This is a genomic window from Bacillus pacificus (genome assembly GCF_020861345.1).
In the GTDB taxonomy this organism is placed as follows: Bacteria; Bacillota; Bacilli; order Bacillales; family Bacillaceae_G; genus Bacillus_A; species Bacillus_A pacificus.
Window position 1 is genome coordinate 1493708 of sequence record NZ_CP086328.1, and the last position, 115343, is coordinate 1609050.

Consider the following 115343-nt stretch of genomic DNA (forward strand, 5'->3'; position numbering starts at 1 on the left):
AATTTATAAAGGTGACAGCGATTTTACTAATGAAATTAATGTGCAAAAGGATGGCTTGACAGTTGTTTTATTTGTTGGTGTGAATGGTGTAGGTAAAACGACAACAATTGGTAAGATGGCTCATAAGTTTAAATCAGAAGGTAAGTCTGTCTTATTAGCAGCAGGAGATACATTTCGTGCTGGAGCGATTGAACAATTGGAAGTATGGGGCGATCGCGTTGGGGTAGAAGTGATTAAACAAGGATCAGGGTCTGATCCAGCAGCGGTTATGTATGACGCTGTACAAGCTGCAAAAGCACGTAAAGTAGATGTATTACTATGTGATACAGCAGGACGTTTACAAAATAAAGTAAACTTAATGAAAGAGTTAGAGAAGGTAAAGCGTGTAATTGAGCGTGAAGTACCAGGAGCTCCTCATGAAGTATTGCTTGTTATTGATGCAACAACAGGACAAAACGGTTTAAGTCAAGCGAAAACATTCCGTGAAGCAACGAATGTGACTGGTATTGTTTTAACGAAGTTAGATGGAACTGCTAAAGGTGGTATTGTATTAGCAATTCGTAACGAAATGGATGTACCGGTGAAATTCGTTGGATTAGGAGAGCAAATGGATGATCTGCAACAGTTCGATCCAGAACAATATGTATATGGTTTATTTGCGAACTTAGTAGAAACAGAAGAAGTATAAGTGAAAGAAGCGGTATTTTCCGCTTCTTTTTCTATAAAAATATGAGATGTTAAGAAAAAAACTTGACACTCTTTTGTACTCCATGTAAACTAATTCATGTAAAGGGAAATCACTTAACAAAGGATGATCCAACATGCTCGAAAAAACAACGAGAATGAACTATTTATTTGATTTTTATCAATCGTTGTTAACGCAAAAACAAAGAAGTTATATGTCGCTTTATTATCTAGATGATTTATCTCTTGGTGAAATTGCGGAAGAATTTGATGTAAGTCGCCAAGCCGTGTATGATAACATTAAACGGACTGAAGCGATGCTTGAAGAATATGAAGAAAAATTAGTATTACTTCAAAAGTTTCAAGAGCGACAGCGACTTGTTGCAAAGCTAAAACAGCTAATCAGCGAAGAAGAGCATGTGAATGAAGAAATGAAACAAGTTGTTGAAGCTATCGAAAAATTAGATTAGGAGGGCGGCAATATGGCATTTGAAGGATTAGCCGACCGACTTCAACAGACGATGCAAAAAATCCGCGGCAAAGGAAAAGTTTCTGAAGCCGATGTGAAAGAAATGATGAGAGAAGTTCGTCTAGCTCTTTTAGAAGCGGACGTTAACTTTAAAGTAGTAAAAGATTTTGTAAAGCGTGTATCTGAACGTGCTGTCGGACAAGATGTAATGAAAAGTTTGACACCTGGACAACAAGTAATTAAAGTTGTACAGGAAGAACTTACAGAACTTATGGGCGGAGAGCAAAGCAAAATTGCTGTTGCTAATAAGCCACCGACTGTTATTATGATGGTTGGTCTGCAAGGTGCAGGTAAAACAACGACGACAGGTAAGCTTGCGAATTTGCTTCGTAAAAAGCATAATCGTAAACCAATGCTTGTTGCGGCGGATATTTACCGTCCTGCAGCGATTAAACAGCTTGAAACATTAGGGAAGCAATTGGACATGCCTGTATTCTCTTTAGGAGATCAAGTAAGTCCTGTTGAAATTGCGAAACAAGCGATTGCAAAAGCGAAAGAAGATCATCATGATTATGTTTTAATTGATACAGCAGGTCGCCTGCATATTGATGAAGAACTAATGGATGAATTAGCGAAAGTGAAAGAAGTTGCGAAACCGGATGAAATTTTCCTTGTTGTCGATGCGATGACAGGACAAGATGCGGTTAATGTTGCACAAAGTTTCCATGAACAGTTAGGTTTAACAGGGGTTGTATTAACGAAGCTGGATGGTGATACGCGCGGTGGTGCGGCATTGTCTATTAAAGCTGTTACAAATACGCCAATTAAATTTGCTGGTATGGGTGAAAAACTAGATGCACTTGAAGCGTTCCATCCAGAACGTATGGCATCCCGTATTTTAGGGATGGGAGACGTCTTAACATTAATTGAAAAAGCGCAAGCTACAGTTGATGAAGAGAAAGCAAAAGAACTTGAGCAAAAAATGCGTACGCTTTCGTTTACACTTGACGATTTCCTAGAACAACTTGGACAAGTGCGTCAACTTGGCCCGCTTGATGAATTGTTAGGAATGCTTCCTGGTGCAAATAAAATTAAAGGGCTGAAAAATGCACAAGTTGATGAAAAACAAATTGGGCATATTGAGGCAATTATTCGTTCTATGACTAAATTAGAGCGAGAACAACCGGAAATAATCAATGCTAGTCGCAAAAAACGCATTGCCAAAGGTAGCGGTACAACGGTACAAGAAATCAATCGTTTAATCAAGCAATTTGATGATATGAAAAAGATGATGAAAACGATGACTGGAATGCAAAAAGGTAAGAAAAAAGGACTAGGTGGATTGAAGTTTCCATTCATGTAAGGAAAAAAGATGGCTCTGTTAAGAAAAAATACTTTACAAAGCAATAGTCTTTTTGCTAATATAATTATCTGTGTGAAATAAATTCGGAGGTGCTTTATAAATGGCAGTTAAAATTCGTTTAAAACGTATGGGAGCTAAAAAAACTCCTTTCTATCGTGTAGTTGTTGCAGATTCTCGTTCTCCTCGTGACGGACGTTTCATTGAGGAAATCGGTACTTACAATCCGGTTGCTCAACCAGCTGAAGTTAAGATCAACGAAGAAGCAGCATTAAAATGGTTAGGAAATGGTGCTAAACCATCTGATACAGTTCGTAACTTATTCTCTAACCAAGGTATCATGGAGAAATTCCACTTATCTAAACAAGGTAAGTAATTGAGGCAATGACTATGAAGAAGTTAGTCGAGACGATTGTCAAGCCTCTTGTCGATTATCCTGAAGATGTAAAAGTTACACAGGAACTTTACAACGGAGAGATAAAGTATCGATTAACTGTACATCCTGAGGATGTTGGAAAAGTCATTGGAAAACAAGGGAAAGTTGCGAAAGCAATTCGAATGCTCTTGTATTCAGTGGGACATCACAATAGTGAAAAAGTAACACTGGAAATTCAATAAACGTAAAAAGGGCGAGGAGTTATTTCCTCTCCCTTTTTTAACATTTAAAGAGAAATTGCATGTTCCATATGTGAAATGGGGATGCTTAATTTATATAGAAACCAGGGGTGACATACTGTTTATGACAAAATGGTTTAACGTAGGGAAAATTGTAAATACTCATGGCGTAAAAGGAGAAATTCGTGTGGTTTCTCGTACTGATTTTCCAGAAGAGCGATATAAGGTAGGGAATACGTTATACATATCGAATGAAAAAGGTGGAGAGCCTTTCCCAGTAAAGATTACTTCTCATCGTCAACATAAAACATTTGATTTATTGACATTTGAAGGATATGGGAATGTAAATGAAGTAGAACAGTTTAAAGGTTCTCTTTTAAAAGTACCTGAAGATCAATTAGGCGAACTAGCTGAAGGCGAATACTACTATCATGAAATTATTGGTTGCAACGTTGTAACGGAAGAAGGAGAAGCGTTAGGGACAATAAAAGAAGTTTTATCTCCTGGTGCAAATGATGTTTGGGTAATTAAACGTCCAAAAGGTCAAGATCTGTTAATTCCTTATATTGATGATGTTGTACTTCAAGTTAACATTGAGAATAAATTAGTAACCATTCATGTAATGGAAGGGCTACTATAATGAAAATTGACATTTTAACTTTGTTTCCAGATATGTTTACAGGTGTGTTTGGATCTTCAATTTTAAAGAAAGCACAAGAAAAAGAAGCGGTAGAGCTCCGTGTTGTCAATTTCCGCGATTATACAACGAGTAAGCATAATAGTGTGGATGATTATCCGTATGGTGGCGGCGCTGGGATGGTGTTAACTCCTCAGCCTATTTTTGATGCTGTAGAAGATTTAACGAAAGAAACGGAGCGGAAGCCGCGAGTTGTCTTAATGTGTCCGCAAGGTGAAAGGTTTACTCAGAAGAAAGCGGAAGAGCTTGCAGAGGAAGAACATGTAATCTTTGTATGTGGGCATTATGAAGGATATGACGAACGAATTCGTGAACATCTCGTAACAGATGAGATTTCTATCGGTGACTATGTATTAACGGGTGGAGAGTTAGCCTCTATGGTTATAACTGATAGTGTCGTACGTCTCCTTCCAGGAGTACTAGGAAATCATGCTTCACAAGTCGAGGATTCGTTTAGTACAGGTTTATTAGAGCATCCTCATTATACACGTCCAGCTGATTTTCGTGGTATGAAAGTGCCAGATGTATTAATGTCGGGAAATCATAAAAATATTGATGAATGGCGACATAAAGAATCGTTGCGTCGTACGTACACGCGTAGACCGGATTTACTAGAAGAACGAGAATTGTCTAAGCAAGAAAAGAAGTGGCTAGAACAGATTAAAGAAGGCAAATAAGTGCTTGATATATTTTCTATTGCAACAGCCTTAGCAATATGCTATTATAACACTTGTGCTGCTGAAATCAGTAGCCGTATTAACGATGTTCCGCTGTAATTTATTTAGACTTTATAAGAGCATCTGTTTAAAGGAGAGAATTTAATATGCAACAATTAATCGCAGAAATTACAAAAGGCCAATTAAAAACTGACCTTCCTTCATTCCGTCCTGGAGACACTTTACGTGTACACGTAAAAGTAGTTGAGGGAACTCGTGAAAGAATTCAGCTTTTCGAAGGTGTTGTAATTAAACGTCGTGGTGGCGGAATCAGTGAAACATTCACAGTTCGTAAGATTTCTTACGGTGTAGGTGTAGAGCGTACATTCCCAGTTCACACGCCAAGAATCGCGAAAATCGAAGTACTTCGCCGTGGTAAAGTACGTCGTGCTAAGTTATACTACTTACGTAACCTTCGCGGTAAAAAAGCACGTATTAAAGAAATTCGATAAGACATGTATGGGAGCTTGTAAATGCACAAGCTCCCTTTTTCCAATCTATATAAAATTTTGATATAATACGATCAGCTTACATAATCGTGGAGGGGAAAAGCATGAAGAAAGAAAAGAGTTCACTTTGGGAATGGATCAAGGCAATTTTGATAGCTGTTGTATTAGCAGGTGTTATTAGACAGTTTTTCTTTGCGCCAATTCTCGTAGATGGAGTATCGATGGCGTCTACATTACATGATCGCGATCGAATGATTGTTAATAAAATTGGTTATCACATAGGAGATCCGAAACGATTTGATATTATTGTATTCCGAGCGACGGAAGATAAAGATTATATTAAGCGTATTATCGGCCTACCAGGCGATGAAATAGAGTATCGTAATGATAAACTATATGTTAACGGAAAGGCTTATGAGGAGCCGTATTTAGACAAGCAGAAAAAACAAATTGCTGACGGACCGCTTACATATGATTTCACTCTTGAAGAAATGACAGGGAAGAAAACTGTTCCAGAAGGTCAATTATTTGTTTTAGGCGATAATCGTCGTTTTAGTAAAGATAGCCGTTCGATTGGTACAATTTCAATGGACCAAGTGATTGGAAAGGCAAATATACTATATTGGCCGTTAAAAGATGCTCGTATTGTGAAATAAAAGAAAAAGAAGGTGGCAACATGGTAATTCAATGGTTCCCGGGACATATGGCAAAGGCTAGACGCCAAGTAACAGAAAAATTAAAGTTAATTGATGTTGTAATTGAGCTTGTAGATGCTCGATTACCTTTATCTTCTCGAAATCCGATGATCGATGAGATTATTACACATAAACCGAGGCTTGTTGTTTTAAATAAAGCGGATATGGCAGACGATCGTTTAACAAAGCAATGGATCGCATATTTTAAAGAAAAAGGCCATATGGCAATTTCAATTAACGCACAGGCTGGACAAGGCATGAAGGAAATTGCGGCGGCTTGTAAAGTGTTAGTGAAAGAGAAATTCGATAAAATGGTTGCAAAAGGTATTAGACCGAGAGCGATTCGTGCATTAATTGTAGGGATACCGAATGTTGGTAAATCTACGTTGATTAATAAGTTAGCGAAGAAAAATATTGCTAAAACAGGGGATCGTCCTGGTGTGACAACAGCTCAGCAATGGATTAAGGTTGGGAAAGAAATGGAGCTGTTAGATACGCCAGGTATTTTATGGCCTAAATTTGAAGACCAATTAGTTGGGTTACGTCTAGCTACGACTGGTGCAATTAAAGATTCTATTTTAAATCTACAAGACGTAGCTGTTTATGCGCTACGTTTTATGGAGAAACATTACCCAGAGCGATTAAAAGAGCGCTATAATTTAAATGACATTCCAGAAGACATCGTGGAGTTATTTGATGCGATTGGAAAAAATAGAGGCTGTTTAATGGGCGGCGGAATGATTGATTATGATAAAACATCTGAACTTATACTTCGTGAGCTTCGTGGTGGCAAACTTGGGAAAATGACGTTTGAAACACCAGAAGAGTTTGCGGAGCAGACAGAAGATGCAGAAAAAGTAGAAGAAGTATAAGACGTGCGTTTGTACGTCTTTTCTTTTTTGTATATAAAGGGAGTGGCATGAATGCAAAAAGTGACTATTCAAGAGGCGGAACATCTACTACAAGAAATTATGAGTGAAGAGGACGACCGCTTTCAAATATTAATAAAAGATGAACGTAAAGGGGTACAAAAGCTCATTTCTAAGTGGTATAAACAAAAAGAGTTAGCGCAAAAGGAAAAAGAAAAATTTCTAGAAATGTCTAAGTATGAAAATGCGTTACGTGAAAAAGGTCTCACATATATCGCAGGTATAGATGAAGTAGGTCGTGGACCGTTAGCTGGGCCTGTTGTGACGGCAGCTGTCGTTCTTCCTGAGGATTTTTATATTCCAGGGTTAAATGACTCGAAAAAGTTGAGTGAAGCGAAACGTGAGCGTTTTTATGATGAAATTAAAGCGCAAGCAATTGCAATTGGAGTTGGAATTGTATCACCGCAAGTTATTGATGAAATAAATATTTATCAAGCGACGAAACAAGCGATGTTAGATGCTGTTGCGAATTTATCTTGTACACCACAATATTTATTAATTGATGCGATGAAACTCCCTACACCAATTCCGCAAACATCTATTATTAAAGGTGATGCAAAAAGTATTTCTATTTCAGCTGCATCCATTATTGCGAAAGTAACGAGAGATCGTATGATGAAAGAGCTTGGAGAAAAGTATCCTGCATATGGATTTGAACAACATATGGGATATGGCACAAAACAACATTTAGAAGCGATTGAAGCGCATGGCATATTAGAAGAACATCGAAAATCGTTCGCGCCAATTAAAGATATGATTCAAAAATAAGCTGCGAAAACGCAGCTTATTTTGTATTTTGACATATAAACATTACTATTTTCCAAAAAGAATAAAGCGATTTCAGTTTTCTGACACTTTATTGTAGACAGCGTGCCAATCATCTTATACAATGGCAATGTAATGTTTTTTAAACATTAAAAAACTTTTCGAGTAAAACAGGAAAACAGGGGAGGATGGGACCATGAATATCCATGAGTACCAAGGTAAGGCAGTCCTTAGAAGCTATGGGGTTAGCGTTCCGAACGGGAAGGTTGCATTTACAGTAGAAGAAGCTGTAGAAGCGGCGAAAGAATTAGGAACGGATGTATGTGTAGTGAAAGCACAAATTCACGCTGGTGGACGCGGCAAAGCTGGCGGAGTAAAAGTTGCAAAAAATTTAGATGAAGTTCGTACATATGCAGAGAGCATTTTAGGAACTACACTTGTGACACATCAAACAGGTCCTGAAGGTAAGGAAGTAAAACGCTTACTTATCGAAGAAGGTTGCGATATTAAAAAAGAATATTATGTAGGTCTTGTTTTAGACCGTGCAACTTCTCAAGTTGTTTTAATGGCTTCTGAAGAAGGCGGAACAGAAATTGAAGAAGTAGCAGAAAAAACACCTGAAAAAATCTTTAAAGAATATATTGATCCAGCAGTAGGCTTACAAGGCTTCCAAGCACGCCGAATTGCATTTAACATCAATATTCCAAAAGAGCTTGTAGGACAAGCTGTGAAGTTTATGATGGGCTTATACCGTGCTTTTATCGAAAAAGATTGCTCTATCGCAGAGATTAACCCACTTGTTACAACAGGTGATGGTAAAGTTATGGCATTAGATGCGAAATTAAACTTTGATTCTAATGCTTTATATCGCCATAAAGACATTTTAGAACTTCGTGACCTTGATGAAGAAGATGCAAAAGAAATCGAAGCTTCTAAATATGACTTAAACTACATTCCTTTAGATGGAAATATCGGTTGTATGGTTAATGGTGCAGGTTTAGCGATGGCTACTATGGATATCATTAAACATTACCATGGAGATCCAGCTAACTTTTTAGATGTTGGTGGCGGTGCGACAGCTGAAAAGGTTACAGAAGCATTCAAAATTATCCTTTCTGACAAAAATGTAAAAGGTATCTTCGTTAACATTTTTGGTGGCATTATGAAGTGTGATGTTATTGCAGAAGGTGTTATTGAAGCAACGAAACAAGTAGGTCTTGAATTGCCTTTAGTTGTACGTCTTGAAGGTACAAACGTAGAGTTAGGTAAGAAAATTTTAAATGAGTCTGGCTTAAATATTGTTGCAGCAGAATCTATGGCAGACGGTGCACAAAAAATTGTTTCACTAGTGGGCTAATAGAAAGCGGGGGAGAAAAATGAGCGTATTAGTTAATAAAGATACAAAAGTTATTGTTCAAGGTATTACAGGTTCTCAAGGGTTATTCCACACAAAGCAAATGATAGAATACGGTACGAAAATTGTCGGTGGTGTAACGCCAGGTAAAGGTGGCACTGATATTGAAGGTGTACCAGTATTTGATACTGTAGAAGATGCAGTGAAAGCAACAGGCGCAAACGCTTCAGTTGTATACGTTCCACCCGCTTTTGCGGCTGATGCAATTATGGAAGCAGTTGATGCAGAAATTGATTTAGTAGTATGTATTACTGAAGGAATTCCTGTATTAGATATGGTAAATGTAAAGAGATATATGGCTGGTAAACATACACGTTTACTTGGACCGAACTGCCCAGGTGTTATCACACCTGATGAATGTAAAATTGGTATTATGCCAGGATACATTCATAAAAAAGGTCATGTAGGTATCGTATCTCGCTCTGGTACATTAACGTATGAGGCTGTACATCAGTTAACACAAGAAGGTATTGGTCAATCTACGGCTGTAGGTATCGGCGGAGACCCTGTTAACGGTACAGACTTTATTGACGCGTTAAAAGCATTTAATGAAGATGAAGAAACACACGCTGTAATTATGATTGGTGAAATCGGTGGTACAGCGGAAGAAGAGGCAGCTGAATGGGTAAAAGCTAATATGACAAAACCTGTTGTAGGCTTCATTGGCGGCCAAACAGCGCCTGCTGGCAAACGTATGGGTCATGCTGGTGCAATCATTTCTGGCGGCAAAGGAACTGCTGCAGAAAAGATTAAAACGATGGAAGCTTGTGGTATTAAAGTAGCGGAAACTCCAGCAGTTATGGGTGAAACGCTAATCTCTGTCTTAAAAGAAAAAGGTCTATTTGAGACTTGTAAAAACTACTAATCTGTTGAAAGACACCTTCTTGCTTGAAGGTGTCTTTTTACAAACTTCTTGTTAACATAATAAAAATTATGGGTAAGGAGAATTGTGATGAAAAGAGAACGATTATTACATCTTCATTACTTGTTAGCAGACCATTGGAAGGCGATAGAGAGGCTATTACATGTCGATCCAGAATTGAAGGAAATATACAATTTTAATGCAAAACAAATTGAATGTTACACTGGAATATCCTCGAAAAAATCTTCAGAATTAGTAAATTTTCTTCAAAGTTCAAATCTCCCACAATATATATCTTATTTAGAGAAAAATCGATTCTTTTATATGACAATATGGGATGAAGATTATCCAAAATTATTACGTGAAATACAAGATCCTCCCTTTGTATTATATGGAAAAGGAGAAAAAGATTTTCTCAATAAAGTGAATAAATTAGCGGTTGTTGGAACAAGAGAACCGAATTTATATGGATATGAAAGTTTGAAATTTATTTTACATCCATTATTAGAAAAGGAATGGCTTGTTGTCAGTGGATTTGCAAGAGGGATAGATGCGATGTCTCATGAAATTACAGTAAGACGGCATTGCCCAACAATCGCGATACTAGGACATGGATTATCGTATATATATCCAAGAGAGAATCGATATTTATATGAAGTGTGGAATGAATATATATTGTTATTAACAGAGTATCCGCCGCACTATGCACCGAAAAAATGGTATTTTCCAAAAAGGAATCGGATTATTAGTGGCATAAGTAAAGGTGTTTTAGTTGTAGAAGCGAAATCGAGAAGTGGAACACTTATTACCGCAGACCTTGCTCTAGAGCAAAATAGAGAGGTATTTGCACTTCCTGGACCTATATTTATAGATAGTGCATCAGGAACAAATCATCTCATTCAACAAGGAGCGAAACTAGTAAGAAATGCAGAAGATATACTGGAAGAGATTTTAAATTAACCTTATATTTTTATGTTTTTATTAAACAATTATTGACAAATGGTAGATAGGCACTGTATGGTATATTCATTCTTGATTGACAAAAACAAGAGAAATCAATAAGATTAATGAAGACTTGAATCCACCTCTTAAGGAGGCACTAGCATGTCAGATTACCTCGTAATCGTGGAGTCGCCTTCTAAGGCGAAGACCATTGAGAAATATTTAGGGAAAAAATACAAAGTTGTCGCGTCTATGGGACACGTTCGCGATTTACCTAAAAGCCAAATGGGGATAGAAGTAAAGAACAACTTCACCCCGAAGTATATTACCATTCGTGGTAAAGGTCCCGTCTTAAAAGACTTAAAATCAGCAGCAAAAAAAGCAAAGAAAGTCTATCTCGCGGCCGATCCAGACCGCGAAGGGGAAGCTATTGCTTGGCATTTAGCCAATACGTTAAATGTGGACGTTGAATCAGATTGCCGAGTTGTGTTTAATGAGATTACAAAAGATGCAATAAAGGAATCCTTTAAACATCCTCGCGCGATTAACATGAATTTAGTAGATGCACAACAAGCAAGACGTATACTAGATCGTCTTGTTGGTTACAATATTAGTCCTTTATTATGGAAGAAAGTAAAAAAAGGATTAAGTGCAGGACGCGTACAATCTGTAGCAGTTCGTTTAATTATCGAACGTGAAAGAGAAATTCAAAGTTTCGAGCCTGAAGAATTCTGGACAATTAAGACAGAATTTGTGAAAGGGAAAGACACATTTGAAGCAAGCTTTTACGGTGTAGATGGTGAAAAGGTTCAATTAACGAATGAAACACAAGTGAATGAAATAATTGAACGGCTGAAAGATAATGCGTTCTCAGTTGAAAATGTAACGAGAAAAGAGCGAAAACGTAATCCGGCATTACCATTTACAACATCTTCCTTGCAACAAGAGGCGGCGCGTAAGTTAAACATGCGAGCAAAGAAAACGATGATGCTTGCGCAGCAATTGTATGAAGGAATTGATCTTGGAAAACAAGGAACTGTAGGTCTTATTACGTATATGAGAACTGATTCAACACGTATCTCAGAAACAGCTCAAACAGAGGCACGTACGTACATTACTGAGGCGTTTGGTACGGAATACATAGGAACAGAAAAGAAGAAAGAAACGAAGAAGTCGAACGCACAAGATGCGCATGAGGCAATTCGTCCTACTTCGGTAATGAGAAAGCCAGAGGAACTAAAGAGTTTCTTAAGTCGTGATCAACTTCGATTGTATAAATTGATTTGGGAGCGATTTGTTGCAAGTCAAATGGCGTCTGCTATAATGGATACTGTGACAGCGAGACTCATTAATAATAATGTTCAGTTCCGTGCAAGTGGATCGGTTGTAAAGTTCCCAGGATTTATGAAAGTGTATGTAGAGTCGAAAGATGATGGGGCTGAAGAAAAGGATAAGATGTTGCCACCTTTAGAAGTAGGGGAAACCGTATTTTCGAAGGATTTAGAACCGAAGCAACACTTTACACAACCTCCGCCGCGCTATACAGAGGCTCGTTTAGTAAGAACACTTGAAGAGCTTGGAATTGGAAGACCGTCGACTTACGTACCGACACTTGAAACGATTCAAAAACGTGGATATGTAGGTTTGGATAATAAACGCTTCGTTCCAACTGAACTAGGTGAAATAGTAATTGAACTTATTTTAGAGTTTTTCCCAGAAATTATTAACATTGAATTTACTGCTAACATGGAGCAAAGCCTCGATGAAGTAGAAGAAGGAAATGCGAATTGGGTAAAAATTGTTGATGATTTCTACGTAGGATTTGAACCGCGTTTAGAAAAAGCGGAAAAAGAAATGCGTGAAGTGGAAATTAAAGATGAACCAGCTGGGGAAGATTGTGAATTATGTAATCACCCAATGGTCTTTAAAATGGGTAAATACGGGAAATTTATGGCTTGCTCGAATTTCCCAGATTGTCGTAATACAAAACCGATTGTGAAAGAAATCGGTGTTACTTGTCCGAAATGTGATAAAGGTCAAATTATTGAGCGTCGTAGTAATAAAAAGAAACGTCTTTTCTATGGGTGCGGTACGTATCCAGAGTGTGACTTTGTATCTTGGGATAAGCCGATTGGCCGTAAATGTCCGAAGTGTGAAGGTATGCTAGTAGAGAAGAAGTTGAAAAAAGGCGTACAAGTACAATGTATTTCGTGTGATTATGAAGAAGAACAACAAATGTGAGCGTAACTGCTCACATTTTTTTCGGGAAGAAAAGGAAAGGTGATAAATATATGACAACACAAGTAGTAAATGTCATTGGCGCAGGTCTTGCAGGAAGTGAAGCAGCTTACCAAATTGCAAAACGTGGTGTCCAAGTAAGATTATACGAAATGAGACCGGTAAGGCAAACGCCAGCTCATCACACAGATAAATTTGCAGAATTAGTATGTAGTAACTCGCTTCGCGCAAACACATTAACAAATGCTGTTGGTGTTATTAAAGAAGAAATGCGTTTAATGGATTCTGTTATTATTCGTGCAGCTGATGAGTGTTCTGTACCAGCAGGAGGGGCTTTAGCGGTAGATCGTCATGAATTTGCGGCAAAAGTAACGGAATATGTGAAAAATCATCCGAACGTAACTGTGGTGAATGAAGAAATTACTAAAATTCCAGAAGGTCCTACTGTTATCGCGACAGGTCCACTTACGTCGCCTGATCTTTCTGCGCAATTAAAAGAATTAACGGGTGAAGACTACTTTTATTTCTATGATGCAGCAGCACCGATTGTTGAGAAAGACAGCATTGATATGAATAAAGTGTATTTAAAATCTCGTTACGATAAAGGTGAAGCGGCATATTTAAACTGTCCAATGACGGAAGAGGAATTTGACCGTTTTTACGAGGCTTTAATCGCTGCTGAAACAGTACCTTTAAAAGAATTTGAAAAAGAAATTTTCTTTGAAGGTTGTATGCCAGTAGAAGTTATGGCAAGTAGAGGAAGACAAACACTAGTATTTGGACCGATGAAACCTGTTGGATTAGAAGATCCGAAAACAGGGAAAACGCCATATGCTGTTGTTCAGTTACGCCAAGATGATGCAGCGGGAACGTTATACAATATCGTAGGTTTCCAAACGCATTTAAAATGGGGACCGCAAAAAGAAGTGTTACAGTTGATTCCAGGACTGGAAAACGCAGAGATTGTACGTTATGGTGTAATGCATCGTAATACGTTTATTAATTCACCTAACTTGCTTCGTCCAACATACCAATATAAACAACGTGATGATTTATTCTTCGCTGGTCAAATGACTGGAGTGGAGGGATATGTTGAATCAGCGGCTTCAGGATTGTTAGCAGGTATCAACGCTGCTCGACTTGTAAAAGGTGAAGAGCCGGTTGTATTACCACCTGTAACTGCGATGGGAAGTATGGCGAATTATATTACTGCGACAAATGCAAAAAACTTCCAACCGATGAATGCAAACTTCGGTCTGTTTGCACCGTTAGAGAAGAAAATTAAAAAGAAAGCAGAACGTAATGAAGCCTATGCAACACGCGCTTTAGAAACGATTCGAAATTTTGTAAATATTTAGTTAAATTTCTTGCAAAGGCTACTAAGTTGTGATACGATTTAGTAGCCTTTATTGAGGTGAATTGTGTGAATGTGAAGAAATTGTTACAATTATTCGTTGGATATTTACAAATTGAAAGAAATTATTCAAAATATACAATTGCAAGTTATCAAAATGATTTAGAACATTTTGTGCAATTTATGGAGCGAGAAGGCATATCCTCTTTTTTAGATATTACATACGCGGATGTTCGTTTGTACTTAACGACGTTGCACGATGAAAAGTTAGCCCGTAAATCTGTCGCAAGAAAAGTATCAAGCTTACGAAGTTTATATCGTTTTTTGATGCGTGAAGGTTATCGGAAAGATAATCCGTTTGCACTTGCGTCACTCCCCAAAAAAGAATTGTCAATCCCAAAGTTTTTATATGCTGAAGAATTAGAGGAATTATTTGAAGTTTCTGATACGGGAACCCCGTTAGGTCAAAGGAATCAAGCTTTATTAGAGTTGATGTATGCGACCGGGATCCGTGTGAGTGAATGTGTCAATTTACAACTTACCGATATTGACTTTGCGGTGGGGACAATTTTAGTAATGGGAAAAGGAAAAAAACAAAGGTATATTCCGTTCGGGAGCTATGCACAAGATGCTTTAATTACTTATATAGAGAACGGGAGAAAACAGTTAGCCAAGAAAACTGAAGAACAATCTCATATGGTATTTTTAAATGCGAAAGGCACGCCGCTGACAAGTCGAGGAGTACGCTATGTATTAAATGAACTCATTAAGAAAGCTTCACTGACAATGCGTATAAGTCCTCATATGTTAAGGCATACATTTGCTACACATATGTTAGATGAAGGGGCAGATTTACGTACTGTACAGGAGCTACTCGGTCATGAAAATTTGTCTACGACACAAATTTATACGCATGTCTCTAAAGAAAGATTGCGTTCTGTCTACATGAAGCATCACCCACGGGCATAAATTGCTTTTAAAGCTATAAAAACATATAAAGGAGTTTTTTCTATGGGAAATTTCCACGCTACAACGATATTTGCAGTTCATCATAATGGAGAATGTGCAATGGCTGGAGATGGCCAGGTGACAATGGGAAATGCTGTTGTAATGAAACATACAGCTCGTAAGGTTCGTAAACTTTTTCAAGGGAAAGTTTTAGCTGGTTTTGCAGGTTCAGTTGCTGATGCATTTACTCTTTTTGAAATGTTTGAAGGGAAATTAGAAGAGTATAATGGAAACTTGCAGCGTGCTGCTGTTGAGATGGCGAAGCAATGGCGCGGTGACAAAATGTTACGTCAGCTAGAAGCGATGCTCATTGTCATGGATAAAACAACTATGCTCCTTGTTTCAGGTACGGGAGAAGTGATTGAACCGGATGATGGTATTTTAGCAATTGGATCTGGCGGAAATTATGCGCTTTCAGCAGGTCGTGCTTTAAAACAATATGCAAGTGAACATTTAACAGCGAAGCAAATTGCGAAAGCGAGTTTAGACATTGCAGGCGATATTTGTGTGTATACAAACCACAATATAATTGTGGAAGAATTGTAGAATCGTAAGGGAGGCATTTTATATGCATTTACATTTTACTCCGCGTCAAATTGTGGAAAAATTAGATCAATACATTATCGGTCAAAAAGATGCGAAGAAAGCGGTTGCTGTAGCTTTAAGAAATCGATACCGCCGAAGTAAATTAGCTGAAAATCTACGTGATGAAATTGCACCTAAAAATATTTTAATGATTGGACCGACAGGTGTTGGTAAAACAGAGGTAGCACGACGAATGGCGAAACTCGTTGGAGCACCTTTTATTAAGGTTGAAGCTACGAAATTTACAGAAGTTGGATATGTAGGTAGAGATGTAGAATCGATGGTACGTGACCTTGTGGAAACGTCAGTTCGCATTGTAAAAGAAGAAATGGTAGTAAAAGTACAAGACAAAGCAGAAGAACAAGCGAACCAACGTCTTGTTGAAATTTTAGTACCGAGTCCGGAGAAGCAATCTGGATTTAAAAACCCATTAGAAATGCTATTTGGTGGCGCTCAAAATTCGAATCAAACAACAGATTCACAGGAAGATGTTGAAATCGAAAAGAAACGTCAAGATGTGGAAAGAAAGCTTGCTGCAGGACTTCTTGAAGATGAAATTGTATCGATTGAAGTGACTGAACAACAGTCTTCCATGTTCGATATGCTGCAAGGAACTGGCATGGAACAAATGGGGATGAATTTCCAAGATGCATTAGGAAGTTTTATGCCGAAAAAAACAAAAAAACGTAAACTTTCTGTAAAAGAAGCAAGAAAAGTCTTGACAAATGAGGAAGCACAGCGCTTAATTGATATGGATGAAGTTACACAAGAGGCTGTTTATCGTGCTGAACAGCTCGGGATTATTTTTATCGATGAAATTGACAAAATTGCTGGTAAGCAGTCGAATAGTGTAGATGTATCACGTGAAGGTGTGCAACGTGACATTTTACCAATTGTAGAAGGATCAAATGTTGCGACAAAATACGGATCAGTAAAAACGGATTATATTTTATTCGTTGCAGCTGGAGCGTTTCATATGTCTAAACCGTCAGATTTGATTCCGGAATTACAAGGGAGATTTCCGATTCGAGTAGAATTAACAAAATTATCGACGGATGATTTTGTTAAAATATTAATCGAGCCTGACAATGCGTTAATTAAACAATATATTGCTTTATTAGCGACTGAAGGTATAGAAATTGAATTTTCAGACGAAGCTATTCGTAAGATTGCTGAGATTGCTTATCAAGTTAATCAGGATACAGATAATATTGGAGCAAGAAGACTTCATACGATTATGGAGAAGCTCCTTGAAGATTTATCGTTTGAAGCATCTGAAATTACGTTAGAGAAAATAACGATAACGCCTCAATACGTTGAGGAAAAATTAGCAACGATTGCTAAAAATAAAGATGTGAGCCAGTTTATTTTGTAATAGTGTCATCAGGTGACTCGCCCTAGTTTCCAAGTGATGAAAAAATATGTGAGTAACATGTAGGAGGAACTTTTGAAATGGAATTATTAGCAAAAACAAGAAAATTAAATGCGTTATTACAGAGCGCAGCAGGAAAGCCTGTAAACTTTAGAGAAATGTCTGACACAATGTGTGAAGTAATCGAAGCGAACGTATTCGTAGTAAGCCGTCGTGGTAAATTACTAGGTTATGCAATTCACCAACAAATCGAGAATGAGCGTATGAAACAAATGCTTGCAGAGCGTCAATTCCCAGAAGAGTATACACAAAGCTTATTCAACATTACAGAAACATCTTCAAACTTAGATGTAAACAGTGCTTACACAGCATTCCCAGTAGAAAATAAAGAATTATTTGGTCAAGGCTTAACTACAATCGTACCGATCGTTGGTGGCGGTGAGCGTCTAGGTACATTAGTTTTAGCTCGTCTTGGTCAAGAGTTCTTAGATGATGATTTAATTCTTGCTGAGTACAGCTCAACTGTTGTAGGTATGGAAATTTTACGTGAAAAAGCAGAAGAAATTGAAGAAGAAGCACGTAGCAAAGCTGTTGTTCAAATGGCGATCAGCTCATTATCTTACAGTGAGTTAGAAGCAATCGAGCACATCTTCGAAGAATTAAACGGAACAGAAGGTTTACTTGTTGCAAGTAAAATTGCTGACCGTGTAGGAATCACTCGTTCGGTAATCGTAAATGCACTTCGTAAATTAGAAAGTGCTGGTGTAATTGAGTCGCGTTCTTTAGGTATGAAAGGAACATACATTAAAGTATTAAACGACAAATTCTTACATGAACTTGCTAAATTAAAAACAAACTAATTTATAAAACTCTTCTCATTTTTTGAGGAGAGTTTTTTTGTATAACAGATTGATGTTGTTCGTACATAGCGTCATAATCGCATTTTTTTGAAAAGCCATGAATTGCATTTCACTTTTTGCTTAAAAGAAATGCAGGTTGGTAATACTAGAATTCGAGTATGAACAAAGAAAGTTTTACATTGTTCGCATTTTCGACTTGATTGTAATATTTCAGTATGATATAGTAAGCAGTGGTGTCAGTACAAAGTACACACGTTTACTGATTTAAGTGTTGGTGCTACGTTTGTAGTTTCGCTTAGAGATGAAGTAAACGGAGGATATCAAAAACCATTTAGGAGGAACTATATTATGTCAGTAATTTCTATGAAGCAATTGCTTGAAGCTGGTGTTCATTTCGGACATCAAACTCGTCGTTGGAACCCAAAAATGAAGCGTTACATTTTCACAGAGCGTAACGGTATCTACATCATCGACTTACAAAAAACTGTGAAAAAAGTTGAGGAAGCTTTCAAAGTTATGCGTGACATCGCTGCTGAAGGCGGAGACATCTTATTCGTAGGTACTAAAAAACAAGCACAAGAAGCTATTAAAGAAGAAGCAACTCGTGCTGGTATGTACTTCGTTAACCAACGTTGGTTAGGTGGAACTTTAACTAACTTCCAAACAATCCAAAAGCGTATCAAGCGTCTTAAAGACATCGAAAGAATGCAAGAAGATGGTACTTTCGAAGTACTACCTAAGAAAGAAGTTGTTCAACTTAAAAAAGAGTTAGAGCGTCTTGAGAAATTCTTAGGCGGTATTAAAGATATGAAAGGTCTTCCAAGTGCATTATTCGTAGTAGACCCTCGTAAAGAGCGTATTGCAGTTGCTGAAGCACGCAAATTACACATTCCAATCATCGGTATCGTTGATACAAACTGTGATCCAGACGAAATCGATCACGTTATCCCAGCGAACGATGATGCAATTCGTGCTGTAAAACTTCTTACATCTAAAATGGCAGACGCGATCCTTGAAGCAAAACAAGGTGAAGAAACTGTTACTGCGTAACAAAGTTGGAAAGGTGATAAGGGGTTCGGCCTTTTATCACCTTTTTTAAGGTATAAACACCTTTATAAAAGGTATAAATACATATTTTAGGAGGATGAAAAGTATGGCAATCACTGCACAAATGGTAAAAGAATTACGTGAAAAAACTGGCGCAGGTATGATGGACTGCAAAAAAGCTTTAACAGAAACTAACGGCGACATGGAGAAGGCAATTGACTTCTTACGTGAAAAAGGTATCGCGAAAGCTGCTAAAAAAGCAGACCGCATCGCTGCTGAAGGTTTAACTTTCATCGAAACAAACGGTAACGACGGTTTAATCTTAGAATTAAACTCTGAAACTGATTTCGTTGCGAAAAACGAAGGTTTCCAAACATTAATTAAAGAATTAGCTGCTCACTTATTAGCTAAGAAACCTGCTAACGTTGAAGAAGCTATGGCTCAAACAATGGAAAACGGTAAAAAAGTTGAAGAGCACATCAACGAAGCAATCGCTAAAATTGGTGAAAAGCTTACACTTCGTCGTTTCGAAATCGTATCAAAAACTGATGCAGATGCATTCGGTGCTTACCTACACATGGGTGGACGCATTGGTGTTCTAACAGTTCTTGAAGGTTCTACTGATGAAGCGGCTGCTAAAGACGTAGCAATGCACATCGCTGCAGTTAACCCTAAATACATCGATCGTGATGCTGTAACAGCTGAAGAAGTTGAGCATGAGCGTCAAGTATTAACACAACAAGCATTAAACGAAGGCAAGCCTGAAAAAATCGTTGCAAAAATGGTTGAAGGCCGTCTAGGCAAATTCTTCGAAGAGATTTGCTTACTTGACCAAGCATTCGTTAAAAACCCTGATATGAAAGTTCGTCAATTCGTTGAGTCTAAAGGCGCAACATTAAAAGGATTCGTTCGCTACGCTGTTGGTGAAGGTATCGAAAAACGCGAAGACAACTTTGCTGAAGAAGTAATGAACCAAGTAAAAGGTAGTAACTAATACAGATTAGGGAACACATTGTGTTCCCTTTTTTAAAATAAAGATGTAAGCAATTGGAGGTTCATTATGAGTAAACCGAAATATAATCGTGTCGTTTTAAAGCTGAGTGGAGAAGCTTTAGCTGGCGAGCAAGGATTTGGAATCAACCCAGCTGTTATTAAGTCAGTTGCGGAACAAGTGAAAGAAATTGCAGAACTAGATGTAGAGGTTGCTGTTGTTGTTGGCGGCGGTAACATTTGGCGTGGAAAAATTGGAAGTGAGATGGGCATGGATCGTGCAGGAGCGGATTACATGGGCATGTTAGCGACAGTTATGAATTCATTAGCTCTTCAAGATAGCTTGGAGAACATCGGAATTCAAACTCGCGTACAAACTTCAATTGAAATGCGTCAAGTGGCAGAGCCTTACATTCGTCGTAAAGCAGTTCGTCACTTAGAGAAAAAACGTGTTGTTATCTTCGCAGCAGGTACTGGTAACCCATACTTCTCTACAGATACAACGGCAGCATTACGTGCGGCGGAAATTGAAGCTGACGTAATTTTAATGGCGAAAAACAATGTGGATGGCGTATATAATGCAGATCCATCTATTGACCCAACAGCTACGAAATACGAAACACTTACTTACTTAGATGTATTAAAAGAAGGTTTAGGTGTAATGGATTCTACAGCTTCTTCTCTATGTATGGATAATGATATTCCATTAATTGTATTCTCAGTTATGGAAAAAGGGAATATTAAACGTGCCGTGTTAGGCGAAAATATCGGAACAGTTGTAAGGGGGAAATAAATATGGGACAACAAGTATTGAAGTCTGCAAATGAAAAAATGGAAAAAGCGGTTGCTGCTTATTCACGCGAATTAGCAACAGTTCGCGCTGGTCGTGCAAACGCGTCTGTATTAGATAAAGTACAAGTTGATTACTATGGTGCACCAACACCAGTTGTGCAATTAGCGAACATTACAGTTCCAGAAGCACGTTTACTTGTAATTCAACCGTATGATAAAACTTCTATCGGTGATATCGAAAAAGCAATTTTAAAAGCAGATTTAGGCTTAAACCCTTCTAATGATGGAACTGTAATTCGTATTGCATTCCCTGCATTAACAGAAGAGCGTCGTCGTGATCTTGTAAAAGTTGTGAAAAAATATGCTGAAGAAGCAAAAGTTGCTGTTCGTAACGTACGTCGTGACGGTAACGATGATCTTAAGAAGCTTGAAAAAGCTGGCGAGATTACAGAAGACGATTTAAGAGGATATACTGAAGATATCCAAAAAGAAACAGATAAATATATTGCAAAAGTTGACGAAATCGCAAAAAACAAAGAAAAAGAAATCATGGAAGTGTAATAGCGATACTTTCGCAAATATGACCCTCTTCTTAAGGGGGTCTTTTTACACTTTTAGGCATACGTCTGCTTGTTGGAGGGTATGAATGATGTTTAAAAACTTTCCTTTTTTTAAAGGTAAAAAGGACACATCGTTTGATCATCTCGTTGAAGAAGTGAAAAAAGGATACATCCCAGAACATATTGCCATCATTATGGATGGTAATGGAAGGTGGGCAAAGAGGAGAGCGATGCCTCGTATTGCGGGACATCATGAAGGCATGCAAGTTGTAAAGAAAATCACAAAATTTGCAAGCAAACTTAATGTGAAAGTATTAACTCTTTATGCTTTTTCAACTGAGAACTGGAAAAGACCGAAAAAGGAAGTTGATTATTTAATGAAGCTTCCAGAAGAATTTTTAGGTACATTTTTACCAGAATTGATTGAAGAGAACGTACAAGTCCGTGTAATAGGGCAACAAGATCGTCTTCCTACGCATACACGCAGAGCGATGGAGAAGGCCATGGAAGAGACGAAAGAGAATACGGGATTAATTCTGAATTTCGCGTTAAACTATGGAAGTCGAGATGAAATCGTTTCTGCTGTGCAACATATGATGAAAGATCGTGAGGAAGGAAAAGTTCGTGTTGAAGATGTAAGCGAAGAAATGCTTTCTTCCTACTTAATGACGAGTTCTTTACCTGACCCAGAGTTGTTAATCCGTACGAGCGGAGAGCTACGTATTAGTAATTTCATGTTATGGCAAATTGCATATTCGGAATTTTGGTTTACAGATGTGTATTGGCCAGATTTTACCGAGGAACATTTGCTAAATGCGATTACAGACTTTCAGCATAGAGGGCGCAGATTCGGAGGCGTGTAGAAAGAGAGGGTTTGGTAGTGAAACAGAGAATTATTACTGGAGTGGTTGCTGCCGCGCTATTCATTCCCATCGTAATTTACGGTGGCGTGCCTTTTACGGTTTTAGTGTATGCACTTGCTTCTATAGGTTTATATGAATTAATTCGTATGAATAAGCTTACGCTTATTTCAGTACCAACAGTTTTAGCTGCAGTATTATTATGGATTATTTTAATTCCAAGTAGTGCATCAGAACTGTTTACTTGGATTGGATTAGGTAAATTAGAAATCACATTTGTGATTGTTCTATTACTTTTATCATATACAGTCCTTTCTAAGAATACATTTACTTTTGACAATGCTTCATTTTTACTAATGGCAACAACATATGTTGCAATGGGATTCTTATATTTGAATGAAACGAGAATTTTAGGAATTAAATATGTGTTTTGCGCATTATTTGTTATATGGGCTACTGATTCAGGCGCATATTTCGTAGGAAAAGCATTAGGAAAAAGAAAGTTATGGCCAGAAATTAGTCCAAATAAAACGATTGAAGGTTCATTAGGCGGCATCGTTTGTGGAATTATTGTAGCGCTTGTTTACAACATGTTTTTCCCAGTGGAATCGAATGTAGTAATTTTAATTGTGCTGACAATTATCATTTCTATTTTTGGACAAATTGGTGATTTAGTACAATCTGCATTTAAACGTCATTATGGCGTAAAAGATTCAGGTACAATTTTACCTGGACATGGTGGTATATTAGATCGAACAGATAGTTGGTTATTCGTTTTACCAATTCTCTACTTCTTATTACAATACAATTAATAAATGAACGAGGGGTTGGAGTCATGAAAAACATTAGTTTATTAGGTGCAAGCGGATCAATTGGTACACAAACTTTAGATGTATTACGCTCGCACCCAGACCAATTCCGTCTCGTTGCTTTTTCTGTAGGGAAAAATATTGACTACGCAGTAAAAGTCATTCAAGAATTTTCTCCGCAAATTGTCTCTGTGCAAAGAGAGGAAGATGTTTTAAAATTACAAGCTGTCTCTGGTAATACAAAAATTGTATATGGTAGTGAAGGACTTTTAGAAGTAGCATTACATCCAGATGCGGAGATCGTAGTAAATGCTGTTGTAGGTAGCGTAGGGTTGTTACCAACACTTCGTGCAATTGAGGCGAAAAAAACAATTGGAATTGCAAACAAAGAAACGTTAGTAACTGCAGGGCATCTTGTAATGGAAGCAGCGCGAAAACATAATGTTTCGTTACTTCCAGTAGACAGTGAACATTCAGCTATTTTTCAATGCTTGAATGGTGAAAATGAAAAAAGAATTTCTCGACTAATTATAACGGCTTCTGGTGGAAGTTTCCGTGATAAAACGAGAGATGAATTGCATCATGTGACCGTAGAAGATGCGCTTCGACATCCAAACTGGTCAATGGGTTCGAAAATTACAATTGATTCTGCTACAATGATGAATAAGGGGCTAGAAGTAATTGAAGCACATTGGCTTTTTGGTATCCCTTACGAGCAAATCGATGTTGTTTTACATAAAGAAAGTATTATTCATTCTATGGTTGAATTTGAAGATCGTAGTGTGATGGCACAGCTTGGCTCACCTGATATGCGAGTACCAATTCAATACGCACTTACATATCCTGATCGATTGCCTCTTTCAGACACAAAGCAGTTAAATTTATGGGAAATGGGTACATTGCATTTTGAGAAAATGAACCAAGAACGTTTCCGTTGCTTGCGCTTTGCGTATGAAGCTGGAAAAACAGGTGGAAGTATGCCGGCTGTAATGAATGCAGCGAATGAAGTAGCTGTTGAAGCTTTTTTACAAAAGAGAATTGGTTTCTTAACAGTGGAAGACCTCATTGAAAAAGCAATGAACCATCACAATGTCATTGCACGTCCGAGCTTAGAGGAAATTCTGGAAATTGATGCAACCACAAGACGGTTTGTGATGGAACAAATTTAGCAAAGGTGGTATGGAATTGAATACAGCGATTGCCTTTATATTAATTTTCGGTGCACTCGTATTTTTCCATGAGCTAGGGCATCTATATTTCGCAAAAAGAGCAGGTATTTTATGCCGTGAGTTTGCGATTGGTTTTGGTCCGAAAATATTCTCATTTGAAAAGAATGAAACGGTGTATACGATTCGATTATTGCCCCTTGGTGGCTATGTAAGAATGGCTGGCGAGGATGCAGATACAGTTGAGTTAAAGCCTGGGAAAAAGGTTGGCCTTGTATTAAACGAAAAAGACGAAGTTGTAAAATTAGTTTTTGATGGATATGAAAAGTATCCAAATGTTCGCGTGATTGAAGTGGAACAAGCTGATTTAGAGCATAATTTAACAATTTCGGGTTATGAAGAGTACGAGGAAGAGCTTCAAACATTCCGAGTGAATGAAAAGGCTCGTATTATTACTGCCGGTGAAGAAATTCAAATTGCTCCGTATAATAGACAGTTTGGCTCTAAGAAATTAGGTCAACGTGCTTTAACGATCTTTGCGGGTCCTGCAATGAATTTCATTTTAGCATTTGTTATTTTTGTGATTCTTGGATTTGTACAAGGTGTTCCTGTTGACAAACCAATGGTCGGAAAAGTGATGGAGAATAGTGCGGCAGAGCAAGCTGGATTAAAAGAAAATGATACAATTCAAGCTATTGATGGGAAAAACACAAGTACATGGAAAGATGTTGTTACCATTGTACGTGAAAATCCGAATAAAGAAATTACGTTACAAGTAAAGCGTGATAGTGAACAGTTTAATGTGAAAGTAACGCCAACGCTTGATAAAGAAGGTAAAGAAGAAGTTGGTAGAATCGGTGTTTACTCTCCTGTAGAAAAAACAGTGATGGGTTCTATTAAATCAGGTTTTGAACAAACATACCAATGGACGAAACTAATTTTTGAGTCTCTTGTGAAATTAGTAACCGGCCAATTCTCTATTAATGAGTTGTCAGGTCCAGTAGGAATTTATAATCTAACAGATCAAGTTGTAGATTATGGATTTACGCGTGTATTAAGTTTAGCAGCCGTTTTAAGTATTAACCTTGGTTTATTTAACCTACTACCAGTTCCTGCTTTAGACGGTGGACGTTTGTTCTTCTTCTTAATTGAGGCGTTACGCGGGAAACCAATTGACCGTCAAAAAGAAGGAATGGTTCACTTTATTGGTTTTGCATTATTAATGTTACTTATGTTAGTAGTAACTTGGAATGACATTCGTAAGTTTTTCTTGTAAAATAAAGTGAAACTTATAATGAAATAGAGCTCGTAGAATAAAATCCCTCACCTAACTCGAGGTGAGGGGTTTTCCTGCGTATAAGAGTAAAATGAAGAGGTGCGAATAAATGAAACAAAGTATGGTATTTAGTCCTACATTACGTGAAGTTCCAGCTGATGCTGAAATTAAGAGTCATCAGTTATTACTTCGTGCAGGTTTTATGCGTCAAAATGCTTCTGGTATTTATAGCTTTTTACCATTTGGATTAAAAGTGCTACACAAAGTAGAACGAATTGTTCGAGAAGAAATGGAGCGCGCAGGTGCTGTAGAATTATTAATGCCAGCGATGCAAGCTGCAGAATTATGGCAAGAGTCAGGTCGTTGGTATTCTTACGGATCTGAATTAATGCGTATGAAAGATCGTAATGCTCGTGAATTTGCATTAGGAGCGACACATGAAGAAGTAATTACGGATCTTGTACGTGATGAAGTGAAATCATATAAAAAATTACCGTTAACATTATATCAAATTCAAACAAAATTCCGTGATGAACAAAGACCTCGTTTCGGTTTATTACGTGGAAGAGAGTTTCTAATGAAAGATGCATACTCTTTCCATGCTACACAAGAGAGCTTAGATGAAGTGTACGATCGCTTATACAAAGCATACTCTAACATTTTCGCTCGTTGTGGCTTGAATTTCCGTGCGGTTATTGCTGATTCAGGAGCAATGGGCGGAAAAGATACACATGAATTTATGGTATTATCTGATGTTGGTGAAGATACAATTGCATACTCTGATACATCTGATTATGCAGCGAACATCGAAATGGCTCCTGTTGTAGCTACGTATACGAAGAGTGACGAAGCAGAAAAAGCGCTTGAAAAAGTAGCAACACCAGACCAAAAAGCAATTGAAGAAGTATCTGCCTTCTTAAACATCGAAGCTGAAAAGTGCATTAAGTCTATGGTATTTAAAGTAGATGAGAAATTAGTAGTTGTACTTGTTCGTGGTGATCATGAAGTAAACGATGTAAAAGTGAAAAATGTATACGGTGCTTCCGTTGTTGAGCTTGCCTCTCATGAAGAAGTAAAAGAATTATTAAATTGTGAAGTTGGTTCATTAGGTCCAATTGGTGTAACAGGTGATATTGAAATTATTGCTGATCACGCTGTAGCATCGATTGTCAACGGATGTTCAGGAGCTAACGAAGAAGGGTTCCATTATGTAAATGTAAATCCAGAACGTGACTTTAAAGTAAGTCAATATACGGATTTACGATTCATTCAAGAAGGAGATCAATCTCCAGACGGAAACGGAACAATTCTTTTCGCACGCGGAATTGAAGTTGGTCATGTATTCAAATTAGGAACTCGTTATAGTGAAGCAATGAACGCAACATTCCTAGATGAAAACGGAAAAACACAACCACTTATTATGGGTTGTTACGGCATTGGTGTGTCTCGTACAGTGGCAGCAATTGCAGAGCAGTTTAATGATGAGAACGGTTTAGTTTGGCCAAAAGCTGTTGCACCGTTCCATGTGCATGTAATTCCAGTAAATATGAAATCTGATGCACAACGTGAAATGGGTGAAAACATCTATAACTCATTACAAGAGCAAGGATATGAAGTATTACTAGATGATCGTGCAGAACGTGCAGGCGTTAAATTTGCTGATGCTGATTTATTCGGCCTTCCAGTTCGCGTGACAGTTGGTAAAAAAGCAGACGAAGGTATTGTAGAAGTGAAAGTACGTGCTACAGGTGAGTCTGAAGAAGTGAAAGTAGAAGAGCTTCAAACATATATTGCTAATATTTTAAAATAAGAAGAGGTACCTCATAACGAGGTACCTTCTCTTTCTTTGTAAACGTATTTTGTAAAAGAAGAAGGGAGAAATCTTTCTTTGTAGTACGTTTCAATTTATAATAGCAAATGGAAGGAGAGTGCTTATGTCTTTAACAAATGAACAACAAGAGCGATTTCAAATTTTGCTCCAGCAGTTGCAAATACCAGAAGACCTTATAAATCAATATTTACAAGGCGGTGGCATTGAAAAGCTAGTTATTGATAAAGCGAATAAAAGTTGGCATTTTGACTTACAAGTGCCGCGTATTTTGCCTACAGAATTATATGAATTGCTAGAAACAAAGCTTAAGCAATCATTTTCTCATATTGCAAGAACAACATTTGCATTAGAAACAGAGAACAAACAATTTACTGAAGAAGAAGTGAGGGCGTATTGGCCACTTTGTACGGAACGAATTACATTTTCACCTATGTTTGCTTATTTAAAGAAGCAGCTTCCGCAGGTTAATGGAGTGAAGTTACTTATAAATGTGAATAATGAGCTGGAATCTACTGCTTTAAAGAAAAACGTTGCGAAACCAGTAGGGGATCAATACGAGGCTTTTGGATTCCCGCGTTTCCAGCTAGACACACATATACAGCAAAATACAGAAGAAATGCAAAAGTTTCGTGAGCAAACGCAGCAAGAGGACCGCGAGCGTGTTATACAAGCTATGGAAGAAATGGCGAAGAAGCAAGCTGAAGAAAGTAGCGTTGTGCATGAAGGACCGATCACACTCGGGTATCTTATTAAGCCAGATGAAGAGATTACACCGATGCGAGAAATTCAAGATGAAGAAAGAAGAAAAACAGTTCAAGGATATGTCTTCCATGTGGAAACGAAAGAGCTTCGTAGTGGACGTACGTTATTAACTTTAAAAATAACGGATTATACAGATTCGATTATGATCAAAATGTTCTCACGTGATAAAGAAGATATTCCAATGCTACAATCCTTGAAAAAAGGAATGTGGGTGAAGGCTCGTGGTTCTGTTCAAAATGATACATTTGTTCGAGATTTAGTAATGATTGCAAATGATATTAATGAAATAACAGGACCGTCTCGTAAAGATAAAGCACCAGAAGGCGAAAAACGTGTAGAGCTGCATCTTCACACGCCAATGAGTCAAATGGATGCTGTTACTCCAGTTTCTAAGCTTGTTGCTCAAGCAGGTAAATGGGGGCATGAGGCTATTGCCATTACAGACCATGCTGTTGCACAGTCATTCCCAGAAGCATATTCAGCTGGGAAAAAAGCCGGAATTAAAGTTATATATGGTGTGGAAGCAAACTTAGTGAATGACGGTGTACCAATAGCGTATAACGAAGCGCATCGTTTACTTGCAGAGGAAACGTATGTTGTTTTCGACGTTGAGACGACAGGTTTATCAGCTGTATATGATACAGTTATTGAGTTAGCTGCTGTAAAAGTAAAAGGCGGCGAAATTATTGACCGCTTTGAATCTTTTGCAAATCCGCATCAACCATTATCGGCAACGATCATTGAATTAACAGGTATTACAGATGATATGTTAACCGACGCACCAGAAGTGGACGAAGTGTTTAAAAAGTTTGAAGAATGGATGGGCGACCATACACTTGTTGCTCATAACGCAAGCTTCGATATGGGCTTTATTAACGTAGGATTTAAAAAAGCTGGTTTAGAAAAAACAAAAAATCCAGTAATAGATACGTTAGAGCTTGCACGATTCTTATTCCCAGAAATGAAAAATCACCGTTTAAATACGTTGTGTAAAAAGATGGATATCGAATTAACGCAACATCACCGTGCAATTTATGATACAGAAGCAACGGGATATTTACTTGTAAAAATGTTAAAAGAGGTAATTGAAAAAGGTTTTGAATATCACGATCAATTAAACGATAGTATGGGACAAGGGGATGCATATAAACGCGGGCGTCCAAGTCATATGACATTACTTGCTACATCGGATGTTGGATTGAAAAATTTATATAAACTTGTTTCATATTCTCATTTAAATTACTTTTACCGTGTACCACGAGTACCAAGATCACTATTAAAAAAGTATCGTGAAGGTATTTTAGTAGGAACGGCTTGTGATAAAGGTGAAGTGTTTGAGGCGATGATGCAAAAAGCTCCTGAAGAGGTAGAAGAAATTGCGCAGTTCTACGATTACATTGAAGTAATGCCACCAGAAGTGTTACGTCATTTAGTAGAGCGTGAACTCGTTCGAGATGAGGGACAATTAAAAACAATCATTTCTAACTTAGTAAAACTAGGTGAGACGTTAGATAAACCAGTTGTTGCTACCGGAAACGTACATTATTTAGATCCAGAAGATGCAATGTATCGTAAAATTTTAGTAAGTTCACAGGGTGGAGCGAATCCGTTAAACCGACATTCATTACCACCTGTACATTTCCGTACAACGGATGAAATGTTAGAGTGTTTCTCATTTTTAGGTGAAGACGTAGCGAAAGAAATTGTCGTAACGAATACACAAAAGATTGCATCATTAATTGGTGATGTTCATCCAGTAAAAGATGATCTATATACACCGAAAATTGAAGGTGCAGATGATGAAACGCGTGATATGAGTTATAAAATGGCGCGTAGCATTTATGGTGAAGAGTTACCTGAAATAGTAGAAGCCCGTTTAGAAAAAGAATTAAAAAGTATTATTGGTCATGGATTCGCCGTAATTTATTTAATTTCACATAAACTTGTGAAAAAATCATTAGTAGACGGATATCTAGTAGGTTCGCGTGGATCGGTAGGTTCATCATTCGTTGCAACGATGATGGAAATTACAGAAGTAAACCCATTACCACCACATTATGTATGTCCGAAGTGTAAGCAATCAGAATTCTTTAATGATGGTTCTGTAGGGTCTGGTTTCGACTTACCGGATAAAGAATGTCCTACATGTAATGTTCCATACGTAAAAGATGGACATGATATTCCGTTCGAAACGTTCCTTGGATTTAAAGGAGATAAGGTACCCGATATCGATTTGAATTTCTCCGGGGAATATCAACCACGTGCCCATAACTATACGAAAGTACTGTTCGGTGAAGATTATGTATATCGTGCAGGAACGATTGGTACAGTTGCGGAAAAAACGGCTTATGGATATGTAAAAGGTTATGCGAACGATCATAACTTGACGATTCGAAATGCAGAAATTGATCGCTTAGTAGCAGGATGTACCGGTGTAAAACGTACAACAGGACAGCATCCAGGTGGTATTATCGTTGTGCCAGATTACATGGACATTTTTGATTTCTCACCGATACAGTATCCGGCAGATTCAATAGGGGCTGAGTGGAGAACGACACACTTTGACTTCCACTCGATTCATGATAATTTATTGAAACTTGATATACTAGGACACGATGATCCGACAGTTATTCGTATGTTACAAGATTTAAGTGGTATTGACCCGAAAACAATCCCAACGGATGATCCAGAAGTAATGAAAATTTTCTCAGGGCCAGAATCGTTAGGCGTAACGGAAGAACAAATTAACTGTAAAACAGGTACACTTGGTATACCAGAGTTTGGTACGAAATTCGTAAGACAGATGTTAGAAGAGACGAAACCGACGACATTCTCAGAGTTAGTCCAAATTTCTGGATTATCACATGGTACGGACGTATGGCTAGGTAATGCAAACGAATTAATTTATAACGGTACATGTACGCTGAGTGAAGTTATCGGTTGTCGTGATGACATCATGGTATATTTAATCTATCAAGGTTTAGACCCATCATTAGCCTTCAAAATCATGGAGTCAGTACGTAAAGGTAAAGGTGTACCAGAAGAATGGGAAGAGGACATGAAAAATAATAATGTACCAGGTTGGTATATTGATTCATGTAAGAAGATTAAGTACATGTTCCCTAAAGCCCATGCGGCTGCATACGTACTTATGGCCGTGCGTATTGCATACTTTAAAGTACATTTCGCGCTTCTATTCTATGCGGCATACTTTACCGTTCGTGCAGATGACTTTGACGTAGAAGCGATGGCGAAAGGTTCAGCATCTATACGTGCAAGAATTGATGAAATTGCGCAAAAAGGTTTAGATGCAGCGCCGAAAGAGAAGAGTTTATTAACGGTACTAGAAATGACACTTGAAATGTGTGAGCGTGGATACTCATTCCAAAAGGTTGATTTGTATCGTTCACATGCAACAGACTTTATTATTGATGGAGACTCATTAATTCCTCCATTTAATGCGGTACCTGGTCTTGGTACGAACGCAGCTTTAAGTATTGTGGAAGCTCGTAAAAATGGAGAATTCTTATCAAAGGAAGACTTGCAGCAGCGTAGTAAGGTTTCGAAAACAATTATTGAGTACTTAGATAGTCAAGGTTGTTTAGGTGATTTGCCGGATCAAAACCAGTTATCACTGTTCTAATAGGTAGGAAAAGTCTTTGCAAATCAACATTTGCTATGGTATACTATTAACCGAGATAACCATGTCATGTATATTGTGTGAAAAAAAGAGTGGGGAAACCCACTCTTTCGTGTTACTATCTACATTTTATTGATGTGGAGAGGTAAGAAATTTCTGTCGTATATACATATTTTGTTACAAGTTTTACTTCTTAAATTTGGTAATACTAAGACAGATATTCCCTGCTTAACGGCAGGGGCTTTTGTTAGCTAACGAGAAAGAATAAGATAGACCGTTCTATGGGCGGGGTCTTTTCTTGTAAATGGTACATGGCGGCAGGAAGGAGGCTGTTTATGGATAAGAAAGTCACAGAAGTTGTAGAAGCATTTGCGCAGCCAATCGTTGAAGAGTTAAATCTTGAACTTGTAGATGTAGAGTATGTGAAAGAAGGACAAGACTGGTTCTTACGCGTATTCATCGATTCTGAAAAGGGAGTCGACATTGAAGAATGCGGTGCGGTGAGTGAACGTTTAAGCGAAGCTTTAGATAAAGAGGATCCAATTCCTCATCTTTACTTTTTGGATGTGTCATCTCCTGGAGCAGAACGCCCATTAAAGAAAGAGAAAGACTTCCAGCAAGCGGTAGGAAAACAAGTGGCAATTAAAACATATGAGCCGATTGATGGTGAAAAGATGTTTGAAGGAAAAATGCTTTCCTACGATGGTACTACAATTACACTATTATTAACAATTAAAACACGTAAAAAAGAAATCCAAATTCCAATGGACAAAGTTGCAAATGCGCGACTTGCTGTTACGTTTTAGTTAGAAGGGGGATCTTCATGAGCACTGAGTTGTTAGATGCCTTGCTCGTATTAGAGTCAGAAAAAGGAATTAGTAAAGATATTATTATTGATGCGATTGAAGCAGCGTTAATCTCTGCTTATAAACGCAATTTTAACCAAGCACAAAACGTTCGTGTGAGCTTTAACCCACAAGTGGGAACAATCCAAGTTTTAGCACGTAAAGACGTTGTTGATAATGTGTTTGATCCACGTCTTGAAATTTCTGTTGAAGAAGCAAGACAAATTAATCCAAACTATCAAGATGGTGACGTACTAGAAATTGAGGTAACGCCAAAAGATTTCGGTCGTATTGCAGCACAAACTGCAAAACAAGTTGTAACACAACGAGTGCGTGAAGCAGAGCGTGGTGTTATTTACTCTGAGTTTAGTGATCGTGAAGAAGATATCATGGTTGGTATCGTACAACGTCAAGATGCTCGTTTCATCTATGTAAGCTTAGGGAAAGTAGAAGCTTTATTACCTGTAAGTGAGCAAATGCCGAACGAACAGTACAAACCACATGATCGTATTCGCGTATTCATTACGAAAGTAGAAAAAACAACAAAAGGACCACAAATTTACGTATCACGTACACATCCTGGTCTTTTAAAACGTTTATTCGAAATGGAAGTTCCTGAAATTTATGATGGAACGGTTGAAATTCGTTCTGTAGCACGTGAAGCAGGAGATCGTTCTAAAATCTCTGTACATGCAGAGAACATTGATGTGGATCCAGTAGGTTCTTGTGTAGGACCGAAAGGACAACGTGTACAACGCATTGTAGACGAACTAAAAGGTGAAAAGATTGACATCGTTCGCTGGTCAAATGATCCAGTAGAATATGTTGCCAATGCTTTAAGCCCATCACAAGTTGTTAAAGTGCTTGTAGATGAAGAAGAAAAAGCAACAACTGTTGTTGTTCCAGACCACCAACTGTCATTAGCTATCGGTAAACGTGGACAAAATGCCCGTCTTGCAGCTAAATTAACAGGTTGGAAAATTGATATTAAGAGTGAGTCTGATGCGAAACAACTTGGAATTGTAACAGAAGAAGATAGCGTAATCGCATTCGGATTCGATTCAGTTGAAGACGAAATCGAGTAGAGGTGATGAGTATGAGCAATCGAAAAGTTCCGTTACGAAAATGTGTTGCAACGCAAGAAATGAAATCAAAACGAGAGCTCGTTCGCATTGTTCGTTCCAAAGAGGGAGAAGTGTCTATTGATTTAACTGGAAAGAAATCAGGACGAGGTGCTTATTTATCAAAAGATAAAGAAAGCATTCTTCAAGCTCAAAAGAAAAATGTTTTGGAACATCATCTAAAAGCGAAAATCGACAGTTCTCTTTATGAAGAACTTCTTGAGCTTGTTGAGAAGGAGTCGAAATAAGTGTCCGATTGGAAATCGTTTTTAGGACTAGCAAACCGGGCTCGAAAAATTATTTCGGGTGAAGAACTCGTTTTAAAGGAAGTACGAAGTGGCAAAGCAAAACTTGTGTTGCTATCTGAAGATGCGTCAGTAAATACTACAAAGCGTATTACGGATAAAACGACGTACTACAACGTACCAATGAGAAAGGTCGAAAATCGACAACAATTAGGGCATGCGATTGGGAGAGATGAGCGAGTCGTTGTAGCTGTGTTAGATGAAGGCTTTGCGAAAAAGCTGCGTAGCATGCTCGATACAAATTACCGGGGGTGAAGGTATGAGTAAAATTCGAGTGCATGAATATGCGAAAAAACATAATATCTCAAGTAAAGATCTTATGACAAAACTAAAAGAAATGAATATCGAGGTTTCGAATCATATGACAATGTTAGACGATGAAGTAGTAAACAAATTAGATAATGAGTATCAAACTGAAAAACCTTCTGTTGCAGATGAGTTTGAAGTAGAAGAAAAAGTTGTTCGTAGTAAAAAGAACAGCAATAAGAAAAAGAAAAAAGGCAAAGGAAACGAAGACAAGCGTCAAGAGAACTTTGCTGGAAGACAACAAACACAAACTGTAGAAACACCAGATAAAATTACTTTCTCTGGAAGTCTTACAGTAGGTGATCTTGCTAAGAAATTAAGTAAAGAGCCATCTGAAATTATTAAAAAGCTCTTCATGCTTGGAATTATGGCAACAATTAACCAAGACTTAGATAAAGATACAATTGAGTTAATTGCTAACGACTACGGTATTGAAGTAGAAGAAGAAGTAATTGTAAGCGAAACTGAGTTTGAAACATTCATCGATGAGCAAGATGATGAAGAGAACTTAAAAGAGCGTCCAGCTGTAGTTACAATCATGGGACACGTTGACCATGGTAAAACAACATTGCTTGACTCTATCCGTAACTCTAAAGTAACTGCTGGTGAAGCGGGTGGAATTACTCAGCATATTGGTGCATACCAAGTTGAAGTAAATGACAAGAAAATTACATTCTTAGATACACCTGGTCACGCGGCGTTTACAACGATGCGTGCTCGTGGTGCACAAGTAACGGATATTACAATCCTTGTTGTTGCAGCTGATGACGGTGTTATGCCACAAACAGTTGAAGCAATTAACCATGCGAAAGCAGCAGGAGTACCAATTATTGTTGCTGTGAATAAAATGGATAAACCAGCTGCGAACCCTGATCGCGTAATGCAAGAACTAACAGAATATGAATTAGTTCCAGAAGCATGGGGCGGAGACACAATTTTCGTACCAATTTCTGCGATTCAAGGTGAAGGAATTGACAATTTACTAGAAATGATTCTTCTTGTAAGTGAAGTAGAAGAGTATAAAGCAAATCCAAACCGCTATGCAACTGGTACTGTAATTGAAGCCCAACTTGATAAAGGTAAAGGAACTATCGCGACATTACTTGTTCAAAACGGTACGCTTCGAGTAGGAGATCCAATCGTTGTTGGAACTACATTCGGTCGTGTTCGTGCAATGGTAAGTGATATTGGTCGTCGTGTAAAAGTTGCTGGTCCATCAACTCCTGTTGAAATTACAGGTTTAAACGAAGTACCACAAGCAGGAGATCGTTTCATGGCATTCGCTGATGAGAAGAAAGCTCGTCAAATCGGTGAATCACGTGCACAAGAAGCGCTACTTGCTCAACGTGGTGAGAAATCTAAATTAAGCCTTGAAGATTTATTCCAACAAATCCAAGAGGGCGATGTAAAAGAAATTAACTTAATTGTGAAAGCGGACGTACAAGGTTCTGTAGAAGCAATGGCAGCATCACTACGTAAAATTGATGTTGAAGGTGTTAAAGTTAAAATTATCCATACAGGCGTAGGTGCGATTACAGAATCTGATATTATTTTAGCTTCTGCATCTAATGCAATTGTAATTGGATTTAACGTACGCCCAGATGTAAATGCGAAGCGTACAGCTGAATTAGAGAACGTTGATATTCGTTTACACCGCATTATTTATAAAGTAATCGAAGAGATCGAAGCAGCGATGCAAGGTATGCTAGATCCAGAATTTGAAGAAAAAGTAATCGGTCAAGCAGAAGTACGTCAAACGTTTAAAGTAACAAAAGTTGGAACAATCGCAGGTTGTTACGTAACAGATGGTAAAATTACACGTGATAGCGGCGTGCGTATTATCCGTGATGGTGTGGTAATCTATGAAGGTCAACTTGATACGTTAAAACGTTTCAAAGACGACGTAAAAGAAGTTGCTCAAAACTATGAGTGTGGTATTACAATTGAGAAATACAACGATCTTAAAGAAGGGGACATCATTGAAGCGTACATTATGGAAGAAGTGAAGCGATGATTATCGCTTCTCTCTCATTCGAGTGTATGATTTACGATGTGCATTCTTTAAAAGAGAAACGAGCAATTTTGCAACGGGTGTTAACTCGTGTGAAACAGCGTTATAACGTAGCTGTTTCAGAAGTAGGGCATCAAGATGTATGGCAACGTACAGAAATTGCGATTGTTTCCGTATCCTCAAATCGTGTTATTTGTGAAAAAGAAATGAATCGTGTACTTGAGTATATCGATTCATTTCCTGAAATTGAACGTACGATAACACAATTGGAATGGTATTGAATGAGGTGAAGAGTTATGAAATTACGTGCAAACCGTGTAGGCGAGCAAATGAAAAAAGAATTAGGCGACATCATCAGTCGTAAAATTAAAGATCCACGTGTCGGATTTGTTACTGTAACAGATGTACAAGTGAGTGGAGATTTACAAATTGCTACAGTATATATTTCTGTTTTAGGTGATGAAGAACAGAAAGAAAGTACATTAAAAGGTTTAGCGAAGGCAAAAGGCTTCATTCGTTCAGAAATTGGCCAACGTATTCGTCTTCGTAAAACGCCTGAAATTTCCTTTGAATTTGATGAATCTATCGGATATGGTCATCGAATTGATACACTTTTACATGAAATTAATAAAGAAGGTAAACGTGAAGAATAATGGATAGACATTTGTCTATCCATTTTTTCAATGTAAAATAAGTTTTAGGTAATGATTATGAAAGAATTACGATGAGGTGAACATATATGGAAGGTGTAGTATTATTACATAAGCCAAAAGGCATGACATCACACGATTGTGTATTTAAATTAAGAAAGATATTGCGTGAAAAACGAATTGGTCATACAGGAACATTAGATCCAGATGTAACAGGAGTATTGCCTATTTGTGTTGGACGAGCAACGAAGATTGCACAATTTTTAACAAGTGAAACGAAAACATATGAAGGTGAAGTAACATTAGGGTTTTCAACAACAACTGAAGATGCTTCAGGTGAAGTTGTGGAAACGAAACATGTAGATCGTGTTATTACTCGTAAAGAAGTGGAAGAGGTTCTTGCCGCATTAACAGGTACGATTGAGCAAATGCCTCCGATGTTTTCGGCTGTAAAAGTTAACGGGAAAAAATTATATGAATATGCAAGAGCAGGACAAGAGGTTGAACGTCCAGTTCGTACAATTACAATTCATGAATTTGTATTACTAGATGACCGTGAAGTGTTTGAAGGAGAAAATATTTCATTCCGTTTCCGTGTAACGTGTAGTAAAGGCACATATGTAAGAACATTAGCGGTAATGATTGGTGAAAAACTTGGTTTTCCATCACATATGTCTCACCTTGTAAGAACGGCTTCAGGTGAATTTGTATTAGAAGATTGCATATCATTTGAAGAAATTGAAGAAAACGTGCAAAATGGAACAGTAGAGTCTATCTTCATTTCAATTGATGAAGCGTTAAGTAAGTTCCCGAAAATGGTTGTAGATGAAAAGCAAGCAGAAAAAATAAAAAATGGTATGTTCTTAAAAAATGAATTGCAAATAACGGCGCCATTTATAACAGTGTTTGATAAAAACGATCGTTGCCTTGCAATTTATGAGCACCATCCAAAACACCCTGGTATGCTAAAGCCGATGAAAGTACTTGTGAATAATCAAGAACTAAAGCTATAATGAATTATTGGAAGGATTATTACAGAAAAAGGTGAATTCAAGCGTGAAACTTATTCATTTAACTCATCCACATGAACAAAATAAATTAGAATTACCACCTACTGTAATGGCATTAGGATTTTTTGATGGCATTCATTTAGGACATCAATGTGTGATTCGAACTGCGAAACAAATAGCGGATGAACGAGGATATAAAAGTGCAGTGATGACATTTTATCCGCATCCATCTGTTGTTTTAGGTAAAAAGGAAGCGCATGCGGAGTATATTACACCAATGTGTGATAAAGAAAAAATAGTCGAGAGTTTAGGAATCGATATATTATATGTTGTTAAATTCGATGAATCATTTGCAGGCTTATTGCCACAACAATTTGTAGATGATTATATTATTGGTTTAAATGTAAAACATGTAGTAGCAGGATTTGATTATTCATATGGACGTTTAGGAAAAGGAAAGATGGAGACTTTACCATTTCATGCAAGAGGGGAGTTTACACAGACTGTGATTGAAAAAGTTGAATTTCAAGAAGAGAAAGTAAGTTCTACGGCATTACGAAAGTTAATTCGAAATGGCGAAATGGAGCAAATTCCATCTATTTTAGGTAGAGCATATACAGTAGGAGGAACGGTTGTACACGGTGATAAACGTGGACGTCAAATTGGTTTCCCAACAGCTAATGTAGGTTTAAGTGATGAGTATCTATTACCACCTGTAGGTGTTTATGCAGTGAGATTAAAAGTTCACGATGAATGGTACGATGGTGTATGTAATATTGGATATAAACCAACCTTTAAAGAAGATGAGCGCCAACTATCTATTGAAGTGCACTTATTTGAATTTAACAAAGACATATATGATCAAAATGTTACAGTAGAGTGGCATATGCGTATAAGAGAAGAGAAGAAATTCAATGGCATCGATGAGTTAGTTGAACAAATCGCTAAAGATAAGAAAACAGCACAAGAATATTTTGCGAACGAAAAGAATATACTTGCTTTTTCAAATGAAAAGTAGTATTCTATGTTATGTACTTTATGACAACCATTGCTTGGCATTGCGACTCACCGACGCTTGCTAGGTAATCGGGGGTTTAATTAATAGGAGGTGAAATAGGATGGCTTTAACACAAGAGCGTAAAAATGAAATCATTGCACAATTTAGAACTCATGAGACTGATACTGGTTCTCCAGAGGTTCAAATTGCTGTCCTAACGGAGCAAATTAACACTCTAAACGAGCACTTACGTACTCACAAGAAAGATCATCATTCACGTCGTGGTCTATTAAAGATGGTTGGTAAACGTCGTAACTTACTAACTTACCTTCGTAATAGCGATATCACACGTTACCGTGAATTAATCACAAAGCTTGGCTTACGTCGATAGTCAAAGAAGCGGGAATATTCCCGCTTTTTTGTTAGGTAAAAATATATCTTCTACTCTTTATAGCTTACTTCATTTTCGGTAATACTAGAGGTAGAATATTGTGATATACTATCCATTTACATAGAAGAATTGAATACTTTAAATTGAGAGGGGTACTTAAATGAGTCAAGAAAAGCAAGTCTTCTCGATAGATTTAGCTGGTCGCCAGCTAACAGTTGAAACAGGTCAGCTTGCAAAGCAAGCGAACGGAGCAGTATTAGTAAGATATGGCGATACAGCGGTTCTATCTACAGCAACTGCATCAAAAGAAGCAAAAAATGTAGATTTCTTCCCACTTACAGTAAACTATGAAGAGCGTTTATATGCAGTCGGAAAAATTCCTGGCGGTTTCATTAAACGTGAAGGTCGTCCAAGTGAAAAAGCAATTTTGGCAAGTCGTTTAATCGACCGTCCAATTCGTCCACTTTTCGCAGATGGTTTCCGTAACGAAGTACAAGTTGTCAGCATCGTAATGAGTGTTGATCAAGATTGTTCTTCTGAAATGGCAGCTATGCTTGGTTCTTCATTAGCGTTATCGATTTCAGACATTCCATTTGAAGGTCCGATCGCGGGTGCAACAGTTGGTCGTATTAACGGCGAATTCGTTATCAACCCAACAGTAGAACAGCAAGAACAAAGTGATATTCACCTTGTTGTAGCTGGTACGAAAGATGCAATTAACATGGTTGAAGCAGGAGCAGATCAAGTGCCTGAGGAAACAATGTTAGAAGCAATTATGTTTGGTCATGACGAAATTAAACGTCTAATTGCATTCCAAGAAGAGATTGTACAAGCTGTAGGTAAAGAGAAATCAGAAGTGAAACTTTATGAAGTTGACGCTGATCTTAACCAATCTGTACGTGAAATGGCTGAGAAGGATATGCATTCTGCAATTCAAGTACATGAGAAACATGCACGTGAAGATGCAATTAACGAAGTGAAAAAGCGTGTAATTGAGCATTACGAAGCGCAAGAAGCTGATGCTGATACATTAGGACAAGTAAATGAGATTTTATATAAAATTGTAAAAGAAGAAGTACGTCGTCTTATTACAGTTGAGAAAATCCGCCCAGATGGCCGTAAAGGTGACGAAATCCGTCCATTAGCATCAGAGGTTGGCATTTTATCTCGTACACACGGTTCTGGTTTATTCACACGTGGACAAACACAAGCATTAAGTATTTGTACATTAGGCGCATTAGGCGATGTGCAAATTTTAGATGGCCTTGGTGTAGAAGAATCAAAACGCTTTATGCACCATTACAATTTCCCATCATTTAGTGTTGGTGAAACAAGACCAATGCGTGGACCAGGTCGTCGTGAAATTGGTCACGGTGCACTAGGAGAACGTGCTCTTGAGCCTGTAATTCCGTCTGAAAAAGATTTCCCATACACAGTCCGTCTTGTATCTGAAGTATTAGAATCAAATGGTTCTACTTCACAAGCGAGTATTTGTGGTAGTACTTTAGCAATGATGGATGCTGGTGTTCCACTTAAAGCTCCAGTTGCAGGTATTGCAATGGGCCTAGTTAAATCAGGTGAGCATTACACAATTTTAACTGATATTCAAGGTATGGAAGATCATTTAGGTGATATGGACTTTAAAGTAGCAGGTACAGCACACGGTGTAACTGCACTACAAATGGACATTAAAATCGATGGTCTATCTCGTGAAATTTTAGAAGAGGCATTACAACAAGCGAAAGTTGGTCGTATGCACATTCTAGATCATATGTTATCTGTAATTGCAGAGCCACGCACTGAATTATCAGCGTACGCTCCAAAGATTATAACAATGACAATTAACCCAGATAAAATCCGTGACGTTATCGGACCAAGCGGTAAACAAATCAATAAAATTATTGAAGAAACTGGCGTTAAAATTGACATCGAGCAAGATGGTACAGTATTCATTTCTTCAATAAATCAAGAAATGAACGACAAAGCTAAGAAAATTATCGAGGATATCGTTCGCGAAGTACAAGTAGGGGAAATCTACGAAGGAAAAGTGAAACGTGTTGAGAAATTCGGTGCTTTCGTTGAATTATTCAGCGGTAAAGATGGATTAGTTCACATTTCTGAACTTGCACTTGAGCGTGTAGGTAAAGTAGAAGACGTTGTGAAAATCGGTGATGTAATTACAGTTAAAGTTATCGAGATTGACAAGCAAGGTCGCGTGAATTTATCTAGAAAAGTATTGCTAAAAGAAGAGCAAGAAAAAGAAGCTGCTAAAGAAGAAAACAAACAAGAGCAGCAATAAGTAAAAGCCAGTTTAACTGGCTTTTTTTGTTATGTAAAAATATGATTTGCATATATTTTTATGTCAGTATAGGTATAGTTTTCATTATAACGCTCAAATTAACAAAGATAAGAAGGAAAATGGTTTTTTATATAGTTAATGGGAGGGTTTATATGAAAACTCGTATATTGGCATACATATGTATATTCTTTTTATATGTCAGTGCAGGTTCTTATTCTGTTTTTGCACAGGATCACTTATATGAAGAAATTCAAAAGCATGCAAAACAATATGAGATTGCACCGCAAAATGCGATGATTGATAAGATATGGAAAGCAACACCAGGATATAATGGAAGACAAGTTGATATGGAAGCATCCTATAACAATATGAAGAAATTAAAGCAGTTTGATCAAAAACATCTTGAATTCAAGGAAGTATCACCGAGTGTCCACTTAGAAGATTTATCACCAGCACCAATTTATAGAGGTCATCCGGATAAAAAGATGGTCGGGTTAACAATAAATGTGGCATGGGGAAATGAGTATTTGCCTCGTATATTAGAAATATTGAAAAAACATGATGTGAAGGCGACCTTCTTTTTAGAAGGACGTTGGGTGAAAGAAAATTTACGATTTGCAAAAATGATTGTCGATGCAAAGCAAGAAGTTGGAAATCATTCTTACACACACCCTAATATGAAAACGTTATCGTCTGATGAAATAAGAGATCAGTTACAAAAAACAAATCGAATGATCGAAGCAGCTACGAATCAAAAGGTAAGATGGTTTGCACCGCCGAGTGGAAGTTTTCGGGATGAAGTCGTGAAAATTGCAGATGATTTTCAAATGGGAACGATTATGTGGACTGTTGATACAATTGATTGGAAGCGACCTGAGCCAGGTGTACTATTGCAGAGAGTAATGAGAAAAATACATCCAGGTGCTATCGTATTAATGCATCCTACTTCGTCCACAACAGAAGCATTAGATACAATGATTACAAAATTGAAGGAACAAGGATATAAAGTAGGGAATATAACAGAATTACTGGATGAAAAACGTGTGGATTAAATACATTTGCATGACATTCATCCTTAAACTTGTTATCATTAAATAATAGCACTTATTTAGAGAAACTGGCATTAGGAGGAAAGTTTTTGATTAAAAAATATACTTGTAAAAATGGTGTAAGAATAGTTATGGAGAATATACCAACTGTAAGATCGGTTGCGATTGGTATTTGGATCCATGCAGGATCAAGAAATGAAAATGAAAAAAATAACGGGATTTCTCACTTTTTAGAGCATATGTTCTTTAAAGGAACAGAAACACGTAGTGCACGTGAAATTGCAGAATCATTTGATAGCATTGGCGGACAAGTGAATGCTTTTACTTCAAAAGAATACACTTGTTACTATGCAAAAGTGCTAGATGAGCATGCTAAATATGCTCTAGATGTATTAGCAGATATGTTCTTTAATTCAACATTTGATGAAGAAGAACTGAAAAAAGAGAAGAATGTCGTATGTGAAGAAATTAAAATGTACGAAGATGCTCCAGATGATATTGTGCATGATATGTTAACGAAAGCAACATATGAAACGCATCCGCTTGGATACCCTATTTTAGGAACAGAAGAAACGCTTAATACGTTTACAGGTGATACGCTACGTCAATATATTAAGGATCATTACACACCTGAAAATGTAGTTGTATCAATTGCAGGAAATATTGATGAAGCCTTTTTACAAACAGTAGAGCAATATTTCGGTAGTTATGAAGGAACGACAAACCGTGAACAAGTACATAGCCCAATTTTCCATTTTAATAAGGTAGCACGTAAAAAGGAAACAGAACAAGCTCATTTATGTTTAGGATATAAAGGCTTACAAATGGGACACGAAGATATTTATAACTTAATTGTATTAAATAACGTTTTAGGCGGTAGTATGAGTAGCCGTTTATTCCAAGAAGTACGTGAGCAACGCGGGTTAGCTTACTCAGTATTCTCTTACCATTCTTCTTATGAAGATACAGGTATGTTAACGCTGTATGGCGGAACAGGTAGCCAACAATTAGATACACTGTATGAAACAATGCAAGAAACATTAGAAACATTAAAAAATACAGGTATTACAGAAAAAGAGCTTATGAATAGTAAAGAGCAATTAAAAGGAAACTTAATGTTAAGTTTAGAAAGTACGAATAGTCGTATGAGCCGTAATGGTAAAAATGAATTGCTACTTCGTAAGCACCGTTCACTTGATGAGATTATTGAAAGTGTAAACACGGTAACAAAAGAAAATGTAGATGAGTTAATTCGTAACATGTTTACAGATGAATTTTCTGCAGCATTAATTAGTCCAGATGGAAAACTTCCAAAAGGAATAAAACTGTAATTACCATATATGATTTAAAAATAACCGTATCTCTTTTAAATGAGATACGGTTATTTTTTGTGGGTATATAGAATAGGTACTAATTATGGATAACTTAAATGAATAATTTGGGTAGGGGGAGAGAGTATGCGATTAAGTGAACTAAGTGGGAAAGAAATTGTTAATTTAGAAAGAGCAGAAAAAATGGGGGTTTTAGGCTATGTGGATTTAGAGATTGATGAGAAGGATGGACAAATACAGGCTCTTATTATACCTGCTGGGAAATGGGGAGGTTTTAAAAAGGAACCACAAGAAATAAGAGTCGCATGGAGTCAAATAAAAAAAGTGGGTCATGATATGATTCTTTGCGATATTACAAATCGTTCAAATTCGAAGTGAAAGATGGCCATTTTGGTCATCTTTTTTGTTCATTTTACTCAGAGCAAAATCCAACATAATGTCTTTTCCTACGCCGAATTTTGAGGTGGGGCCTTCCTGCATACAAATAGGGGGATACATGATGGGTGCTTTTTGTTTTTCAATCACCTAAAACTCGTACATTACATATGATGTGGAGGAAAAAGAAAAAGTAGGCACTTTTCTTATAAATGACAGAAAAAGAAGGTGAATTAGGGAATGTTGACTGAGATGCATATTGCTGTCATAGGAGGAGATGCAAGACAGCTAGAAGTAATTCGCAAGCTCGTTGAATTGGATGCGAAACTTTCATTGATAGGGTTTGATCAGTTAGACCATGGCTTCACAGGGGCAGCAAAAGAAAGTATACAAAATTTAGATTTCACTTCTGTAGATGCAATTATTTTGCCAGTTGCAGGTACAAATGCCAAGGGAGAAGTAGATACTATTTTTTCAAATGAAAAAGTTTCTATAACGAAAGAACAAATTGAAAATACACCAGAACATTTTACTATATATTCAGGTATTGGTACGCCTTACTTGGAAAATCTCGTATCTACTACAAACCGTAAACTAATTAAATTATTTGATCGTGATGATGTGGCAATCTACAATTCTATACCAACTGTAGAAGGTACATTAATGATGGTAATTCAACATACCGACTATACAATTCATGGTTCTAATGTAATGGTTTTAGGATTTGGTAGAACAGGGATGAGCGTTGCCAGAGCATTTCAATCATTAGGAGCCCATGTCAAAGTTGGAGCAAGACGGTCAGAACATATTGCACGTATTACAGAAATGATGTTTTCTCCTTTTCATATGCAGGACATTGAGAAAGAAGTAGGGGATATCGATATTGTCATTAATACAATTCCTCATCTCGTTGTGACAGCGAATGTCATTTCAAAAATGCCAGCTCATACGTTAGTAATTGATTTAGCTTCTAAACCAGGTGGTACCGACTTTAGATATGCGGAAAAAAGGGGAGTTAAAGCGCTGTTAGCACCTGGATTACCAGGTATTGTTGCTCCAAAAACAGCAGGACAAATTTTAGCGAACGTTCTTTCTCAGTTATTAGCAGAAGATGTAATCGCAAGAAAGGAGAATGGGGAATGAATTTAAAAGGGAAAAGAATAGGGTTTGGTTTTACTGGTTCACATTGTACGTACGAAGAAGTAATGCCTCATTTAGAAAAGTTAATTGCTGAGGGAGCTGAAGTGCGTCCAGTTGTTTCTTACACTGTTCAATCAACAAATACGAGATTTGGAGAAGGGGCAGAGTGGATTAAAAAGATTGAAGAAGTAACAGGTTTTAAAGCGATTAATTCAATCGTTGGCGCAGAACCGCTAGGACCTAAAATTCCACTAGATTGTATGGTAATTGCACCACTAACAGGAAATTCTATGAGTAAATTTGCTAATGCAATGACAGACTCTCCGGTATTAATGGCAGCGAAAGCGACGCTAAGAAATGGTAAGCCCGTCGTATTGGCTGTTTCGACGAATGATGCGTTGGGGCTTAATGGGGTAAATCTCATGCGCCTAATGGCTACAAAAAACATCTACTTCGTCCCATTCGGTCAAGATGCACCAGAGAAAAAACCAAATTCAATGGTAGCTCGCATGGAGTTACTGGAAGATACAGTATTAGAAGCGCTGCAAGGGAAGCAATTGCAACCGGTTGTCGTAGAAAAATTCAGATATATGAATTAAAAAACGAAAAAAAACGGACAATTTTCGATGAAACCATCATTCTTACTGTAGAATATGATAAAATTAACGTTATTAAGATTAGAAGGGGTATTGTATACTCCTTCTCATTCTAAGTTATAGAAGGATTGGTATCTAGAAAGGGGCATAGTGATGGAAAAGCAAAAAACTTTTCATGTCGCTGTAGTTGGAGCAACCGGCGCAGTTGGTGAACAAATGTTAAATACTTTAGAGAAACGAGAATTTCCAATTGGGAAGTTAACGTTACTTTCATCTAAACGATCTGCAGGTAAGAAACTTGTATTTAAAGGCGAAGAATTTACAGTTCAAGAGGCAACTCCTGAAAGTTTTGAAGGAGTAGATATCGCACTATTTAGTGCTGGTGGATCTGTATCAAAACAATTAGCGCCAGAAGCAGCAAAGCGCGGTGCGATTGTTGTTGATAATACAAGTGCATTCCGTATGACAGAAAACGTGCCACTTGTTGTACCTGAAGTAAATGAAAACGACTTAAAAGAACATAACGGTATTATTGCAAATCCAAACTGTTCTACAATTCAAATGGTAGTAGCTCTTGAGCCAGTTCGTCAGCAATATGGTTTAAAACGAGTAATCGTTTCCACATATCAAGCTGTATCAGGTGCTGGTGCGGCAGCGATTGAAGAACTTCATGAACAATCACAAGCAATCTTAAATGGTGAAGAAGTAAAGGCGAATGTTTTACCTGTATCAGGTGATAAGAAACATTTCCCGATTGCTTTCAACGCGATTCCACAGATTGATAAGTTCCAAGATAATGGATTTACATTTGAAGAAATGAAAATGATTAATGAAACGAAAAAAATTATGCATATGCCAGAGCTAGAAGTAGCGGCAACATGTGTACGTTTACCAGTTGTATCAGGTCACTCTGAGTCTGTTTACATTGAAGTAGAAAAAGAAGGCGTAACAGTAGAGGAATTAAAGAACTTACTTGCAAATGCGGAAGGTATCGTTCTGCAAGATAACCCAGAAGAGCAATTATATCCAATGCCAGCTACTGCAGTAGGTAAAAACGAAGTATTCGTTGGAAGAATTCGTAAAGATTTAAATAACGATAAAGGATTCCATCTTTGGGTCGTATCTGATAACTTATTAAAAGGCGCTGCATGGAATTCTGTTCAAATTGCAGAGCGCTTAGTAAAATTACAATTAGTGTAAACGGCTAAGAGAAGGTGCAAAATATGAAAATTATTGTTCAAAAATTTGGTGGCACATCTGTACGTGATGAAAATGGACGTAAGCATGCGCTTCATCATATAAAAAAATCGCTAGATGCGGGTTATAAAGTAGTGACTGTCGTATCTGCTATGGGTCGTAAAGGTGAACCATATGCAACTGATACGTTGTTAAGTCTTGTAAATCAAGAGGAATCTCACATTTCTAATCGTGAGCAAGATTTATTATTATCATGCGGAGAATTAATCTCAGCAATCGTTTTCTCTAACATGTTAAATGAGAACGGTATAAAAGCAGCGGCATTAAATGGTGCACAAGCTGGTTTTGTAACAAATGATGATTTTACAAATGCTAAGATTATTGAAATGAATTGTGATCGTATACACGAAGAGCTAGAAAATGTAGATGTAATCGTTGTGACAGGATTCCAAGGACAAACGAAAAAAGGTGATACGACAACACTTGGACGCGGAGGTAGTGATACTTCAGCTTCAGCTTTAGGTGTTGCGCTTCATGCTGAATATATCGATATCTTCACAGATGTAGAAGGTGTGATGACTGCAGATCCTCGCATTGTAAAAGATGCACGTCACCTTCAAACTGTAACGTATAACGAAATTTGTAACATGGCATACCAAGGTGCAAAAGTCGTTCATCCACGTGCAGTTGAAATTGCGATGCATGCAAAAGTACCGCTTCGTGTACGTTCTACGTACTCTGATAGTGAAGGTACGCTTATTTCAGCATCTGACGGCGCTACAAAAGGCCGTGATGTAGAAGAACGTCCTGTTACAGGTATTGCACATGTATCAAATGTGACGCAAATTAAAGTACTTGCAAAAGAAACAGCATATGATTTGCAGCAGCATGTGTTTAAAGAAATGGCGAATGAAGGAATCAGTGTCGATTTAATTAACATTTCACCTACTGGGGTAGCTTATACGGTGAGTGATAATGTATCAAATCGTGCAGTTGAACTATTACAAAACCTTGGATATGAGCCAATTGTGACAGAGCATTGTGCGAAAGTATCTATTGTAGGAGCTGGAATGGCAGGATACCCAGGGGTTACTGCGAAAATCGTTACAGCTTTAGCTGAAAAAGGTATTCAAATTCTGCAATCAGCAGATAGCCATACGACAATTTGGGTTCTTGTAAAAGAAACTGATTTAGTGGAGGCTGTAAATGCATTACATAGTGCGTTTGAGCTTTCAAAAGAAAAGCAACTGGAACAATAAGGAGTGAGACCATGATAGATTTTGGGACAATTGCAACCGCGATGGTAACACCGTTTGATATAAACGGCAATATCGATTTTGCAAAGACAACGAAATTGGTAAATTATTTAATTGATAACGGTACAACAGCAATCGTGGTAGGAGGAACGACAGGAGAATCTCCTACATTAACTTCAGAAGAAAAAGTAGCGTTATATCGCCATGTCGTATCTGTTGTCGATAAAAGGGTGCCCGTAATCGCTGGAACAGGTAGCAATAATACGCATGCTTCTATTGACTTAACGAAAAAAGCAACAGAGGTTGGTGTTGATGCAGTAATGCTAGTAGCACCGTATTATAACAAACCGAGTCAAGAAGGAATGTATCAGCACTTTAAAGCAATTGCTGAAAGCACGCCACTTCCGGTTATGCTATATAACGTTCCAGGACGATCTATTGTACAAATCTCCGTTGATACAGTTGTTCGTTTATCAGAAATAGAAAACATTGTTGCGATTAAAGATGCAGGCGGCGATGTGTTAACAATGACAGAAATCATTGAAAAAACAGCGGACGACTTTGCAGTATACAGCGGTGATGACGGTTTAACGTTACCAGCTATGGCAGTTGGAGCGAAAGGTATCGTTTCTGTAGCATCTCATGTTATCGGAAATGAAATGCAAGAAATGATTGCAGCGTTCCAAGCAGGTGAATTTAAGAAGGCGCAAAAATTACATCAATTACTTGTAAGAGTAACGGATTCATTATTTATGGCGCCAAGCCCAACACCAGTAAAAACAGCATTACAAATGGTTGGATTAGATGTAGGTTCTGTACGTTTACCACTTCTTCCGTTAACAGAAGAAGAAAGAGTAACGTTACAATCTGTTATGCAATCTATCCCTCGTTAATAAAAATGACCTAGTGTAGAACTAGGTCATTTTTTATTTGTATGAAAGTCTTTTCCTCTCTTTTCTTATCTTACCTATATATGTTTTTATAAGATCATTAACTGGTTTTTCATTATATATTGCAACATGTAAAAGAAAATAATCGTAACCCTTTAAAAGAATTAAAAAGTCATAGTTATTATAGAATGAACACTTGTATAAACGTATTAAAATACCAATTCTATTTTTCGGATAAATTGCTTCAAATATGACGTAATTCATAAAAAAAACTTCATTTTATAAGTTTTTTGTTCAATTCTAGAAAAATAAGTCTTGAAAATCTATATTATGAAATGAATTTAGAGTATTTATAGCTATTTCTTCAAAACGATATGGGGTACGAAATCGGAGTAAATATAAAGGACATCAGTTCGATAAGTTTGTTGGGAATGCGTTCTTTTCCTTTTTCTTTCGCACGATTTAACTTGTGTTCTATTTCTTGTATCAGGTATAATATGGCTAAGTAGCTTAGTACGGGTATGCTTAGCAAAATTGGTAAAAATTATAATTTGATTACATTTTCATATCATATCGAATAAGATATTTGATTTATATAATGAAAGAGAGGTGAAACCTGGTTTAAAAAATAAACAAGGACATGATATCGCATAACGGTAAGGACATTCGTCTTGGACGGTGAATATATGGTGGTTGTAGAGTTTCCCCTGGTGTCTCTGCAATTTTAGTGAAATCAGTGTTTGAAAGATTTTTAAACCAGGCAACAACATGAAGAGAAAAGAGAATGAGTCTGTTAAAGTATTTGCTCTTGGTGGAGTAGGTGAAATCGGGAAAAACATGTACTGTGTTGAAATTGATTCTGAAATCTTTATTGTAGATGCAGGGTTAATGTTCCCGGGAGATGAAATGTTTGGAATTGATATCGTTATTCCTGATATTACATATTTAGTAGAAAACCAAGAGCGAGTAAAAGGTTTATTTATTACTCACGGTCATGAAGATCATATTGGTGGCATTGTTTACGTACTTCGTAAATTATCAATTCCAGTGTATGCAACGAAATTAACGGTAGGACTTATACAAGAAAAACTTGGCGAAGCGGGTATGTTAGGCCGTGTAGATTTAAAAACAATCGATTCAAATTCAACAGTAGAATTTAATACTACAACGGTGTCGTTCTTTGGAACAACACATAGTATTCCAGATTCTGTTGGTGTTTGTTTCCATACATCAAAAGGTGCAATCGTATATACGGGAGACTTTAAATTCGATCAAACTCCAATTGGAAATAGTGGAGCAGACCTTGGGAAAATGGCTCAAATCGGAAATGAAGGCGTTCTATGCTTATTATCTGATAGTACAAATGCTGAGCGTCCAGGCTATACAGGTTCTGAAAAAGAAGTTGGTGTAGAAATTTCTAAAGTGTTCTACGGTGCAGAAGGACGTATTATCGTTGCTTCATTTGCATCGAATGTACATCGTATTCAACAAGTATTTGATGCAGCTGCTGAAACAGGACGAAAAGTAGCGGTTGTAGGACGTAGTATGGTGAAAGTGGTAGATATCGCAAGACGTCTTGGTTATTTAGATGTTCCAGAAGGTATGGTTATTTCACTACAAGAAGTAGACAATTTCCCAGAGAAAAAGGTAGCTATTTTAACGACAGGTAGCCAAGGTGAACCGATGGCAGCCCTTTCTAGAATGGCAAAGCAAGCTCATAAACAAATTTCAATTCGTAAAGGTGATACGGTTATTATCGCGGCATCTCCAATTCCAGGTAATGAAATATCTGTATCGAAAATTATTGATTTGTTATTTAGAGCGGGAGCTGAAGTTGTTTATTACGGTGAAAGAAAAGTTCACGTTTCAGGTCACGGTAGCCAAGAAGAATTAAAATTAATGTTAAATTTAATGAAACCGAAATATTTTGTACCCGTACATGGTGAGTTCCGTATGCAAAAAGCACATGCATACTTAGCTGAAGATGTAGGTATTGCAAGAGAAAATATCTTTATTGTAGAAAAAGGCGATGTAATTGGTTTTGGTGACGATGAAGCGAACTTAGTTGGCAAAGTGCAAGCTGGCAATGTGTTAATTGATGGATTAGGTGTAGGTGATGTTGGTAATATCGTTCTTCGAGATAGAAAAATGTTATCTCAAGATGGAATATTAGTAGTTGTTGTAACACTGGGTAAAGATGAAAAGAAAATTATCTCTGGTCCAGAAATCATTTCACGTGGATTTGTATATGTACGTGAATCAGAAGCGTTAATTGACCGTTCTACAGAGATTGTACGTATGATTGTTGAGCAATCAATTAAAGAATATTCAATTGAATGGTCTATGTTAAAACAAAATATTCGTGAATTATTAGGACAGTTCTTGTACGAAGAGACGAAGAGAAAACCTATGATTTTACCGATTATTATGGAAGTATAAAAAAGATCACCTTTACGGGTGATCTTTTTTCTTTTTCACTCTATCGAATGAAATTTATAACTTAAGAAATACTAGTTATATACGAGTGAAAGGGGATGCGATATGACAGAACGTGATCGTTATACAAATGAAGAGAAAGAGGCTGAGCCGAAAGAAACCGGAAAAGAAGCTTCAATAGTGGAAAAAATTCAGCAGCTTGGACAAACGAATGTACCGCAAATGAATGAATCACGTATTCATTGTTTAACAATTGTTGGACAGGTGGAAGGTCATGTTCAGTTGCCACCGCAAAATAAAACAACGAAATATGAGCATATTATTCCGCAAATTGTTGCGATTGAACAAAATCCGAAAATTGAAGGCTTGCTTTTAGTGTTAAATACAGTTGGAGGTGACGTTGAAGCTGGGCTAGCAATTTCTGAGATGGTCGCTTCACTTTCAAAACCGACAGTATCTTTAGTTTTAGGTGGAGGGCATTCTATCGGTGTACCGATTGCCGTTTCTACAGACTATTCATTTATTGCAGAAACTGCGACGATGACAATTCATCCGATTCGTCTAACAGGTCTTGTTATAGGTGTGCCACAAACATTTGAGTATTTAGATAAAATGCAAGAAAGAGTCATTCGCTTTGTGACGAAGCATTCGAAAGTAACGGAAGATCGTTTTAAAGAGCTTATGTTTGCGAAAGGGAATTTGACGCGAGATATTGGTACGAATGTAATTGGTGGAGATGCAGTGAAGTATGGTCTTATAGATGATGTCGGTGGTATCGGAAATGCGATTCGAAAATTAAACGAATTAATAGATGGTCGCGCGGATGATCATGCAGAAGGGACAATGTTACAATGATTTTATATACAATTATGCCAGAGCAACTCGTGTATCCAGCCGATTATTCGCAATGTGAAAGTCAAAAAGTCGTAAATATAAATGGTGTTGAATTAATGGTTTCAGAAGAAGAACATGGGTATTATTCTATTGTACGCGTGTTAAGTACGGATCCGCTTCACTACTTAGAGTTTGAGCCGGGACAGAAAATAACCTTTTAGCAAAAAGAAGGATTTTGTTTAGAAGCTATGGTATAATATAAAAAACAAGACGGTTGAGCAGCCATGAGAGGGCTGCTTTCTTCTGTTTATTTAACATTTTACAAGAAGTGTAAAAATAGAAGATATAAAGACCTGAAAAAATAGAGAAAACAAACATATAAGCAGAGTTTTTTAGGAAGTTTTACTTATATGTAGATCACGAGGTGAAGAAATGGCAAAACAAAAGCAAAGAGGGACGAAGGCAAAGACAAGACGTACGATAAAGCCAACTTTGTATTATGAAATCGTCGGTTTAACTCTTTTTGCACTTTCAATCATTACGATTTTACAGCTAGGCGTTGTAGGAAAATCGTTTGTGTTATTTTTTCGCTTCTTCTTTGGTGAGTGGTACATAATTGGTGTGTTAGGTGTAATAGCTTTATCCGTTTCATTCGTTATAAAACGTGGATGGCCGAACCTTTTAAATAAACGGTTAATCGGTTTTTATTTAATAGTATTGGCGATATTAATGTTTAGTCATATTACATTATTTAACCTTCTTACGAAAGATGGAGCAGTGCAAAATACTTCTGTTATTGTAAGTACGAAAGATAATTTCTTTCTTGAAATGAAAAAAGGGCCAGATAGCGTTCATTTAGGTGGTGGCATGTTTGGTGCACTTATGTTCGCGACTTGTTACTTCTTATTTGACGAAGTAGGAGCTTATATTATTGGTATTATTTTAGTTATTCTCGGTATACTTTGTATAACAAATAAGCATATTGGAGAAGTGTTAGCTCCAGTTGGCAGAATTCTTAGAAGTCAATTTCAAGTGATGCAAGGGGACTATAAAGATTGGAGAGCCAAAAGAACGGCTGAACAAACAGAAAAGAAAAAAACAACAAGAAGCACAAGGAGCAAACGCGCTGCAGAACATGAAGAAATTATTGAGCCGATGGAAGAAATCTCAATTGATCCTCCGATTATTTCGAATTTCACTGAGAATTATCCTGTAAATGAAGAAGAGGATAAACGAATTGAAGTAGAGGAAGAAGAGTTAATCACTTCACCGTTTATTGAAGAGGCTCCACCAGTTGAAGAGCCGAAGAAAAAGCGTGGAGAAAAAATCGTTGAATCGCTAGAGGGGGAAACACAAGCACCTCCTATGCAATTTTCAAATGTAGAAAATAAAGATTACAAGCTTCCTGCGCTTGATATATTGAAATTTCCAAAGAATAAGCAAGTTACAAATGAAAATGCGGAAATTTATGAGAATGCTCGTAAATTAGAACGTACTTTCCAAAGTTTTGGAGTGAAAGCGAAAGTAACAAAAGTACATAGAGGTCCTGCAGTTACAAAATATGAAGTGTATCCTGATATGGGAGTAAAGGTAAGCAAAATCGTCGGTTTAAGTGATGATTTAGCACTTGCGTTAGCGGCGAAAGACATTCGTATTGAAGCGCCTATTCCCGGGAAATCAGCTGTAGGAATTGAAGTTCCGAACTCAGAAGTCTCTATGGTAACGCTTAGAGAAGTTCTTGATTCTAAAGCTAACAATCATCCGGAAGAGAAGTTGTTAATAGGTCTTGGACGAGATATTACAGGTGAAGCTGTATTAGCCCGTTTAAATAAAATGCCCCATTTGCTAGTGGCAGGTGCGACAGGTAGCGGGAAAAGTGTATGTATTAACGGTATTATTGTTAGTATTTTAATGCGTGCAAAACCACATGAAGTAAAATTAATGATGATTGATCCGAAAATGGTAGAGTTAAATGTATATAACGGTGTGCCTCATTTGTTAACACCAGTTGTAACGGATCCGAAAAAGGCATCGCAAGCATTGAAAAAAGTTGTGAGTGAAATGGAGCGCCGTTATGAATTATTTGCTCATAGTGGCACGCGAAATATTGAAGGATATAATGACTATATAAAAGAGCATAATAATCAATCAGAAGCGAAACAACCCGAATTACCTTATATTGTCGTAATTGTGGACGAGTTAGCAGATTTAATGATGGTTGCTTCATCGGATGTAGAGGATGCGATTATGCGTCTAGCGCAAATGGCTCGTGCTGCCGGTATTCATTTAATTATTGCAACGCAGCGTCCGTCAGTTGATGTCATTACGGGAGTTATTAAAGCAAATATTCCATCACGTATTGCATTCGCTGTATCTTCTCAAACAGACTCTCGTACAATTCTTGACGGCGGTGGTGCAGAGAAACTGCTAGGTCGTGGAGATATGCTATTTATACCAATTGGTGCATCGAAGCCCGTACGTGTACAAGGTGCGTTTTTATCAGATGATGAAGTTGAGAGAGTTGTAGAATATGTTATTGGTCAACAAAAAGCGCAATATCAAGAAGATATGATTCCGCAAGATGTTCCTGATACGAAGCAGGAAGTAGAAGATGAATTATATGATGAAGCAGTTCAGCTCGTAGTGGAAATGCAAACAGCATCGGTTTCTATGTTACAACGTAGGTTTAGAGTTGGTTATACACGTGCTGCCCGTTTAATTGATGCAATGGAAATGAATGGTGTAGTAGGTCCGTATGAAGGTAGTAAACCACGTGAAGTGCTCATTAATGATGTACAAGAAAAAAGTTCATAAAAAAAGCCTAATTGTTTTTACAATTAGGCTTTTTTATATGCTGGTTTTGTTATATACTATATTCAGCAATAAAGAAAGGGCTTACATTTAAGGCAATTCTTTAGAATACGAATACTTTGGTGTGGTTTTTTGTGAACGTTCGATATTTAATGTAGAAAATTGTTAAATTTTGTTGACACGTATGGGAGCAAGTGGTAAGATTACTTCGAAAAGAATCACTGCCTCATATAATCTTGGAGATAAGGTCCATAAGTTTCTACCTGGCAACCATGAATTGCTAGACTATGAGGGGAAAAGTGTGTAACAAAGGATGTAAGAGATCTTTGTGCCGAACTTTTTCTCGCTATGAGGAATGTTTGTGGTGCAAAGTTTTTTTTATGCAGTAAAGAGTGAAAATTTCATCTTAAAAAATTATTAATATTTATTCGACAATTATGCCTGTTTTTAGTATTTAGCAATTTTTATTATGTTGTAAGTTGAAAAAAGAGAAAAGAAGTCTTACATCAGAGGTCGAATAATTGAAATGCGGGGGAGTCTTATGTCAGTAAAATCCGATAGTCGTCACCTATATTTACGGGTGATTGATCACATCAAAGAAAAAATTAAAGATGGGGCTTACAAAGAAAGACAAAAGTTACCATCAGAGTTTGATTTAGCGAAAGAACTTGGCGTAAGTAGAGCGACTCTAAGGGAAGCGCTGCGTATTTTAGAAGAAGAAAATGTTGTCATTCGCAGACATGGTGTAGGAACATTTGTAAATGCAAAGCCGTTATTTTCTTCTGGGATTGAACAACTTTCTAGTATTACAGATATGATTTCTAGTGTGGGGAAAACACCAGGAACTATCTTTTTATCATCATCTACAACAAGTTTAACAGAGGAAGAAAAAGAGAAGTTTAATAGTGAAGATGGTTTTAATGCAGTGATGATTGAGCGTGTGCGTACAGCAGATGGGGAACCTGTTGTATATTGTATCGATAAACTTGCAAAAGAGATATTGCCAGATTTATCGGGATACAACGAAGAATCATTGCTTACAGTGATACATAACAATACGCACAAACGTATCACATACGCAGTTGCTCACATTGAGCCGATTGGCTATCATCCGAAAATCTCACCGATTTTGGAATGTGAACCGGAAACGGCACTGCTAGTGTTAAAACAAATGCACTATGATCAAAATGATGAGCCAATCTTATATTCTATCAATTATTTTAGAGCTGATAAGTTTAGCTTCCACGTATTAAGAAAACGTATGTAGGTGAGTTCCTTTTTAGGGAGGTGACAGCAAGAAGTTAGGGACAGCAGCGTATAAAAAAATAGACAAATCATTTCAGGAGGGGTTTCTAGTATGAAGAAAAAAACAGGTCTTTTATTATCATTAACATTAGCAGCAAGTGCGGTGTTAGGTGCATGTGGTAACTCGGATAAAGCGAGTAGCGACAAAAAAGAGTTTAAAGTTGGTATGGTTACAGATGTTGGGGGCGTTGATGACAAATCATTTAACCAATCAGCTTGGGAAGGTTTAACGAAGTTCGGTAAAGACAATGACTTAAAGAAAAATGAAGGATATCGTTATCTTCAATCTAGTAAAGATGCGGATTATATCCCGAATTTAACGAAATTTGCGAAAGATCATTATAACACAACATTTGGTATTGGTTACTTAATGGAAAAATCAATTGCAAAGGTAGCTGAACAATATCCAAAAGAGCAATTTGCGATTGTAGATACAGTTGTAGAGAAGCCGAACGTAACAAGTATTACATTTAAAGACCATGAAGGTTCATTCCTAGTTGGTGCTGTAGCAGCGATGACGACAAAATCAAATAAAGTTGGGTTTGTTGGTGGTGTAAAAAGCCCATTAATTACAAAATTTGAATCAGGCTTTAAAGCTGGTGCAAAAGCAGTAAATCCAAATATCGAAATCGTATCACAATATGCTGATGCGTTTGATAAACCAGAAAAAGGTTCTGTATTAGCTTCAGCAATGTACGGTGGTGGAGTTGACGTAATTTACCATGCTTCAGGTGCAACTGGTAACGGTGTATTCACAGAAGCGAAAAACCGTAAGAAAAAAGGTGAAAACGTTTGGGTAATCGGTGTTGACCGTGACCAAAATCAAGAAGGTATGCCTGAAAACGTAACTTTAACATCAATGGTAAAACGTGTTGATATTGCAGTAGCAAAAGTAGCACAAGAAGCGAAAGATGGTAAATTAAAAGGCGGTAAAGTAGAAGAATTCGGATTAAAAGATGACGGTGTTGGTATTGCGAAAACTACTGACAATGTGAAAAAAGTAAATCCAGAAATCTTAACAAAAGTAGAAGAGTTTGAGAAGAAAATCACTGACGGTGAAATTAAAGTCCCTGCAACTGACGAAGAATATAAAACATATGAAGCTTCTCTAAAGAAATAATAATAGAGAAATAGCAAAGGTTAGTTCGTAGAACTAACCTTTGCATATATATAAATACTTTTAATAGAGTGTAATTAGGGAGTGTTCCCTGCTAAAAGGAGGAACAAAATGGAATACGTAATTGAGATGAACAATATTACAAAAGTATTCCCAGGCATTGTAGCGAATGATGATATTACGCTGCAAGTAAAACAGGGAGAAATACATGCTTTACTTGGAGAAAATGGTGCAGGGAAATCCACATTGATGAATGTACTATTTGGTTTGTACCAACCAGAACAAGGTGAAATTAAAATTAAAGGAAAACCTGTAAAAATTACAAATCCGAATATAGCAAATGACCTTGGTATTGGGATGGTCCATCAGCATTTTATGCTTGTTCATAATTTTACAGTTACAGAGAATATTATTCTTGGAAATGAGCCGAAGAAAAACGGGAAAATTGCTGTTGAAGAGGCGGCAAAAGAAATTAAGCAATTATCTGAACAGTATGGTTTGGCTGTTGATCCACATGCGAAAATTGAGGATATTTCTGTTGGGATGCAGCAAAGGGTTGAAATATTAAAGACTCTTTATCGTGGTGCTGAGATTTTAATATTTGATGAGCCAACCGCGGTGTTAACTCCTCAAGAAATTCATGAGTTGATTCAAATTATGAAAAAGCTTGTGCAAGAGGGGAAATCTATTATCCTTATTACACATAAGTTGAAAGAAATTATGGAAGTTTGCGATCGTTGTACAATTATTCGTAAAGGTAAGGGGATTGGTACTGTTGATGTAGCGGAAACGGATGAGCATAAACTTGCAGAGTTAATGGTCGGACGTCAAGTGAATTTTAAAACAGAAAAAATAGAAGCTAAACCAATGGAAGAAGTACTATCTATTGCAAACCTAATTGTTCATGATACGCGCAAGTTACCTGCTGTAAAAGGCCTTGACTTAACTGTTCGTGCAGGAGAAATCGTTGGGATTGCAGGGATTGATGGGAATGGTCAAAGTGAATTAATAGAGGCGATTACTGGTTTACGAAAAGTTGAGTCAGGTTCTATTGCAATTAAAGGAAAAGAAATAACGAATTGGCCTGTTCGAAGAATAACAGAAGAGGGGATTGGTCATATTCCTGAAGACCGTCATAAACACGGACTTGTTCTCGATTTTTCTGTTCGGGACAATATTGTTTTACAAACATACTATAAAAATCCATTTTCAAAGAAAGGGATTTTAAATTTTAGTAAAATTACAGAAAAAGCGAAAGCACTTATTGAACAGTTTGATGTACGTACACCTAGTGAACAAACGTTAGCTCGCGCTCTATCTGGTGGAAACCAACAAAAGGCAATTATTGCACGTGAGGTAGATCGTAATCCAGATTTATTAATTGCAGCACAGCCAACACGTGGTTTAGATGTAGGTGCGATTGAATTTATTCATAAAAAATTAATTGAGCAGAGAGATAATGGTAAGGCAGTATTACTTTTATCTTTAGAGCTGGATGAAATTTTAAATGTAAGTGATCGAGTGGCTGTTATATATGAAGGGAAAATTGTAGCGATTGTCGATGCGAAAGAAACAAATGAACAACAGCTTGGATTATTAATGGCCGGCGGGACAGGGAAAGAGAAGGTGAACACAAATGGCTAAAAAATTTTTAACAGAACGAACAATTAATATTTTAGTACCTGTGTTATCCGTAGTTTTCGGTTTACTTGTTGGTGCCATTGTAATGTTAGTTAGTGGATATGATCCAATTGTTGGATATGCCGCGCTTTGGGAAGGGATGGTTGGCAATCCACAAGCTATCGGTGAGACGTTGCGTACAATGATTCCGCTTGTATTAGCTGGTCTTTCAGTAGCATTTGCATTTCGTACAGGTCTTTTCAATATTGGAGTGGAAGGACAATTATTAGTTGGGTGGCTTGCTGCTGTTTGGTTTGGATATGCAGTGTCGTTACCAGCAATTTTGCATATTCCGTTATCTATTTTAGTGGCAGCAATTGTCGGCGGTTTATGGGGGTTTATACCTGGATATTTAAAAGGGAAACTTAAAGTAAATGAAGTAATTGTTACAATTATGATGAACTACATTGCACTTTATGTTACGTATGATCTTATTAAACGTTTTATCCACGAAGGTAATGAAAAATCTTATGACGTACAAGCAAGTGCTTCGTTAGCTTCTGATTGGTTATCTTCATTGACAGATGGATCTCGTTTACACTGGGGAATTGTTGTGGCTATTATCATTGCGATTGTAATGTGGTTCTTATTAGATAGAACAACGTTAGGGTATGAATTAAAATCGGTTGGTTTTAACCAAAATGCCTCTCAATACGCAGGAATGAAAGTATCGCGTAATGTTGTATTATCAATGACAATTGCTGGTGCTTTTGCAGGAATTGGTGGAGCTATGGAAGGATTAGGGACATTCCAAAGTATGACAGCAATGTCTTCGTTTACTGGTATTGGATTTGATGGGATTGCGGTAGCACTTTTAGGCGGAAATAATCCATTTGGTATACTATTAGCAGCTTTACTGTTTGGTGGTTTGAAAAGTGCAGCACCACAAATGAATTTCGAAGCAGATGTACCTTCGGAGTTAATTAACGTTATTATTGCATGTATTATTTTCTTTGTAGCGTGCAGTTATGTTTTACGCTGGGCACTTACACGCATGAGCAAGGAGGGGAAATAAATGAGCTTTTTAGATATTTTAGCCATTCTTGTGACGGGTACGTTATATACGGCAGCGCCACTTATTTTTACGGCGTTAGGTGGAGTGTTCAGTGAACGTTCTGGAGTTGTAAATATAGCGTTAGAAGGTTTAATGTTATTTGGTGCATTTATTGGTATTGTTACAACGTTATTAATGGGTGATACGTGGGGGTCGATGACTCCTTGGATTGCATTATTATTTGCAGCAATTGGTAGTGGATTGTTTGCACTTCTTCACGCAGTAGCATCCATTACATTCCGTGCAGATCAAGTAGTAAGCGGAGTAGCAATTAACTTCTTAGCACTTGGTTTAACAGTATTTGCGATTAAGAAAATCTTTGGCAAAGGACAAACTGATTTCATTCAATACCGCATTGAAAAAATCGATGTTCCGGGTCTTTCGGATATTCCGGTAATCGGAAAAATCTTTTTCTCTAATGTACCGTTAACATCATATATTGCTATTATTTTAGCGTTTGTCGTTTGGTATATCATTTATAAAACGCCGTTCGGTCTTCGTCTTCGTGCGGTTGGTGAGCATCCAATGGCAGCGGATACGATGGGGATTAACGTATATAAAATGCGTTATATTGCAGTTGCTATATCTGGAATGTTTGCAGGAGTTGGTGGAGCGGTCTTCGCTATGTCGATTTCTGGTAACTTCTCAGGTGCTACAATTACTGGACAAGGTTTCTTAGCGTTAGCAGCAATGATTTTCGGTAAATGGAATCCACTCGGTGCTCTTGGAGCGGCTCTGTTCTTCGGATTTGCTCAATCATTAGGAATAACAGGTGGTACAATTCCAGTACTAAAAGAAATTCCAAGTGTATTCTTAACGATATTACCGTATGTATTCACAATATTAGCGCTTGTTGGTTTTGTAGGTCGTTCTGAAGCTCCGAAAGCATTAGGAACTCCTTATGAAAAAGGAAAACGATAAGTATAAAAAAAGCTCGCACATTAGTGCGGGCTTTTTTACATAGACTATATTTAATACGGAATTTTACTATGTTCCTTACATATTACAGTTTTTAGAAAGGGCCTAATGTAAGTATAGTGAGGAAGAAAAGTTGATTTTTTATTTCTAAAAACTGTATATTGAAGAGGAATATTCCTATATACGTAAAGGAGGGCTATAAATGAAACTGATGGAACAACAGTTACATGAGCTAGGTGGTTTACGAGTACATATTATTCCAACTGATAAATATAAAACAAATACATTTGTATTTCGTTTGAAAGCACCTTTAAATGAGGAGACGGTGACAGAGCGTGCCCTATTGCCATACGTATTGCAAAGTGCGACAGAAAAGCTTCCTTCTGTAATTCGTCTTCGTCAATATTTAGAAGAATTATATGGATCTTCTTTGTCAGTAGATGTAAGTAAAAAAGGAGAAGACCATATCATCTCTATTTATGTAGACATTGCAAATGAAGTATATTTACATGATGCACCACCGTTATTTGAAAAAGCGCTTTCTATGTTATCTGATATCGTTTTGCATCCAGCGACAGAGGGGAATGGTTTTCTACCTTCTATCGTGGAAAGTGAAAAGAGAGCGCTCTTGCAACGAATTGAAGCGACTTATGATGATAAAATGCGTTATGCAAACGAGCGTTTAATTGAAGAAATGTGCAAAGTAGAACCGTATCGTTTAAGCGCAAATGGGAAAAAAGAGAGTGTTTCTTCTATTACAAATGAAAGTTTGTATCAATATTATCAAAAAGTGTTAGCAGAGGATGAAATGGATCTATACATTATTGGTGATATTTCAGAAAACGCAGTGGATCTTGTAAGTAAGTATTTTTCTATTTCAGCGCGTCCTGCGAGAGAAAGAAATGTACTTCTTCATAAGAGAAATAATGAAGAAAAAGAAGTTGTGGAAAAACAAGAATTAAAACAAAGTAAATTACACATCGGTTATCGTACGTTTATTACGTATAAAGATGAAGATTATTTTGCACTGCAATTGTTCAATGGATTGTTTGGAGGATTTTCTCATTCGAAGTTATTCGTTAATGTTCGTGAAAAAAATAGTTTAGCGTACTATGCAGCATCTCGCTTTGAAAGTCATAAAGGTTTATTATTTGTCATGTCAGGAATCGAAGCGAAAAATTATGAAAAAGCGGTTGAGATTATTAAAGAGCAAATGCTTGCAATGCAAAATGGTGATTTTTCTGAAGAAGAGATGCATCAAACGAAAAGTGTTATTCGAAATCAAATATTAGAAGCAATTGATACACCGCGCGGATTTGTGGAAATGCTGTATCATGGTATTATTTCAGATCGTACCCGTCCGGTTGAAGAATGGCTTACAGGTATTGAAAGTGTGACGAAAGAAGAGATTGTGAAAGTTGCTAAAAATATTGAATTAGATACAATTTACTTTTTACAAGGAACGGAGGGAGAATAAATGGAGAAGATTGTTTATGAGCAATTAAAAGAGACACTCTATTATGAAAAACTTCCTAATGGATTAGATGTATATATTTTACCGAAGCAAGGATTTAATAAAACATTTGCAACGTTTACGACAAAATATGGTTCTGTGGATAATACGTTCGTACCACTAGGTAAAGAAGAGATGATTCGTGTGCCTGATGGGATTGCTCATTTTCTTGAGCATAAACTATTTGAAAAAGAAGATCACGATGCCTTCCAATTGTTTAGTAAACAAGGGGCATCGGCAAATGCTTTCACATCATTCACAAGAACAGCTTACCTTTTTTCATGTACATCAAATGTAGAACAAAATTTAAATACATTGTTAAATTTCGTACAAGAGCCTTACTTTTCTGAAAAAACAGTTGAAAAAGAGAAGGGTATCATTGGGCAAGAAATTCAAATGTATCAAGATAATCCAGATTGGCGCTTATATTTTGGGTTAATTGATAGCTTGTTTGTAAAGCACCCGATTAAAATTGATATTGCGGGTACGATCGAGTCTATTAGTAAAATTACGAAAGACCTACTATATGAATGTTATGAAACGTTTTATCATCCAAGCAATATGTTAATGTTTGTTGTAGGGGCAATTGATCCAGAGAAAACGATGGATTTGATACGTGAAAATCAAGCGAAAAAAGATTATAAAAATCAACCAGAAATAATCCGTTCATTCGAAGAAGAACCAGATGAGGTAAATGAAAAGAAGAAAATTATTTCAATGCCTGTACAAACACCGAAATGTTTAGTTGGTATTAAAGCGACAAACTTAAAAGAAAAAGGGGAAGCCCTTTTAAAACAAGAAATTGCGCTTACGCTACTTTTAGATTATTTATTTGGGAAAAGTTCTGTTCATTACGAATCTTTATATAATGAAGGGCTTATTGATGATTCGTTCTCGTATGATTATACGGAAGAGAATAACTTCGGTTTTGCAATGGTTGGCGGCGATACGAAGCAACCTGATGAGCTGGAAGAGCGTTTGAAAGGTATTTTATTAAATACAAATTATGATCAATTAGATGAGGCGGCATTAGAACGAGTAAAGAAAAAGAAAATAGGTGGCTTTTTACGCTCCTTGAATTCACCAGAATATATTGCAAATCAATTTACACGATATGCGTTTAATGAATCGAGTTTGTTTGATGCATTGACTGTATTAGAAAGTTTAACGGTTCAAGATTTACAAGAAGTAGCAAAATTATTATTATCAGAAGAAAAAATGAGCGTTTGTCAAGTATTACCGAAAAAATAAAAGGTTTCACAATAATACCCTCATCTTATCATTGATAAATTGTAAGATGAGGGTATTATTTATTTGTGGGGAAAAGATTTTTTTGAGATAAGAGAGGAATAGTATGAAAAAGTATGCATTAGTAACTGGAGGAAGCGGAGGGATTGGCTCTGCTATTTCGAAACAATTAATTCAAGATGGATATACAGTATATGTTCATTATAATAACAGTGAAGAGAAAGTGAATGAGTTGCAGAAAGAATGGGATGAAGTAATTCCTGTTCAAGCGAATTTAGCTTCTACTGATGGGGCAGAGCAATTGTGGAAACAAATTGAACATCCTCTTGATGTTATCGTATATGCAGCTGGGAAGAGTATATTTGGACTCGTAACAGATGTAACGAACGATGAATTGAATGATATGGTAGAACTTCAAGTGAAGAGTATCTATAAATTATTATCAATGGCACTGCCTTCAATGATTCAGCGGAGAAGCGGTAATATTGTACTTGTATCATCTATATGGGGACAAATTGGTGCATCATGTGAAGTGCTTTACTCGATGGTAAAAGGTGCGCAAAATTCATATGTGAAAGCTTTAGCAAAAGAAGTTTCATTAAGTGGAATAAGGGTGAACGCGGTGGCGCCAGGTGCAATTGAAACGGAAATGTTAAACGTATTTTCAGAAGAGGATAAGAATGAAATTGCAGAAGAGATTCCGTTAGGTAGGCTGGGATTGCCAGAAGAAGTAGCAAAAACAGTGTCGTTTCTTGTATCTCCAGGTGCATCTTATATAACGGGACAAATTATCGGAGTGAACGGCGGTTGGCATTGTTAAAAATTTCTTACATAAAAAATGAAAAACTGTACAAATTAAGCATGATTCTATTACTAAGTAGTGAGGTGCTTACACATGTCAGTTTTAGATAATTTTGATCAATGGAAGAGCTTTTTAGGAGAACGTTTAGAGCAAGCGCAAGGAAAAGGTCTTGATGGTGGTGCTGTATCAGATATGGCATTTCGTGTTGGTGACTATTTAGCGAATGAAGTAGAAGCACGCAACGATCAAGAGAAACTATTAGCTGAGCTTTGGAAAGTTGCTGACGAACAAGAGCAACATACAATCGCAAACTTAATGGTAAAGTTTGTACAACATAAGTAAAAAATAGAGAGGAGATTCTCCTCTCTATTTTTTTTTGTATAATAATTGAAAGGGATAGATTATACATTTAGCTTCCCTATTAAGGTGAAATCATATAATATAGTACGTAGGTGTAAAGTAAGCAAGGGGAGTGATCTTGGATGATTGAATGGTATTTTGAATATGAAATACATAAAAACCGACCTGGCTTGCTTGGTGACGTTTCTTCGTTAATCGGTATGCTCGGCATTAATATTGTCACAATTAATGGTGTAGATAATGCAAGGCGTGGATTACTCCTTATGTGTGATAATCAAGAGCAAATCTCTAGACTTGAATCAATTTTAAATACGATGGATAACATAACGGTAACGAAATATCGTCCGCCAAAGCTAAGAGATAAGCTAGCGGTTAGACATGGTAGGTACATACAACGAGATGCAGATGATAAGAAGACATTTCGGTTTGTGCGTGATGAATTAGGGTTACTTGTAGACTTTATGGCTGAAATAATGAAAAAAGAAGGCCATAAGCTAATTGGTATACGAGGAATGCCTCGTGTTGGAAAAACAGAATCCATTGTTGCCGCAAGTGTTTGTGCAAATAAAAGATGGTTATTTGTATCGTCTACTCTTATTAAGCAAACTGTTCGTAGTCAATTGATTGAAGATGAGTATAGCGACGACAATATTTTCATCTTAGATGGAATCGTGTCAACAAAGCGTGCTAACGAAAGGCATTGGCAGCTTGTTCGTGAAATTATGAGATTGCCTGCAACGAAAGTTGTGGAACATCCTGACGTATTTGTGAGTCAGTCAGAATACACATTGGATGATTTTGATTATATTATCGAGTTGCGTAACGATTATGATGAAGAGATTCAATATAATTTAGTAGATGAAATTGAGCAAGGTACGCAAAATAATTTCTCTATGTTTGACTTTTAAAGAAATATTGAGGTGTTAGTAGTGACAGAATTAGGACAAAAGCTGAAAGAAGCAAGAGGAACGAAAGGCTTGTCTATTGATCAGCTGCATGAGATTACAAAAATTCAAAAACGCCATTTAGTAGCGATTGAGGAAGGCAATTATGATGTATTGCCAGGAGCTTTTTATGCGCGTGCATTCATTAAACAATACGCAGATGCGGTTGGATTAAATGGAGAAGAACTGCTTGTGGAATATCAGAGTACGATACCGCAATCTGAAAAACGTGACGTTCCACAAGTATCAACTGGACAAAAAACGCAAGAAACAATGCAAAAGTCTTCATCATGGCCAATTGCAGATCATATGCCAAAAATCTTAGTTGCGCTGTTAGTTATTGCAATTGGAGTAGTAATTTGGTTTGTTTTCCAAGCGTTGACTGGAAAAGATGATGAGAAAGTTCCGAATGCTCAAAGCGAGAAAATTGAAGTTAAAAAAGCGGAAAACTCTCCGTTAGATACGAAAAAAGATGAAGTGAAAGCGGAAGAGCCGAAAAAAGAAGAACCGAAAAAAGAAGAGCCAAAGAAAGAAGAACAACCAGCGCAACAAACGGGACAACAAGAAATCAAAGTAATTGGGACAACTGGTAAGGAATCCACTTTGGAAATTCATAATAATAAAACGTTAGAACTAGAAATTACAACAAAAGGCGCAAGTTATGTAGGTATTAAAAATGAGGCAGGAAATGATATCTTTAGTGGAACAATAGAGGAAGGTCAAACTCAAAAATATGATTTATCAACAGCGAAAGTGGTAAACCTTAATATAGGAAGTGCACCGAATGTTGAATTTAAATTAAATGGCCAAGTCGTTACATTCCCGTTGAATCCAGAAGAGAATTATCATCAAAAATTCTTGATTAAAAATCTAGGGATAGAGCAACCTGCACAATAACAGTCATCGCTTCGATGACTTTTTTCAATGAACAAATGTTTTTGATATGATGGAGGAATAGCTGTGAATTTACCAAATAAAATTACAATATCTAGAATCTGCTTAATTCCAATTTTTATGGTAATTATGTTAGCGCCCTTTGATTGGGGTTCATACACAATTGGTGATGTTAATTTACCAATTCAACATTTAGTAGGAGCGCTTATCTTTATTGTTGCTTCGGCTACAGATTGGATTGATGGACATTACGCAAGAAAGTATAATCTTGTAACGAATTTAGGGAAGTTCCTTGACCCGTTAGCTGATAAATTACTTGTTTCAGCGGCACTTATCACGTTAGTTGAGATGCAATACGTACCTGCTTGGATCGTTATTGTCATTATAAGCCGTGAGTTTGCGGTAACTGGTTTACGTCTTGTACTTGCTGGAACAGGGGAAGTAGTTGCGGCAAATCAACTAGGGAAAATTAAGACGTGGACACAAATCATCGCGATTGCGGCATATTTATTACACGATGTGCCTTTAAATTTAATCCATATTCCAGTTGCTGATATTTTTATATGGATTGCATTAATTTTTACTGTTATTTCAGGATGGGATTATTTCTGGAAAAATAGAGCGGCTTTTGTAAACTCAAAATAGAAGTTTATGGGGGGAATTGGGATGAACGCTGAAATTATTGCGGTTGGAACAGAATTATTACTTGGACAAATTGCAAATACAAACGCCCAGTTTTTATCTGAAAAGTTAGCTTCAATTGGCATTAATGTGTACTACCATACTGTAGTTGGAGATAATAACAAACGATTACAGCAGGCGATTGAAGTTGCAGAAGAGCGTGCGGACATGCTTATTTTTACAGGTGGATTAGGCCCGACAAAAGATGATTTGACGAAGGAAACAATTGCGTCTAGCTTAGGGGAAGAGCTTGTATATGACGAAAATGCATTAGCATTAATAAGCGATTATTTTAAGCGTACAGGTCGTGAGTTCACTGAAAATAATAAAAAGCAGGCACTCGTTTTGAATGGGGCAAATGTATTTGTAAATGATCACGGTATGGCACCTGGTATGGGGTTAAATAAGAACGGAAAAGTTTATATTTTATTACCAGGACCACCGAAAGAGATGAAGCCAATGTATGTAAGTTATGTAGAGCCTTTTTTACGTAACTTTACAACAGGAGAAAACATTTATTCTCGCGTGCTTCGCTTCTTCGGAATTGGAGAATCTCAATTAGAGGTGAAAGTTCAAGATTTAATTGATGGACAAACGAATCCGACAATTGCCCCGCTTGCCAATGATGGAGAAGTGACATTACGTTTAACTGCTAAACATCAAAATGTTGATGAAGCAGAGAAACTCATTCAGCATGTGGAAGATTTGATTTTAGAAAGAGTAGGAGAGTTTTTCTACGGGTATGACCAAGAGTTTCTGCATTATAAGGCGATAGAGTTATTGAAGAAAAAAGGATTAACTTTAGCGTGTGCGGAAAGTTTAACAGGTGGTCTCTTCGGTAATCAAGTAACAGAAAGTGCTGGTGTATCTTCCGTATTTAAAGGCGGTGTCATTTGTTATCATAATGATGTGAAGCAACATGTATTACATGTACCTGAGGAAGTGTTGTCTACTGACGGTGCAGTTAGTAAAGAATGTGCTCGTTATCTTGCTGAAAATGTTAAAGAATTATTAAAAGCGGATATCGGAATTAGTTTCACTGGGGTAGCAGGACCAGATGCTTCAGAACATAAAGAGCCGGGAACTGTATTTGTTGGATTGGCGATTAAAGATGAACCAACTGTAGTCTTTCCTCTAAATTTAAGCGGAAGTCGTCAACAAATTAGGGAACGCTCAGCAAAATATGGATTTTATCATTTGTATAAAAAGCTAGAAGAGATATAAGTCTCTTTTAGCTTTTTTTAATGGTTAAATGCGGTTATATTTAATGAAAAATAAAAAAATCGAATAAATGTTCGATTTTTGTTGGCAAATTGAATTGAAAATAGGTATAATAAGATTAGCAATTCAGTTAAGGAGGAATTTTGAATGAGTGATCGTCAAGCAGCGTTAGATATGGCGTTAAAACAAATAGAGAAGCAATTCGGTAAAGGTTCAATTATGAAATTAGGAGAACAAGCAGAGCGTAAAGTTTCTACGGTTTCTAGTGGTTCTTTAGCACTAGATGTGGCACTAGGAGTAGGCGGATACCCACGTGGCCGTATTATCGAAATTTACGGACCTGAAAGTTCAGGTAAAACAACAGTTTCATTACATGCAATTGCAGAAGTACAGCGCCAAGGTGGACAAGCGGCATTCATCGATGCTGAGCATGCAATGGATCCTGTATATGCACAAAAATTAGGTGTTAACATCGATGAATTACTATTATCACAACCTGATACAGGGGAGCAAGGTTTAGAAATCGCAGAGGCACTTGTACGAAGTGGTGCGGTTGATATTATCGTAATTGACTCTGTAGCAGCTCTTGTACCAAAAGCTGAGATTGAAGGAGACATGGGTGACTCACACGTAGGTTTACAAGCTCGTCTAATGTCTCAAGCACTTCGTAAACTTTCAGGTGCAATCAATAAATCAAAAACAATCGCAATCTTTATTAACCAAATTCGTGAAAAAGTTGGGGTTATGTTCGGAAATCAACTACAAGTTGCTTAATCGTAAAGATTAAGGAGTTTACCATGGGTTTCCCTTGCTAGTGATAGCATGTTAAAAAACCTTGTGAACCTTATTGCCTAAGGGTGTAACTATTCATATAGTTGCTAACGGTGAAGCCCACCATTATTTAGGGTAATACCGTGCCAAGCTCCATAGTGATATGGGGAAGGTGTAGAGACTACCGAAAAGGACTTTTAGTTAACTGAGTAGGGTACGGCAGATGATAGGCTACTGCTGGAAGTGCAAGGCTCTCTGTAAAGAGATGAAGAGATAGTCCGGACTATAGAGATGGAAAATCTATAGATAGTGCCAGAAACAACTCCAGGTGGTCGTGCGTTGAAATTCTATTCAACTGTTCGTCTTGAAGTACGTCGTGCGGAGCAATTAAAACAAGGTAACGACATTGTTGGTAATAAAACAAAAGTAAAAGTAGTTAAAAATAAAGTGGCACCACCATTCCGTGTTGCGGAAGTTGATATTATGTACGGAGAAGGTATTTCAAGAGAAGGTGAAATCTTAGATATGGCTTCTGAACTTGATATCGTTCAAAAGAGTGGTGCTTGGTACTCTTATAATGAAGAACGCTTAGGACAAGGTCGTGAAAATTCGAAGCAGTTCTTAAAAGAAAATACGGATTTAAGAGAAGAAATTGCCTTCTTTATTCGTGAGCATCACGGAATTAGCGAAGATTCAGGTGCTGAAGATATGGAAGATCCAAGTCTTCTTGATTAAAGTGGGATAAAAGACACGGCTTCGTGTCTTTTATTTTTGTATCATTATGAAAGCGTTGTATATTGTTGGAGATAAAATATTTAATCCATCTAAAACATTATGTGTACAGAGGGATATATGCGTGTTTTACATGAATAAACTGGAATTTACTAAGGTTTTCCAGGATAATATGCTCTCTGCTTTTTACATTCCTATATAAATTAGAGCTGAAGGTAAAGAAAGTAAAAGTAGACAACGCTTGACAATGAAAATTGCGATAGATACAATGAGAATGTATATTTTTTCTTATATACGAAACACTCTTCTCAAGAAGAGAAGTAATATTCGGAGTAAGACTTAAATCTTGCCGAAATAATAATATGACATTTTAATTGTGAAATGAAGAAAGTCCCTTAAAAAAGCGGGACGACGGTCTTTGCTGTATGTTGGTATTCAATGTACATGCCGACAGTCTTTTTTCATTCATAGCAAGGGGAGGTGAAATCATGAGTAGTACAGTTTGGATACTCATCTCCATTTTGCTTGCAACAGTCGGTGCAGTTGTTGGCTTTTTTGTTCGAAAGTCTATTGCTGAAGCGAAGATTAATGGTGCAGCCAATGAAGCGAAACGTATTCTAGACGAAGCGAATCGTGAGGCTGAAGCACTTAAGAAAGAAGCGCTTTTAGAAGCAAAGGATGAAATTCATACACTTCGTACAGAAGCTGAATTAGAAATTCGTGACCGTAGAAGCGAATTACAAAAACAAGAAAATCGTTTAATGCAAAAAGAAGAGAACCTTGATCGTAAAGACGAAACGCTCGATAAACGCGAGCAACAGTTAGAAAAGAAAGAGGATTCTCTTGTAGCGAGACAACAACAGATTGAAGAGTTGGAAAGCAAAGTGGGAGAGTTAGTTCAAAAGCAACAAACAGAATTAGAGCGCATTTCCAATCTGACACGCGAACAAGCGAAAGCAATTATTCTTGGTAAAGTAGAAAGTGAAGTTTCTCATGAAATTGCCGTAATGGTAAAAGAAAGTGAAGTTCGTGCGAAAGAAGAAGCGGATAAAAAAGCAAAAGAGATTTTATCTCTTGCAATGCAGAGATGTGCAGCTGATCATGTTGCTGAAACAACCGTTTCGGTTGTAAATCTTCCAAATGACGAAATGAAGGGACGTATTATCGGGCGTGAAGGTCGAAATATCCGTACGTTAGAAACGTTAACAGGTATTGACCTAATTATCGATGATACACCAGAAGCGGTTATCCTTTCTGGATTCGATCCAATTCGTCGTGAAACAGCTCGTATCGCTCTTGATAAACTAGTACAGGACGGACGTATTCACCCAGCGCGTATTGAAGAGATGGTCGAAAAATCAAGACGTGAAGTGGACGAGTATATTCGCGAAGTCGGAGAGCAAACAACGTTTGAAGTGGGTGTTCACGGATTACATCCAGATTTAATTAAGATTTTAGGTCGTTTAAAATACCGTACAAGTTACGGACAAAACGTCTTAAAACATTCTATGGAAGTTGCATATTTAACTGGACTTATGGCGGCAGAGCTTGGTGAGGATGAAAAACTAGCAAGACGTGCTGGTCTATTACATGATATCGGTAAAGCGATTGACCATGAAGTAGAAGGTAGCCACGTTGAAATTGGTGTTGAACTTGCAACGAAATATAAAGAGCATCCTGTAGTTATAAACAGTATTGCATCTCACCACGGAGACACAGAACCAACTTCTATCATTGCAGTTTTAGTTGCAGCAGCAGATGCATTATCAGCTGCAAGACCTGGAGCTCGTAGTGAAACACTTGAGAACTATATTCGTCGTCTTGAAAAGTTAGAAGAGATTTCAGAGTCTTATGAAGGCGTAGAAAAATCTTTCGCAATTCAAGCAGGACGAGAAGTTCGTATTCTGGTAAAACCAGATACAATTGATGATTTAGAAGCTCATCGTTTAGCTCGTGATATTCGAAAACGTATTGAAAATGAACTGGATTACCCAGGGCATATTAAAGTAACTGTTATTCGTGAAACACGTGCAGTGGAATACGCAAAATAAAGTGGTGAAACACCACTTTATTTTTTTGTGTTGGAATTGGTTAAAATAAAGGAAATTAGTTATACCTAGCATACAAGTGAAACAAACTTATAATAAATATATTGTAAGATAATTACTTGAAGCTATAGTAATAAAAAATGTAGTACATAGGAAGGGTAAGACATATGAGAATATTATTTGTTGGGGATGTAGTAGGATCTCCTGGTAGAGGTATGATTCAACAATACGTACCGGCACTAAAGAAGAAATATACACCTACAGTAACCATTATTAATGGAGAAAATGCAGCAGGTGGACGTGGAATTACGGAAAAAATATACCGAAACTTTTTAGAATGCGGAGCACAAGCGGTTACACTTGGAAATCACGCTTGGGATAACCGTGAAGTATTTGAATTTATTGATGATGCAAAATATCTTGCAAGACCAGCTAACTTCCCAGAAGGAACTCCAGGAAAAGGGCTTATTTTTGTGAACTGTAATGGAACAGAAGTTGCAGTTATTAACTTACAAGGACGTACGTTCCTTCCTCCAATTGATTGTCCATTCCGTAAAGTGGATGAATTAATTAACATTGCGAAAAAACGTACGAATATTATTTTTGTTGATTTCCATGCGGAAACTACAAGCGAAAAACAAGCGTTAGGTTGGTATGTAGATGGTCGTGCTACAGCGGTAGTAGGTACACATACGCATGTTCCTACAGCAGATAATCGCATTTTACCAAGCGGAACGGCATATATCACAGATGTTGGTATGACAGGGCCGTACGATGGAATTTTAGGTATGGACCGAGAAGCAGTATTGAAGAAGTTTTTAACAAACTTACCAGTACGATTTGAAGTGACAAATGGTAGAACACAATTAAGTGCAGTGCTAATTGATGTGGATCCTAATACAGGAAAAGCTAAGAAAATTGAGCGTATCTTAATTAATGATGATCAGCCATTTTTTGAGTAATTTCCATTAAAATTTAGATAAGTTATTATTTTTTAATTTTTTAGAAAAATTACAGAAATTTAGCAGGAATACGTGTCATTCCTCGTGAATATAAGTTAAAGTGAAATAATTGCTAATACTTTTTATAGAAACGAGGAGGAAACGCGGAATGGAAATATTAAAAGTTAAAGCAACGTCGGTCCCTAATTCTGTAGCTGGTGCACTTGCAGGTGTTATTCGCGAACGCGGAACAGCAGAAATTCAAGCCATTGGTGCAGGTGCATTGAACCAAGCGGTAAAGGCAGTAGCAATTGCAAGAGGATTTGTAGCGCCTAGTGGTTTGGACCTGATTTGTATCCCAGCGTTTACGGATATTATGATTGATGGGGAAGAGCGTACAGCAATAAAATTAATTGTAGAACCTCGTTAAGTTTAAACAACCTGTTTGCAGTATGCAAACAGGTTGTTTTTATAATGGAGGAATGGAAATGAAAATATTTGATGCCCATTGTGATGTACTCTTTCAGTTATGGAATGCGAAGGGGAAAAAGGATTTTAAACATGATTCGCAATTACATATTACGTTTGAACAGTTAAAGAGAAGAAAAGGAAGTATACAATGTTTTGCTATATATGTTCCAGAAACAGTGGCGTATGAAAAAAGATTTGAAGTGGCATTACAAATGGTAGATATTTTTTATAATGAAATTTTATCACTACCGGGTGTAAAGTTTATTCGGACAAAAGATGATATGAACATGTTAAAACAGGACGAGATTGGAGCAATATTAACACTAGAAGGATGCGAAGCACTTGGAAAAGATGAAATGAAATTACGGTTGTTTTATCGCCTAGGAGTACGTTCTTTTGGACTAACATGGAATTATGCCAATTTATTAGCTGATGGTGCGCTAGAGACGCGTGGGGCGGGTTTAACGACTTTTGGTAAACATGTTGTACAAGAATTTAATACATTACATGTATGGACTGATGTTTCTCATTTGAATGAAAGGAGTTTTTGGGATGTGATTGAAATTGCAAGAAATCCAATTGCCTCCCACTCAAATTGTAGGAAACTTTGTCAGCATCCACGTAATTTAAATGATGAACAACTTAAAGTTCTTATAAAGCGAAATAGCGTGATTGGTGTTACTTTTGTACCACAGTTCCTAACAAGTGAAAAACAAGCGAATATAACAGATATAATAAGACATATCGAATATATTTGTTCGTTGGGGGGAGAGAACAATATAGGATTTGGTTCGGATTTTGATGGGATATTAGAAACGGTTGTAGATGTATCAGCGTATGGAGATTATGAAAATGTAATTAACGAGCTTTGTAAACACTATGCTGCATCTACTGTAGAGCGATTTTTATATGATAATTTTGTTGAACGTATAAGCTTTTAAAATTTTTGTTTTAAAAATCCAGAAAAATTAGAATTAATTCATTTGATATTATTGCTTTTTTTAAGACCTAATACTAGAATGAAAAACAAAATAGCTTTATACTAAAGATTCAGGGAAATCAGAAGAGGCATAATTTGCGTCCATTGTAGTTTATTTGCATAAAAAATGCTAAACTATTACTGTAAAAAAATACACTACAATGAATGCAGCCAAAAGGGGTGTAGGAGATGATTAGTCAACTTTCATGGAAAGTTGGAGGCCAACAAGGTGAAGGAATTGAAAGTACAGGAGAAATCTTCTGTATTGCATTAAACCGATTAGGATATTACCTATACGGTTACCGCCACTTCTCATCACGTATAAAAGGCGGCCATACAAATAATAAAATTCGTGTAAGTACAACAGAAGTACGCGCGATCTCAGATGATTTAGATATTTTAATTGCTTTTGATCAAGAAACAATTGATTTTAACTTCCACGAATTACGTCCAGGTGGGATTGTAGTTGCAGATGCGAAATTTAATCCGACAATACCTGACAATACAGATGTAAATCTATATGTGATACCGTTTACAGATATTGCTTCAGAATTAGGCACATCATTAATGAAAAACATGGTTGCTGTTGGAGCATCAAGTGCGGTATTAGGATTAGATGAAACAGCTTATTTAGATGTTGTTGAAGAGATCTTTGGTCGTAAAGGAGAGCAAGTCGTTCAAAAGAACATGGACGCAATTAAGCGCGGCTCTCAATATATGAAAGAGTTACTAGGTGAAAAAGTAAACATGATGCAGCTTGAAAAAGCTGATGGTCAGAAACGCATGTTTATGATTGGGAACGATGCAATTGCATTTGGTGCAGTAGCTGGTGGTGCTCGCTTTATGTCTGCATATCCAATTACACCTGCATCAGAAATTATGGAATACTTAATTAAAAAATTGCCAAAAGTCGGCGGAACAGTAATCCAAACTGAGGATGAAATCGCAGCTTGTACAATGGCAATCGGTGCAAACTATGCTGGTGTTCGTACATTAACTGCATCTGCTGGTCCAGGTCTATCCTTAATGATGGAAGCAATCGGTTTAGCAGGTATTACAGAAACGCCATTAGTAATTGTTGATACACAACGCGGTGGCCCAAGTACAGGATTACCAACGAAACAAGAGCAGTCTGATTTAATGGCAATGATTTACGGTACGCACGGTGAAATTCCAAAAATCGTAATGGCGCCAAGTACAGTGGAAGAAGCTTTCTATGATATTGTAGAAGCGTTTAACTTATCTGAAGAATATCAAGTACCTGTTATTTTCTTAACAGATTTACAGCTTTCTTTAGGGAAACAGACAGTAGAACCACTTAAGTTAGATAAAGTGGAAATTCGTCGCGGTAAGCTTGATTTAGAAGCGGAATTACCAGAACGTGAAAATAAAGCATACTTCAAGCGTTATGAAGTAACAGAAGATGGCGTTTCACCACGTGTTTTACCTGGTATGAAAAATGGTGTTCACCATGTTACAGGTGTAGAACATGATGAAACGGGTAAACCATCTGAATCAGCTATAAACCGTAAAGATCAAATGGACAAACGTTTCCGTAAAATGGAGAACTTGAAGTTTAATACCCCTGTTTATAAAAATGTTAAGCATGAAGAAGCAGACGTATTGCTTGTTGGATTTAACTCAACTCGTGGTGCGATCGAAGAAGCAATGGAGCGCTTAGAACAAGAGGGTATGAAAGTAAACCATGCTCATGTGCGTTTAATTCATCCGTTCCCAACAGCTGAAATCGATCCACTTGTGAAAAATGCGAAGCGTGTTGTAGTGGTAGAAAACAATGCAACAGGTCAACTTGCTAACATTATGAAAATGAATCTTGGTAACGGTGAGAAAATTTCTAGTCTTTTAAAATATGATGGAAACCCATTCTTACCGAAAGAGATTTACAACGAATGCAAAAAAGGGGTTGTATTAAATGGCAACATTTAAGGACTTTCGTAACAGTGTAAAACCAAACTGGTGCCCAGGTTGCGGAGACTTCTCAGTGCAAGCTGCAATTCAACGTGCGGCAGCTAACGTTGGCCTAAATCCAGATGAACTTGCTGTTATTTCTGGTATCGGCTGTTCAGGTCGTATTTCAGGATATATTAATTCATATGGTGTGCATAGTATTCATGGTCGTGCCCTTCCAATTGCGCAAGGTGTGAAAATGGCAAACCGTGATTTAACAGTTATCGCATCAGGTGGTGACGGTGATGGATTTGCGATTGGTATGGGACATACGATCCATTCTATTCGTCGTAACATTGATATTACGTACATCGTAATGGATAACCAAATTTACGGATTAACAAAAGGGCAAACTTCACCACGTAGTGAAGCTGGATTCAAAACGAAAAGTACACCACAAGGTTCAATCGAACCGTCACTAAATGTTATGGAAATGGCTTTAACAGCTGGTGCGACATTTGTGGCGCAAAGCTTTTCAAGTGATTTAAAAGAATTAACACAAATTATTGAAGCTGGTATTAATCATAAAGGATTTTCATTAATTAACGTGTTTAGCCCATGTGTTACTTACAATAAAGTAAATACTTACGATTGGTTTAAAGAGAATTTAACAAAACTAAGTACAGTAGAGGGATATGATCCGTCTAATCGCATGATGGCTATGCAAACATTAATGGAAAATAACGGATTGGTAACTGGTTTAATTTATCAAAATACAGCGCAACCTTCATACCAAGAACTAGTAAAAGGATATAGTGAGAAGCCTTTAGTGCAATCTGATTTAAATATGGATCAGAAAATGTTTGATGAACTTGTTGCTGAATTTATGTAATATAAGAAGAGGAGGTTGCCATTTGGCAACCTTTTTTTATGAGTGAAAATAAGGTAGCCTTGTTTACTTAGAAAATTCAGAATGGTACAATAATATGTAAATCGTTGTATGGAAATGGTAAGTTCATTGCTAATAAAATGTAAGATAAGACAGCGCCAATTTTTTGTTAAAATTGGCGAAACGCTTCATACTATGGTAATGTTTATAGGGATAAAGCAATATGCTTTTTAGTAGGACAAAAAGAAATATAAAAAGGGAATGTCTATTTGTGTGGGGAAGACTTCATTCTTATAGATGATTAGATTGGTTACTCAAGTTTCAAAGGACAAGTTATCTCTCAAGCTATCTAACCATTTTTGAGGTGGGTCTAAGCGCATTAAAATGGACTATAAAGTGTGTATAGTTAAGGGTGAAAGGAGATTACCGATGAACGAGCAACAACGATTAGCAAGTCAACAAGCAAATTCCTCTAAGAAAAAAGAAGAGAAAGATTATAGTAAATACTTTGAAAGTGTATACCAACCACCTTCCTTAAAAGAGGCGAAAAAGCGAGGGAAAGAAGAAGTTAAAATTGAACGGGATTTTGGCTTACCTGAAGAGTTTCGCAATTTCGGTACAGGAAGAAAGTTCTATATTCGTACATATGGTTGTCAAATGAATGAGCATGATACAGAAGTAATGGCGGGTATTTTCACTGCACTTGGATATGAACCAACCTTTTCAACTGAAGAAGCAGATGTAGTATTATTAAATACTTGTGCTATTCGTGAAAATGCTGAAAATAAAGTGTTCGGTGAACTAGGGCATTTAAAGGCGCTAAAACGAAGAAATCCTGATCTTTTAATTGGTGTATGTGGTTGTATGTCTCAAGAGGAATCTGTTGTAAATAAAATTATGCAAAAAAATCAGCATGTAGATATGGTGTTTGGAACGCATAATATTCATAGATTACCGTACATTCTAAAAGATGCAATGTTCTCGAAGGAGACGGTAGTTGAAGTTTGGTCCAAAGAAGGAGACGTAATTGAAAATCTTCCGAAAGTACGTCGTGGTGATATTAAAGCTTGGGTAAATATTATGTATGGCTGTGATAAGTTCTGTACATATTGTATCGTACCGTATACACGCGGAAAAGAGCGAAGCAGACGTCCAGAAGACATTATCCAAGAGATTCGTCATTTAGCTGCGAATGGTTATAAAGAAATTACGTTACTTGGACAGAACGTAAATGCATATGGTAAAGACTTTGAAGATATAGAATACGGTCTTGGCGATTTAATGGACGAACTCCGTAAAGTTGATATTGCCCGTATTCGTTTTACAACGAGCCATCCACGCGATTTCGATGATCACTTAATTGAAGTGCTTGGAAAAGGTGGCAACTTAGTAGAACATATTCACTTACCAGTTCAATCTGGAAGCACAGAAATGTTAAAAATTATGGCGCGTAAATATTCACGTGAGCATTATTTAGAGCTTGTAAGAAAAATTAAAGAAGCAATTCCAAATGCGGTATTAACAACTGATATTATCGTCGGTTTCCCGAATGAAACAGATGAGCAATTTGAAGAAACGATGTCGTTATATCGTGAAGTAGGGTTTGATACTGCCTTTACCTTTATTTATTCTCCGCGTGAAGGTACACCAGCTGCAAAAATGAAAGACAATGTACCGATGGAAGTAAAGAAAGAACGTCTGCAACGCTTAAATGCATTAGTAAATAAATTGGCAATTGAAAAGAATAATCGTTATAAAGGTCAAATTGTAGAAGTGTTAGTTGATGGGGAAAGTAAAAATAATCCAGAAGTACTTGCAGGTTATACTCGTACGAATAAACTTGTAAATTTCGTTGCTCCAAAGTCTTTAATTGGTCAGCTTGTGAAAGTAAAAGTAACGGATGCAAAAACTTGGTCTCTTAACGGAGAATTAGTTGAAGAGCCGATTGAGGTGGAATAATAGATGAAAGTATATTCGAAAGATGAAATTGTTGAGCAAGCGAAAGAATTAGCAAAAATGATTTCTGAAACAGAAGAAGTTGATTTCTTTAAGAAAGCAGAGGCGCAAATTCATAAAAATGAAAATGTGAAGCGCGCAATTGATGAAATTAAAGCACTGCAAAAACAAGCAGTAAACTTGCAACATTACGGGAAATGGGAAGCTTTGAAAAAAGTAGAAGCTGAAATTGATGCCCTGCAAGATAAGTTAGATAGTATCCCAGTTGTACAAGAATTTAAATCTTCACAAACATATGTAAATGACTTACTACAGCTAGTTGCAAGTACGATTTCTAACAACGTAACAGATGAAATATTAATTTCAACTAATGGCGATGTATTGAAGGGTGAAACGGGCGCAGCGGTAGAAAGTAAAAAAGGAAATTGTGGTTGTTAAAGAGATGTCGAATTGACATCTCTTTTTTTAGTGAATTAAACGTAAGTTCTTCTCAAAAAAAGAATGACACATTCCGCTATTGTCACGCATATGATTAAGTGAATAGTGATTGAGGAGGGTTACGAATGTCCGAATTTAGAGAGATTATTACAAAAGCAGTGGTTGGAAAAGGACGTAAGTATACAAAGTCAACGCATACATGTGAATCGAATAATGAGCCAACAAGTATTTTAGGGTGCTGGGTAATTAACCACTCGTACGAAGCAAGAAAGAATGGAAAACATGTGGAAATTGAAGGTTTCTACGATGTGAACACTTGGTATTCATTCGATGGCAATACAAAGACAGAAGTTGTAACAGAACGTGTAAACTACACAGATGAAGTAAGCATTGGATATCGTGATAAAAACTTTTCTGGTGATGATTTAGAAATTATTGCTCGTGTCATTCAGCCACCAAATTGTTTAGAAGCTCTTGTATCACCAAATGGTAATAAAATTGTTGTAACGGTAGAACGTGAATTTGTAACAGAAGTAGTTGGCGAAACGAAAATTTGTGTAAGTGTAAACCCTGAAGGTTGTGTAGAATCAGATGATGCTTTCCAAATTGAAGATGATGAGTTTGAAGAGTTAGATCCGAACTTTATCGTTGATGCAGAAGAAGAGTAATAGAAAGCTAGGGAGAAGTTCTTCCTAGCTTTTTACTTTACATAAGTGGTGCTTAGATGAACATGATTGCTAATGAAATGTGCTATAATGAAGAAAGACTCCTGAAATAGGAGATAAGAGTGTCCGTGAAATGTGACATATATGAATATAGATTATTATGTAAGAATTATGGAGGATAAGTATGACGCAATATACGCCTATGATACAGCAATATTTAAAAGTTAAGGCAGACTATCAAGATGCCTTTTTATTTTTCCGCTTAGGTGATTTTTATGAAATGTTCTTTGAGGATGCGGTTAAAGCAGCCCACGAACTTGAAATTACATTAACGAGCCGAGACGGTGGTAGTAGTGAACGTATACCGATGTGCGGTGTACCGTATCATGCGGCTAAAAACTATATTGAACAACTTGTTGAAAAAGGATATAAAGTAGCGGTTTGTGAGCAAGTAGAAGACCCAAAAACAGCTAAAGGTGTAGTGCGCCGTGAAGTAGTACAATTAATTACGCCAGGAACGATGATGGAAGGGCGTACGATTGACGAGAAAGAAAATAACTTTTTAGCCGCATTAACACATTTTGAAGATGGATCATATGCGTTAGCTTGTAACGATTTAACGACTGGGCAAAATACAGTAACGTTATTGACTGGTTCAGTAGAAGATATTTTATTAGAAGTGTATGCAACTGGTTCGAAAGAAATTGTTGTAGATTCTTCCTTTTCTAAAGATGAACTAAACAAGTTAACTGAAACGTTAAAAATGACGATTTCATATGAAGATGCAACGGCAATTCCTGAAGGGCTAGAACATCTTGTGAAAAATGTTTCACAAGCAAAGTTAATTAAAGCAGTTGGGCGCTTATTTAACTATGTAATAAGAACGCAAAAACGTTCATTAGATCATTTGCAGCCTGTGGAAATTTATTATACGAATCAATTTATGAAGATTGATGTGCATTCAAAGCGAAATTTAGAGCTGACAGAAACACTTCGAACGAAAGAAAAAACAGGATCATTATTATGGCTATTAGATAAGACGAAGACTGCTATGGGTGGTCGTATGTTAAAACAGTGGATGGAACGTCCACTTATACAGAAAGAACGAATTGAAGAGCGTTTAGAAATGGTTGAAACGTTTGTAAATGATTACTTCTTGCGTGAAGATTTAAAAGAAAAGTTAAAAGAAGTATATGATTTAGAACGTTTAGCAGGGAAAGTTGCATTCGGTAATGTAAATGCAAGGGACTTATTACAGTTAAGACGATCTTTACTGCAAGTACCAGCTATTTTAGAAGCGATTAGTTTGTTAGATAACGCGTATGCAGCGAGATTAATTCAAGGTGCAGATCCATGCGAGAGCTTAACAGAATTACTAGGAAGAAGTATTCAAGAAAATCCACCGCTTTCTATTAAAGATGGAGATATTATTAAAGATGGTTATAATGACAAGCTTGATCAATATCGTTACGTGAGTAAAAACGGAAAAACGTGGATTGCTGAGCTTGAAAAACGAGAGCGTGATATTACAGGAATTAAATCGTTAAAAATCGGATACAACCGTATTTTCGGTTACTACATTGAAGTAACGAAAGCGAACCTTGGAGCATTACCAGAAGGCCGTTATGAGCGTAAACAAACGCTTGCTAATGCGGAACGTTTCATTACAGATGAACTAAAAGAAAAAGAAACATTAATTTTAGAAGCTGAAGAAAAAATTGTACAACTAGAATACGATTTATTTACAGCGCTTCGTGAAGAAGTAAAAGTATTTATTCCGAAATTACAGCATTTAGCGAAAGTGATTAGTGAATTAGACGTACTGCAAAGTTTTGCGACAGTGAGTGAAGAGGAACAGTTTGTAAAACCTGTACTAACAACGAAGCGCGAAATTTTCATTAAAGATGGTCGTCATCCTGTCGTAGAAAAAGTATTGAACGGGAAATTGTATGTACCGAATGATTGTATTATGCCAGAGAATATGGATGTATTTTTAATTACAGGACCGAACATGTCTGGTAAAAGTACGTATATGAGACAATTAGCACTTGTAACGGTTATGTCGCAAATCGGTTGTTTCGTACCAGCAACAGAAGCAGTATTACCTGTATTTGACCAAATCTTTACGAGAATTGGCGCAGCAGATGATTTAATTTCAGGTCAAAGTACATTTATGGTCGAAATGTTAGAAGCGAAAAATGCAATTGCAAACGCATCAGAAAGAAGTTTAATTTTATTTGATGAAATTGGACGCGGTACATCTACGTATGATGGTATGGCACTTGCACAAGCGATCATTGAACATATTCACGACCAAATTGGTGCAAAAACGTTATTCTCTACACATTATCATGAATTGACAGTGCTAGAAGAAAGTTTGGATCAACTGAAGAATGTACACGTTTCAGCTATTGAAGAGAACGGAAAAGTAGTATTCCTTCATAAAATTCAAGACGGGGCAGCAGATAAAAGTTACGGAATTCACGTTGCGCAACTTGCGGAGCTTCCAGATAGCTTAATTGCTCGTGCGAAAGAAGTGTTAGCGCAATTAGAAGGACAAGAAGAAATTATTATTCCAAAGCGTGTAGAAGTGAAAATGCAAGAGCAAGAAGTAATTCCAGAACCTGTAGTTGTAAAAGAAGCGCCAGTAGAAATAGAAGAAACAAAGGTAGAGAATGAAGAAGAATCACAACTATCATTCTTTGGTGGAGAACAGTCCCCGAAAAAACAAGACAAGCCAGTTCTAGATACAAAAGAAACGGCAGTACTTGCGCAAATTAAAAAAATTGATTTACTTGATATGACACCTTTAGAAGCGATGAATGAACTGTATCGCTTACAGAAAAAGTTAAAGAAAGGATGAGTAAGTAGATGGGGAAAATTCGCAAACTCGATGACCAACTCTCAAACTTAATTGCGGCAGGGGAAGTAGTAGAGCGTCCGGCCTCAGTTGTAAAAGAACTTGTGGAAAATTCTATCGATGCGAATAGTACATCTATTGAAATCCACTTAGAAGAAGCTGGGTTATCGAAAATTCGTATCATTGATAACGGTGATGGTATTGCAGAAGAAGATTGTATTGTCGCTTTTGAACGACATGCGACGAGCAAAATTAAAGATGAAAACGATCTGTTTCGCATAAGAACACTCGGTTTCCGAGGTGAGGCATTGCCGAGTATTGCCTCAGTTAGTGAATTAGAATTAATCACTAGCACAGGTGATGCACCTGGTACGCACCTTATTATTAAAGGTGGAGACATTATAAAGCAGGAGAAAACAGCGAGCCGAAAAGGAACAGATATTACAGTACAAAACTTATTCTTTAATACACCAGCGCGTCTTAAATATATGAAAACTATTCATACAGAGCTTGGGAATATTACAGATATCGTATATCGTATTGCAATGTCACACCCAGAAGTATCGTTAAAGCTATTTCATAATGAAAAGAAATTGCTTCATACATCAGGAAATGGTGATGTAAGACAAGTACTTGCATCGATTTATAGCATTCAAGTTGCAAAGAAGCTTGTTCCAATTGAAGCGGAATCTTTAGATTTCACAATTAAAGGCTATGTAACATTACCAGAAGTAACGAGAGCATCTCGAAATTATATGTCAACGATTGTAAATGGTCGTTACGTTCGAAATTTCGTATTAATGAAAGCTATTCAGCAAGGATACCATACATTATTGCCAGTCGGACGATATCCAATCGGCTTCTTATCGATTGAAATGGATCCAATGCTAGTTGACGTTAACGTACATCCTGCGAAATTAGAAGTTCGTTTTAGTAAAGAACAAGAATTGCTAAAGCTTATCGAAGAAACATTGCAAGCAGCATTCAAAAAAATACAGCTCATTCCAGATGCGGGTGTGACAACGAAGAAAAAAGAAAAAGATGAAAGTGTGCAAGAACAGTTCAAGTTTGAGCATGCGAAGCCGAAGGAGCCATCTATGCCGGAAATTATTTTACCGACAGGCATGGATGAAAAACAAGAAGAACCGCTGGCAGTGAAGCAGCCAGCACAACTGTGGCAACCGCCGAAGCAAGAATGGCAACCACCACAGTCGCTCGTAAGAGAAGAGCAAAGTTGGCAACCATCTACTAAACCGATAATGGAAGAACCGATTCGAGAAGAGAAATCATGGGACAGTAACGATGAAGACTTTGAATTAGAGGAATTAGAAGAAGAAGTTCAGGAAATAGAAGAGATTGAAATGAACGGTAATGATTTGCCGCCACTTTATCCAATTGGACAAATGCATGGAACATATATTTTCGCTCAAAATGATAAAGGCTTATATATGATTGACCAGCATGCCGCGCAGGAACGTATTAATTATGAATACTACCGTGATAAAGTAGGACGAGTAGCACAAGAAGTACAAGAACTACTCGTACCATACCGTATCGATTTATCTCTTACCGAATTTTTACGTGTCGAAGAGCAACTAGAAGAACTAAAAAAAGTTGGACTATTTTTGGAGCAATTCGGTCATCAATCCTTTATCGTCCGCTCACATCCAACGTGGTTCCCGAAAGGACAAGAAACAGAAATTATCGATGAAATGATGGAACAAGTCGTTAAACTAAAAAAAGTTGATATAAAAAAACTACGTGAAGAAGCAGCCATCATGATGAGCTGTAAAGCTTCAATTAAAGCAAATCAATATTTAACGAACGATCAAATATTTGCTTTACTGGAAGAACTTCGTACAACAACAAACCCATACACATGCCCGCACGGCAGACCAATTCTTGTGCATCATTCTACTTATGAATTGGAAAAGATGTTTAAGAGGGTTATGTAGGGATACTGTTCATAGAGAAAATGGTCTCTGGTTATTTTAATAAAATATAGAAAGAAATAAAAAGGAGCGATAGTAACAATTCGCTCCTTTTTCATATAATTCTTTTGCAACTATATTTTAAAAAGTTATAAACTAGAGATAACCTCAACGTATGTATACTTTATATGTGCGTTCTCAATTTGTTTGTAAGGAAAGAGGTTTTTATTTTACAGATTTATCAGAATTATGTAAAGTATAGATAAAATCATAAAATGGGGTGTTATCTATGTGTACTAGTTTGACATTACAGACAAAAAACGATCAGCATCTTTTTGCAAGAACGATGGACTTCACATTAGATATGAATCAAGAAGTAATAATCATTCCTCGGGATTACCAGTGGAATAATATAACTGGTGAAATCATTAATACGAAACATGCTGCGGTCGGAATGGGAATTAATCATCAAGGAAGGATCATTATGGCGGACGGAGTAAATGAAGCAGGTATGACATGTGCAACACTCTATTTTCCAGGATTCGCTACTTATAGTCAAAGCATAGATGACAACAAAACGAATTTAGCTCCATTTGATTTTGTGACTTGGAGTCTGACACAATTCAATTCTGTCAAAGAGTTAAAGAAATCTGTAGATAGCCTTACCTTTTTGGACATACCGTTACCGGATTTAGGACTTACGCCACCACTACATTGGATTTTGGCAGATAAATGGGGAGATTGTATTGTACTGGAGCCGACAAATGAAGGATTAAAAATGTATGACAACCCACTAGGAGTGATGACGAATAGTCCGGAGTTTAATTGGCATTTGCAAAATTTAAGACAATACATAGGTCTTAAATCGCAGCCATTCGCGCCAACAGAGTGGAGTAATTTACCATTAAGTGCTTTTGGTCAGGGATCGGGCTCAATGGGACTTCCAGGGGATTTCACTCCACCATCAAGATTTGTGCGGGCAGCATATGGCAAACAAAACATTCAAGGTATAGATAGTGAAGAAGAGGGAGTATCAGCTCTTTTTCATATCTTATCAAATTGCGAGGTTCCTAAAGGTGGAGTAATAACAGAAGAAGGTGCACTAGATAATACCATATATACAAGTGTAATGTGTATGGAGTCCGAAACATATTATTATCATACTTACGATTGTAGACAAATTATAGCCATTCATTTATTTCATGAAAATTTAGATACAGATGAGATTAAAGCCTATCCGTTCCAACGGAAACAAAAAATATTTTATGAAAACTAAGTTGCTTTGAAACAACGTTTAGTAAATTTTTAAATATATATAATAGAACAATAATGGCCTATATAATTCATGGGTGCTTCTTTAACTTTGTGATTCATCATAAATCTACTCCTTTCTCCGATGACTTCAACAAGTAAAATTTTGCTGGTAGGCTTTATTTATAAATAGTAAAGGACAAAAAAGGTGCGGAAAATATCCATACCTTTTTTGTTCTTCCATTATCTATGTATAAAAAAGCGCTGTATATCAGCACTTTTTAAAAGTACATGAGTTGTATAAGAAAGATTTATTAACTATACAAGGCCTAATATAGGTTATTATTTGATTCATTGCTATAAGGGTCTATAAGGTTATTTGTTTTTATTATTATTAATTTTTTCCGTATATAGCACCTGTTCCTTATAGTGTTTTTTAATTGGGAAAGTATGTGTACCAGAGCCGTTTTTGAAATTTTTATTGATAGGATTCTTTAGAGGGATTGTTGTAGTTTCTGTAAATTCATATGGGTAGTTGATTTTAGATTTATCTTCAAACATGAAAAAGCCTCCTTTTAGGATTTCCTGAATTCTTTACTATAACATGATATGCATATAGATTTTTTTTGGACTAGTTATTTATATAGGTTAATGGAATTTAATTACGTAACTACTGAAGTGTTCTAAAGGAAAACAATTCGAGAAAGATATTGTATGAATAGCTGCTCGCTATTGTTGTTGTTGTTTAAATTATCATGGTGTATGTGAAATTCTGAAGAGACTTAGTATATATGTCTATCTAACAAGCACTATGTGATGAACTCTTTTATGTTAGGTGAAGTGAATTTTGCATATATATTCGTTATAAATTGTTTTTATAATATGATTCATATAGGTTTTTCCTGATAATATAATGCGGAATATTATAGTGTTATTATGTTATTAGGAACATTTAATGCTGTTTCATAACTGAAAGGGAATTGAAAAAAAACTGAAACTTTTCTCATAAAAATTCAATCTAACTTGAAAAATGAAAGGAAAATGAAATTTTCCAAAAGATATTCTTTGTTAAGATAAAAAGCATACATAAATAAAGTGTTGACATATCTTAAAAATGTATTTTCAAGATATAGTGGGGGAAAAGATGAGAATAGAAAAACAATTAATAAAAAAGATGTATTATGAAACATTTCTAATGGAGAATGTAACAAAATCACCTCTTGACGTACTTGGAGAAGCTTATGTAAACGAAGAAAAAAATGAGGTTTCTGATGGATCTTATATTCGTTTTGCACAAGGTGAATTTTATTATCGCCATCAAGATTTTGAAGCAGCTATTTTTAAATGGGAGAAGGTTAGTAATGAATTAGCACCGTGGGCACAAAAAAATATTGCGGATGCGTATTTCGAACTGAATCAATTATCAATTGCTGAAAATGTATACACTTCCATTACTACTGATAATAAAATATTGATGACTGAAATTAGATTACAATTACTTTCTCTTTACATAGAGCAAAATAATTTTGATTCAGCTTTCGCTGTTATTAAAGAAGCAGTTTCTTTAAATCCAGACTATCCGAATGTTACAAAAATTGCCCGTTCCTTTTATGAGGAACAACAAGATTTTGATAGTGCAGTAGAGCTTGCTGTGAATGAGTTGATTCGAACAGAATCTTATCCGTGGTTTGAGGTGTTAAAAGGATATATCGATAAAGGATTTACTAAACATATTTCACCAGATTATTTTTATGATGCATTAGTTACATTAAATAATGTAGATCAAGTACAATTTACGCAAATGGTTTCATCACTTTGGAACAGTTATAAAAATGAACAAAATTACTTATTGTGGCTTAACACAATAAATGAATTTTTCTTACATATTGAAATAGAGTCTTCCGATATATGGGACAAAATTTCTTCTCTTTACGAAGAAACATACTTTGCATTAATTCAAGGGAAATATACGCTTAGACAATTACACGATATCATTCCCAATCTTTTAACAAATTGGTTGAAAGTAGTTAATCCATCGTATGCTGTATTTCCATCAGCAGCTGTATTGGCATGGGATGAAATTTTTCCTACCCAAATAGATTCATCAAATATAAAACATGCGGAAAACCTACTGTCATATTCTATGAATCATGTGAATGCTTTAGAGTACAGTCTACATCTTTTTGAATCTATTACACAGTGGGCACAAAAGCAAAATATAGAAATAGGTCACCGATTTAGATGGTTAGTTGACGAACTTGCGGATTTAAGAACAAATCGTATTTTAGTAACGGGAACTTCAGGGAACGGAAAAACTACATTTATTAACTCTATATTAGGAGAAAATATAGTAGAAAAATCAATTTCAAATGTAGTAGTTTTAAAAAATGATGCTCATACAGAAATTAACGCCATAACAGACGCTGCAATTACAACAACGGAAGATATCTCTGATTACCATAATATGATGTCTCAGCACCATCAAACATATAGAGATAGAGCATGTGTCGAATTTAAATTACCATGCAGATTTTTAAGTGAAAATAAACTTACATTTGTAGTTACACCCGGCTTTAATAGGAATAACGACACTAGGGATGAGGTATTTGAATATCTAAACTCTGTAGATGAATTATTGTTTGTATTGAATGCAGATTCACCTTTTACTGATAAAGAGCGTGATATTCTATTAAACATTCAAGAGCATACACCAAACTTACAAGTGCATTTCTTATTAAATAAAATCGATAACATTTATAGTGAAGCAGAAGTAAAAAGAGTACTACATGATACGGCAACGAGAATAAACACATATTTCCCGCATGCGAGGATTTTCCCTTACTCTTCGTTATATACAAGTAATCAACAATTGAATGAATTAACAGAGTTTATTCATTTTAACTTTAATCATAAAAATATCGATGCAGAACGTACTGAAAAGCTATTATTTTTCATTCGAAAAACAATTACATATCTTTTGGATAAACGAGTTGAGAAAGAAAATAATCTAGTGGATGCTATTAATTGGAATGAAGATATGCTAGTGAAACTAAACGGTAGCATGAATAACCTTACTGCATTTGAGAGGGAAAAAATTCATTTCATTACACAGTCATATCGTGCAATGAAAATGGAAATTACGAACGATCTTACTGAAAATATACCGAAGATATTACAGAGTTGTTCTGATTTAATGAGTGAAGAAAGTGATTTCGGTCACATGGATACAGAACTAAATAAAGCAATGAACGAAAGAGTGCATAAATATTTAGAACAAACTGTATTACCTAATCTTGCTCTTTCTATGCAAAATTGGATTGCCACTTCTCATAATGAGCTCCTTCAAAGTCAATCGTACTTAGAAGAACTTAGTGAAGGACTTAATTCTTTATTTGGAGAAAATCGAATACAGTTAGAATGTGACTTTAAAGTGCTTGATGACTGGCGCAGAGATACTGACAGAATGACGACTAGAATACAAATGGATGAAGTAAATATTTTACGTCGATTTACGCCAGCACAATTTTTATTGAAAAGTGCCGGTAAATTATTTGGAGTTCTTCCGAAAAACAAAACTATGCTATATAACAAATACAAACAGTATGTAGAAAATGAAGATTATACCGAGGTAACTGATTCTATTATGAAGAAATTTTTCTTGCAATTTGAGCTATTCGAAAACACACAAGAGCGAGATATTCATATATTCTTTAGGAATCCATTTAACTCCTTGAAACAAGCTGTAGAGAATATACAATTAGAAATACAAGAAAAACAAGAGATGTTACATAAAATGAAATCAAACCCTGAAGTTTATCATGATTCCATCATGCTCTTTGAATTGAGATTACGTCAATGTGAAGTGATTTTACATATAGGTGATGATCATGCTTATACAGATGTAAGTTTAGAGACAAGCGTAGAATAAAAATGAAATATATGAAACTGCATCATGTATTATAGGAGAATAAAAGGGAGCAACTATAACGAGTTGCTCCCTTTTCATATTAAGATTATTTTTCAGTCTCTTTAATTTTAGTTTGTACTTCACCAGTTTTAATTTTATTACTTTCTGAGAAACGTAATAAATCGCCTTCAATAATTTTGTCAGACATTCGTAATTCATTTTGTGCACGTTTAATGAGTGCTTCTGCTTCTTCTTTTGGTAAGTCTACAATTTCACCTGTTATGCGGTCATAGAAAGTATTGTTTTTGTATGCATACTTGTCTGTAATGAAGCTACCATCACGTAAAACAACAAAACCGGCATATTCATCCGAAAACATATCATGGCCAAAACGAATATCGTTTGTAGTATCAATTCCTAATAAATTGAGAATAGTAGGTTTCATATCGATTTGTCCCGTAGGCTTTGAAATCGTTCGACCTTCTGTTTGTCCAGGGATATGAATATATAAAGGTGTGCGTTGTAAATTTAAAGTATCAAATTCTGTTATTTGATCTTTTTCTAAAAACTGTGCCATCGCGCGATTATGTTTTTCAGAAATGCCATAATGATCACCATATAAAACAATAATAGAATCATCATACATTCCCTCGGCTTTTAAACGCTCAATAAATTTTTTTATTGATTCGTCTAAGTAACGTGCTGTTACAATATAACGATCAAATACGCCATTACCAGAGTAATATGGTTCAATGAATTGTGTATCTTCATCATACGTAAATGGATAATGGTTCGTTAAAGTAAGAAAACGAGCGTAAAATGGTTGATCAACAGTTTTTAATATATCTACTGATTGATCAAAGTATTCGATATCTTTTAAGCCCCAATTTAAATTTGTTTCGGGCGTAATTTTGTAATCAAGTTCATTATAGTAACGATCATAACCGAGAGCAGAGTACATGATGTTACGATTCCAAAATGTGGCGTTATTCGCATGGAATACAGAAGTGAAATAACCTTGCTGACGTAGAATTTCTGGAGTCGCAGTATAATCGTTGTTACCGTGTGTGAAGAATACAGCTCCTCGATTTAATGGATACAATGACGTATCGATTAGAAATTCAGAATCGGATGTTTTTCCTTGCCCAGTTTGGTGGAAAAAGTTATCAAAGTAATAGCTTTCATTTATGAATTCATTCAAAAATGGTGTAACTTCTTGTCCGTTAACTGTTGCTCCTATTAAAAAGGTTTGCAGGGATTCAAGAGTGACAACAATTACGTTTTTTCCTTTCGCTACACCAAACATATTAGGGTTCGGCTCACTTTGGTTTGCCTTCACGTAGTTTTCAGTTTCTTGTAATTTGCTACTATCAGCAAGTGCCTTTTGTGATCCTGCTTTTACTTGCAGTGTTAAATCATAAACTTGATGCGTGTATAGTCCTAAATTTTTAACAAGCATAACTCGGTCAAATGATCTTGTTAATAGTTCAGGTCGCTCTTTTTCTGCAAGATGTAGATTAGCAAAAAATACACCAATCGTTAAAAGAAAATATAACAAGCGTGCCGGATGAGTTACACGTCCTGTTTGGAAGACTATTGATTTTTTCTTCAATAAAATAAAGAAGAAAATAATGTCTACGAATGCGAGTATAATTTTGTAGTTCAATATTTCTATAATACTGCCGCCTAATTGGCCGAAGTTTGATGTTTGTCCAAGTACTGGTAACGTAACGAAATCGCTATAAAAATCATAGAACATTACATTTCCAACGAGTACGATTGTTAATACGAAGTTGATACATAGCGCGATATAATTTCTTTTTTCACCGGTTGCAAATAATGCTAATCCGACAAAAGCTAATGATGCAGCGAGCGGGCTAATAAACAAAATAAGCTCTTGTGTAGAAGATTCAATTTTTAAATCAAAACTGAATCTTGTAATAAGATATGTTTTTAACCATACTGCTAAAGCAATTATTAAAACAAAGCTTATATTTTGCATTTGTAAATTGATTTTATTTTTCATTTTTACTCCTTCTTTTTGTAATTTATTTAACTTGTGTTATATATTATATTTTTATAACTATTAGAGTATACTGAACCATTTAGCTAATGGTTTCTAAAGGTAATAATATAAAGTATTCACATACGTACAATGAGGAAATTTAAAGCGTAAATCTATTTTTTAGAACAGAGCAGAAAAAGTCATAGTTGTAGTAAAAAATACTTATAGACATCCTAACATATTAAACACTATGATGATGTTACAAAATATCGAACAAATGAAAATGGAAATGAATAGAGGATTTTAAAACTGTTGACATTCAATTTGTGAGAATTGAATGTCAATGGCTATGTTAAATATGTATCTCATAAAACCCTGATTTTTTGTGGGGAAATAGTAAGCTATTACTATGGAAGTTAAAATATTTAATTGCAATCTGAATGAAGGAAATTAAATGTGAGATAAATATTTTCCAACATATAACCCACTTGCAGCAGCTTGAGATAATGAATGAGTGACGCCTGAACAATCCCCAACTAAAAATAGGCCATTTATACTCGTTTCAAAATGATTATTGAGTTTTATCCACAATTAAAACTTTTTTGTTACTTTTAACTAGTGAATAAGCCAGAAAAATGCTACTTACTCCAGCGCCGATAATTGTAACATCATACATATTCTTTCACCTGCTAACGAATAGTTTGTTTTTTATTTTTCTAGTGTATAACAATTTTATGAAGGTAAGAAATAAATTTTATTAATAAAGGGGAGTTTTTGAACTTGACGCTTTTTTAATTTCTTAGAGTGATGAAGTAAATATAAGTGTCTTTATTTACAAGAAGAATTAGTTTTCAAAGACCACTATATCACATGATAAATAAATTCTTACATACAAAAAAACAGACCTTTTAAGTGAAGAGGTCTGTTAATGATTTTAAATGTTATTTAGCGAAGACGTGGTTACCAATTACTGCTACTGTTTGACGTGTCGTAATCCACTTGTCTGTTGATGTTTTCGGGTTATAGAAATAAAGCCAATCAGAATGTATTCCATTTGTGGAGATAGCCTCTTCTACAGCCATTTTTGCTTCTGCGCTTGCAGGCTGATTAATTCTTCCATCTGTAACAGGAGTAAATGCATATCCGTATTTAATAGGTTCATAAATAACGCCTGTTATTGTATTTGGAAAACCTTTTGCGTTTACACGGTTTAGTATAACTTTAGCTACTGCTACTTTTCCTTTATATGATTCGCCACCTGCTTCAGCGGTAACTAAGCGTGCCATTAAGTCTTTTTCTTTTTCTGAAATACTTGAGTTGATTTTTAAATGTTGTCCTGTATAAAGCTTGTTTTCGATTGTGTTGTTCATTTGTTTTATAGATTGAACGGTAACATTGTAACGCTTTGCTATCGTTTCTAATGAATCTCCCGGTTGTACCTGATAAATAATTTGTCCAGAAATGTTCGCAGGCTTGGCGTTTTGGCGAACAGTGATTTCATTTGAGTTGACGGAACCCGGGATATGTAACTGTTCGCCAATGAAAGTTTGATCGTTTCCTTTATTATTAGCCTGTTTAATGGATTGTATTGAAACGCCGTATTGTTTACTAATGCCCCAAAGTGTATCATTCTTTTTTGCTGTATGAATGGTAGAAGCTTCAGCTGTACTGTGACTACATACGAATGTAATTGCAGCTGCAGATAAAGGGATTATATGTTTTATTTTTAATAATTTCATTGTAAATCCTCCTAGGAAAAATAAGGTAAAACGGTTAAGTAATGTAGCTTAAAATGTCTACATATAATATTTTAATGTAAGTATATTAGCACATATAAAATAAATAATCATTATAAGTTTCTTATTTATTTAGTGTAGAGTCCGAATATGAAATATTGCATATAAAAATACATTGAAGTTCCTTTAAATTTTTCTAATTTAGGATATGTGAATGATTTTTTAACTTTACTTCTATGTAATATTTCATATTTATGAAATGTTATTTATTTTTTACTCACCAGATTATATTATATTCAATAAGTTTGATATAAAACAGAAAAAGGAGGAATGATAATGAGCAGTAAGAAATTTATTTTGAAATTATTTATATGTAGTACGATATTTATCACATTTGTATTTGCTTTACATGATGAGCAAGTAGTTGCAACAAGCTCTGTTAATGAGTTTGAAAATTGGTCAAAGTGGATGCAACCTATACCTGATAATATCCCATTAGCACGAATTTCAATTCCAGGAACACATGATAGCGGGACGTTCAAATTACAAAATCCAATAAAGCAAGTATGGGGAATGACGCAAGAATATGATTTTCGTTACCAAATGGATCATGGAGCTCGTATTTTTGATATAAGAGGACGTTTAACAGATGATAATACGATAGTCCTTCATCATGGGCCATTGTATCTTTATGTAACACTGCATGAATTCATAAACGAAGCGAAACAATTTTTAAAAGATAACCCAAGCGAAACGATTATTATGTCTTTAAAAAAAGAGTATGAGGATATGAAAGGAGCAGAAAGTTCCTTTAGTAATACGTTTGAAAAAAGTTATTTTGTGGATCCTATCTTTTTAAAAACAGAAGGAAATATAAAATTGGGAGATGCTCGTGGGAAAATTGTACTACTAAAAAGATATGGTGGTAGTAATGAATCTGGAGGATATAATAATTTCTATTGGCCAGATAATGAGACGTTTACCACAACTGTAAATCAAAATGTACATGTAACAGTACAAGATAAATATAAAGTGAGTTATGATGAGAAAGTAAAATCTATTAAAGATACGATAAATGAAACGATGAACGATAGCGAGGATTTAAATCATCTATATATTAATTTTACAAGCTTGTCTTCTGGTGGTACAGCATGGAATAGTCCATATTACTATGCCTCTTATATAAATCCTGAAATTGCAAACTATATAAAACAAAAGAACCCTACAAGAGTAGGCTGGATTATTCAAGACTATATAAATGAAAAGTGGTCACCACTGCTGTATCAAGAAGTTATAAGAGCGAATAAGTCACTTATAAAAGAATAAAGATGATGAGGATAAGAAGCGATAAAATACGTCGCTTCTTATTGAAAATACAGTGTACCTTGTAAATGGAACAATTTTCGAGTTATCTCAATCGATGTTTCATTATGAAAAGACTAAACTTTAAATCGAATTAATTTCAAATGAAAATTGGCATAAATAATCCTGGGAAAAAGCAACTGATCATAAGTGTTCAGTTGCTTTTTATTTTTAAAGTGGATGAGCAAAAAAATATAAAAGTGGTTGGTCCGTTTTTTGCAAACATCTATTATGATAAGAGAAGAAAGGTAGTATGTTATCAACGTTTTAAAGAGGAAGTTCTTAATAAAAATAGACTGGCCTTAGAGAGGTGAAAATACAATGAGCTTTGCGATTTCACTAGTCGTTATTATTGTAATTGTATCACTGTTTGGGACCGTGCTAGTTGCACGAAATGTAGAGGAGAATTACGGCAAGTCCACAAAGAGAAATGTGAAAAATTTATCTGCCATCTATATTGTCCTTCTTTTTGTTCTACTGCTAGGGGTAACATGGTATGCGGTAATAATTTGATAGTTTGTAACCGAACTGCAACGAGAGCATGAAGCTGGAATTTCAGAAGCTATCGAGTAATTAGAGACGGAGCTATTTTAATATATCCATTTTTGGATGAGAAAATGTGACTAATTAATACTATTTTTACGGTGAATACTGTTAGTAATAAATTGAGGATAGTTCGTTTTGAAAGGAGGCAACTATATGGAATGGAAACCAAATCGTGCAGATAAGACGCCTGTATATAAACAAATAGCGGGTTATATTGAAAGGGGTATTTCTTCAGGTGAGTTTCCTTCTGACAGTAAGTTACCTTCTGAGCGTATGTTAGCAAAAGAATTACAGGTGAATAGGAGTACGATAGTAGCTGCATATGAAGAATTAAAATCACTTGGAGTAGTAGAACGGCAAAAAGGAAGCGGAACGCGGGTGAATACAGACATATGGGGTGTTTCGCATAAACGAATACCAAACTGGGGTAGGTACGTCGAGGACGGGTCATTCTTACCTAATGTACCACTTGTTCAACAAATTCGAACGGAAACACAAAAAAATGACTTAATTAATTTAGCGAGTGGTGAATTGTCACCAGAATTAATTCCGAGTGATAGATTCCGAACGATTTTGTCGGAGAAAACATTTATGGAAAACCTCGGTTATGACCATCCACTTGGAAATGAAATGTTGAGAAAAACAATTGCAGCACATGTTCAGCAATATAAACAAATTGAAGCAGATTCGAATTCTATCCTTATTACATCTGGAGCACAACAGGCACTTAATCTTATCGTTCAATGCTTATTAAAACCTGGTGATGCGATTGCAATTGAGGACCCTTCGTATTGTTTTTCACTGCCGATATTTAAATCAGCTGGCTTAAAAATATTCCATTTACCTGTTGATCAGCATGGAATGAATCCAGATGACTTAATTGATTTGCATAAAAAGCATCGTATTCGTATGGTATTTTTAAATCCGGATTATCAAAATCCAACTGGAACCGTGCTTTCATTGGCAAGACGTAAAAAGATTTTAGAACTGTCTTCTGAATTTGGCATACCGATTGTAGAAGATGATCCGTATAGTTTAACTTCATTTAATGGTGAAGTGAATCCAACATTAAAATCAATGGATCAAAACGGGAATGTTCTTTATATAAGTTCACTATCAAAAATTGTTGCATCAGGATTACGGATTGGCTGGGTAATTGGCCCTACGCGTGTAATAGAGCGTTTAGCGGATGCGAAGCAGCAAGTTGATTTTGGCCATAGTGTATTTACACAGTGGGTGGCAAATCAATTTTTAGAATCAGAAGATTTTCATGCACATATTACAATGCTTCGTGGACAATTGAAAGAAAGAAGAGATGCGTTAATTAGAAAGCTTAAAGAAATATTAGGGGATCAGGTTGAATTTTTTGTTCCAGAGGGTGGAATACATTTATGGTGCAAAGTGCAAGGAACGTTTGATGAATATCATTTATTAGGCGAATCTATACGAAATGGTGTAGCGTTTGTTCCGGGAAGTGTTTTAGGTACTAAAAGTGAATATATTCGTTTTACTTTTGGGAGAGTGAATATAGAACAAATTCAACTTGGAATTGCACGGTTTGCTGATACGTTAAATGAGATTTCATAACATGGATGTGAGATAGTGAAAAGAGGAGAAGAAATGAAGTACGTGACACTTTTACTTCAAGTATGCGTGATATATATATTTAGCTTAGTTGGTCTATGACTTCTAGTTTTGTAGTTGTTGCAGGAATCACAGGTGCTATTATTGGACCAACAGTACTTAAGTTTTTCCGTATAACGAGTACAATTGGAAAAGGAGTGGGAATGGGCTGCTCATCACATATTATCGGGGTAAGTCGTCTTGTGAAGGAAGGCGAGAAAGAAGCGACGATCGGTTCGGTGACGATGATTGTAACCGGAATACTTATTAGTATAATTATACCGTATGGAACGAAATTTATATTTTAAAATGTAATGGAGATGATGAAAATGACAACATGGTTTATAGTTACATTATTTATTTTTGGTGCGATTAAAGTACTAGTTTCTAGTATGCCGACTTCTGTTGTAGAATCAATTATTAGTAGATTTGAATTGCATCAAAAACTTGAGGAAGAGAATACCACTATATTGATAGACGGAAAAAATATAGAGGGGGAAACGAAACTACAAGTTATTCATGAATTTAACGAAGCTCTATTTTTAGATAAACATTATTTTCCGCCGCACGGGGAAGGAACACCAATCGTTATTAACACGAAGAAAGGGAATAAAGAGGTTCGATTTTCTCTGTATAGTCATGAGGAACATGTTGATGTAATAAAGCAATATAAAAAGAAAATCGTTGCCTATCGTTTGCGTTCAAAACGCCTTCAAAATCCTACATCATTAGCAATAACTGAAGATTATGCTTAAAAAGAGATCGTTATAAAAACGGTCTCTTTATTAAAGTGGGTTATATAATTATTAAATTTTTATTCATATCGTAGTCCATTTGAAAGGGTATCAATAGCTTTCCAATCGTCAACAACAATTTGTTTATTATTTTTATGCATGATATTGTTAGCTATTAGTTTTTCAATGACTCGATTAAGATGACGGGTAGTTGTCCCGATTAATGAGGCGATTTCATGATGATCTTTAGTATGAATTTCGCGCCCAAATAAATTAGATGGATTTCGGGCTGTACATAAATAACTAGCAAAGCGTGTTTCCACAGAAGCTAGTAAATTGATACGTGAAGCTGTTGTGCAGGTTTGTAGTTTATAAGTGACGTGATGAATGAGTTCTTGAAGGAAGATTACATCTTGTAATAAGTAACTTGTTACATAATTTTTATCAATAAAAAGAAAATCCGTCTGTTGTTCGGAGGTTACATGAGATTGTATGTTTACGGACTGAATTAATTCAATATCTCCCATGATAGAAACGGCAGAACAAAATCTTAGTAATAATGCTTTACCTGTAATTACACTTGAAGTTATTTTTGTACGACCTGACATTTGAATATATAGGCCATCAATCATTTCGCCTTCGTGTAGTACAGTTTCTTTCGCTTCATATCTAAGGATCTTAAATGGATGATTGAATTGTTGGAATAGCTTTTTTATGTACTCGTTATTTAAGTAGCTTAATAATAAGGTATTATCTACAATATTTTGCATAATGTTTCTCCTTTTGGGACATCTGTCCTTTCTATTATAAAATAATTCATATACATTAAAAAGAAAGGAGTGATGTATATGAAATTTATTTTTGATATTGATGGTACTATTTGTTTTAAAGGGAACGCAGTAACGAAAGGGATAATTCACGCGCTAGACGTATGTCAAAGTAAAGGGCATGAGGTTATATTTGCATCAGCTAGACCGATTAGGGACTTATTACCGGTGCTACCAAATCATATGCATCATTATTCAATGATTGGTGGGAATGGGGCATTTATTGCAAAGGGAAAGGACACTATTGAAGTTATAACTTTTGATCCAGGAACGGTAAGTGCTATACATTCAATAATAAAGAAACATAGCCTTTCATATTTGATAGATAGTCATTGGAATTATTCTTATACAGGAAGCGAGAATCATCCTATCTACAAAAACATAGATCCTAATCAATTGGCTAATAATGTACATATTGATGAAATTAAGGAAGTAGTGAAGGTGGTATTATTTCCTGACCATGTTCAAAAAGAATATATTATGAATATGTTAACAGAACTTCCTATACGTATTTATGAACATGATAATGAAGGGATCGTGGATATAAGCCCTGAGAATATTGATAAATGGGTAGGGTTACAACGATTGGGTATAAAAGAGAGAGAATTCGTAGTGTTTGGTAATGATTCGAACGATTTATCAATGTTTCTACACGCTAAGGAAAGCATTTGTGTTGGGAGTCATGAAGTATTATTGGGTCATGCATCCACATGTTTAAAAATAGATGAACAAAGTATTGTTAATAAAATAATTGAGTTATCCGAATTATATGCGTAATAAATATATGAAACATAATAAAAAAGAGTACGAAAAGGTTTGCTAGCCTTTTAGTACTCTTTTTTATTAATTATGAAATAATATACTTTCCAGATAAAAGAAAAGAAAATCATATAGCCAAATAAAGAATATGTATGATTCCAATCTAAACTATGAATAAAGAAACCGAATCTTTCAGAAATCTGTTCAAAAATGCTAGCACAAATACCTATTGAAATAATAAATAGAATTCTAGAAACTGTAGATAATGTTTTTGAAATTTGTATGAAAATCGTTGTTAAAATCGGTAGTACAAATAAAGTAAAGCCAATGTTAATTGAAAATATGGATGAGAAAGGTCTAACCGGAAAGGAATACATTTGTTTCGCAACAAAGAAAGCATCTAAGAAAGTTCCGATAATAGAAGAGAATAAGATTGTAATAACTAATGCGAAAAGGTTATTCTTCTTCTCGGAGGAGGACGTTTTTCTTTGCAAGAATTGCCAACTCAATTTTTTCGAGTGTTTTACAGTAGTCTTCTGTAATTTGTCCATGTATCCTTTCCTCCTTATCGGTTAAATAATGTATGACTTGCCAGTCGTTAAACCAATCTGCATGTTCTGTTTCTTCATGTTTCATATTTTTCCATGAATACATAAGTGCGGGGCTATATATACGGTGGGCATCACTTTTTAATTGGCATTTTTTTATTCTTCGTTTATAAAACTCTCTTGAAAAGGATTCATTCACACTTGAAAATAAATGTGGCCAATAATCTTTTCGTGATCCAGTATGTGGATGAGTGTCAGCCCATTGTAGTATACGAGCTAAAACGTGTTCATCATGAAACAATAATGTATATAATCGTTTTCCGAGCAAAATTCGTTCGTGTAAGGAAGTGAAATGTTTCATTGTATCACCAATTAATATTGTTTTTTGTTCAGTATTTTCTTCAGAGAAAGGGAAGAGAATATGATTAAATTGAAAGAAATCAAAAAGTTTAAATCCAATACTATTTAGTACATTTTTTTTGAAGTATTTATTTTGAATCACTCTTTTTTCTAAGTAGTTTTGTTCATTAATAATAGTCGCAATCGTTAATATTTGTTTGTTTCCAGTTTTCCAAAAAAAGTTCCACATTGTTTCCATGAATGTTGACACATTGAGGTGAGGGAGGAGATGAAAAAGATTTTTGTTTTTTTTAACACTCTGTTCATATAATAAAAATTGTGGATACACATCTTGAAAGATAAGCCAATTACCCCGTTCTAAAAAAGAAAAGAAAGTAAATTGATCTTTCTCAGATAACAATTTCGTATATAAATCCCCCTTTAAATCTGTCATGTTCCAACCGCCGTTCCGCGATACCATATGTCCAAGCAATGCCCAATGTATTTCAGGATATCTTTTGTAAAATTGATAGTAAGCACGAGTTCTTGTAACATTATTTTGATTCAATAATTTTGTTCTTTCTTTAATTGTATGTATGAATACTTTTTCTTCGTTCGAAAGGGGAGAAAGGAAGTTATTTGCGTTGATGCATTTTTGTTTTAGCTCATTTTTTATTGAGAAGAGGGATAGAGGAATGTTTTTGGAAAGTTTATGATTTGGATTGTCGTGTTGCATGTAAATCCCTCCTATTCAAGTCTGTTATCATAAATATATTAGTAACTACTTACATAAATGATATGTGAAGGAAATGAAAAATTGCAAAGTACAAAAAAGGAAAAAAGAGTCCGTCTCTTCTTTCCTTTTCTTGTATGTATTTACGCTACAGAGAATGAACACCTTTTTTGAGAAGAGTAGAAAATGAATCAGCATGAATAGGCTTGCTGTAGTAGTAGCCTTGAATAAATTGACAATTATTTTTTTGAAGGAAACGCACGTGTTCTTTCGTTTCTACACCTTCAGCGATAACTGACATTCCTAATGTATTTGCTAATGTGATGATCGTTTTAATAATTTCCATTCCATCGTCACATGTTTCAGACATTGTAATAAATTCTCTCGGGATTTTTAACGTATCGATTGGATATAAAGGTAAATAAGCTAGCGAAGAATAACCTGTACCAAAGTCGTCAATTGAAATGTGAACGCCTAAACTCTTTAGTGTACGCAGTTTTATTAATGTTTCTCGCTCATCCATCATTGCAATTCGTTCTGTTAATTCAAGATCAAGAGAACTTGCTGGTAAACCTGTATTTGTTAATGTAGCAGAAATAGACTTTACAAAATCTTCTTGTTCAAATTCTTTAGCAGATAAATTTACGCCTATTTTTAAATGAGAATATCCGAGTGTATGCCAACGTTTCATTTGTTGACATGCTTGTTGTAATGTCCATTTTCCTATTGGAATGATTTGTAGTGTTTCTTCTGCAATCGGAATAAACTCGTATGGAGAAATAATACCTAATTCAGGATGATTCCACCTAATTAAAGCTTCAGCACCGATAATGTCGTTAGATTCGCTATCAACTTGAGGTTGATATAAAAGGAACAATTCTTCATTTTGAATTGCATTTGGTAAATCTTTTTCTAATCGTAATCGTCTTTCAATTTTGTTTGCAATTACGTCATCATAAATAGAGACAGAATTAAGTTCTTTTGCTTTCGCATCATACATTGCAACATTAGCGTTTTTCAGAAGTGTAGCGGTATCGATTCCGGAATATGGATAAATAGCGATGCCAATACTTAGTGATAAACTTAATGTATGTTCATGTATGACAAACGATTTTTCCATGCATTCAAATAACTGGTTGCATAACTCGAATAAAGAATCTTCATCAGTATAGTTTTCAATTAAGACTGTAAACTCATCACCACCGATTCTTGACAGATGAGTATGTGATGGAAGACAGGATTGGAATCGCTTCGCTACTTCTTCTAATATGTAATCCCCTGCCGAATGTCCAAGTGTATCGTTAATTGCTTTAAAGCGATCTAAGTCCAAATATAATAATGCAAACTCGCTTTCTGTCGTTTTAGCATTTTTTATAATTCTTTTTAATTTCTTATGGAAAAAGGCACGGTTCCCAATTTTCGTTACAGTATCATGGAATGCTAAATATTTTATTTCTTCTTGTTGTTTTTTGAATACAGTAATATCCTTTACCATAATATAGCTTCCTAAAATTTGTCCATCTACCATGATAGGGACGATGGTAACGTATAAAAAATAAGTAAAGCCATTATTGTATTGAGAACGTAGTTGTAAAAAAGTAGGCTCCTGCTCTTTTACTTTTTCTAATGCGGATGATAATTTGTGTTTATCTTCGCTTAAGATAATAGAAAGACAAGGCTTGCCAAGCAATTCACTTGTAGAGACTCCAAGTAGCATACCTCCTGCTTTGTTCGCATTTAAGAAAATGCCATTTAAATCAATAGTAAAAATAGGATCGGGATGATATTCATATAATGATTCGAATTTTTGTTGTTTCTGAGATAAAGCTTCTGATTTTTGAACTAAGTCAGAAGTTCGTACAGCAATTTTTTCTTCTAATTGTGCATTAAAGAGTTGCAAACGTTCTGTTAAACTCTTGTTTTGCATACCTCCAATAGAATGGCGAATGAGTACGAAAACAAAAGTGATACAGTTTCCCGTAATAAGAATGGAAGAAGATGTTTGTTCTTTAAGGGTAAAGCCAATTAGAAATGTAACAGCAAGATATGGAAACGCGACTAAAACTTTTTTTCCTAGTATAGGGTTTACAATGAAATAGCTTGTATTATTCGTAAGACCGTTTGGAATAGAAGCAGCTATTGCAACAAGTAATAGTGGTATTCTATATAAAAGTCGTAATAATGCTACAGTGTCATGCGATAAATGAGTATTTAAATAAAAATAAATATAATTAAAAGCTGCAGAACTTATTAATACAAAAATAAAAATATATATTTTCCATTTCGACTTAAAAGCAGTTGGGCGAAAAATGAGACTAGCACCTAGTAGTAAAAAGAGTAGGTCTGCAATTGGATATAAAAATGAAAGGAAAATTTCCCCTATTGGTAGAGAGAAAATACTTAAATCTGGTTGATTAAATAAATACCATTCTAATGTGAGTATGGAAGCGAGTACTATACATATATCGCAAATAAAGAAAGCTTTTTCCCACTTATTACATTCCTTTAAAATCTTATAGCAAAAAGCGATAAGGAAGAAGAATAGAAATAGCATGTAAAATATATCTGAAAAAGTAAAGTGATGTACTGGGAATTGGAAAAATTCATGTTGAAACGTATATATTATTTTTCCTAATAAAAAACTGCCCATTGCGAAAGTAATACATAACCAAAAGAAATCAGTACAAACTTTTTTGGAATATAGAGAGTAAATTAATGATATGAATGCGATGCCTTCAACGATGAGAGAAGAGAAGCGTACATTGAAATCAGAAAAATGCACAGGGAACAAAAAGAAATATGTAAGACAATAGCTGGAATAGCAAAGTGTGGTTATTGTTAATATACGTAATTGTAAATTTTTATTTAACTGCAATAGAATCACCTTCTTAAAGTATACACTGTATTCATAATATCCATACGTAAGAATATTACTTGCAAATTGTATCAGATTTATTAGGAAAAATCATGCTTCTGAGTAAAGTAACGAAGAATGTAATGAATTTGTAATTGGGAAAATATCACAAAATAGTTTGATGAAAATTGAATGGAAGCTGTATATTAAATCATTTTTAAAATTGTAATGTTTTTTAGTGCTTTGCAAGTAAATATGCAAAATTGCATAAATATTACTTTCTATTTTATCCCATTTTAATGGGCAGTAAGACTCCCACCTCAAAATTCAGCGAAAGCAAAGAAGTTAGGTGGGGGTCGGGCTGCCCATAAAAGTCCGATTGGTGAGGGCTGATAATCAGTGGGGGATGAAGAAAATCCCCTCACTGATTAAAGTTTCACTTTATGGAAAATGTTTTTGTTATAAAGTATAAACTAAACTTTTGTATGCATCTATTCTCATACGAATGAGGGATTTCAAAAAGATGTTACGTATATACAATAGTACGTAAGCGTATATAAAACATTTAGTATGGGAGGAAAAGTATGAAGAATTGGGTGAAGTTTCGAATAGCACGTCCAACTGATCAGTTTGAAAAGGTGATAGAATTCTATGAAAAAGGATTGGGCTTAAAACGTATAGGTGAATTCTATAATCATGAAGGCTATGATGGGGTCATGTTTGGACTCCCAGGTGAAGAGTATCATTTAGAATTTACAAGACATATAGATGGGAGCCCATGTCCAGCTCCGACAAAAGATAATTTACTCGTATTTTATATGCATGAAGATAGTGAAATGAAAAAGGTGAGTAAAAGGTTGCATGCATTGGGATATGATGAAGTCGAACCAGAGAACCCATATTGGAAAGATAAGGGGATAACGATAGAGGATCCAGATGGCTGGAGAATTGTGTTGATGAAATTAGAAGAATAATGTGTAATTATGCTTGAAGTTCAAGTAGGAGGAAATACGTAAGAGAGCTTTCTTTTGAGGAGATACACTCATGGAAGGCTTTTTTTATTTGGAATCTGAAAAACAAAATTTGAAATTATATTCTGAAAAGTTATAAAATAAGAACGTGTATTCCTATGGGGGTGAGAGGGGTGCCTGTAAAGATGAATAGAACACTAGGGGGACTTTTTTATGATATGCCGGATTAAGGATGCAGAAATATATTATGAAATCATTGGCGAAGGAAAACCTGCCATTATTATACATGGCTGTGCACCTGATCATAGGTTAATGCAGAGGTGCATGGAATCAGTATTCGAAAAATATAAAGGTTACCAAAGAATATATATTGATTTACCTGGCATGGGGAAATCGAATGCTCCAGATTGGATAAATAGTTCAGATCATATGTTAGAACTGTTAATTGCATGTATTGAAAAAATTATTCCAACGAAAAACTTTTTATTAGTAGGGGAGTCCTATGGCGGATATTTAGCTCGAGGTATACTCACAAAGCTGTTTGAAAGAGTTAATGGATTACTATTAGTATGTCCTGTTGTTGTAGCGGAGCAAGAAAAAAGGATCCGCCCGAATAAACAGGTAATTGTACAAGATAAGGAGTTTTTAAATAAGCTTACTTCAACTGATAGAGAAGAATTTTGCGAGTTAGCAGTGGTCGCGAATGAATATACATATACGAGATTTAAAGAGGAGATTAAGCCGGGACTAGATATTGCTAATTATGAGTTTATTGAAAGGTTGCAAAAAAATTACTCTCTTACTATGAATTTTCGTCATATGAAATATGAGAAACCTGTTCTTTTACTAGCTGGAAGACAAGATATATCCGTAGGTTATCAAGATATTATAGAAATTATTGATGATTATCCAAGAGCGACATTAGCGGTGTTAGATATGGCAGGGCATAATTTACAAATTGAACAACCTGAATTGTTCGAGAGTTTAGTAGGAGAATGGATTAAACGGACAAATCAGCAAAGTTTATAAAATATGAATGAATTAATATTTTCGAGGAGGAAGTATGAATACATATATTTATATGGTTAGGCACGGTGAATCACCAAAATTAGAAGAGGGTGAAAGAACACGTGGATTAACTGAAAAGGGAAGTTTAGACGCTCATAGAGTAACAGAGATATTAAAAACAGAGGGAATCGATACTTTCATTTCAAGTCCGTATAAGAGAGCGGTATTAACGATAGAAAAAACAGCCGATTTCTATGAAAAAGAAATATTAATATATGAAAATCTTAAGGAGTGTATGTTTTCCAGTGGAGATCAAGTTATAGCAGATAAAGAAGTGTATCCACTTGTAAAGAAGATGTTCTCTAATCCGGACTTTGCACGAACGGAAGGAGAGTCATATGCGGATTGCCAAAGAAGGGTAGTGAAAGTATTAAAAGAAATCTTAATGGATTTTCAAGGACAAAAAATTATAATTGGTACACATGGACTTGTCATGACACTCATGATGAATTATTTTGATAAGCAATATGGTTTCGAATTTTTAATGAATACGTCAAAACCAGATATATATAAGATGGAGTTTAAAGAAGAACAATTAATGAATGTAGAGAGATTATGGAAAGCAGAATAAAATTGGTTGTATGGGCTTTATTGTAAAAGTTACTTTTATAGCAAAATCTTCTTATTTGAATAGAAAGTATTTTTATCAACTATTTTTAGAATGTTAAATCAATAAGTAATTATTCAGTTTCTGAATAATATAATTGAAAGTTGGTTTAAGTAAACAATTTTAAATGTGACAAAACTCCAAACGTTGGATTTATATTCAATAGGAGAAAAAGATGTAGAATTTTGTCTTACTGTCCTCGTTTACTTTTTATTTCATTACATATAGGCTTTGTGGTGTAAGGGGAGACATCACCTTTACGCAAAATCTATAAGGAGGTCATTGTAATGAAACAAATTAAAAAGTTTGCGGGAGTTGCTTTAGCGGGGACGATTGGATTAAGTGGACTACTGTTTTTAGAACCAAGTGTAAGCGCTGCGGAAGTACAGCAAGTGAAAGAGGAGAATTTCAATGCAATTGATGTATCGATGAATCTAAATGAATTATATGTATTAAGTGGCAGAAGCATTGATGTTCTTTCTGGAGATAAAGAAGCAATTCAGCTAAACAAATACACAATTCGTTTTAGTAAACCAGGGAAGTATGTTATTAGGGTGAATGGTTGTATTTATAATGATGTATATACTTTTATTGTGAATGAGTAGCATATATTCTTAAATTGTGAGATGAAAAAGAAACACCCTATTTGCGGCGAGAGCCGTAAATAGGGTGAATTTATTTGTATTAAGTTGTGTTTTATAAATTTTCATTAATTTGCTCTTTGTTTTTGTTTTGTAAAGTATGTAGGAGTGTTTGAAACATTTTAAATGATTGCTGGAAGATTGGACTTTGAATAAAAGTGTATAGAAAAGTTACGACAAAAACAGGGCCACCGAGCATAAATCCAATAACTAGTACAACGCATTCTACTATGATTCTAGCACGGCTAATAGATAGACCGGTTTTGTCGGAAATAGTAAGCATGAATCCATCACGAGGTCCAGCGCCGATTCCAGCCGCAACATACATACCTCCCCCTATACCTGTAATGGCAATGCCAGAAAATAAAATGAGTAAGTTTAACCATAAATAATCACTAGCGTTTGGAAGAATATTTGATTGTAAGAAAAAGTCCATAATCGGACCGATAAGTAGTGCATTTAAAAATGTTCCTACATTTATGTATTTTCGATCTACTAGTAAAGAAATGAGAACGAGACATAATCCACATACGACACTCCACGTACCAATAGTCCATCCAAACCTTTGGTAGAGAGCCATGTTTAAAACTTCCCAAGGATGTAAACCGAGAAATTTAACTTTTACTGCAAGAGCATTTCCAAGGCCGAAAAAAATTAATCCTAAGAAAAAAAGAAAATAGCGAAAGAGAGTTAGCCTCATTTTTAAAACCTCCCATATTGTATAATTATGTATATTACATGTAAGAGTTCTAATGTACAAATATTACGACTTTTCAGCCGGTATTTAAAATAGCTGAAATGCAAATGAAATATATGTATTCACAGTCAAAAAAGTTAAAATATTTCGTCTCAAGGATTATAATAGAGAAAGAAATATAAAAGGGAGTGAACGAGTTTGAAACAAGAACTTATTGAAAGATTTACGAGATATGTAAAAATTGATACGCAATCAAATGAAGAAAGTCATACAGTGCCAACAACACCTGGACAAATTGAATTTGGTAAGTTATTAGTGGAAGAGCTAAAAGAAATTGGGTTAACAGAAGTGACGATGAATGATAACGGTTATGTAATGGCAACACTTCCTGCTAATACGGATAAGGATGTTCCTGTAATTGGCTTTTTAGCACATTTAGATACGGCGACAGATTTTACAGGGAAAAATGTAAAACCACAAATTCATGAAAACTTTGACGGGAACGCAATTACGTTAAATGAAGAGCTAAATGTTGTGTTAACACCAGAGCAATTCCCAGAGTTACCATCTTATAAAGGTCATACGATTATTACAACGGATGGTACGACACTTCTTGGAGCAGATGATAAAGCTGGTTTGACAGAAATTATGGTTGCAATGAACTATTTAGTACATAATCCACAAATTAAGCATGGAAAAATAAGAGTTGCATTTACGCCGGATGAAGAAATTGGCCGTGGCCCAGCACATTTTGATGTAGAAGCGTTTGGTGCATCATTCGCTTATACGATGGATGGAGGTCCATTAGGTGGTTTAGAATATGAAAGCTTTAATGCTGCAGGTGCTAAGTTAACGTTTAACGGAACGAATACACATCCTGGAACAGCGAAAAATAAAATGCGTAACGCAACTAAACTTGCTATGGAGTTTAATGGGTATTTACCAGTAGAAGAGGCGCCGGAATATACTGAGGGCTATGAAGGATTCTATCATTTACTTTCTTTAAATGGTGATGTTGAGCAAAGTAAAGCGTATTATATTATTCGAGATTTTGATCGTGAAAATTTTGAAGCGCGTAAACATAACGTTGAAAATATTGTGAAGCAAATGCAAGAGAAGTATGGACAAGATGCAGTCGTTTTAGAAATGAATGATCAATACTATAACATGCTTGAAAAGATTGAACCAGTGAGAGAAATTGTTGATATTGCATATGAGGCAATGAAAAGTTTAAATATTGAACCAAACATTCATCCGATTCGCGGCGGGACAGATGGATCACAGTTATCATATATGGGATTACCAACGCCGAATATTTTCACAGGTGGTGAAAACTATCACGGTAAATTCGAGTATGTTTCGGTAGATGTTATGGAAAAAGCTGTTCAAGTTATTGTAGAGATTGCAAGACGATTTGAAGAACAAGCTTAAAAAAGAACCAAGTAGTGCAGATGTGCTACTTGGTTTTTTAGTATAATACTCGCCACAAATAAAAAGTTGCGTAAGACTCCCAGTTCATCCAATTTGCCGCAAAATCTTTTATTTCCTGTTTAGTCGGTTTACTTTCGGAACCTGTTATATATTTAATTGCATTGTGCAAGCCAACATCGTCAATTGGAAAGGCAGAAGGAAAGCGTAAACAGCGCATTAAAACATAGTTGGCAGTCCACGGTCCTATACCATGTATAGCGGTTAATTGTTTTTCAGCTTGTTTCACATCTTGTATTTGCAGTAAAGATTCTTTTGATAGTTTTCCTTCTGTAATAAGCTTTGCAATACCGATTAAATATTCACATTTTCTAGTCGTCATTTTTAAGTTTTTGAGATCCTCTACATGTAAATTGGCAATCGTTTCAGGAGAAGGGAATATCCAATGTTTTCTATCGTTCCATTCTACATAATTTCCAAAGTGTTCGACTAATCTTCTTTTTAGCGTATAAGCATATGTGAGGTTAATTTGCTGACCGATAATTCCCCAGGAAAGTGCTTCAAATAAGTCTGGAATACCTAAAGTACGAAGTCCATAATATTGTTCAATTGGTCTTTGAAGGAGTACATCATGTTTAGCCAATGTATAAAAGGGAGCTAAATCAGTAGTTAAATCAAACCAATCCTTCACATAGTTAGCTACAGCTTCGTGTATCGATTCTTCAGATGTATATAATTCTTCTAAAAAACGTATTTGAATATGCCCATCTGTATTCATACTAATTGCAACTAAAGGATTTATATCGTGAACAGAGATAACTTTATAAATTTTGTTGTCTTCAATGTGAAACATACATTCATTGTTAGAACGTGATAGATAGCGTAAATTTTCTTGGAAACTAAATTCTGTTGGCACTGCTAAAGTTAATGCGTTACTATATTCTGCTGTCATAAGAATTCTACCTGCGACTTTTCTAATGTAAGCAATTCTTTCTTCATTTCTAATCCCCCTCTAAAGCCAGTTAGTTTCCCATTCTTTCCAATAACACGATGGCAAGGAATCGTAATAAGAAGTGGGTTAGCTGCAATAGCAGTAGCAACGGCACGCACCGCTTTAGATTTTTGAATTCTTTCGGCAATTTCTGTGTAAGAATATGTTTTCCCATAAGGAATTTCACGTACTGTATTCCAAACAGATAATTGAAATTCAGTTCCGTAAGCATCGATAGGAAATGCAAAAGTTTCTCGCTTGTTTTCTAAATACTCGATAATTTCTTTTGTATATACTTGTAAGTAATCTGGACTATGGATCAATATATGTTGGGGAAGCTTTTTTCTAGCCCATATATTTAATTCTTCAAAGGTCTCATCTTGTGATCCAATGAAACATAGTCCATTTTCAGTTGCAGCAATATGAAATTGCCAATTTTCATGTGTAAGTAGCGTCCAATATATATAATCATTTTTGTAGGAATTCATTATTGTAACCCTCTTTCATTTCATTCTTTTTTCGATATGCAGTAGGCGTAAATCCTGTTTTCTTTTTGAATAAAGTTGCGAAATATTCTGGGTTTTCTATCCCAACAGCATTACTAATTTCTTTAATGGATTGATTTGTTTGTAATAGTTGTTCTGCCGCTTTAACAATTCTGAACTGTTGTATATATTCTATAGGACTTATTCCTGTCGTTTTTTTGAAAGTGCGTTGTAAATGAAATGAGCTACCATGGCACATTTCCGCAAGTATGTCGAGAGTTAATAATTCATCAAAGTGTTTTTCGATATACTTTTTAATTTGTTCTACCCACTCTTCATTAGGTAAAGTGAGCCCATTTGGTTTACAACGTTTGCACGGGCGAAAATTTTCACTTAACGCTTGCTCTGCATGATGAAAAATTCGTACATTGTTTTTATTCGGTATTCTTGATTTGCATGATGGCCTGCAAAAGATTCCGGTTGATTTCACAGCATAAAAGAACTTGCTATCATAGGAAGAATCATTATGAATAATCGCTTGCCAATGCTCATTTGTTAACGTAACTCCTTCATTGTACAAAGAACATCACCTCTGAAATTAGTATAACCTGAATAAAGTGCGTATGTATGTATTCACAAATGTAAGAGCAAGATTACAAAGGTGAAAATATTGGATGGCGTTTAGATTATTTTGTTGTTTCCGAAAGAATGAAAGACAAAATAACAGAGGCGAAAATTAATAGTGAAGTAATGGAATCAGACCATGGCCCAGTTGAATTACATATAAATTTCTAAAAAAAGAAGTATCCCCCTAACATTAGGCGGATACTTCTTTTTTATTCATTTTGTTAAAATTTTTCAAATCTTTCTTGAAATAATTGCGTATTAAATATATACTTAGTAACGATAATCATTATCAATGAAAATAATTATCAATGGATGAGGTATAAAAGAATTATAGCTTAGGGGAAGTGAACGCGAATGAGTTCTGGATAGAATTATTAATCTAATGAAATATATGTAAGACAAGTTTCATATAGTTAAATTTTATTGAGAATATAGTTTTGAAAATTCGAGAGGAGATGTATAAAGATGAATAAGAAGTTATTTACATTAGGGATGGTTACAGTTTTAAGCGTAGGGCTAGTAGCATGTAATAGTGCAGATAAAACTTCAGGAGAAAAAACACAACAGACAAAGGCTAGTGAGACGAAAAAAGACGAAAAACGAAAAATTACATATTTAGGTAAAGAATATACAGTGCCAGCAAAAGTAGATAAAATTGCGACAGCTAGTTTAGAGTCAATGGAAGATGCGGCGGTACTTGGTATTAAGCCAGTAGGTGCAATTACTGTTGGTGGTAAATTACCGAAGTATCTTGAGAAAGATTTAGAGGGTGCAAAATCTGTTGGTGAGAAAATGGAACCAAATTTCGAAACATTACTTCAATTAAAGCCAGATGTTATTACATCAAGTACGAAATTCCCAGCAGAAACAGCTGAAAAATTTACGAAAGTAGCTCCTACATTCCCGGTATCACATGTTTCAACAAATTGGGAAGATAACTTAAAGTTAATGGGAGAATTAACTGGCAAAAAAGATAAAGCGGAAAAAATTATTAAAGATTACAATGCGGACGCTGAAAAAGCAAAAGCAAAACTAGGAGATAAGTTAAAAGACAAAAAAGTACTTGTTATTAGACTAAGGGCAAACGAATTATTCCTATATCCAGAAGGAGTATACTTCAACCCTGTAATTTATAAAGATCTTGGGCTAACTGCTCCAGAACAATTAAAAACTGTAAAAGCACAAGAGAAGATTTCATTTGAAAAACTTGCTGAACTTAACCCGGATTATATTTTCTTACAATATGAAACAACTGAAAATAAAAACCCGAAAGTGCTAGAAGAAATTGAAAGTAATCCAATTTGGCAAAGTATGAATGCTGCGAAAGAAAAGAAAGTATTTGTAAACGTTGTGGATCCAATGGCACAAGGTGGTACTGCTTGGAGTAAAACAGCATTCTTAAAAGAAGCAGTGAAAAATTTATCTAAATAATATTTTAAGTAAGGTGCGTTGAATGATATGCAGAAAACAAATGCAGTACCAGTAACCATATTATGTATAGCACCCATACTCATCTTATTTACAGTTATACTTTCTATTTTGTATGGGGCGAAAAGTATTGATGCTGAAACGGTGTGGAACGCGTTATTTCATTTTGATTCAAGTGATGTAAATCATAATATCATTATTACTTCACGTTTACCAAGGGTAGTTGCAGCTCTTTTAGTTGGAGCATTTCTAGCCATATCAGGAGCACTTATGCAGGGGATGACAAGAAACTATCTTGCATCCCCTTCTATTATGGGTGTGACGGATGGGGCAGCTTTTGTTATTACACTTTGTATGATTTTTCTTCCAGGAATGTCATCGATTGGTATGGTTGTATGTTCAATGATTGGTTCTGCATTAGGAGCCGGTATCGTATTTGGTTTTGGTTCACTCCTTCAAAATGGCTTATCGCCAGTTAGGTTGGCAATTATCGGAACGGTTATTGGAACATTTTTAAGTAGTGTATCGGCCGCGATGGCTTCATATTTCCAAATTTCTCAAAATGTTAGTTTTTGGTTTAATGCAAAGTTAGATCAAGTTGATCCTAATATAATTAAAATCACAATACCTTTTGGGGTAATTGGAATAGTTTTAGCACTGTTAATATCAAAATCTATTACGATTCTTTCTTTAGGAGAAGAAGTTTCTATTAACCTAGGGCAGCGTACAAAACTAGTTAAAGCAATGGCTATTTTATCAGTAATCTTTTTAACAGGAACAGCAGTTGCTTTAGTGGGGAAAGTAGGTTTTGTAGGTTTAATTATTCCGCACATTACTCGCTTTATAATTGGAGTAGATTATAAGTGGATTTTACCATGTGCAGGCGTTATTGGCGGCGTTTTTCTAGCGTTATGTGACGTTTTAAGTAGATTTGTAAATTATCCATTTGAAACGCCGATTGGAGTCGTAACATCTTTAATTGGAATTCCTTTCTTCCTGTATTTAATCCGGACAAGAGGAGGAGAGAGACATGCTTAAAAGCTCAAATCAACGTTTCGGAATGACGATGGGGATACTTATATTTTTAATACTATGTGCTATTTATATTAGTTTAACGAATGGTACGTTTGATATTACGATTACAGATGTATTTAAAACACTCTTTAGAATAGATCCAGTACCAGACCATGATTTAGTTATTTTTGAGTTCCGTCTCCCGCGCATCATAATTGCTGGATTAGTAGGATTAGGTC

At 36.0% G+C, this 115343-nt stretch carries 104 protein-coding genes, 6 pseudogenes and 1 riboswitch (2 of these 111 running past the window's edge); of the genes and pseudogenes, 97 read left to right on the forward strand and 13 right to left on the reverse strand.

Annotated features, from left to right (window positions below):
• From ftsY to LMD38_RS08290, 80 genes and pseudogenes are all read left to right on the forward strand, one after another.
• A protein-coding gene (gene ftsY / locus LMD38_RS07895; protein WP_000007647.1) for a signal recognition particle-docking protein FtsY crosses the window boundary here: on the forward strand, nt 1-688 show its 3' portion. 302 nt of this gene lie to the left of the window's left edge; only the last 688 of its 990 coding nucleotides appear in the window; its start codon lies off the left edge, out of view; it ends in the stop codon at nt 686-688.
• Between the two features lie 133 nt (nt 689-821).
• Nucleotides 822-1154 (forward strand): putative DNA-binding protein, encoded by a 333-nt coding sequence (locus tag LMD38_RS07900; protein ID WP_000891062.1) that lies wholly within the window; start codon nt 822-824, stop codon nt 1152-1154.
• A 12-nt stretch (nt 1155-1166) separates the two neighbouring features.
• Nucleotides 1167-2516, forward strand: coding sequence for a signal recognition particle protein (ffh, locus tag LMD38_RS07905; protein WP_000863461.1), 1350 nt, complete (start codon nt 1167-1169; stop codon nt 2514-2516).
• 100 nt (nt 2517-2616) lie between these two features.
• Nucleotides 2617-2889 (forward strand): 30S ribosomal protein S16, encoded by a 273-nt coding sequence (rpsP, locus tag LMD38_RS07910; protein WP_000268750.1) that lies wholly within the window; start codon nt 2617-2619, stop codon nt 2887-2889.
• Between the two features lie 14 nt (nt 2890-2903).
• Nucleotides 2904-3131 carry a KH domain-containing protein gene (locus LMD38_RS07915; RefSeq protein ID WP_000737403.1) on the forward strand — a complete coding sequence of 76 codons (228 nt, stop codon included), beginning with the start codon at nt 2904-2906 and terminating at the stop codon, nt 3129-3131.
• Nucleotides 3132-3252: 121 nt separating this feature from the next.
• Complete coding sequence (gene rimM, locus LMD38_RS07920; RefSeq protein ID WP_000170268.1) at nt 3253-3768, forward strand: ribosome maturation factor RimM; 516 nt, start codon at nt 3253-3255, stop codon at nt 3766-3768.
• Nucleotides 3768-4502, forward strand: coding sequence for a tRNA (guanosine(37)-N1)-methyltransferase TrmD (gene trmD / locus LMD38_RS07925; protein WP_016718304.1), 735 nt, complete (start codon nt 3768-3770; stop codon nt 4500-4502). Before rimM ends, trmD begins: the two co-directional genes overlap by 1 nt.
• 146 nt (nt 4503-4648) lie before the next feature.
• Nucleotides 4649-4993 carry a 50S ribosomal protein L19 gene (gene rplS / locus LMD38_RS07930; protein ID WP_001186516.1) on the forward strand — a complete coding sequence of 115 codons (345 nt, stop codon included), beginning with the start codon at nt 4649-4651 and terminating at the stop codon, nt 4991-4993.
• Between the two features lie 101 nt (nt 4994-5094).
• On the forward strand, nt 5095-5646 hold the full coding sequence (gene lepB / locus LMD38_RS07935) for a signal peptidase I (RefSeq protein ID WP_000711857.1): 552 nt from the start codon (nt 5095-5097) through the stop codon (nt 5644-5646).
• A gap of 20 nt (nt 5647-5666) precedes the next feature.
• A complete protein-coding gene (gene ylqF / locus LMD38_RS07940) occupies nt 5667-6557 on the forward strand; it encodes a ribosome biogenesis GTPase YlqF (protein ID WP_000236698.1) in 891 nt (296 codons plus the stop codon).
• A 51-nt stretch (nt 6558-6608) separates the two neighbouring features.
• On the forward strand, nt 6609-7382 hold the full coding sequence (rnhB, locus tag LMD38_RS07945; RefSeq protein ID WP_001174724.1) for a ribonuclease HII: 774 nt from the start codon (nt 6609-6611) through the stop codon (nt 7380-7382).
• A 193-nt stretch (nt 7383-7575) separates the two neighbouring features.
• Nucleotides 7576-8736, forward strand: a complete 1161-nt coding sequence (gene sucC / locus LMD38_RS07950) for an ADP-forming succinate--CoA ligase subunit beta (RefSeq protein WP_001020785.1) — start codon at nt 7576-7578, stop codon at nt 8734-8736.
• A 19-nt stretch (nt 8737-8755) separates the two neighbouring features.
• Nucleotides 8756-9658, forward strand: a complete 903-nt coding sequence (gene sucD / locus LMD38_RS07955) for a succinate--CoA ligase subunit alpha (RefSeq protein ID WP_000115178.1) — start codon at nt 8756-8758, stop codon at nt 9656-9658.
• 87 nt (nt 9659-9745) lie between these two features.
• Nucleotides 9746-10615, forward strand: coding sequence for a DNA-processing protein DprA (gene dprA / locus LMD38_RS07960; RefSeq protein ID WP_000818028.1), 870 nt, complete (start codon nt 9746-9748; stop codon nt 10613-10615).
• A 144-nt stretch (nt 10616-10759) separates the two neighbouring features.
• Nucleotides 10760-12838, forward strand: coding sequence for a type I DNA topoisomerase (gene topA, locus LMD38_RS07965; RefSeq protein ID WP_001286972.1), 2079 nt, complete (start codon nt 10760-10762; stop codon nt 12836-12838).
• Nucleotides 12839-12888: 50 nt separating this feature from the next.
• Nucleotides 12889-14193: an FADH(2)-oxidizing methylenetetrahydrofolate--tRNA-(uracil(54)-C(5))-methyltransferase TrmFO gene (gene trmFO / locus LMD38_RS07970; RefSeq protein ID WP_012644562.1), complete on the forward strand. Its 1305-nt coding sequence runs from the start codon at nt 12889-12891 to the stop codon at nt 14191-14193.
• A 65-nt stretch (nt 14194-14258) separates the two neighbouring features.
• A complete protein-coding gene (xerC, locus tag LMD38_RS07975) occupies nt 14259-15158 on the forward strand; it encodes a tyrosine recombinase XerC (protein ID WP_016718302.1) in 900 nt (299 codons plus the stop codon).
• Between the two features lie 42 nt (nt 15159-15200).
• Nucleotides 15201-15743 (forward strand): ATP-dependent protease proteolytic subunit HslV, encoded by a 543-nt coding sequence (hslV, locus tag LMD38_RS07980; RefSeq protein WP_000526271.1) that lies wholly within the window; start codon nt 15201-15203, stop codon nt 15741-15743.
• Nucleotides 15744-15765: 22 nt separating this feature from the next.
• Entirely contained in the window at nt 15766-17157 is a 1392-nt protein-coding gene (hslU, locus tag LMD38_RS07985; RefSeq protein ID WP_000550081.1) for an ATP-dependent protease ATPase subunit HslU, read from the forward strand.
• Between the two features lie 77 nt (nt 17158-17234).
• Entirely contained in the window at nt 17235-18014 is a 780-nt protein-coding gene (gene codY, locus LMD38_RS07990) for a GTP-sensing pleiotropic transcriptional regulator CodY (RefSeq protein ID WP_000421288.1), read from the forward strand.
• A gap of 348 nt (nt 18015-18362) precedes the next feature.
• Entirely contained in the window at nt 18363-19064 is a 702-nt protein-coding gene (gene rpsB, locus LMD38_RS07995; protein WP_000111483.1) for a 30S ribosomal protein S2, read from the forward strand.
• A gap of 103 nt (nt 19065-19167) precedes the next feature.
• Nucleotides 19168-20055 (forward strand): translation elongation factor Ts, encoded by an 888-nt coding sequence (gene tsf / locus LMD38_RS08000; RefSeq protein WP_001018580.1) that lies wholly within the window; start codon nt 19168-19170, stop codon nt 20053-20055.
• 66 nt (nt 20056-20121) lie between these two features.
• A complete protein-coding gene (gene pyrH, locus LMD38_RS08005) occupies nt 20122-20844 on the forward strand; it encodes a UMP kinase (RefSeq protein ID WP_000042663.1) in 723 nt (240 codons plus the stop codon).
• A 2-nt stretch (nt 20845-20846) separates the two neighbouring features.
• A complete protein-coding gene (gene frr, locus LMD38_RS08010) occupies nt 20847-21404 on the forward strand; it encodes a ribosome recycling factor (protein ID WP_000531500.1) in 558 nt (185 codons plus the stop codon).
• Nucleotides 21405-21489: 85 nt separating this feature from the next.
• Nucleotides 21490-22266, forward strand: a complete 777-nt coding sequence (uppS, locus tag LMD38_RS08015; RefSeq protein ID WP_000971300.1) for an undecaprenyl pyrophosphate synthase — start codon at nt 21490-21492, stop codon at nt 22264-22266.
• 17 nt (nt 22267-22283) lie between these two features.
• Nucleotides 22284-23075 carry a phosphatidate cytidylyltransferase gene (gene cdsA, locus LMD38_RS08020; RefSeq protein ID WP_000813584.1) on the forward strand — a complete coding sequence of 264 codons (792 nt, stop codon included), beginning with the start codon at nt 22284-22286 and terminating at the stop codon, nt 23073-23075.
• A gap of 23 nt (nt 23076-23098) precedes the next feature.
• The gene (dxr, locus tag LMD38_RS08025; RefSeq protein WP_000790363.1) at nt 23099-24241 is read left to right on the forward strand and encodes a 1-deoxy-D-xylulose-5-phosphate reductoisomerase; all 1143 of its coding nucleotides are present in this window, start codon (nt 23099-23101) and stop codon (nt 24239-24241) included.
• A 16-nt stretch (nt 24242-24257) separates the two neighbouring features.
• Entirely contained in the window at nt 24258-25514 is a 1257-nt protein-coding gene (gene rseP, locus LMD38_RS08030) for an RIP metalloprotease RseP (protein WP_001090246.1), read from the forward strand.
• A 109-nt stretch (nt 25515-25623) separates the two neighbouring features.
• Nucleotides 25624-27324, forward strand: a complete 1701-nt coding sequence (locus LMD38_RS08035; protein ID WP_000814305.1) for a proline--tRNA ligase — start codon at nt 25624-25626, stop codon at nt 27322-27324.
• A gap of 124 nt (nt 27325-27448) precedes the next feature.
• Nucleotides 27449-31750: a PolC-type DNA polymerase III gene (locus tag LMD38_RS08040; RefSeq protein WP_062821668.1), complete on the forward strand. Its 4302-nt coding sequence runs from the start codon at nt 27449-27451 to the stop codon at nt 31748-31750.
• Between the two features lie 332 nt (nt 31751-32082).
• Complete coding sequence (gene rimP, locus LMD38_RS08045) at nt 32083-32553, forward strand: ribosome maturation factor RimP (protein ID WP_000359097.1); 471 nt, start codon at nt 32083-32085, stop codon at nt 32551-32553.
• 17 nt (nt 32554-32570) lie between these two features.
• Nucleotides 32571-33677: a transcription termination factor NusA gene (nusA, locus tag LMD38_RS08050; protein ID WP_062821667.1), complete on the forward strand. Its 1107-nt coding sequence runs from the start codon at nt 32571-32573 to the stop codon at nt 33675-33677.
• A gap of 11 nt (nt 33678-33688) precedes the next feature.
• Entirely contained in the window at nt 33689-33961 is a 273-nt protein-coding gene (gene rnpM, locus LMD38_RS08055; protein ID WP_000071128.1) for an RNase P modulator RnpM, read from the forward strand.
• Nucleotides 33962-34273 (forward strand): YlxQ family RNA-binding protein, encoded by a 312-nt coding sequence (locus LMD38_RS08060; RefSeq protein WP_001286523.1) that lies wholly within the window; start codon nt 33962-33964, stop codon nt 34271-34273.
• A 4-nt stretch (nt 34274-34277) separates the two neighbouring features.
• Nucleotides 34278-36338: a translation initiation factor IF-2 gene (gene infB / locus LMD38_RS08065; RefSeq protein WP_000036345.1), complete on the forward strand. Its 2061-nt coding sequence runs from the start codon at nt 34278-34280 to the stop codon at nt 36336-36338.
• Nucleotides 36335-36616 carry a DUF503 domain-containing protein gene (locus tag LMD38_RS08070; RefSeq protein WP_000582364.1) on the forward strand — a complete coding sequence of 94 codons (282 nt, stop codon included), beginning with the start codon at nt 36335-36337 and terminating at the stop codon, nt 36614-36616. Before infB ends, LMD38_RS08070 begins: the two co-directional genes overlap by 4 nt.
• A 15-nt stretch (nt 36617-36631) precedes the next feature.
• Nucleotides 36632-36988, forward strand: coding sequence for a 30S ribosome-binding factor RbfA (gene rbfA, locus LMD38_RS08075; protein ID WP_000776443.1), 357 nt, complete (start codon nt 36632-36634; stop codon nt 36986-36988).
• 86 nt (nt 36989-37074) lie between these two features.
• A complete protein-coding gene (gene truB / locus LMD38_RS08080) occupies nt 37075-37998 on the forward strand; it encodes a tRNA pseudouridine(55) synthase TruB (protein WP_000399341.1) in 924 nt (307 codons plus the stop codon).
• A 43-nt stretch (nt 37999-38041) separates the two neighbouring features.
• A complete protein-coding gene (ribF, locus tag LMD38_RS08085; protein WP_000766721.1) occupies nt 38042-39013 on the forward strand; it encodes a bifunctional riboflavin kinase/FAD synthetase in 972 nt (323 codons plus the stop codon).
• 100 nt (nt 39014-39113) lie between these two features.
• Entirely contained in the window at nt 39114-39383 is a 270-nt protein-coding gene (gene rpsO / locus LMD38_RS08090; RefSeq protein WP_001229392.1) for a 30S ribosomal protein S15, read from the forward strand.
• A 160-nt stretch (nt 39384-39543) separates the two neighbouring features.
• A complete protein-coding gene (gene pnp, locus LMD38_RS08095; RefSeq protein WP_000076751.1) occupies nt 39544-41682 on the forward strand; it encodes a polyribonucleotide nucleotidyltransferase in 2139 nt (712 codons plus the stop codon).
• 152 nt (nt 41683-41834) lie between these two features.
• Complete coding sequence (locus tag LMD38_RS08100; RefSeq protein WP_000857420.1) at nt 41835-42734, forward strand: polysaccharide deacetylase family protein; 900 nt, start codon at nt 41835-41837, stop codon at nt 42732-42734.
• 86 nt (nt 42735-42820) lie between these two features.
• Nucleotides 42821-44062 (forward strand): M16 family metallopeptidase, encoded by a 1242-nt coding sequence (locus tag LMD38_RS08105; protein ID WP_000592994.1) that lies wholly within the window; start codon nt 42821-42823, stop codon nt 44060-44062.
• Nucleotides 44063-44188: 126 nt separating this feature from the next.
• Nucleotides 44189-44440, forward strand: coding sequence for a YlmC/YmxH family sporulation protein (locus LMD38_RS08110; protein WP_016718300.1), 252 nt, complete (start codon nt 44189-44191; stop codon nt 44438-44440).
• A gap of 237 nt (nt 44441-44677) precedes the next feature.
• Nucleotides 44678-45580: a dipicolinic acid synthetase subunit A gene (gene dpaA, locus LMD38_RS08115; protein WP_000954733.1), complete on the forward strand. Its 903-nt coding sequence runs from the start codon at nt 44678-44680 to the stop codon at nt 45578-45580.
• Nucleotides 45577-46176 (forward strand): dipicolinate synthase subunit B, encoded by a 600-nt coding sequence (gene dpaB / locus LMD38_RS08120; RefSeq protein ID WP_001049480.1) that lies wholly within the window; start codon nt 45577-45579, stop codon nt 46174-46176. The genes dpaA and dpaB overlap by 4 nt, the downstream gene beginning before the upstream one ends.
• 150 nt (nt 46177-46326) lie before the next feature.
• On the forward strand, nt 46327-47373 hold the full coding sequence (gene asd, locus LMD38_RS08125; RefSeq protein WP_000414848.1) for an aspartate-semialdehyde dehydrogenase: 1047 nt from the start codon (nt 46327-46329) through the stop codon (nt 47371-47373).
• Between the two features lie 23 nt (nt 47374-47396).
• Nucleotides 47397-48629, forward strand: a complete 1233-nt coding sequence (dapG, locus tag LMD38_RS08130) for an aspartate kinase (RefSeq protein ID WP_000692473.1) — start codon at nt 47397-47399, stop codon at nt 48627-48629.
• An 11-nt stretch (nt 48630-48640) separates the two neighbouring features.
• Nucleotides 48641-49519 (forward strand): 4-hydroxy-tetrahydrodipicolinate synthase, encoded by an 879-nt coding sequence (dapA, locus tag LMD38_RS08135; protein WP_000564761.1) that lies wholly within the window; start codon nt 48641-48643, stop codon nt 49517-49519.
• Nucleotides 49520-50284: 765 nt separating this feature from the next.
• The gene (locus LMD38_RS08140) at nt 50285-51955 is read left to right on the forward strand and encodes a ribonuclease J (protein WP_000823085.1); all 1671 of its coding nucleotides are present in this window, start codon (nt 50285-50287) and stop codon (nt 51953-51955) included.
• A 102-nt stretch (nt 51956-52057) separates the two neighbouring features.
• Nucleotides 52058-52807, forward strand: coding sequence for a translocation-enhancing protein TepA (tepA, locus tag LMD38_RS08145; RefSeq protein ID WP_000139814.1), 750 nt, complete (start codon nt 52058-52060; stop codon nt 52805-52807).
• Entirely contained in the window at nt 52804-53007 is a 204-nt protein-coding gene (locus LMD38_RS08150; protein ID WP_000605027.1) for a YlzJ-like family protein, read from the forward strand. The genes tepA and LMD38_RS08150 overlap by 4 nt, the downstream gene beginning before the upstream one ends.
• Before the next feature lie 211 nt (nt 53008-53218).
• Nucleotides 53219-55600 carry a DNA translocase FtsK gene (locus LMD38_RS08155; RefSeq protein WP_001118800.1) on the forward strand — a complete coding sequence of 794 codons (2382 nt, stop codon included), beginning with the start codon at nt 53219-53221 and terminating at the stop codon, nt 55598-55600.
• Between the two features lie 203 nt (nt 55601-55803).
• A riboswitch (purine riboswitch) is annotated at nt 55804-55905 on the forward strand.
• Between the two features lie 233 nt (nt 55906-56138).
• Nucleotides 56139-56864, forward strand: a complete 726-nt coding sequence (locus LMD38_RS08160; protein WP_000114176.1) for a GntR family transcriptional regulator — start codon at nt 56139-56141, stop codon at nt 56862-56864.
• Between the two features lie 90 nt (nt 56865-56954).
• The gene (locus tag LMD38_RS08165) at nt 56955-58022 is read left to right on the forward strand and encodes a BMP family lipoprotein (protein ID WP_000730592.1); all 1068 of its coding nucleotides are present in this window, start codon (nt 56955-56957) and stop codon (nt 58020-58022) included.
• A 108-nt stretch (nt 58023-58130) separates the two neighbouring features.
• Nucleotides 58131-59663 (forward strand): ABC transporter ATP-binding protein, encoded by a 1533-nt coding sequence (locus LMD38_RS08170; RefSeq protein WP_000456919.1) that lies wholly within the window; start codon nt 58131-58133, stop codon nt 59661-59663.
• Nucleotides 59656-60714 (forward strand): ABC transporter permease, encoded by a 1059-nt coding sequence (locus LMD38_RS08175; protein WP_001074499.1) that lies wholly within the window; start codon nt 59656-59658, stop codon nt 60712-60714. Before LMD38_RS08170 ends, LMD38_RS08175 begins: the two co-directional genes overlap by 8 nt.
• Nucleotides 60715-61674 (forward strand): ABC transporter permease, encoded by a 960-nt coding sequence (locus LMD38_RS08180; protein ID WP_000008842.1) that lies wholly within the window; start codon nt 60715-60717, stop codon nt 61672-61674.
• 199 nt (nt 61675-61873) lie between these two features.
• On the forward strand, nt 61874-63148 hold the full coding sequence (yfmF, locus tag LMD38_RS08185) for an EF-P 5-aminopentanol modification-associated protein YfmF (RefSeq protein ID WP_062822535.1): 1275 nt from the start codon (nt 61874-61876) through the stop codon (nt 63146-63148).
• The gene (gene yfmH / locus LMD38_RS08190; RefSeq protein ID WP_016718297.1) at nt 63149-64435 is read left to right on the forward strand and encodes an EF-P 5-aminopentanol modification-associated protein YfmH; all 1287 of its coding nucleotides are present in this window, start codon (nt 63149-63151) and stop codon (nt 64433-64435) included.
• A gap of 103 nt (nt 64436-64538) precedes the next feature.
• On the forward strand, nt 64539-65252 hold the full coding sequence (ymfI, locus tag LMD38_RS08195) for an elongation factor P 5-aminopentanone reductase (RefSeq protein ID WP_000759611.1): 714 nt from the start codon (nt 64539-64541) through the stop codon (nt 65250-65252).
• Nucleotides 65253-65327: 75 nt separating this feature from the next.
• Nucleotides 65328-65576, forward strand: coding sequence for a DUF3243 domain-containing protein (locus LMD38_RS08200; RefSeq protein ID WP_000114454.1), 249 nt, complete (start codon nt 65328-65330; stop codon nt 65574-65576).
• A gap of 140 nt (nt 65577-65716) precedes the next feature.
• On the forward strand, nt 65717-66502 hold the full coding sequence (locus tag LMD38_RS08205) for a DUF3388 domain-containing protein (protein WP_000574107.1): 786 nt from the start codon (nt 65717-65719) through the stop codon (nt 66500-66502).
• A 21-nt stretch (nt 66503-66523) separates the two neighbouring features.
• On the forward strand, nt 66524-67435 hold the full coding sequence (locus LMD38_RS08210; RefSeq protein ID WP_000137481.1) for a helix-turn-helix domain-containing protein: 912 nt from the start codon (nt 66524-66526) through the stop codon (nt 67433-67435).
• A gap of 63 nt (nt 67436-67498) precedes the next feature.
• Nucleotides 67499-68077 (forward strand): CDP-diacylglycerol--glycerol-3-phosphate 3-phosphatidyltransferase, encoded by a 579-nt coding sequence (gene pgsA, locus LMD38_RS08215; RefSeq protein WP_016718296.1) that lies wholly within the window; start codon nt 67499-67501, stop codon nt 68075-68077.
• A 21-nt stretch (nt 68078-68098) separates the two neighbouring features.
• Nucleotides 68099-69337, forward strand: coding sequence for a competence/damage-inducible protein CinA (gene cinA, locus LMD38_RS08220; protein ID WP_062822534.1), 1239 nt, complete (start codon nt 68099-68101; stop codon nt 69335-69337).
• A gap of 144 nt (nt 69338-69481) precedes the next feature.
• Nucleotides 69482-70090: pseudogene (gene recA, locus LMD38_RS08225) on the forward strand (recombinase RecA); the annotation flags it as partial.
• Between the two features lie 327 nt (nt 70091-70417).
• Nucleotides 70418-70840 (forward strand): annotated as a pseudogene (locus LMD38_RS08230) (recombinase RecA); the annotation flags it as partial.
• 485 nt (nt 70841-71325) lie between these two features.
• Complete coding sequence (gene rny / locus LMD38_RS08235; protein ID WP_000099774.1) at nt 71326-72888, forward strand: ribonuclease Y; 1563 nt, start codon at nt 71326-71328, stop codon at nt 72886-72888.
• Between the two features lie 164 nt (nt 72889-73052).
• Nucleotides 73053-73847: a TIGR00282 family metallophosphoesterase gene (locus LMD38_RS08240; RefSeq protein ID WP_001221095.1), complete on the forward strand. Its 795-nt coding sequence runs from the start codon at nt 73053-73055 to the stop codon at nt 73845-73847.
• A gap of 148 nt (nt 73848-73995) precedes the next feature.
• A complete protein-coding gene (gene spoVS, locus LMD38_RS08245) occupies nt 73996-74256 on the forward strand; it encodes a stage V sporulation protein SpoVS (RefSeq protein ID WP_000404341.1) in 261 nt (86 codons plus the stop codon).
• Nucleotides 74257-74314: 58 nt separating this feature from the next.
• Entirely contained in the window at nt 74315-75238 is a 924-nt protein-coding gene (locus LMD38_RS08250) for a dipeptidase (protein ID WP_016718295.1), read from the forward strand.
• A gap of 227 nt (nt 75239-75465) precedes the next feature.
• Complete coding sequence (locus tag LMD38_RS08255; RefSeq protein WP_000625421.1) at nt 75466-77223, forward strand: 2-oxoacid:acceptor oxidoreductase subunit alpha; 1758 nt, start codon at nt 75466-75468, stop codon at nt 77221-77223.
• On the forward strand, nt 77210-78076 hold the full coding sequence (locus LMD38_RS08260; protein WP_000190154.1) for a 2-oxoacid:ferredoxin oxidoreductase subunit beta: 867 nt from the start codon (nt 77210-77212) through the stop codon (nt 78074-78076). The genes LMD38_RS08255 and LMD38_RS08260 overlap by 14 nt, the downstream gene beginning before the upstream one ends.
• Before the next feature lie 426 nt (nt 78077-78502).
• Entirely contained in the window at nt 78503-80032 is a 1530-nt protein-coding gene (gene miaB, locus LMD38_RS08265) for a tRNA (N6-isopentenyl adenosine(37)-C2)-methylthiotransferase MiaB (RefSeq protein WP_001005374.1), read from the forward strand.
• 3 nt (nt 80033-80035) lie between these two features.
• Nucleotides 80036-80467 carry a YlbF/YmcA family competence regulator gene (locus tag LMD38_RS08270; protein ID WP_000870462.1) on the forward strand — a complete coding sequence of 144 codons (432 nt, stop codon included), beginning with the start codon at nt 80036-80038 and terminating at the stop codon, nt 80465-80467.
• Nucleotides 80468-80592: 125 nt separating this feature from the next.
• Nucleotides 80593-81135 (forward strand): outer spore coat protein CotE, encoded by a 543-nt coding sequence (cotE, locus tag LMD38_RS08275; RefSeq protein WP_001288798.1) that lies wholly within the window; start codon nt 80593-80595, stop codon nt 81133-81135.
• Between the two features lie 181 nt (nt 81136-81316).
• Entirely contained in the window at nt 81317-83995 is a 2679-nt protein-coding gene (gene mutS / locus LMD38_RS08280) for a DNA mismatch repair protein MutS (protein ID WP_000196017.1), read from the forward strand.
• Between the two features lie 8 nt (nt 83996-84003).
• Nucleotides 84004-85947, forward strand: coding sequence for a DNA mismatch repair endonuclease MutL (gene mutL / locus LMD38_RS08285; RefSeq protein WP_016718294.1), 1944 nt, complete (start codon nt 84004-84006; stop codon nt 85945-85947).
• Nucleotides 85948-86212: 265 nt separating this feature from the next.
• Entirely contained in the window at nt 86213-87199 is a 987-nt protein-coding gene (locus LMD38_RS08290; protein WP_228920247.1) for a choloylglycine hydrolase family protein, read from the forward strand.
• A 350-nt stretch (nt 87200-87549) separates the two neighbouring features.
• On the opposite strand, the gene LMD38_RS08295 is transcribed toward LMD38_RS08290, so the two are convergent.
• Nucleotides 87550-87735 (reverse strand): hypothetical protein, encoded by a 186-nt coding sequence (locus LMD38_RS08295; RefSeq protein WP_000461128.1) that lies wholly within the window; start codon nt 87733-87735, stop codon nt 87550-87552.
• A 553-nt stretch (nt 87736-88288) separates the two neighbouring features.
• Here LMD38_RS08295 and LMD38_RS08300 point away from each other — a divergent pair.
• Entirely contained in the window at nt 88289-91102 is a 2814-nt protein-coding gene (locus LMD38_RS08300) for a dynamin family protein (protein ID WP_208755330.1), read from the forward strand.
• 85 nt (nt 91103-91187) lie between these two features.
• Here LMD38_RS08300 and LMD38_RS08305 read toward each other — a convergent pair whose 3' ends face one another.
• The 4 genes and pseudogenes from LMD38_RS08305 to LMD38_RS08315 form a co-directional block, all read right to left on the reverse strand.
• Nucleotides 91188-93107 (reverse strand): LTA synthase family protein, encoded by a 1920-nt coding sequence (locus tag LMD38_RS08305; RefSeq protein WP_062822128.1) that lies wholly within the window; start codon nt 93105-93107, stop codon nt 91188-91190.
• 429 nt (nt 93108-93536) lie between these two features.
• Nucleotides 93537-93671 (reverse strand): annotated as a pseudogene (locus tag LMD38_RS08310) (dehydrogenase); the annotation flags it as partial.
• Nucleotides 93658-93762 carry an NAD(P)-binding protein gene (locus tag LMD38_RS28810; RefSeq protein WP_113742457.1) on the reverse strand — a complete coding sequence of 35 codons (105 nt, stop codon included), beginning with the start codon at nt 93760-93762 and terminating at the stop codon, nt 93658-93660. The pseudogene LMD38_RS08310 and the gene LMD38_RS28810, both read right to left, overlap by 14 nt.
• A 265-nt stretch (nt 93763-94027) precedes the next feature.
• The gene (locus tag LMD38_RS08315; RefSeq protein WP_062822127.1) at nt 94028-94825 is read right to left on the reverse strand and encodes a cell wall hydrolase; all 798 of its coding nucleotides are present in this window, start codon (nt 94823-94825) and stop codon (nt 94028-94030) included.
• A 333-nt stretch (nt 94826-95158) separates the two neighbouring features.
• Between LMD38_RS08315 and plcA the strand changes: the two genes are divergently transcribed.
• The 6 genes and pseudogenes from plcA to LMD38_RS08350 all read left to right on the forward strand — a co-directional run bounded on the left by plcA (nt 95159) and on the right by LMD38_RS08350 (nt 99108).
• Nucleotides 95159-96148, forward strand: a complete 990-nt coding sequence (gene plcA, locus LMD38_RS08320) for a phosphatidylinositol diacylglycerol-lyase (RefSeq protein ID WP_062822126.1) — start codon at nt 95159-95161, stop codon at nt 96146-96148.
• 31 nt (nt 96149-96179) lie between these two features.
• A pseudogene (locus LMD38_RS08325) lies at nt 96180-96292 on the forward strand (GntR family transcriptional regulator); the annotation flags it as partial.
• Nucleotides 96293-96505: 213 nt separating this feature from the next.
• Nucleotides 96506-96697: a hypothetical protein gene (locus tag LMD38_RS08330; RefSeq protein ID WP_000006463.1), complete on the forward strand. Its 192-nt coding sequence runs from the start codon at nt 96506-96508 to the stop codon at nt 96695-96697.
• Nucleotides 96698-96883: 186 nt separating this feature from the next.
• Entirely contained in the window at nt 96884-98317 is a 1434-nt protein-coding gene (gene pdxR / locus LMD38_RS08335; RefSeq protein ID WP_000454988.1) for a MocR-like pyridoxine biosynthesis transcription factor PdxR, read from the forward strand.
• Nucleotides 98318-98409: 92 nt separating this feature from the next.
• Nucleotides 98410-98661, forward strand: a pseudogene (locus LMD38_RS08345) (LrgB family protein); the annotation flags it as partial.
• 21 nt (nt 98662-98682) lie between these two features.
• Nucleotides 98683-99108 (forward strand): YfmQ family protein, encoded by a 426-nt coding sequence (locus tag LMD38_RS08350; protein WP_000214612.1) that lies wholly within the window; start codon nt 98683-98685, stop codon nt 99106-99108.
• Between the two features lie 59 nt (nt 99109-99167).
• Here LMD38_RS08350 and LMD38_RS08355 read toward each other — a convergent pair whose 3' ends face one another.
• Nucleotides 99168-99857, reverse strand: a complete 690-nt coding sequence (locus tag LMD38_RS08355; RefSeq protein ID WP_001179788.1) for a Crp/Fnr family transcriptional regulator — start codon at nt 99855-99857, stop codon at nt 99168-99170.
• 78 nt (nt 99858-99935) lie between these two features.
• Here LMD38_RS08355 and LMD38_RS08360 point away from each other — a divergent pair, with 78 nt between their 5' ends.
• The gene (locus tag LMD38_RS08360) at nt 99936-100691 is read left to right on the forward strand and encodes an HAD-IIB family hydrolase (protein WP_062822125.1); all 756 of its coding nucleotides are present in this window, start codon (nt 99936-99938) and stop codon (nt 100689-100691) included.
• 50 nt (nt 100692-100741) lie between these two features.
• Here LMD38_RS08360 and LMD38_RS08365 read toward each other — a convergent pair whose 3' ends face one another.
• The 3 genes from LMD38_RS08365 to LMD38_RS08375 all read right to left on the reverse strand — a co-directional run bounded on the left by LMD38_RS08365 (nt 100742) and on the right by LMD38_RS08375 (nt 105168).
• Nucleotides 100742-101167, reverse strand: coding sequence for a CBO0543 family protein (locus LMD38_RS08365; protein ID WP_062822124.1), 426 nt, complete (start codon nt 101165-101167; stop codon nt 100742-100744).
• A complete protein-coding gene (locus LMD38_RS08370; protein WP_062822123.1) occupies nt 101130-102296 on the reverse strand; it encodes a DUF2515 domain-containing protein in 1167 nt (388 codons plus the stop codon). Before LMD38_RS08370 ends, LMD38_RS08365 begins: the two co-directional genes overlap by 38 nt.
• A gap of 145 nt (nt 102297-102441) precedes the next feature.
• A complete protein-coding gene (locus tag LMD38_RS08375; protein WP_062822122.1) occupies nt 102442-105168 on the reverse strand; it encodes a sensor domain-containing protein in 2727 nt (908 codons plus the stop codon).
• 563 nt (nt 105169-105731) lie between these two features.
• On the opposite strand from LMD38_RS08375, the gene LMD38_RS08380 reads away from it, so the two are divergent.
• The 4 genes from LMD38_RS08380 to LMD38_RS08395 all read left to right on the forward strand — a co-directional run bounded on the left by LMD38_RS08380 (nt 105732) and on the right by LMD38_RS08395 (nt 108398).
• A complete protein-coding gene (locus LMD38_RS08380) occupies nt 105732-106121 on the forward strand; it encodes a VOC family protein (RefSeq protein ID WP_016718284.1) in 390 nt (129 codons plus the stop codon).
• A 210-nt stretch (nt 106122-106331) separates the two neighbouring features.
• Nucleotides 106332-107147, forward strand: a complete 816-nt coding sequence (locus LMD38_RS08385; protein ID WP_016718283.1) for an alpha/beta fold hydrolase — start codon at nt 106332-106334, stop codon at nt 107145-107147.
• A gap of 34 nt (nt 107148-107181) precedes the next feature.
• A complete protein-coding gene (locus LMD38_RS08390) occupies nt 107182-107757 on the forward strand; it encodes a histidine phosphatase family protein (RefSeq protein WP_016718282.1) in 576 nt (191 codons plus the stop codon).
• Nucleotides 107758-108080: 323 nt separating this feature from the next.
• Nucleotides 108081-108398, forward strand: a complete 318-nt coding sequence (locus tag LMD38_RS08395) for a hypothetical protein (RefSeq protein WP_016718281.1) — start codon at nt 108081-108083, stop codon at nt 108396-108398.
• Between the two features lie 91 nt (nt 108399-108489).
• Here the strand turns inward: LMD38_RS08395 and LMD38_RS08400 are convergent, their stop codons facing one another.
• Complete coding sequence (locus LMD38_RS08400; RefSeq protein WP_016718280.1) at nt 108490-109134, reverse strand: YczE/YyaS/YitT family protein; 645 nt, start codon at nt 109132-109134, stop codon at nt 108490-108492.
• Between the two features lie 195 nt (nt 109135-109329).
• On the opposite strand from LMD38_RS08400, the gene pepT reads away from it, so the two are divergent.
• Nucleotides 109330-110562, forward strand: a complete 1233-nt coding sequence (gene pepT, locus LMD38_RS08405) for a peptidase T (RefSeq protein ID WP_062822121.1) — start codon at nt 109330-109332, stop codon at nt 110560-110562.
• A 37-nt stretch (nt 110563-110599) separates the two neighbouring features.
• On the opposite strand, the gene LMD38_RS08410 is transcribed toward pepT, so the two are convergent.
• From LMD38_RS08410 to LMD38_RS08420, 3 genes are read right to left on the reverse strand one after another with little or no spacing between them, the layout of a single operon-like run.
• Nucleotides 110600-111511 carry a DNA-3-methyladenine glycosylase family protein gene (locus LMD38_RS08410; RefSeq protein ID WP_062822120.1) on the reverse strand — a complete coding sequence of 304 codons (912 nt, stop codon included), beginning with the start codon at nt 111509-111511 and terminating at the stop codon, nt 110600-110602.
• Nucleotides 111508-112038, reverse strand: coding sequence for a methylated-DNA--[protein]-cysteine S-methyltransferase (locus tag LMD38_RS08415; protein ID WP_001089810.1), 531 nt, complete (start codon nt 112036-112038; stop codon nt 111508-111510). Before LMD38_RS08415 ends, LMD38_RS08410 begins: the two co-directional genes overlap by 4 nt.
• The gene (locus LMD38_RS08420; protein WP_000282156.1) at nt 112019-112615 is read right to left on the reverse strand and encodes a bifunctional transcriptional activator/DNA repair enzyme AdaA; all 597 of its coding nucleotides are present in this window, start codon (nt 112613-112615) and stop codon (nt 112019-112021) included. The genes LMD38_RS08415 and LMD38_RS08420 overlap by 20 nt, the downstream gene beginning before the upstream one ends.
• Before the next feature lie 77 nt (nt 112616-112692).
• Between LMD38_RS08420 and LMD38_RS08425 the strand changes: the two are divergent.
• The 4 genes and pseudogenes from LMD38_RS08425 to LMD38_RS08440 form a co-directional block, all read left to right on the forward strand.
• Nucleotides 112693-112830 (forward strand): annotated as a pseudogene (locus LMD38_RS08425) (exodeoxyribonuclease III); the annotation flags it as partial.
• A 297-nt stretch (nt 112831-113127) separates the two neighbouring features.
• Entirely contained in the window at nt 113128-114093 is a 966-nt protein-coding gene (locus LMD38_RS08430) for an iron-hydroxamate ABC transporter substrate-binding protein (RefSeq protein ID WP_001035516.1), read from the forward strand.
• Nucleotides 114094-114120: 27 nt separating this feature from the next.
• A complete protein-coding gene (locus LMD38_RS08435) occupies nt 114121-115128 on the forward strand; it encodes a FecCD family ABC transporter permease (RefSeq protein ID WP_001173062.1) in 1008 nt (335 codons plus the stop codon).
• Nucleotides 115121-115343 carry the beginning of a FecCD family ABC transporter permease gene (locus tag LMD38_RS08440; protein ID WP_061183110.1) on the forward strand. The gene runs 800 nt beyond the window's last position, so the window shows 223 of its 1023 coding nt (coding positions 1-223); it begins with the start codon at nt 115121-115123; the stop codon falls past the right edge of the window. The genes LMD38_RS08435 and LMD38_RS08440 overlap by 8 nt, the downstream gene beginning before the upstream one ends.

What these genes read in the sequence shown, in the direction of transcription:
- LMD38_RS08260 (WP_000190154.1), top strand. Translation starts at nt 77,210, where the DNA reads ATGGCAACATTTAAGGACTTTCGTAACAGTGTAAAACCAAACTGGTGC.
- LMD38_RS08395 (WP_016718281.1), top strand. Translation starts at nt 108,081, where the DNA reads ATGAAACAAATTAAAAAGTTTGCGGGAGTTGCTTTAGCGGGGACGATT.
- LMD38_RS08180 (WP_000008842.1), top strand. Translation starts at nt 60,715, where the DNA reads ATGAGCTTTTTAGATATTTTAGCCATTCTTGTGACGGGTACGTTATAT.
- LMD38_RS08155 (WP_001118800.1), top strand. Translation starts at nt 53,219, where the DNA reads ATGGCAAAACAAAAGCAAAGAGGGACGAAGGCAAAGACAAGACGTACG.
- mutS (WP_000196017.1), top strand. Translation starts at nt 81,317, where the DNA reads ATGACGCAATATACGCCTATGATACAGCAATATTTAAAAGTTAAGGCA.
- LMD38_RS08415 (WP_001089810.1), bottom strand. Translation starts at nt 112,038, where the DNA reads ATGAATTCCTACAAAAATGATTATATATATTGGACGCTACTTACACAT.
- LMD38_RS08270 (WP_000870462.1), top strand. Translation starts at nt 80,036, where the DNA reads ATGAAAGTATATTCGAAAGATGAAATTGTTGAGCAAGCGAAAGAATTA.
- LMD38_RS08070 (WP_000582364.1), top strand. Translation starts at nt 36,335, where the DNA reads ATGATTATCGCTTCTCTCTCATTCGAGTGTATGATTTACGATGTGCAT.
- LMD38_RS08150 (WP_000605027.1), top strand. Translation starts at nt 52,804, where the DNA reads ATGATTTTATATACAATTATGCCAGAGCAACTCGTGTATCCAGCCGAT.
- LMD38_RS08250 (WP_016718295.1), top strand. Translation starts at nt 74,315, where the DNA reads ATGAAAATATTTGATGCCCATTGTGATGTACTCTTTCAGTTATGGAAT.
- LMD38_RS08240 (WP_001221095.1), top strand. Translation starts at nt 73,053, where the DNA reads ATGAGAATATTATTTGTTGGGGATGTAGTAGGATCTCCTGGTAGAGGT.
- LMD38_RS08295 (WP_000461128.1), bottom strand. Translation starts at nt 87,735, where the DNA reads ATGTTTGAAGATAAATCTAAAATCAACTACCCATATGAATTTACAGAA.
- LMD38_RS08255 (WP_000625421.1), top strand. Translation starts at nt 75,466, where the DNA reads ATGATTAGTCAACTTTCATGGAAAGTTGGAGGCCAACAAGGTGAAGGA.
- LMD38_RS08315 (WP_062822127.1), bottom strand. Translation starts at nt 94,825, where the DNA reads ATGAAATTATTAAAAATAAAACATATAATCCCTTTATCTGCAGCTGCA.
- yfmH (WP_016718297.1), top strand. Translation starts at nt 63,149, where the DNA reads ATGGAGAAGATTGTTTATGAGCAATTAAAAGAGACACTCTATTATGAA.
- rpsP (WP_000268750.1), top strand. Translation starts at nt 2,617, where the DNA reads ATGGCAGTTAAAATTCGTTTAAAACGTATGGGAGCTAAAAAAACTCCT.
- LMD38_RS08100 (WP_000857420.1), top strand. Translation starts at nt 41,835, where the DNA reads ATGAAAACTCGTATATTGGCATACATATGTATATTCTTTTTATATGTC.
- rny (WP_000099774.1), top strand. Translation starts at nt 71,326, where the DNA reads ATGAGTAGTACAGTTTGGATACTCATCTCCATTTTGCTTGCAACAGTC.
- cotE (WP_001288798.1), top strand. Translation starts at nt 80,593, where the DNA reads ATGTCCGAATTTAGAGAGATTATTACAAAAGCAGTGGTTGGAAAAGGA.
- spoVS (WP_000404341.1), top strand. Translation starts at nt 73,996, where the DNA reads ATGGAAATATTAAAAGTTAAAGCAACGTCGGTCCCTAATTCTGTAGCT.
- LMD38_RS08140 (WP_000823085.1), top strand. Translation starts at nt 50,285, where the DNA reads ATGAAGAGAAAAGAGAATGAGTCTGTTAAAGTATTTGCTCTTGGTGGA.
- cinA (WP_062822534.1), top strand. Translation starts at nt 68,099, where the DNA reads ATGAACGCTGAAATTATTGCGGTTGGAACAGAATTATTACTTGGACAA.
- LMD38_RS08300 (WP_208755330.1), top strand. Translation starts at nt 88,289, where the DNA reads ATGTATTTTCAAGATATAGTGGGGGAAAAGATGAGAATAGAAAAACAA.
- LMD38_RS08040 (WP_062821668.1), top strand. Translation starts at nt 27,449, where the DNA reads ATGTCTTTAACAAATGAACAACAAGAGCGATTTCAAATTTTGCTCCAG.
- pnp (WP_000076751.1), top strand. Translation starts at nt 39,544, where the DNA reads ATGAGTCAAGAAAAGCAAGTCTTCTCGATAGATTTAGCTGGTCGCCAG.
- dapA (WP_000564761.1), top strand. Translation starts at nt 48,641, where the DNA reads ATGATAGATTTTGGGACAATTGCAACCGCGATGGTAACACCGTTTGAT.
- truB (WP_000399341.1), top strand. Translation starts at nt 37,075, where the DNA reads ATGGAAGGTGTAGTATTATTACATAAGCCAAAAGGCATGACATCACAC.
- asd (WP_000414848.1), top strand. Translation starts at nt 46,327, where the DNA reads ATGGAAAAGCAAAAAACTTTTCATGTCGCTGTAGTTGGAGCAACCGGC.
- LMD38_RS07900 (WP_000891062.1), top strand. Translation starts at nt 822, where the DNA reads ATGCTCGAAAAAACAACGAGAATGAACTATTTATTTGATTTTTATCAA.
- ymfI (WP_000759611.1), top strand. Translation starts at nt 64,539, where the DNA reads ATGAAAAAGTATGCATTAGTAACTGGAGGAAGCGGAGGGATTGGCTCT.
- rnhB (WP_001174724.1), top strand. Translation starts at nt 6,609, where the DNA reads ATGCAAAAAGTGACTATTCAAGAGGCGGAACATCTACTACAAGAAATT.
- lepB (WP_000711857.1), top strand. Translation starts at nt 5,095, where the DNA reads ATGAAGAAAGAAAAGAGTTCACTTTGGGAATGGATCAAGGCAATTTTG.
- rpsB (WP_000111483.1), top strand. Translation starts at nt 18,363, where the DNA reads ATGTCAGTAATTTCTATGAAGCAATTGCTTGAAGCTGGTGTTCATTTC.
- tsf (WP_001018580.1), top strand. Translation starts at nt 19,168, where the DNA reads ATGGCAATCACTGCACAAATGGTAAAAGAATTACGTGAAAAAACTGGC.
- nusA (WP_062821667.1), top strand. Translation starts at nt 32,571, where the DNA reads ATGAGCACTGAGTTGTTAGATGCCTTGCTCGTATTAGAGTCAGAAAAA.
- trmD (WP_016718304.1), top strand. Translation starts at nt 3,768, where the DNA reads ATGAAAATTGACATTTTAACTTTGTTTCCAGATATGTTTACAGGTGTG.
- hslU (WP_000550081.1), top strand. Translation starts at nt 15,766, where the DNA reads ATGCATTTACATTTTACTCCGCGTCAAATTGTGGAAAAATTAGATCAA.
- LMD38_RS08035 (WP_000814305.1), top strand. Translation starts at nt 25,624, where the DNA reads ATGAAACAAAGTATGGTATTTAGTCCTACATTACGTGAAGTTCCAGCT.
- rplS (WP_001186516.1), top strand. Translation starts at nt 4,649, where the DNA reads ATGCAACAATTAATCGCAGAAATTACAAAAGGCCAATTAAAAACTGAC.
- tepA (WP_000139814.1), top strand. Translation starts at nt 52,058, where the DNA reads ATGACAGAACGTGATCGTTATACAAATGAAGAGAAAGAGGCTGAGCCG.
- dapG (WP_000692473.1), top strand. Translation starts at nt 47,397, where the DNA reads ATGAAAATTATTGTTCAAAAATTTGGTGGCACATCTGTACGTGATGAA.
- mutL (WP_016718294.1), top strand. Translation starts at nt 84,004, where the DNA reads ATGGGGAAAATTCGCAAACTCGATGACCAACTCTCAAACTTAATTGCG.
- LMD38_RS08200 (WP_000114454.1), top strand. Translation starts at nt 65,328, where the DNA reads ATGTCAGTTTTAGATAATTTTGATCAATGGAAGAGCTTTTTAGGAGAA.
- LMD38_RS08110 (WP_016718300.1), top strand. Translation starts at nt 44,189, where the DNA reads ATGCGATTAAGTGAACTAAGTGGGAAAGAAATTGTTAATTTAGAAAGA.
- dprA (WP_000818028.1), top strand. Translation starts at nt 9,746, where the DNA reads ATGAAAAGAGAACGATTATTACATCTTCATTACTTGTTAGCAGACCAT.
- LMD38_RS08160 (WP_000114176.1), top strand. Translation starts at nt 56,139, where the DNA reads ATGTCAGTAAAATCCGATAGTCGTCACCTATATTTACGGGTGATTGAT.
- sucC (WP_001020785.1), top strand. Translation starts at nt 7,576, where the DNA reads ATGAATATCCATGAGTACCAAGGTAAGGCAGTCCTTAGAAGCTATGGG.
- rbfA (WP_000776443.1), top strand. Translation starts at nt 36,632, where the DNA reads ATGAAATTACGTGCAAACCGTGTAGGCGAGCAAATGAAAAAAGAATTA.
- LMD38_RS08390 (WP_016718282.1), top strand. Translation starts at nt 107,182, where the DNA reads ATGAATACATATATTTATATGGTTAGGCACGGTGAATCACCAAAATTA.
- LMD38_RS08165 (WP_000730592.1), top strand. Translation starts at nt 56,955, where the DNA reads ATGAAGAAAAAAACAGGTCTTTTATTATCATTAACATTAGCAGCAAGT.
- frr (WP_000531500.1), top strand. Translation starts at nt 20,847, where the DNA reads ATGGGACAACAAGTATTGAAGTCTGCAAATGAAAAAATGGAAAAAGCG.
- trmFO (WP_012644562.1), top strand. Translation starts at nt 12,889, where the DNA reads ATGACAACACAAGTAGTAAATGTCATTGGCGCAGGTCTTGCAGGAAGT.
- LMD38_RS07915 (WP_000737403.1), top strand. Translation starts at nt 2,904, where the DNA reads ATGAAGAAGTTAGTCGAGACGATTGTCAAGCCTCTTGTCGATTATCCT.
- yfmF (WP_062822535.1), top strand. Translation starts at nt 61,874, where the DNA reads ATGAAACTGATGGAACAACAGTTACATGAGCTAGGTGGTTTACGAGTA.
- LMD38_RS08330 (WP_000006463.1), top strand. Translation starts at nt 96,506, where the DNA reads ATGAGCTTTGCGATTTCACTAGTCGTTATTATTGTAATTGTATCACTG.
- LMD38_RS08400 (WP_016718280.1), bottom strand. Translation starts at nt 109,134, where the DNA reads ATGAGGCTAACTCTCTTTCGCTATTTTCTTTTTTTCTTAGGATTAATT.
- LMD38_RS08305 (WP_062822128.1), bottom strand. Translation starts at nt 93,107, where the DNA reads ATGAAAAATAAAATCAATTTACAAATGCAAAATATAAGCTTTGTTTTA.
- LMD38_RS08205 (WP_000574107.1), top strand. Translation starts at nt 65,717, where the DNA reads ATGATTGAATGGTATTTTGAATATGAAATACATAAAAACCGACCTGGC.
- LMD38_RS08170 (WP_000456919.1), top strand. Translation starts at nt 58,131, where the DNA reads ATGGAATACGTAATTGAGATGAACAATATTACAAAAGTATTCCCAGGC.
- LMD38_RS08290 (WP_228920247.1), top strand. Translation starts at nt 86,213, where the DNA reads ATGTGTACTAGTTTGACATTACAGACAAAAAACGATCAGCATCTTTTT.
- LMD38_RS08370 (WP_062822123.1), bottom strand. Translation starts at nt 102,296, where the DNA reads ATGCAACACGACAATCCAAATCATAAACTTTCCAAAAACATTCCTCTA.
- plcA (WP_062822126.1), top strand. Translation starts at nt 95,159, where the DNA reads ATGAGCAGTAAGAAATTTATTTTGAAATTATTTATATGTAGTACGATA.
- rpsO (WP_001229392.1), top strand. Translation starts at nt 39,114, where the DNA reads ATGGCTTTAACACAAGAGCGTAAAAATGAAATCATTGCACAATTTAGA.
- hslV (WP_000526271.1), top strand. Translation starts at nt 15,201, where the DNA reads ATGGGAAATTTCCACGCTACAACGATATTTGCAGTTCATCATAATGGA.
- LMD38_RS08350 (WP_000214612.1), top strand. Translation starts at nt 98,683, where the DNA reads ATGACAACATGGTTTATAGTTACATTATTTATTTTTGGTGCGATTAAA.
- uppS (WP_000971300.1), top strand. Translation starts at nt 21,490, where the DNA reads ATGATGTTTAAAAACTTTCCTTTTTTTAAAGGTAAAAAGGACACATCG.
- LMD38_RS08385 (WP_016718283.1), top strand. Translation starts at nt 106,332, where the DNA reads ATGATATGCCGGATTAAGGATGCAGAAATATATTATGAAATCATTGGC.
- LMD38_RS08175 (WP_001074499.1), top strand. Translation starts at nt 59,656, where the DNA reads ATGGCTAAAAAATTTTTAACAGAACGAACAATTAATATTTTAGTACCT.
- LMD38_RS08355 (WP_001179788.1), bottom strand. Translation starts at nt 99,857, where the DNA reads ATGCAAAATATTGTAGATAATACCTTATTATTAAGCTACTTAAATAAC.
- dxr (WP_000790363.1), top strand. Translation starts at nt 23,099, where the DNA reads ATGAAAAACATTAGTTTATTAGGTGCAAGCGGATCAATTGGTACACAA.
- dpaB (WP_001049480.1), top strand. Translation starts at nt 45,577, where the DNA reads ATGAATTTAAAAGGGAAAAGAATAGGGTTTGGTTTTACTGGTTCACAT.
- LMD38_RS08380 (WP_016718284.1), top strand. Translation starts at nt 105,732, where the DNA reads ATGAAGAATTGGGTGAAGTTTCGAATAGCACGTCCAACTGATCAGTTT.
- rnpM (WP_000071128.1), top strand. Translation starts at nt 33,689, where the DNA reads ATGAGCAATCGAAAAGTTCCGTTACGAAAATGTGTTGCAACGCAAGAA.
- pdxR (WP_000454988.1), top strand. Translation starts at nt 96,884, where the DNA reads ATGGAATGGAAACCAAATCGTGCAGATAAGACGCCTGTATATAAACAA.
- LMD38_RS08430 (WP_001035516.1), top strand. Translation starts at nt 113,128, where the DNA reads ATGAATAAGAAGTTATTTACATTAGGGATGGTTACAGTTTTAAGCGTA.
- pyrH (WP_000042663.1), top strand. Translation starts at nt 20,122, where the DNA reads ATGAGTAAACCGAAATATAATCGTGTCGTTTTAAAGCTGAGTGGAGAA.
- rimP (WP_000359097.1), top strand. Translation starts at nt 32,083, where the DNA reads ATGGATAAGAAAGTCACAGAAGTTGTAGAAGCATTTGCGCAGCCAATC.
- codY (WP_000421288.1), top strand. Translation starts at nt 17,235, where the DNA reads ATGGAATTATTAGCAAAAACAAGAAAATTAAATGCGTTATTACAGAGC.
- ylqF (WP_000236698.1), top strand. Translation starts at nt 5,667, where the DNA reads ATGGTAATTCAATGGTTCCCGGGACATATGGCAAAGGCTAGACGCCAA.
- LMD38_RS08435 (WP_001173062.1), top strand. Translation starts at nt 114,121, where the DNA reads ATGCAGAAAACAAATGCAGTACCAGTAACCATATTATGTATAGCACCC.
- infB (WP_000036345.1), top strand. Translation starts at nt 34,278, where the DNA reads ATGAGTAAAATTCGAGTGCATGAATATGCGAAAAAACATAATATCTCA.
- ffh (WP_000863461.1), top strand. Translation starts at nt 1,167, where the DNA reads ATGGCATTTGAAGGATTAGCCGACCGACTTCAACAGACGATGCAAAAA.
- miaB (WP_001005374.1), top strand. Translation starts at nt 78,503, where the DNA reads ATGAACGAGCAACAACGATTAGCAAGTCAACAAGCAAATTCCTCTAAG.
- sucD (WP_000115178.1), top strand. Translation starts at nt 8,756, where the DNA reads ATGAGCGTATTAGTTAATAAAGATACAAAAGTTATTGTTCAAGGTATT.
- LMD38_RS08360 (WP_062822125.1), top strand. Translation starts at nt 99,936, where the DNA reads ATGAAATTTATTTTTGATATTGATGGTACTATTTGTTTTAAAGGGAAC.
- LMD38_RS08410 (WP_062822120.1), bottom strand. Translation starts at nt 111,511, where the DNA reads ATGACAGCAGAATATAGTAACGCATTAACTTTAGCAGTGCCAACAGAA.
- LMD38_RS28810 (WP_113742457.1), bottom strand. Translation starts at nt 93,762, where the DNA reads ATGTATGATGTTACAATTATCGGCGCTGGAGTAAGTAGCATTTTTCTG.
- topA (WP_001286972.1), top strand. Translation starts at nt 10,760, where the DNA reads ATGTCAGATTACCTCGTAATCGTGGAGTCGCCTTCTAAGGCGAAGACC.
- dpaA (WP_000954733.1), top strand. Translation starts at nt 44,678, where the DNA reads ATGTTGACTGAGATGCATATTGCTGTCATAGGAGGAGATGCAAGACAG.
- rimM (WP_000170268.1), top strand. Translation starts at nt 3,253, where the DNA reads ATGACAAAATGGTTTAACGTAGGGAAAATTGTAAATACTCATGGCGTA.